This window comes from Pseudomonas sp. HOU2 (assembly GCF_040729435.1).
GTDB lineage: Bacteria > Pseudomonadota > Gammaproteobacteria > Pseudomonadales > Pseudomonadaceae > Aquipseudomonas.
On record NZ_CP160398.1, the window covers coordinates 4,308,015 to 4,420,104 of the forward strand.

Below are 112,090 nucleotides of genomic sequence, written 5' to 3' on the forward strand. Positions count from 1 at the left end.
GTACTTCGGCAGCCCGACGGCGGCGGCTAGTTTCGTCATGGCCCGGGCGGCGCAGGGCAATCATGAGCTGGCAGCGGCGATCATTGTGCTGACCACGCTGATGGCGGCGGTGACCACCAATATCGGGATCTTTCTGTTGCAGTGGGGTGGGTGGATTTAAAGCAGATCAAAAGATCGCAGCCTGCGGCAGCTCCTACATTGGGATGCGTTCTCCTGTAGGAGCTGCCGCAGGCTGCGATCTTTCAGCTTTTCTGGTAACTGTCGATCACTTCCTGCGCCGCGCGAAACGCATCAATCGCCGCCGGCACGCCGGCGTACACCGCGCAATGCAGCAGCGCCTCGCGAATCTCCTCGACCGTGCAGCCATTGTTCAGCGCACCCCGCACGTGGCCTTTCAACTCCTGGGGGCACTTCAACGCGGTCAGCGCAGCCAGGGTGATCAGGCTGCGGGTTTTCAGCGGCAGACCTTCGCGATTCCACACGCCGCCCCAGGCGTGTTCATTGACGAAGTCCTGCAACGGCTGAGTGAATTCGGTGGCGTTGCCCAGCGCGCGATCAACGAACGCATCGCCCATTACCTGACGGCGGATTTCAACCCCGGTTTTCTGCGAATCGGTCATGGTACATCCCTCTTGTGGTGTTGGCGGCGCCAGGCGCGTACGGACGTGAACAACAGAAACGCCAGCAGCGTCGGCAGCACGTAGAACAGCATCAGTTTTTCCAGTTTGCCGGCCAGCGGCATGCCGGTGGTGAACGACACCACGTGCAGTCCGTAAGCCGCGTACAAACCGAGCAACAGCAGACCCTCGGCGCGGGTCACGCGGTAGCCGGAATAGAACACCGGCAGGCACAGCGCGGCGACGCCGAGCATTACCGGCAAGTCGAAATCCAGTGCGTTGGGCGAGACCGACAACGGCGTCGGTGCGATCAATGCAGTGACCCCGAGTACCCCGAGCAGGTTGAACAGGTTGGCACCAATCACGTTGCCCACGGCAATGTCGCGCTGGCCGCGCAATGCGGCGATCAGCGAGGTGGCGAGTTCCGGCAGCGAGGTGCCGACCGCGACCACGGTCAGGCCGATCACCCGTTCGGAGAAGCCCAGATCCGTCGCCACCGCCACCGCAGCACCGAGCAGCAAATGCCCGGCGAACACCAACAGCGCCAGGCCGACAACGATCATCAGCAGACTGCTGAACCACGGTGCCTGCGGGGCTTGCGGCAATTCCGAATGCGGGCGCGCCGAGTGCCGCGACTGGCGCAGCAGCAGGCCCAGATACAACGCCAGTGCCGCGAGCAGCAGCACGCCGTCGAAGCGGCCGATCTGTTCATTCCAAGCGAGGACGAACACCAGCAGGCTGGCGCCGATCATCAGTGGAATATCCAGACGCACCAGTTGCCGTGAGACTCGCAACGGAATGATCAGCGCCGACAGACCAAGGGTCACGAGGATGTTGAAGATACTGCTGCCGATCACGCTGCCGACGGCAATGTCGGGGTTGTGCGCCAGGGTCGCTTGCAGGCTGACTGCCATTTGCGGGGCGCTGCTGCCGAGGGCGACGATGGTCAGGCCGATGATCAGCGGGCGCACATGCAGGCGCGCCGCAAGACGCACGGCGGCGCGCACCATCAGTTCGGCGCCAAGGATCAGCAGGATCAGGCCGCTGAGCAACTCAATCACATTGATCAGCGGTAAATCGGCCAGTGCAAAAATGGTCAGCGCTCCATCAGTCGTCGAGGGCCTGAATGCGCACCCGCGCCGTGCCGCTGCCAAGCATGCCGAGGCGTTCGGCGGCTTCACGCGAGACATCGATCAAGCGGCCACGGGTGTGCGGGCCGCGATCATTGATGCGCACAACGCAGGATTTGTCGTTTTTCAGGTTGGTGACCTTCACCCGTGTACCGAATGGCAATTGGCGGTGGGCGGCGGTCAGGGAATGCTGGTTGAACGCTTCGCCGCTGGCGGTGCGTTTACCGTGGTGCTTGGCACCGTAATAGGAGGCGACGCCGGTCTGGTCGTAACCGTGCGGGTCGATGATGTCGTTGCTGGCGCAACCGGCGAGCAAGGAGAGCAGGGCGCAGGCGCCGAGCAGACGTTTCATTCGAAAGCTCCCAGAATAATTGTGGCGAGGGAGCTTGCTCCCGCTCGGCCGCGAAGCGGTCGCAAAACCAGCAACCGCATTCTTCCTGAAAGAGTGCGGATGCCGACTTCGGTCTGCTGCGCAGACCAGCGGGAGCAAGCTCCCTCGCCACAGGGGATCAGAGCCAGTGACAAATGCTGGCTCCATTTGCATCAGCCTTCGAGCTTGCTTTTCAGCAGTTCGTTCACTTGCTGCGGGTTGGCTTTGCCTTTCGAAGCCTTCATGGCCTGACCGACGAAGAAGCCGAACATCTTGCCGCGTTTGGCTTCGTCTGCCGCGCGGTATTGCTCGACCTGCTCGGCGTTGGCCGCGAGCATTTCGTCCAGTACTGCGGAGATCGCGCCAGTGTCGGTCACTTGCTTGAGACCGCGCTTGTCGATGATCTCGTCTGCCGTGCCTTCGCCGTTGGCCATCGCTTCGAACACCACTTTGGCGATCTTGCCGGAGATGGTGTTGTCCTTGATGCGCTGCAGCATGCCGCCCAATAGTTCAGCGGAAACCGGCGAGTCCTCGATGTCCAGGCCTTGCTTGTTGAGCAGGCTGCCCAACTCGACCATCACCCAGTTCGCCGCCAGTTTGGCGTCGCCACCAATGGCTGCGACTTTCTCGAAGTAGTCCGCTTGCTCACGGCTGGTAGCCAGCACGTTGGCGTCGTAGGCCGACAGACCGAACTGGCTCTGGAAGCGCTCGCGTTTTTGCGGTGGCAGTTCCGGCAGGGTGGCGCGCACCTCGCCGAGGAACGACTCTTCGATGACCACCGGCAGCAGGTCCGGATCGGGGAAGTAACGGTAGTCGTTGGCTTCCTCTTTGGAACGCATCGGACGGGTCTCGTCCTTGTTCGGATCGTACAGACGGGTCTGCTGGATCACTTTGCCGCCGTCTTCGATCAGCTCGATCTGCCGCTGGATCTCGGAGTTGATCGCCTTCTCGATGAAGCGGAACGAGTTGACGTTCTTGATCTCGCAGCGGGTGCCGAACTCGACCTGGCCTTTCGGGCGTACCGATACGTTGCAGTCGCAACGCAGCGAGCCTTCGGCCATGTTGCCGTCGCAGATGCCAAGGTAACGCACCAGTGCGTGGATCGCCTTGACGTAAGCCACGGCTTCCTTGGCGCTGCGCATGTCCGGCTCGGAAACGATTTCCAGCAGCGGCGTGCCGGCACGGTTCAGGTCGATGCCGGTGGCACCGTTGAATTCTTCGTGCAGGCTCTTGCCGGCGTCTTCTTCCAGGTGCGCGCGGGTGATGCCGACACGTTTGACGGTGCCGTCTTCCAGGGCGATGTCCAGGTGGCCCTTGCCGACAATCGGCAATTCCATCTGGCTGATCTGGTAGCCCTTCGGCAGATCCGGGTAGAAGTAGTTTTTACGGGCGAACACGTTGTGCTGACCGATCTCGGCGTCAATCGCCAGACCGAACATCACCGCCATGCGCACCGCTTCCTGGTTCAGTACCGGCAATACGCCGGGCATGCCCAGGTCGATCAGGCTGGCCTGGGTGTTCGGCTCGGAGCCGAACTGGGTGGAACTACCGGAAAAGATTTTCGACCGGGTAGTGAGCTGAGTGTGAATCTCCAGCCCGATCACGACTTCCCATTGCATGTGTGTCTCCTAGCCTTTTGCTGGGGATTTTGAAACGTCGCGAGCGAAGGTAAGGCAAGGCGAAAACTGGCGAGTAAGCGGAGTTGACTTTAGTCAATGAGCATTACGAGCCAGTTTTCAACGCAGCATTACCGAGCGCAGCAGTTTCAAAACCCCTGCGGGGTGCGGGTGTGCCAGTCAGTGTGTAACTGATACTGGTGGGCAACGTTGAGCAAACGGCCTTCCTGGAAATACGGCGCAAGCAACTGCACGCCCACCGGCAGACCGTCGACAAAACCGGCCGGCATCGACAGGCCCGGCAGGCCCGCGAGGTTGGCGGTGATGGTGTAGACGTCTTCCAGATAGGCAGCGACCGGGTCGCTGTTCTTCGCGCCGAGCTTCCAGGCCGGGTTCGGCGTGGTTGGGCCGAGGATGATGTCGACTTCATTAAAGGCAGCCATGAAGTCGTTCTTCACCAGACGACGGATCTTCTGCGCCTTGAGGTAGTAGGCGTCGTAGTAACCGGCGGACAGCGCGTAGGCACCGACCATGATCCGGCGCTGCACTTCAGGCCCGAAGCCTTCGCCGCGGGAGCGCTTGTACAGGTCGATCAGGTTTTCCGGGTTCTCGCAGCGATGGCCGAAGCGCACGCCGTCGAAACGCGACAGGTTCGAGGAAGCTTCGGCCGGGGCGATCACGTAGTACGCAGGAATCGCGTGCTGCATGTTCGGCAGGCTGATTTCCTTGATCACGGCACCGAGCTTCTGCAGCTCTTTGATGCTGTTCTGGATCAGTTCGGCGATGCGCGGGTCGAGACCGGCGCTGAAGTATTCCTTCGGCACGCCGATGCGCAGGCCCTGCAGCGAATCGCCAAGGCTGGCGGAGTAATCCGGAACCGGCTCATCGATGCTGGTGGAATCGTTCTGATCGAACCCGGCCATACCTTGCAACAAAATTGCGCAGTCTTCGGCAGTGCGCGCCAGAGGGCCGCCCTGATCGAGGCTGGAGGCGTACGCGATCATGCCCCAGCGCGACACACGACCGTAGGTCGGTTTCAGGCCGGTGAGGTTGGTGAATGCAGCGGGCTGACGAATCGAACCACCGGTGTCGGTGGCCGTGGCCGCCGGCAACAGACGCGCGGCAACTGCCGCCGCCGAACCACCGGAGGAGCCGCCCGGGACGTGTTCCAGGTTCCACGGGTTTTTCACCGCGCCGTACCAGCTTGACTCGTTGGCCGAACCCATGGCGAATTCGTCCATGTTGGTCTTGCCCAGAGTCACGGCGCCGGCAGCGGCCAGTTTCGCAACCACGGTGGCATCGTACGGCGCCTTGAAGTTGTCGAGCATCTTCGAGCCGCAGCTGGTGCGGATGCCCTGGGTGCAGAACAGGTCCTTGTGGGCGATCGGCGCACCGAGCAGGGCGCCGCTCTCACCATTGGCCCGGCGTGCATCGGCGGCTTTCGCCTGCTCGAGTGCCAGCTCTTCGGTGAGGCTGATGAAACTGTTGAGCTGCGGATCGAGCTGGGTAATACGCGCCAGCAGGACTTTGGTCAGCTCTTCGGAGGAAAACTTTTTATCGGCGAGACCGCGGGCGATCTCGGCCAGAGTCATTTGATGCATTGCAGGCTCTTTCCCTTTAGTCGATGACTTTCGGAACCAGATACAGGCCGTTTTCGACCGCTGGTGCGATGGACTGATAGGCCTCGCGGTGATTGGTCTCGGTCACGACGTCGGCGCGCAGGCGCTGACTGGCTTCCAGCGGGTGGGCCAAAGGCTCGATACCGTCGGTATCGACAGCCTGCATTTCGTCGACCAGCCCGAGAATGCTGTTGAGGGCGGAAGTAATGTGCGGAAGATCGGCATCATTGAGGCCAAGGCAGGCCAGATGTGCGATTTTTTCCACGTCGGAGCGTTCTAGCGCCATCGGGATTCTCCAGTGGAAAACAGAACGGACGGCGTCCGTGTGTTAGATTGTCGGAACACTACCGCACTTCTACGGTCATAAGGCCGCGATTGTGGGGCTTGGTGCACAGAAAAGCGGCCAATTTAACATATTGGCGCCTTGCCCAAAATCCCTGTCGTTGTTAGAGTTTGCCGCACTTTTTTACCCACGCGTTGCCTAGGGTCCCTTTCCCATGTTCAAGAAACTGCGTGGCATGTTTTCCAGCGATCTTTCCATTGACCTGGGCACTGCCAACACCCTTATTTACGTGCGCGAGCGCGGTATCGTCCTGAATGAGCCATCGGTTGTGGCCATTCGGACACACGGTAACCAGAAAAGTGTCGTTGCTGTCGGCACCGAAGCCAAGCGCATGCTCGGCCGTACGCCGGGCAACATTGCTGCCATTCGTCCGATGAAGGACGGCGTGATCGCCGACTTCAGCGTCTGCGAAAAGATGCTGCAATACTTTATCAACAAGGTTCACGAAAACAGCTTTCTGCAGCCCAGCCCTCGTGTGCTGATCTGCGTTCCATGCAAATCCACCCAGGTTGAGCGTCGTGCCATCCGTGAATCGGCCCTCGGTGCCGGTGCCCGTGAAGTGTTCCTGATCGAAGAGCCAATGGCTGCTGCGATCGGTGCCGGCCTGCCGGTTGAAGAAGCGCGCGGTTCGATGGTCGTCGATATCGGTGGTGGTACCACTGAAATCGCACTGATCTCCCTGAACGGTGTGGTCTATGCCGAATCCGTCCGCGTGGGCGGCGACCGCTTCGACGAAGCGATCATCACCTACGTGCGCCGCAACTACGGCAGCCTGATCGGTGAATCGACTGCCGAGCGCATCAAGCAGGAAATCGGTACGGCCTACCCGGGCGGCGAAGTTCGCGAAGTCGACGTTCGCGGTCGCAACTTGGCCGAAGGCGTTCCACGTGCATTCACCCTGAACTCCAACGAAGTGCTGGAAGCTCTGCAAGAGTCCCTGGCCACTATCGTTCAGGCGGTGAAAAGCGCGCTGGAGCAATCGCCGCCGGAACTGGCTTCCGACATCGCCGAGCGCGGCCTGGTGCTGACCGGTGGTGGCGCGCTGCTGCGTGACCTCGACAAGTTGCTGGCCCAGGAAACCGGTCTGCCGGTGATCGTTGCCGAAGATCCGCTGACCTGCGTTGCTCGCGGCGGTGGCCGTGCATTGGAAATGATGGACAAGCACACCATGGACCTGCTCTCCAGCGAATAAGCGCCGGTTTGCAATACGTGGGTGAGCGCGCAGGCAGCACTTTGCAGTGCTGCCTGTTGGCGTTTATCTTCTGTCAGTCTTCATCCAGGCCGGTTTGATGCCGTATGAATAAACAGAACATTTGCCTGGGAGGAGCGGCTTATTAAACCGCTTTTCGCCAAAGGCCCTTCGTTGGGTGTGCGCCTGTTGGTGCTGGCCGTGCTGTCGGTCGCGCTGATGGTGGTCGATGCCCGCTTCGACCTGCTCAAACCCGCGCGCAAACAAGCGTCGCTGGTGTTGATGGACGCCTACTGGATCACCGACCTGCCCGGACGGCTGTGGGAAGGCATCGCCAGTCAGTTCGGCAGCCGCACCGAGCTGGTCGCCGAAAACGAAAAACTCAAGACCGAGAACCTGCTGTTGCAGGGGCGCATGCAGAAGCTTGCCGCCCTTACCGAGCAGAACGTGCGGCTGCGCGAGTTGCTCAATTCCTCCGCACTGGTCAACGAAAAGGTCGAAGTGGCCGAGTTGATCGGTATGGACCCCAATCCCTTCACCCATCGCATCATCATCAATAAAGGTGAGCGCGATGGCGTGGTGCTCGGTCAGCCGGTGCTCGATGCGCGCGGTCTGATGGGCCAGGTGGTCGAGTTGATGCCGTACACCTCCCGGGTGCTGCTGCTGACCGACACCACTCACAGCATTCCTGTCCAGGTGAACCGTAACGGTCTGCGGGCGATTGCCAGCGGCACCGGCAACCCGGAACGTCTGGAGCTGCGGCATGTTGCTGATACCGCCGACATCAAGGAAGGCGATCTGCTGGTCAGCTCCGGCCTCGGTCAGCGCTTCCCGGCCGGTTATCCGGTGGCGACGGTCAAGGAAGTCATTCACGACTCCGGCCAGCCGTTCGCGATTGTCCGTGCGGTGCCGACCGCGGCGCTGAATCGCAGCCGTTACCTGCTGCTGGTATTCAGCGACAACCGCACCGCCGAAGAGCGTGCCAACGATGCGGCGCAGGCCCAGGAAAATCTTGATGCGCAGGGCGGTGGCCCGATGCTTCCGGCCACGGTGCCGAAAGTCGTCAACCCACCGGCGGCGGCAACGCCAGCTGCAGCCGCCGCTCCAGCTCCAGCTGCTGCGGCCAGCACTACGCCGGCCAAACCTGCGGCCAAGCCAGCGGCGGCGAGCAAGCCGCCAGCATCCCATCCGGCTGCGCGACCGGCGGCGAAACCGCCCGCCACTGCGCCGGCCAATACCGGGAGGCAAGAATAATGGTCGGGGCTACTGCTTCGCGTAACGGCTGGATTGTCTGGCTGACGTTTGTCGTCGGCATCCTGCTGAGTGTTTCACCGCTGCCGATGTTCATGGAAATCCTGCGCCCGCTGTGGCTGGCCTTGCTGCTGACCTTCTGGGCGTTGTACATGCCGCATACGGTCGGCATGGTCACCGCGTTCTGCCTGGGGCTGGCCGAAGACGTGCTGCAGGGCGATCTGCTTGGTCAGAATGCCTTGATCCTGACGCTGATCACCTTCCTGGTGCTGTCGTTGCAGCAGCGTCTGCGGATGTTCCCGATGTGGCAGCAATGCCTGGTGATCCTGGTGATCTTCGGCCTCGCTCAACTGGTTCAATTGTGGCTCAGCGCCTTGACCGGCAATCGTCAGCCCACTCTGGCGCTGGTATTGCCGGCACTGGTCAGTGCCTTGCTCTGGCCTTGGGTCAGCTTCGCTTTGCGTGGATTGCGCCGGCGCTACAAAATCAACTGATTCGGTCAGGCATGTGCCCGCACCTCGACAAGGGAGATGTCTTGATGAAGCCGCTTTACCTCGCCTCTGGTTCGCCGCGTCGGCGTGAGTTGCTCACGCAGATCGGCGTGCCGTTCTCCGCCATCAGTGCGGACATCGATGAAACCCCGCTCCCTGAAGAATCGCCCTCGGCCTATGTCGAACGCCTTGCGCGCGGCAAGGCCGAGGCTGGTCGGCGCACGCGGGTGTCCGACGCGGCGTTTTGCGTTCTGGGCGCGGACACCGCGGTGGTGCTCGACGGCAAAATTCTTGGCAAACCGGTGGACGAAGCCGATGCATGCGCCATGCTGATGATGTTGTCCGGCAAGGAGCATGAAGTGCTGACTGCCATCGCCGTGCTCGAAGGCCAGCGCTGCGAGTCGCTTGTGGTGCGCAGTCTGGTGCGGTTCCGCCCGATCAGCCGCGAAGAGGCTGCGGCCTACTGGGCCAGTGGCGAACCCCGGGACAAGGCCGGCGGTTATGGCATTCAGGGCCTCGGCGCGGTGTTTGTCGCCGGGCTCAATGGCAGCTATTCGGCGGTGGTCGGGCTGCCGGTTTGCGAAACCGCAGAACTGTTGGGCCATTTCGGCATACCCTGTTGGCAAAACCTGAACGCGCAATGAGCGTCGTACGAATCAAGATGCGGCCATTATCGTGAACATGCCTGAACGAGACCCTGCCATGAGTGAAGAGATTCTGATCAACATCACGCCGATGGAATCGCGCGTGGCGGTGGTCGAAAACGGTGTGCTGCAAGAAGTCCACGTTGAGCGCACGCAGAAACGCGGGATCGTCGGCAACATCTATAAAGGCAAGATTGTCCGGGTGCTGCCGGGCATGCAGGCGGCATTCGTCGATATCGGACTGGATCGCGCTGCGTTCATTCATGCCTCGGAAATTTCCCTGCGCGAAGGCCCGGCGGTGGAAAGCATCAGCGCGCTGGTGCACGAAGGTCAGAGCCTGGTGGTGCAGGTGACCAAGGATCCGATCGGCTCGAAAGGTGCGCGGCTGACCACGCAGTTGTCGATTCCGTCGCGCTATCTGGTGTACATGCCGCGCACCGCCCACGTCGGCATTTCCCTGAAAATCGAAGACGAAGCCGAGCGCGAGCGCCTCAAGCAGGTGGTCAGCGATTGTGTGGCCAAGGAAGGGATCAAGGAGGCCGGAGGCTTCATCCTGCGTACCGCCGCCGAAGGTGCCGGGGCCGATGAAATCCTCATGGACATCCGTTACCTGCGCCGTCTGTGGGATCAGATCAATGCGCAGATCCAGACCATCGGCGCGCCGAGTGTGATCTACGAAGATCTCGGTCTGGCCCTGCGCACCTTGCGCGATCTGGTCAGCCCGAAAATCGAGAAAATCCGCATCGATTCCCGGGAAACGTTCCAGAAAACCACGCAGTTCGTCGCCGAATTAATGCCGGAAATCGCCGATCGTCTGGAACACTATCCGGGCGAACGGCCGATTTTCGATCTGTATGGCGTCGAAGACGAAATCCAGAAAGCCCTCGAGCGCAAAGTGCCGCTCAAGTCCGGCGGTTATCTGGTGGTCGATCCGGCCGAAGCCATGACCACCATCGACGTCAACACCGGCGCGTTTGTCGGCCATCGCAACCTTGAAGAAACCATCTTCAAGACCAACCTCGAAGCCGCCACCGCGATTGCCCGGCAGATGCGCCTGCGCAATCTGGGCGGGATCATCATCATCGACTTCATCGACATGGAAGATGAAGAGCATCAGCGCCAGGTGCTGCGCACCCTGGAAAAACAGCTCGAACGTGATCACGCCAAGACCAACATCATCGGCATCACCGAGTTGGGCCTGGTGCAGATGACCCGCAAACGCACCCGCGAAAGCCTTGAGCAAGTGCTGTGCGAGCCGTGCAGCAGTTGCCAGGGCCGGGGCAAGCTGAAGACCCCGGAAACCATCTGTTACGAGATTTTCCGCGAGATTCTGCGCGAAGCCCGCGCCTATCAGGCCGAAGGTTACCGGGTGCTGGCGAACCAGAAAGTGGTGGACCGTTTGCTCGATGAAGAATCCGGTAACGTCGCCGAGCTTGAAGGGTTCATTGGCCGCACCATACGCTTTCAGGTCGAAACCATGTATTCCCAGGAACAATATGACGTGGTGCTGCTCTGAGATCCTGCGGCACCTTCAATCCAAAACGGCTGGCCTCAGCTTTTCGCAGTTTTATCGCCATGGGAGCCAACTGACATGGAGCGTCTGACACGCATTCTGGCCGCACTGACCCGCTGGGGGCTGGGCCTGTGCGCGTTGGTTCTGGTGTTGATGGCGTTGTACGTCAGCCTCGGTCGGGAACTGACGCCGCTGGTGGCGGAATACCGCACCGATATCGAAGACAAGGCCACCGCTGCGCTCGGCATGCCGTTGCAGATCGGCGAACTGGAAGGCAACTGGAGCGGTTTCGCGCCGATTCTGCTGGCCCATGATGTGATGGTCGGTGAGGGCGCGAATGCCTTGCGTCTGGATCGGGTGCGCGTGGTGCCCGATCTGTGGGCCAGTCTGCTGGCCCGCGAAGTGCGCATCGCCCATCTGGAACTGAACGGCCTGAAGATTAGCGTCAAGGAAGCACAGGACGGCACCTGGGCGCTGGAAGGCCTGCCGGTGCAGAACGACCAGCCGCTGGATCCCCAGCAACTGTTCAATCGCTCGCAGATGGTTCAGCAACTGTCGGTGCTCGACAGTCAGGTGACCGTGCAGCCGCTGGATCAGGCGCCGATGACCTTTACCTACGTCGGTCTCAATCTGAAAACCGGCAGCAGCCGTCAGCGTCTCGATGCTCGTCTGACCTTGCCCGACGGGCAACCGGTGGTGATGAGCCTGCGTACGCGGATTCGCCCCTCTCGATTGCCGGACAGTTCGGTGGAGGGTTATGTCAGTCTGCCGCAAAGCGACTGGTCAAAGTGGCTGCCGGAACGTTTGACCCAACAGTGGAATTTCTCCGAGATCAAGGCGGGCGGCGAACTGTGGGTGAGCTGGAACGACGGCGCCCTGCAAAGCGCTGCCATCCGTTTGAACGCACCACAGGTGACCGGCGCTTATGCCGAGCGCAAGCCAATCAAGATCAGCAATCTGGCGCTCAACGGCTATTACCAGCGGGATGACGAAGGCGCGATTGTTACCCTCGATTCACTGGCGATGAACTTCGGCGAGACCCGCTGGGAATCCCGTGTGCAGCTCAAGCAGACGGTGGCCACCGATAAAGCCGATGAGCTGTGGCACTTGCAGGCCGACCGCCTCGATCTGACGCCGATCACGCCGCTGCTCAATGCGCTGGGGCCATTGCCCGAAAGCGTCGCCACGGTGGTCGACCACCTGAAGGTGACGGGTGGACTGCGCAACGTGCTGCTGGATTTTCGGCCCAACGCCACCGACGGCTCGAAATTCGGCTTCGCTGCCAACCTCGATAATGTCGGTTTCGATGCCTATCACGGTGCCCCGGCGGCGCGAAACGTCAGTGGCAGCCTCAGCGGCAACCTCGACGGCGGCGAGTTGCGCCTGGACAGCAAGGATTTCGTCCTGCACCTCGACCCGATCTTCGCCAAGCCATGGCAATACATCCAGGCCAACGCCCGCCTGACCTGGAAACTCGACAAAGAAGGTTTCACCCTGATCGCGCCGTACCTGAAAGTGCTGGGCGAAGAGGGCAAGATTGCCGGCGACTTCCTGATCCGCCTGCACTTCGACCATAGCCAGGAAGACTACATGGACCTGCGCGTCGGGCTGGTCGATGGCGACGGTCGCTACACCGCCAAATACCTGCCCGAAGTCTTGAGCCCGGCCCTCGACGAGTGGCTGCGCACGGCGATTCTTAAAGGCGCCGTGGACCAGGGCTTCTTCCAGTACCAGGGTTCGCTGAGCAAAAACGCCAAGGACGTGGATCGCAGCATCAGCCTGTTCTTCAAGGTGCATGACGCCGAACTGGCGTTCCAGCCGGGCTGGCCGCATGTCAGCAAGGTCAGCGGCGATGTGTTCATCGAGGACAGCGGCGTGCGCATCGTGGCCGACAAGGGCCAGTTGCTCGATACCCAGGTCAGCGATGTCTTCGTCAACATTCCCCATGTGCCGGCCGGGCAACCTACGCATCTGTTGCTCGACGGCGGGTTTGCCGGTGGGTTAGGTGATGCCTTGAAGATTCTGCAGACCGCGCCGATCGGCACTGGTGAAACCTTTGCCGGCTGGGAAGGCGAGGGCGATCTGCAGGGCAAGGTCAAACTCGACATTCCGCTGGAAAAGGGCGATCAGCCGAAGATCCTCGTCGACTTCAAGACCGCCAATGCACGCCTGAAACTGGCTGAGCCGAAGCTGGAACTGAGTCAGCTCAAGGGCGATTTCCGCTTCGACAGCGCCAAGGGGTTGAGCGGGCAGAACATTGCCGCCAGGGCTTTCGACAAACCCGTCACCGCACAGATTTTTGCTGATGGCAGCCCGAACAAGCTCAAGACTCGGGTCGCGGCTTCCGGGCAGGTCGAGGTCAAAAAACTCACTGACTGGCTGGGCGTGACTCAGCCGTTGCCGGTGTCCGGGACCCTTCCGTATCAGTTGCAGGTCAACCTCGACGGCACCGACAGCCAACTGACCGTCAGTTCCAGCATGAAAGGCGTTGCGGTGGATCTGCCGGCACCGTTCGGCATGTCGGCCGAGCAGGGCCGTGACACGGTATTCCGCATGACCCTGCAAGGTGCGGAGCGGCGTTACTGGGTCAACTACGATCAACTGGCGAGCTTCACCTTCGCCGCGCCGCCGAGCAATATCGCCGATGGTCGCGGTGAGCTGTTCCTCGGTACGGGCGACGCGGTTCTGCCGGAGGCCAAGGGCTTGCGCATTCGCGGTGTGCTGTCGGAGTTGGACGTCGCGCCATGGCAGGATCTGGTCAGCAAATACGCCGGGAATGATCCGGGCGGCAGCGCCAAACAATTACTCAACAGTGCCGACTTCAAGGTGGGCAAGCTCACAGCCTTCGGCACCACGCTGGATCAGGCCGCAGTGCAGGTCAATCGCAAACCCTGGGCGTGGAATCTGGCGCTCGACAGTCAGCAGGCCAAGGGTTCGGCCAGCCTGCCCGATGCCAAGGGCGCGCCGATCGCGGTCAATCTGCAATACGTACGCCTGCCGGCGCCGGATCCGACGGTGCAGGCTGACGAGAATTCGCCTGATCCGCTGGTTTCGGTCGACCCGACGAAGATTCCCGCGCTGGATATCACCATCAATCAGTTGTTTCTGGGCCAGGATCTGGTGGGCGGCTGGTCGCTCAAGGTTCGACCGACGGCCAAAGGCATTGCCCTGAACAATCTCGATATGGGCCTCAAGGGCATCCTGTTGCAGGGCAATGGCGGCTGGGAAGGGGCGCCGGGTTCGACCAACAGTTGGTTCAAGGGCCGGATCAGCGGCAAGAACCTCGCCGATGTGCTCAAGGGCTGGGGCTTTGCGCCGAGCGTGACCAGTGAAGAATTCCACATGGACGTCGATGGCCGCTGGCCGGGCTCGCCGGCATGGCTGGCGACCAAACGCTTCTCCGGCACACTGGATGCCTCGCTCAATAAAGGTCAGTTCGTTGAAGTGGAGGGCGGTGCGCAGGCGTTGCGGGTGTTCGGTCTGCTTAACTTCAACTCCATCGGCCGCCGCCTGCGTCTGGACTTCTCCGACTTGTTCGGCAAAGGCTTGAGCTACGATCGGGTCAAAGGCCTGTTGGTGGCAAATAACGGCGTATATGTCACTCGCGAGCCGATTCGTCTGACCGGTCCTTCGAGCAACCTTGAGCTGGACGGTACGCTGGATCTGGTCGGCGATCAGGTCGATGCAAAATTGCTGGTGACCTTGCCGGTGACCAACAATCTGCCAATTGCTGCGTTGATCGTCGGCGCACCGGCGGTCGGCGGGGCATTGTTCCTGATCGACAAGCTGATCGGCGACCGCGTGGCACGCTTCGCCAGCGTCAAGTACACGGTCAAAGGCCCGTGGAAAGAGCCGAAAATCACCTTCGACAAGCCTTTTTGAGTAGCATGAGGCTTTCCCCCGTGTAGGAGCTGCCGCAGGCTGCGATCTTTTGATCTGGTTTTTAAAAAGCAAAATCAAAAGATCGCAGCCTGCGGCAGCTCCTACAGTGATAAGTTGACTCCCTGTCAGGAAGCGGCCATGTCTTTAGCGGTGATTCAAATGGTCAGCCAGAGCGATGTGCTGGCCAATTTGGCGCAGGCCCGACGCCTGCTCGAACAGGCCGCGGCCGGCGGCGCGAAGCTGGCGGTGCTGCCGGAAAACTTCGCTGCCATGGGCCGTCGCGATATCGCCGACATCGGCCGCGCCGAAGCGCTCGGCGAAGGGCCGATCCTGCCATGGTTGAAACAGACCGCCCGCGACCTCAAGTTATGGATAGTGGCCGGCACCTTGCCGTTGCCGCCACTCGGGCAACCGGACGCCAAGTCCCACGCCTGTTCGCTGCTGGTCAACGATCAGGGCGAAACCGTTGCGCGGTATGACAAGTTGCACCTGTTCGATGTCGATGTGGCGGACAATCGCGGGCGGTATCGCGAATCCGATGACTATGCTTATGGCAGTGGCGTGGTGGTGGCGGACACGCCGGTTGGCCGAGTCGGCCTGACGGTGTGTTACGACCTGCGCTTCCCGGAGCTGTACAGCGAGTTGCGCGCCGCCGGTGCCGAGTTGATCACCGCGCCGTCGGCCTTCACCGCAGTGACCGGTGCGGCGCACTGGGACGTGCTGATTCGCGCCCGGGCCATCGAGACCCAGTGTTACGTGTTGGCGGCAGCACAGGGCGGGACTCACCCGGGACCGCGTGAGACCTTCGGTCATGCGGCGATCATCGACCCGTGGGGCCGGGTGCTGGCGCATCAGGATCAAGGCGAGGCGGTATTGTTGGCCGCACGCGACAGTGATGAACAAGCGTCTATCAGGGCGCGAATGCCGGTGACCAATCACCGGCGGTTTTTCTCGCAGGGCGCACAGCGTCCTGCCTCAGAACACGAATTTAAGGCGTAAACCTATGAGCGAGTTGTTGTCCTCAGTCAGTGATCACCTGTTGGCGCCCGGCGGCGTGACCATCGAGAGCCTGCAAGGCGTGCTCGGTGACCTGGCCGGCCCGGGTATCGATGCTGCCGACCTGTATTTCCAGGGCCAGATTTCCGAGTCGTGGTCGCTGGAAGACGGCATCGTCAAGGAAGGCAGCTTCAACCTCGACCAAGGGGTCGGCGTGCGTGCGCAGTCCGGCGAGAAAACCGGTTTTGCCTACAGCAACGCGATCACCCTCGAAGCCCTCGGTGCTGCGGCTCGCGCTGCGCGCTCGATCTCCCGCGCCGGGCAGAACGGCACGGTGCAGGCGTTCAGCACTCAGGATGTCGCGCAGTTGTACGCGCCGGACAATCCGCTGGAAGTGCTGAGCCGCGCCGAGAAGGTCGAGTTGCTCAAGCGTATTGATGTCGCTACCCGCGCCCTCGACCCACGGATTCAGCAGGTCAGCGTGAGCATGGCCGGGGTCTGGGAACGGATTCTGGTGGCGTCCACCGATGGTGGCCTAGCCGCCGATGTGCGTCCACTGGTGCGTTTCAACGTCAGCGTGATCGTCGAGCAGAATGGCCGTCGCGAGCGTGGCGGACATGGCGGCGGCGGGCGAACCGACTATCGTTATTTCCTCGCTGAAGATCGCGCCATGGGCTATGCCCGTGAGGCGTTGCGTCAGGCACTGGTCAATCTGGAAGCGATTCCGGCACCGGCCGGTACCTTGCCTGTCGTCCTCGGTTCGGGCTGGTCCGGTGTGCTTTTGCACGAAGCGGTCGGCCACGGTCTGGAAGGCGACTTCAACCGCAAGGGCAGTTCCGCCTACAGCGGGCGCATGGGCGAAATGGTTGCCTCCAAGCTCTGCACCATTGTCGATGACGGCACGTTGAGCGGCCGTCGCGGCTCGCTGAGCGTCGACGACGAAGGCACTCCGACCGAGTGCACCACGCTGATCGAAAACGGCGTGCTGAAGGGCTACATGCAGGACAAGCTCAATGCGCGCCTGATGGGCGTGGCCCGTACCGGCAACGGTCGTCGCGAGTCTTATGCGCATCTGCCGATGCCGCGCATGACCAACACTTACATGTTAGGTGGCGAGAGCGATCCAGCGGAAATCATCGCTTCGGTGAAAAAAGGCATCTACTGCGCCAACCTGGGCGGCGGTCAGGTCGACATCACCAGCGGCAAGTTCGTGTTTTCCACCAGCGAGGCGTATCTGATCGAGGACGGCAAGATCACTGCGCCGGTCAAGGGCGCGACGTTGATCGGCAACGGTCCCGAGGCGATGAGCCGGGTGTCGATGGTCGGTAACGATCTGGCGCTGGACAGCGGTGTGGGCACGTGCGGCAAGGACGGGCAGTCGGTGCCGGTGGGGGTCGGTCAGCCGACGCTGAAAATTGATGCGATTACCGTGGGTGGCACGGGCGCATAAGGATGGAAACATCCTCTGTATGAGCTGCCGCAGGCTGCGATCTTTTGATCTTGCTTTAAAAATCAAAGTCAAAAGATCGCAGCCTGCGGCAGCTCCTACAGGAGCGGGATATCAACGCAGGCCGCGTTGGGTATCGTCCAGCTCACGGATGTACTTGAAGATCTTGCGGCTGGACGCAGGAGGTTTGTTTTGCGCAACCTCGTGCTGAGCCTGACGGATCAGGGAACGCAGTTGTTGGCGATCGGCGTCCGGGTACTCGACGACGAATTTCTCCAGCACGGCATCGTCACCGGCGATCAGGCGGTCACGCCAGCGTTCGAGGTTGTGGAAACGCTCGTTGTACTGACGGGTGGAGGCATCGAGTTGATCGAGCAGGACCAGAATCGCGTCAGTGTCCTGATCGCGCATCAGTTTGCCGATGAACTGCAGGTGCCGTTTACGCGCGATGTTCGCGGTGTGCTTCGGCGCATCAGCCAGGGCCCGGCGCAAAGCGTCGGTCAATGGCAGTTTTGCCTGCAAGTCGGGCTTGAGTGTTGTAAGGCGCTCGCCAAGGTCAACCAGAGCATGCAGCTCGCGTTTGACCTGAGATTTGCTTTTTTCTCCCGTATCGAGGGAGTCGTCGTAAGAATCAACCATGGTGGCAGTCCGCAAAGAAACGCCGCCATGATAACCAGTCGGGGGCCGCTTGTCCGGCCCGGTCGCTCGATGACCCCAGCCGAAAGCAGAATTTGAGTGGAGATGAGCATGAGTGCAGTTCAAAGCGTCGGCCCGCAAGCATTGCCGGCACTGCAGGAACAGGTCGAGCAGATCATCGCCGAAGCCAGGCGTCAGGGCGCCAGTGCCTGTGAAGTCGCAGTGTCGCTGGAGCAGGGTTTGTCGACGTCGGTGCGCCAGCGCGAGGTCGAGACGGTCGAGTTCAATCGTGACCAGGGCTTCGGCATCACCCTGTACGTCGGCCAGCGCAAAGGCTCGGCCAGCACCTCCGCCACCGGGCCGGACGCGATTCGTGAAACCGTTGCCGCTGCACTGGCGATCGCCAAACATACCTCTGAAGACGAAGCCTCGGGCCTCGCCGATGCCGCGCTGATGGCCAGGGATGTGCAGGATTTCGATCTGTTCCACGAATGGGACATCACCCCGGAGCAGGCCATCGAGAAGGCGTTGCTCTGTGAAGCCGCCGCGTTCGACGCCGATGCGCGAATCAAGAACGCCGACGGCACCACCCTCAGCACCCATCAGGGCTGCCGTGTGTACGGCAACAGCCACGGTTTCATCGGTGGTTACGCGTCGACCCGGCACAGCCTGAGCTGCGTGATGATCGCCGAAGCCGATGGCCAGATGCAGCGCGATTACTGGTATGACGTCAATCGCCAGGGCAGCCTGCTGGCGGATCCGGTGAGCATCGGCCAGCGTGCCGCGCAAAGGGCGGCGAGCCGACTGGGCGCGCGTCCGGTGCCGACCTGCGAAGTGCCGGTGCTGTTTTCCGCCGAGCTGGCGGGCGGCTTGTTCGGCAGCTTCCTGTCGGCGGTGTCCGGCGGCAGTCTGTATCGCAAATCATCGTTCCTCGAAGGCACGCTGGGGCAGAAGCTGTTTCCGGAATGGCTGACCATCGATGAGCGTCCACACCTGATGCGCGCCATGGGCAGTGCGTCCTACGACGGTGATGGTCTGGCCACCTATGCCAAACCGTTCGTCGAGAAGGGCGAGTTGGTGTCGTACATTCTCGGCACCTACTCCGGGCGCAAACTCGGCATGCCGAGCACCGCCAATGCTGGTGGTGTGCACAACCTGTTCGTCACTCACGGTGATGAAGACCAGGCGGCGCTGTTGAAACGCATGGGCCGTGGCTTGTTGGTTACCGAGTTGATGGGCCATGGTTTGAACATGGTGACCGGAGATTACTCGCGTGGTGCGGCGGGTTTCTGGGTCGAGAACGGCGAAATCCAGTTCGCGGTGCAGGAAGTGACCATCGCCGGCAACATGCGCGACATGTTCAAGCAGATCGTTGCGGTCGGTAATGATCTGGAACTGCGCAGCAATATTCGCACGGGTTCGGTGTTGATCGAGCGGATGACTGTCGCGGGTAGCTAAGCTCCCATCTGCACAAAAAGGCGCGCCATCCACCCGGATGGCGCGCCTTTTTCATGTCCGCCCTGTAGGAGATGCCGCAGGCTGCGATCTCTTGATCTTGTGTTTGAAAGCAAAATCAAAAGATCGCAGCCTGCGGCAGCTCCTACAAAGGTGCTCTTGTTTTGGTTCTCATTATCATCTAATAATGAATCTCATCTCCGAACGAGTCCCGGATCATGAGTTCTGCCTTGCACGAGCAGCCGTACCTCGAAAGCTGGCGCTGGATGAGTCGCCAGATCCGTTGCGCAATGGATCCTGACGAGCCGCGCCTGATCGAACATTACCTGGCCGAAGGCCGTTATCTGGCCTGCTGCACCGCGACTTCCCCGTGGACCATCGCTGAAACCTCCTTCCGTTTGTTGCTCGACACAGCCACCGACATTGCCTTGCCGTGGCACTGGCGAAGCCTGTGTCTCGATCAAGCCTGGCGCCCGCTGCGTGAAATGGAGCGCCTGTCGCTGTGCAACTGCCGGCTCCAGCGCTGGCAGCGCTACACCTGGCAACTGGCGACCTGCGAGTTGCTCCCCTCGATTCCTCTCATTGAATTAGTCCAAGGATTTACCGATGACCAAGACACGTATTGAGCGCGACAGCATGGGCGAACTGCAGGTGCCGGTGGACGCTCTCTACGGCGCGCAGACCCAGCGTGCAGTGGATAACTTCCCGATCAGCGGCAAGCCGATGCCAACGCAATTCATCCGTGCGCTGATCCTCGCCAAAGCCGCCGCCGCGCGGGCCAACGTCGAGCTCAACCAGCTCAGCGCCGGCCAAGGCAAAGCCATCAGCGATGCCGCGCAAGGCCTGCTCGAAGGCGACTTCATGCAGCATTTCCCGGTGGATATCTTCCAGACCGGCTCCGGCACCAGCTCCAACATGAACGCCAACGAAGTGATCGCGACCCTCGCCAGCCGCCTGCTCGGCGAGCCGGTCAACGCCAACGATCACGTCAATTGCGGCCAGAGCAGCAACGACATCATCCCGACCACCATCCACGTCAGTGCTGCCCTGGCTCTGCACGAACAGATGCTGCCGGCGCTGTTGCACCTGGTGCAGGTCATCGAAAACAAAGCCGAACAGGTGCACCGCCACGTCAAAACCGGTCGCACCCATTTGATGGACGCTATGCCGGTGCGTATGAGTCAGGTGCTCAATGGCTGGGCGCAGCAGCTCAAGGCCAATATCGCTCATCTGCAGGACTTGCTGCCGAGCCTGCAGTCGCTGGCGCAGGGCGGCACGGCGGTCGGCACCGGGATCAATGCGCATCCGGAATTCGCCGCGCGTTTCAGCCGCCAGCTCAGTCAGCTGACGAATGTGCAATTCACTTCGGGCAAGGATCTGTTCGCGCTGATCGGCTCGCAGGACACCGCCGTTGCGGTCTCCGGTCAGCTCAAGGCCACCGCCGTGTCGCTGATGAAAATCGCCAACGACTTGCGCTGGATGAACTCCGGCCCGCTCGCCGGTCTCGGCGAAATCGAGCTGGAGGGCCTGCAGCCGGGCTCGTCGATCATGCCGGGCAAGGTCAATCCGGTCATCCCGGAAGCCACCGCCATGGTCGCCGCACAAGTGATCGGCAACGACTCGGTGATCACCATCGCCGGCCAGTCGGGCAACTTCGAACTGAACGTGATGCTGCCGATCATCGCCCAGAACCTGCTGAGCAGCATTGAGCTGCTGGCCAATTCCAGCCGCTTGCTCGGTGACAAGGCGATTGCCAGCTTCAAGGTCAACGAGTCGCGGCTCAAGGAAGCGCTGTCGCGTAATCCGATTCTGGTCACCGCGCTCAACCCGATCATCGGCTACCAGAAAGCCGCCGAAATCGCCAAGCAGGCCTACAAACAGGGGCGCCCGGTGATCGATGTCGCGCTGGAACATACCGACTTGTCGCGCAGCCAACTGGAAGAGTTGCTCAATCCCGAGAAACTCACCGCCGGCGGCGTGTAAATCCCGCAACCGCTTTGGAGGCTCACCATGGAGCACTGGAAACGCACGATCGAACGGGCCAATCGCTGCTTCATGCTGGGCGAGCTGATCGATGCCCGCGAGGCTTACTTGCAGGCCCTGGCCCTGGCGCAAGTGCTGTTCGAACGCTGGGCCGATGCCGACGAAGCGGTGGCGGCCTGCGTCATCTCCCATCACAACCTGGCGGATCTGCACCTGCGCCTGAATCAGCCGGAGGAGAGCGCCGAGTACCTTTGCGCGATTCATCAACGGCTGTTGCAGACCATGCAGGACGAGCGCCTGCGTCCGGCGCTGCGTGAAGCGGCGCTGCGCCAGAGCAGCAAGACTTACGTCGAACTGCTGAATTTCATCAGCGAACACGGCGAATATCCGCGCACCCAGCGCCTGCTGCACCCGGACACCGGCAATGCACGCCGCGCGTCAGCCTCACATCACCATGGAGTCCACTGAAATGGCTTTTACCTTGCCCGCCTTGCCGTACGCCTACGACGCCCTGGAACCGCACATCGATGCGCAAACCATGGAGATTCACTACACCAAGCACCACCAGACCTACATCAACAACCTCAATGCCGCCGTCGAAGGCACCGAGTACGCCGAGTGGCCGGTGGAAAAACTGGTCGCCAGCGTTCAGCAGTTGCCGGAAAAACTCCGCGCGGCGGTGATCAACCAGGGTGGTGGGCATGCCAACCATTCGTTGTTCTGGGAAGTCATGGTGCCCAACGGCGGTGGCAAGCCGGACGGCGCGCTGGCCAAGGCGATCGAGGAGCAACTGGGCGGTCTCGACAGTTTCAAGGAAGCCTTCACCAAAGCCGCGTTGACCCGTTTCGGCAGTGGCTGGGCCTGGCTCAGCGTGACTCCGGAGAAAAAACTTATCGTGGAAAGCAGCGGCAATCAGGACAGCCCGTTGATGAACGGCAACACGCCGATTCTCGGTCTGGACGTCTGGGAACACGCCTACTACCTGCGTTATCAGAACCGTCGCCCGGAATACATCAACGCGTTCTACAACGTGATCAATTGGCCTGAAGTTGCCGCGCGCTATCAGGCGGCACTGGTTTAAGTCATCTATAAAAACAATCCAAGGCTGACTATGGGCACTGAAACACTGGCGATTGGCGGTGGGCGCATGTTTCGTTACGCGGTCGGGTCGCTGTTGCTGCTGGCGGGCATCACCTTACTCGCGGCGCATGGGCTGGAATGGCTGGATCTGCAGCCGAAACTGTCGCGGGCCTTGCAGGGTGGCGCGATCTGCGCCCTCGGCACGGCGCTCGGTGCGGTGCCGGTGCTGGTGATCCGGCGCATGCCGCAGAGGCTCAGCGATACGCTGCTGGGTTTCGGCGCCGGCGTGATGCTGGCGGCGACCGCTTTTTCGCTGATCGTGCCGGGCATTGCCGCGGCCGAAAGTCTGGGCCTGACACCTTGGGCCGCCAGCGGTCTGATCTGCTTCGGCATCATGCTCGGTGCATTCGCTCTGTATCTGGTGGATCTGAAACTGTCCGGCGCCTCACCGGAAATGCTCGTCGGTACCCCCGATCACCCGGTGATCCCGCCAAGGATCTGGTTGTTCGTCTTCGCCATCATTGCTCACAACATCCCCGAAGGCATGGCGGTGGGGGTGTCTGCTGGCGGCGGCATGCCGGATGCCGACAGTCTGGCGATGGGCATCGCCTTGCAGGATGTGCCGGAGGGACTGGTGATTGCGCTGGTGTTGGCCGGGGCGGGGATGTCGCGGGTCAGGGCATTCTTGATCGGTGCGGCGTCAGGGCTGGTCGAGCCGGTGTTTGCACTTCTGTGCGCGTGGCTGGTCAGTCTGGCGGAGCTGTTATTGCCGTTGGGGCTGGCGCTGGCGGCGGGGGCGATGTTGTTGGTGGTGACGCATGAGGTCATCCCGGAATCGCGCCGCCATGGGCATGACAAGCTGGCCAGCCTAGGCTTGCTGATCGGCTTCTGTCTGATGATGGTGATGGATACCGCATTGGGCTGAAAAAAGATCGCAGCCTTCGGCAACTCCTACATTGGAATGCGTTCACTGTAGGAGCTGCCGCAGGCTGCGATCTTTTAACGTTCAACCGCCTTCATCGAAGTAGTTGTTGATCAACGCCACCAGCGCATCCAGCGCTTCCTGTTCCTGATGGCCTTCGGTACTCAGATATATTTTGGTGCCTTTACCGGCGGCGAGCATCATCATCGCCATGATGCTTTTGCCATCCACCGTGGTTTCCGGTGTGCGACCCACTCTGATCGTGCAATCCGGGAACTGCCCCGCCACCCCGACGAACTTGGCCGACGCCCGGGCATGCAGGCCCAGTTTATTGATGATTTCGATTTCCAGAGCAGGCATCGCGGTGTGAATCCTTTAAGTGAGGTCGCGGTGGCGAACCTGGACGTTCTTCAGGGTTTTCTGCAGGGCCTGACCCAGGCGTTCGGTCAGGTAAACGGAGCGGTGATGTCCGCCAGTGCAGCCAATGGCAATGGTGACATAGGCGCGATTGCTCGCCGCAAAGCGCGGCAACCATTTATTCAGGTAGCCGTAGATGTCCTGGAACATCTCTTCGACCTCAGGCTGCGTCGCCAGATACTCGGCGACCGGTGCGTCGAGTCCGGATTGCGCGCGCAATTCAGGCTTCCAGTACGGATTGGGCAGGCAGCGCACGTCGAACACCAGATCCGCGTCCACCGGCATGCCGCGCTTGAAACCGAACGATTCGACCAGAAATGCTGTCCCCGGCTCCGGCTGGTTCAGCAGGCGGAGTTTGATGGTGTCGCGCAACTGGTACAGATTCAGATTGGTGGTGTTGACCTTGAGATCGGCCAGGTCGGCAATCGGGCCGAGCAGGGCGGTTTCATCTTCGATCGCTTCGGCCAGTGAGCGGTTGGCGGTGCTCAGCGGGTGGCGACGGCGGGTTTCCGAGAAGCGTTTGAGCAAGGTTTCTTCGTCGGCATCCAGATACAGCACATCACACTGAATGTGTCGGGCGCGGACTTCTTCGAGCAACTCGGGGAAGCGTGACAAATGACTCGGCAGGTTTCGCGCATCGATCGACACAGCCACCAACGGCTGAGCCAGCTCGGTATGAATCAGGGCGCGTTCGGCGAGCTCCGGCAGCAGACCGGCCGGCAGGTTGTCGATGCAGTAGTAGCCGTTGTCCTCAAGAACATTCAGGGCGGTACTTTTACCCGAGCCGGAGCGGCCGCTGACGATGATCAAACGCATGATTAGTGACCGTTCTGCTCGCTCAGGACGACCTGATACAAGGCTTCATTGCTCGGTGCGCTACGCAGTTTTTCGCGCACTTCCTTGCGGTCGAGCATGCTGGCGATCTGGCGCAGTAATTCCAGGTGAGCATCGGTGGCGGCTTCCGGGACCAGCAGGACAAACAGCAGGTCAACCGGTGCGCCGTCGATTGCATCGAAATCGATGGGCGCTTCAAGGTGCATCAAAGCGCTGATAGGCGCTTCGCAGCCTTTGAGGCGGCAGTGGGGGATGGCGATGCCGTTGCCGAAACCGGTGGAACCGAGTTTCTCACGGGCGATCAGCGCTTCGAAGACATCTTGCATCTCCAGATCCGGCACTTCGCGGGCGATCAGGTTGGCAATCTGTTCGAGGGCTTTCTTTTTACTGCCGCCCGGCACGTTCACCAGGGAACGGCCGGGGGTCAGGATACTTTCAAGTCGGATCATGGGTTGGGGGTGTTAACGACCTGTCGCGCCCTGAAGGAGGCTCTGGGTCTTTTCCTTATGCTTTTTGAGTTGGCGATCCAGCTTGTCGGTCAGTGAGTCGATCGCAGCGTACATGTCGGTATCTTCTGCGTTGGCGACCACTTCGCTGCCGGGGATATGCAAGGTGGCTTCGATTTTCTGCTTGAGCTTTTCGACGCACATCGTGACTTGCACGTTGGTGATCTTGTCGAAATGTCCCTCAAGCCTCTTGAGCTTCTGCTCAACGTATTCACGGAGAGGTTGGGTAACTTCCAGTTGGTGTCCACTGATGTTGACTTGCATACAGCTTCTCCTTCGTTGCCAGTGCATAAAGCGGCAGGCCGAACAGCCTGCCACTGGAACGCTGTAACGTGGCTTACATCAACCGCTTGCGTTCGCTCGAAGGCGCGATCCCTAGGGATTCACGGTACTTGGCGACGGTGCGGCGAGCCACCTGAATGCCTTGTGCCTCCAGTAAACCAGCGATCTTGCTGTCACTCAACGGCTTTTTCTGATTTTCCGCTGCAACCAGTTTTTTGATGATCGCGCGGATCGCCGTGGACGAGCATTCACCGCCTTCGGAGGTGCTTACATGGCTGGAGAAAAAGTATTTCAGTTCATAAATGCCCCGTGGGGTATGCATGAATTTCTGTGTGGTGACCCGGGAAATCGTCGATTCGTGCATGCCTACCGCTTCGGCGATGTCGTGCAGGACCAACGGCTTCATGGCTTCGTCGCCGTACTCCAGGAAACCGCGCTGATGCTCCACGATCTGGGTGGCCACTTTCATCAGGGTTTCGTTGCGGCTCTGCAGGCTCTTGATGAACCAGCGTGCTTCTTGCAACTGGTTGCGCATGAAGGTGTTGTCGGCGCTGGTGTCGGCGCGACGGACGAAGCCGGCGTACTGCGCGTTGACCCGCAAACGGGGCACCGACTCCTGATTCAATTCGACCAGCCAGCGCTCGTTGTCCTTGCGCACAATGACGTCGGGCACCACGTACTCGGCTTCGGTCGATTCGATCTGTGAGCCCGGGCGTGGATTGAGGCTTTGCACCAGTTCGATGACCTGACGCAGCTCGTCTTCCTTAAGCTTCATGCGCCGCATCAACTGGCTGTAGTCACGACTGCCGAGCAGATCGATGTAATCGCTGACCAGACGTTTGGCTTCGTTGAGCCACGGGGTCTTGGCCGAGAGCTGACGCAGTTGCAGCAACAGGCATTCGCCGAGGTTGCGCGCGCCGATGCCGGCGGGTTCGAACTGTTGAATGCGGTGCAGAACGGCCTCGATCTCGTCCAGCTCGATGTCGAGCTCCGGATCAAAGGCGTCGAGGATTTCTTCGAGGGTTTCGTCGAGGTAGCCCTGATTGTTGATGCAATCGATCAGGGTCACGGCGATCAGGCGGTCGGTGTCGGACATCGGCGCCAGGTTCAATTGCCACAGCAAATGGCTTTGCAGGCTTTCGCCGGCGGAGGTGCGGGTGGTGAAGTCCCACTCGTCGTCATCGCTGCTGGGCAGACTGCTGGCGCTGGTCTGGTAGACGTCTTCCCAAGCGGTATCAACGGGCAGTTCGTTAGGAATGCGCTCGTTCCATTCGCCATCTTCCAGGTTGTCCACCGTCGGGGCGGTTTCCTGATAGGAGGGTTCCTGAATGTCGGTGTTGGGTTTTTGTTCGGCGTTGTCGGCCAAAGGATCGGAGTTGTCGAAGTCGTCGCCTTCTTCCTGGCGTTCGAGCATCGGATTGGATTCCAGGGCCTCCTGGATTTCCTGTTGCAGGTCCAGGGTCGACAATTGGAGCAGGCGGATGGCCTGTTGCAGCTGCGGTGTCATCGTCAGCTGCTGGCCCATTCTCAAGACTAGCGATGGTTTCATGGCAGGGGCTTAACACCTTATTCGCCGGCGCGCATGCGCCATCCACTACAGGGCGCCGGAGCGCCAAACTTAAGCAAATTATATGCCTGAAACTGTCGTGTTTGCCTAGAGCGCTGTAACAATTAAAGCGTATTAAATCCTGCTTGAATCGATACAGCGCCCGGGCGGCTCACCGGGCACTATTCGCTTAGAGGCGGAACTCGTGGCCCAGGTACACTTCCTTCACCAGATCGTTGGCAAGGATGGTCGCCGCATCGCCTTCGGCGATCAGTTGACCGTCGTTGACAATGTAGGCGGTTTCGCAGATATCCAGGGTCTCACGCACGTTGTGGTCGGTGATCAGTACACCGATGCCCTTGGCCTTGAGGTGGTGGATGATCTGCTTGATGTCGCCAACCGAAATCGGGTCGACACCGGCGAACGGTTCGTCGAGCAGGATGAATTTCGGTGCGGTCGCCAGGGCGCGGGCGATTTCCACCCGGCGGCGTTCACCACCGGACAGGCTCATGCCGAGGTTGTCGCGGATGTGGCTGATGTGGAACTCCTGCAGCAGGCTTTCCAGTTCCTTGCGACGACCGGCCTTGTCGAGTTCCGTGCGGGTTTCGAGGATGGCCATGATGTTATCGGCCACCGACAGTTTGCGGAAGATCGATGCTTCTTGCGGCAGATAGCCGATACCGGCCTTGGCACGACCGTGCATCGGCTGATGGCTGACGTCCAGATCATCGATCAGCACGCGACCCTGATCGGCCTGCACCAGACCGACGATCATATAGAAGCAGGTGGTCTTGCCGGCGCCGTTCGGGCCGAGCAGGCCAACGATCTGGCCGCTGTCGATCGACAGGCTGACGTCGCGCACAACCTGGCGGCTTTTATAGGCCTTGGCCAGGTGTTGGGCTTTCAGAGTTGCCATTACTGGGTCTTCTCGTCGGTTTTCTTCTTCGGCTGGATCACCATGTCGATGCGCGGACGCGCTTCGGTGACTTTGCTACCGGTAGCGCGACCGGCACTGGCCAGCTTCTTCACTGTGTCATAGACGATTTTCTCGCCCTGAGTGGTGTTGTTGTCCTTGTCGACAACCTTGGCCTTGTCGATCAGCACGACGCGGTTTTGCGCGGCGTGGTACTGGATCGTCACGCCCCAGCCTTGTACCGGCTTTTTGTCGCCCTGAGTCTGCAACTGCTCGAAGTAGGCAAGGTTGCCCACCGAGGTCACCACGTCGATATCACCGGTCGGGGTACGGGTGATGGTCACCGTATTGCCCTTAACGATCATCGAACCCTGGGTGATGATCACGTCACCTTTATAGGTGGCGATGCCATTCTTGTCGTCCAGTTGGGCGTCGTCGGCCTGAATGCGGATAGGTTGCTGCTGATCGTTCGGCAGAGCCCAGGCGCTCACGCTTCCCAGTGCTGCGCCCAGACTGAGCAAAATAGGGAGGGTTTTAACGAGCCTCATACTGTCCTCTTACGTTCGATTGCAGGTGTATCCTGCTGTCCTTCAAATACGCCTTCATTCCCACGCCAGTCGATACACCGCCAGCGCCGTCGATTCTAACGGGTTGCTCGGTCTGCGCATATTGCTGCTGAGGGAACACCGTCATGCGTGTGCTGGTGATCAGGGTGTCGCGGTTCTTTTCATCGGTGCGCTTGATGCGTACCGAGTCGATCAATTCTACCTGCGTTCCGTCCGGATTCACTTCGCCGCGCTCGCTGGTCACGTGCCATGGAAACTCGGTGCCGCGATACATGTTGAGGTCCGGTTTGGTGACCAGCGTCACGTCTGTGGCCTTCAGGTGTTCGGCCTTGTCCGAAGTCATTTCGTACTGCACTTTGCCGTCCGGCAGGTATTGCAGGGTATGCGTGTTGGTGGCGTACCAGTCGATTGCAGTGTCTTCGACCTTGACCGCAGGTTTGTCGAGGAACCGTTCCGGACTGATGTTCCAGTAGCCGACCGCCGCAAACATGGCAGCGATACAGCCGAACAGCAGGAAGTTGCGAAATTTTTTGCTAAACATGGTCTGGCTCACAGGTACGCGGCGTTGGCCGCATCGAGGCGGCCCTGGGCGCGCAGGATCAATTCGCAGAATTCACGGGCGGCACCTTCGCCACCGCGGGCCCGAGTGACGCCATGGGCGTGTTCGCGCACGAAATCGGCGGCATTGGCGACGGCCATGCCCAGGCCTACGCGGCGGATCACCGGCAGGTCAGGCAAATCGTCACCGAGGTAGGCGACCTGTTCATAGCTTAGGCCCAGTTGCGCCAGTAGACCGTCCAGAACCACCAATTTGTCTTCGCGGCCCTGAAACAGGTGCGGGATGCCGAGGTTCTTCGCCCGGCGTTCAACCACCGGCGTCTTGCGGCCGCTGATGATGGCGGTTTCGACACCGGCATTCATCAGCATCTTGATGCCCTGGCCGTCGAGGGTGTTGAAGGTCTTGAATTCGCTGCCGTCTTCGAGGAAGTACAGGCGCCCGTCGGTGAGAACGCCGTCGACGTCGAACACCGCCAGTTTGATCGCTTTGCCGCGTTGCAGCAGATCGGTGGTCATTACATCACTCCTGCACGCAGCAGATCGGAGAGGTTGAAGGCGCCGATCGGGCGATCTTCTTCGTCCACGACCACCAGTGCGTTGATTCGGTGGTCTTCCATGATTTTCAGCGCTTCGGCGGCGAGCATCTCGGGCCGTGCGGTCTTGCCGTGTGCGGTCATGACCTGGTCAATGGTGGCGCTGCGGATGTCGATGCTGCGATCCAGGGTGCGGCGCAAATCGCCGTCGGTGAAGATCCCGGCCAGCTTGCCATCGGCTTCAACGATCGCGGTCATGCCCAGACCCTTGCGGGTCATTTCCATCAGCGCGTCTTTGAGCAGGGTGCCGCGCTGCACTTGCGGCAGCTCTTGCCCGGCATGCATGACGTTTTCCACTTTCAGCAGCAGGCGTCGACCCAGAGCGCCGCCCGGGTGCGAAAAAGCAAAATCTTCGGCAGTGAAACCGCGCGCTTCCAGCAGCGCCACCGCCAGGGCATCACCCATGACCAGCGCCGCAGTGGTCGAGGAGGTCGGTGCCAGGTTCAGCGGGCAGGCTTCGTGCTCGACGTGAACGTTGAGATTGACTTCGGCGGCCTTGGCAAGCGGCGACTGCGGATTGCCGGTGAGGCTGATCAACTGGATGCCGAGGCGCTTGATCAATGGCAGCAGGGTGACGATTTCGTTGGTCGAGCCGGAGTTGGAGAGGGCGAGGATCACGTCGTCGCGGGTGATCATGCCCATGTCGCCATGGCTGGCTTCGGCCGGGTGGACGAAAAATGCCGGGGTGCCGGTGCTGGCCAGGGTTGCGGCAATCTTGTTGCCGACGTGCCCGGATTTGCCCATGCCGACCACCACCACACGGCCTTTGCTGGCCAGAATCATCTCGCAAGCGCGTACGAAATCGGCGTCGATATGGGGCAACAAGCCTTGTACGGCTTCCACTTCGAGGCGGATGGTGCGTTGTGCCGATTGAATCAGGTCGCTGGATTGGCTCATGTCAGAAATCGTATAGCCCGATGAAAAGGCGGCGATTATAGCGGTTATGTTGAAAAGCCTCACGCAAGTTCGTCGTGCTTTGTCATTCCTTGTCACCAAAACCCTGAAAAAGCGCGGGCGGGCCTGTCATGTCGCTGAACACAGAGGGGCATGGGCCTTGGGCGCTTGGCCTTTGCAGTGATATAGTTCGCCGCCAGTTCGGCCTGCCCGGGAGGTATGTGCTTTCCAAGGAAAGCCAGGCGTCCGAGTGAGAGGCTGCATCGCAAGGAGTTTAGATGAGTGCCGATAACGCCTACGCGGTCGAGCTGAAGGGAGTCTCCTTCAAGCGCGGTGCGCGCAGCATTTTCAATAACGTCGATATTCGCATCCCGCGTGGCAAGGTTACCGGCATCATGGGACCTTCCGGGTGCGGCAAGACCACTTTGTTGCGCTTGATGGGTGCGCAGTTGCGTCCTTCCAGCGGCGAAGTCTGGGTCAACGGCCAGAACCTGCCGACACTGTCGCGCAGTGATCTGTTCGATGCGCGCAAGCACATGGGTGTGCTGTTTCAGAGCGGCGCGCTGTTCACCGATCTCGATGTCTTCGAGAACGTCGCGTTCCCCCTGCGCGTTCATACCCAATTGCCGGATGAAATGATCCGCGACATCGTCCTGCTCAAATTGCAGGCGGTCGGCTTGCGCGGTGCCATCGAGTTGATGCCCGACGAGCTGTCCGGCGGCATGAAGCGCCGGGTGGCGCTGGCCCGGGCGATTGCGCTCGATCCGCAGATTCTCATGTATGACGAGCCTTTCGTCGGCCAGGATCCGATCGCCATGGGCGTGCTGGTACGCCTGATCCGTCTGCTCAACGACGCGTTGGGAATCACCAGTATCGTGGTCTCTCACGATCTGGCCGAAACCGCCAGCATCGCTGACTACATCTATGTAGTGGGTGATGGTCAGGTGCTGGGGCAGGGCACGCCGGACGAATTGATGAATTCGGATGAGCCGCGTATTCGCCAGTTCATGACCGGCAACCCCGATGGCCCGGTGCCGTATCATTTTCCAGCGACGGATTACCGCGCAGATCTTCTGGGGAAGCGCTGATGCGCAGAATTTCATTGATAGAACGCGTGCGCCGGTTCGGCGAGGCGGCGATCGACGCCGTCGCGGTGTTCGGTCGCGCGACCCTGTTCCTGTTTCACGCCCTGCTCGGTCGCGGCGGCATCAGCGGCGGATTCGGTCTGCTGGTCAAGCAACTGCATTCGGTTGGCGTGATGTCGCTGGTGATCATCGTCGTGTCGGGGATTTTCATCGGTATGGTGCTGGCGCTGCAGGGCTTCAGTATTCTGTCGAGCTACGGTTCGGAGCAGGCCGTGGGGCAGATGGTCGCCCTGACGTTGCTGCGTGAACTGGGACCGGTGGTGACGGCGTTGCTGTTTGCCGGGCGTGCCGGTTCGGCGCTGACCGCGGAAATCGGCAACATGAAGTCCACCGAACAGCTTTCCAGCCTGGAAATGATCGGTGTCGATCCGCTCAAATACATTATTGCCCCGCGTCTGTGGGCCGGTTTCATTTCCCTGCCGGTACTGGCGATGATTTTCAGCGTGGTGGGGATCTGGGGCGGTTCGTGGGTGGCTGTCGACTGGCTTGGCGTGTATGAAGGCTCCTACTGGGCGAACATGCAGAACAGCGTGAACTTCACCAGCGATGTGCTCAACGGCGTCATCAAAAGTATCGTTTTCGCCTTCGTCGTGACCTGGATTGCCGTTTTCCAAGGCTATGACTGTGAGCCCACTTCCGAGGGCATCAGTCGCGCCACTACCAAGACCGTGGTATTCGCCTCGCTGGCAGTACTGGGCCTGGACTTTATTCTGACCGCTTTGATGTTTGGAGATTTCTGATGCAAAACCGCACCCTGGAAATCGGTGTCGGCCTGTTCCTGCTGGCAGGGATCCTGGCTTTGTTGCTGCTTGCTCTGCGGGTCAGTGGCCTGTCTCCGACTTCGACCACCGACACCTATAAACTGTATGCCTACTTCGACAATATCGCCGGTTTGACGGTCAGAGCCAAAGTGACCATGGCCGGTGTGACCATTGGCAAGGTCACGGCCATCGATCTGGATCGCGACAGCTTCACCGGTCGGGTAACCCTGCAAGTGGATAAAAAGGTCGACAACCTGCCGACCGACTCCACAGCGTCTATCCTGACCGCTGGCCTGTTGGGCGAGAAGTACATCGGTATCAGCGTGGGCGGGGAAGACACCCGTCTGAAGGATGGTGGAACCATCCACGACACGCAGTCGTCTCTGGTACTGGAAGACCTGATCGGTAAATTCCTGCTCAATACCGTTAGCAAAGACGCCAAATGAGGAGCTTTTGAATGATCTCTACCTTGCGACGTGGCCTGTTGGTGTTGCTCGCGGCCCTGCCACTGCTGGCTAACGCTGCGCCTGGACAGTCGGCACACGACCTGATTCAGGACACCACGAACCGGATGCTGGCCGACCTGTCGGCCAATAAAGAAAAGTACAAGCAGGATCCGCAGGATTTCTACACGGCGCTGAACACCATCGTCGGACCTGTGGTGGATGCCGAAGGCATTTCCAAGAGCATCATGACGGTCAAGTACTCGCGCAAGGCCACGCCGGCGCAGATGCAGACCTTCCAGGAAAACTTCAAGCGCGGCCTGTTCCAGTTCTATGGCAATGCCTTGCTCGAATACAACAACCAGGGCATTACCGTTGATCCGGCCAAGGATGAGTCCGGCGATCGCACCAGCGTCGGCATGACCGTCAAGGGCAACAACGGCGCGATCTACCCTGTGCAGTACACGCTGGAGAAGATCAATGGCGAGTGGAAACTGCGCAATGTGATCATCAACGGCATCAACATCGGCAAGCTGTTCCGTGATCAGTTCGCCGACGCAATGCAGCGCAATGGCAACGATCTGGACAAGACCATCAATGGTTGGGCCGGCGAAGTCGCCAAAGCCAAGGAAGAAACCGACAAAGCTGCCGCGAAGCCAGCGCAATGAATGAGGCGGCAGTTCGTATGAGTGACGTCGACGAGCTATTGCTCAGTGGAGTGCTGGATTACCGCACGGGTCCCGACCTGCGCAAGGAAGGCCAGGCGCTGATCAAGTCCAGCAAGGCGGCAGCGCTGGTCATCGATTGTTCGGCAGTGAAGAAGTCCAGCAGCGTCGGTTTGTCCTTGCTGCTGTGCTTCATGCGTGATGCCCAGGCGGCCGGGAAGGCCGTCAGCATCCGCGCGATGCCGGAAGACATGCGCGAAATCGCTCAGGTCAGTGAACTAACCGAGTTGCTGGCGCACCCCTGAACCCGCATCGATAAAGAAGCCCCCCGTCAGAGTCCTGCCAATGCGGGGTTCGCAGGCGCGGGGCTTTTTTGTATGATGTCCGACCCGTGCGCACAGGGCGCCGATTGAGGTTGAGCATGCAGGCCGTAGAAGTGAAGAGCTTCCTTGAAGGAAAGCTGCCAGGAACGCAGGTGGAAGTTGAAGGCGAAGGCTGCAACTTTCAGCTGAACGTGATCAGCGATGAACTGGCGGCATTGAGCCCGGTCAAGCGTCAGCAGAGCATTTATGCCCATTTGAACCCGTGGATCGCCGATGGCAGCATCCACGCGGTCACTATGAAATTTTTCAGCAGCGCGGCCTGGGCCGAGCGCACCTGAGCCCAAGGGCGTCGAGATTCTTATGGATAAATTGATTATTACCGGTGGCGTTCGTCTTGATGGCGAAATCCGTATCTCCGGGGCGAAGAACTCCGCCCTGCCGATTCTGGCCGCCACCCTGCTGTGCGATGGCCCGGTGACCGTCGGCAACCTGCCGCACCTGCACGACATCACCACCATGATTGAGCTGTTCGGTCGCATGGGCATCGAGCCGGTGATCGACGAAAAACTCAGCGTCGAAATCGACCCACGCACCATCAAGACCCTGATCGCGCCGTACGAACTGGTGAAAACCATGCGTGCCTCGATCCTGGTGCTGGGCCCGATGGTTGCGCGTTTCGGTGAAGCCGAAGTCGCCCTGCCTGGCGGTTGCGCCATCGGTTCGCGTCCGGTTGACCTGCACATTCGTGGCCTCGAAGCCATGGGCGCGGTGATCGACGTCGAAGGCGGTTACATCAAGGCCAAGGCGCCTGAAGGCGGCCTGCGCGGCGCCAGCTTCTTCTTCGATACCGTCAGTGTGACCGGTACCGAAAACATCATGATGGCAGCGGCCCTGGCCAAGGGCCGCAGCGTGCTGCAGAACGCTGCGCGTGAGCCTGAAGTGGTTGACCTGGCGAACTTCCTCAACGCCATGGGCGCCAAGGTTTCCGGCGCCGGCACCGACACCATCACCATCGATGGCGTCGAGCGTCTGGGTTCGTGCTTCTACAAAGTCATGCCTGACCGGATCGAAACCGGCACCTACCTGGTGGCCGCTGCGGTCACCGGTGGCCGTGTGAAGGTCAAGGACACCGATCCGACCATCCTCGAAGCCGTTCTGGAAAAGCTCCGTGAAGCCGGCGCCGAAGTCACCAGCGGTGACGACTGGATCGAGCTGAACATGCACGGCAAGCGCCCGAAAGCGGTCAACGTGCGCACCGCGCCGTACCCGGCGTTCCCGACCGACATGCAGGCGCAGTTCATCTCGCTCAACGCCATTGCCGAAGGCACTGGTGCGGTGATCGAGACGATCTTCGAAAACCGTTTCATGCACGTGTACGAACTGCACCGCATGGGCGCCAAGATCCAGGTCGAAGGCAACACTGCGATCGTCACCGGTACTGAAGTCCTGAAGGGCGCGCCAGTGATGGCCACCGACCTGCGTGCTTCGGCCAGCCTGGTGATCTCGGCACTGGTGGCCGAAGGCGACACCCTGATCGACCGCATCTACCACATTGACCGTGGTTACGAGTGCATCGAAGAAAAACTGCAGATGCTGGGCGCCAAGATCCGTCGCGTTCCGGGCTGATTGCTGCACTGGACACAGGGAGGTGTCCACTGAATTCGTTTCGAGTCGAGCCGGTTACCGGCTCGATGTGTGTCCGGCGCCGATTGCGACCGGACATGAGTACCTTGATAAGGACTGACGTTTCCCATGTTGACCATCGCACTGTCCAAGGGCCGCATCCTTGACGACACCCTGCCGCTTCTCGCTGAAGCCGGCATCGTGCCGACCGAGAATCCGGACAAGAGCCGCAAGCTGATCATCCCCACCACTCAGGATGACGTACGTCTGTTGATCGTGCGTGCCACCGACGTGCCGACCTATGTCGAGCATGGCGCGGCCGACCTCGGCGTCGCCGGTAAAGACGTGCTGATGGAATACACCGGCCAGGGCCTGTACGAGCCTCTGGATCTGCAGATTGCCCAGTGCAAGCTGATGACCGCCGGCAAGATCGGCGCGGCCGAGCCCAAGGGCCGTCTGCGCGTGGCGACCAAGTTCGTCAACGTCGCCAAGCGTTACTACGCCGAACAGGGCCGTCAGGTCGACATCATCAAGCTCTACGGCTCGATGGAGCTGGCGCCGCTGATCGGTCTGGCCGACAAGATCATCGACGTGGTCGACACCGGCAACACCCTGCGTGCCAATGGCCTGGAACCTCAGGAACTGATCGCCACGATCAGCTCGCGCCTGGTGGTCAACAAGGCTTCGATGAAGATGCAACACGCCCGAATCCAGGCGTTGATCGATACCCTGCGCAACGCAGTGGAATCGCGACACCGCGGCTGATGTACCTGCGCGACCCCTGGTCGCGCCGTCTATCCGCCTCATAGCCAGAATTCTCAGGTGCCCAAGCGGATCGAATGATAGTTTCGGGCGCCTGAGTTTTTCGCCATTCCTATGAGGCTCTCGCTATGACCGCACCGACTGCAATTCGCCGACTCAACGCTGCTGACCCGGATTTCGCGCATCATCTGGATCATCTGCTGAGCTGGGAAAGTGTGTCTGACGACTCGGTCAATCAGCGCGTGCTGGACATCATCAAGGCGGTGCGCGAGCGCGGTGACGCGGCGCTGGTCGAGTTCACCCAGAAGTTCGACGGCCTCGAAGTCGCCTCGATGGCTGACTTGATCCTGCCGCGCGAGCGCCTGGAACTGGCCCTGACCCGCATCACCGTGGCACAGCGCGAAGCGCTGGAAAAAGCCGCGGCGCGGGTGCGCAGCTACCACGAAAAACAGAAGCAGGACTCCTGGAGCTACACCGAGGCTGACGGCACCGTGCTCGGGCAGAAGGTCACGCCGCTGGATCGCGCTGGCCTCTACGTGCCGGGCGGCAAGGCGTCGTACCCGTCGTCGGTGCTGATGAACGCGATTCCGGCCAAGGTCGCCGGCGTGACCGAAGTGGTCATGGTGGTGCCGACCCCGCGCGGCGAAATCAACGAGCTGGTGCTGGCGGCGGCGTGCATTGCCGGCGTCGACCGGGTGTTCACCATCGGCGGCGCACAAGCGGTTGCTGCACTGGCCTATGGCACTGAAAGCGTGCCGCAGGTGGACAAGGTCGTCGGCCCGGGCAACATCTATGTGGCCACCGCCAAGCGTCACGTGTTCGGTCAGGTCGGCATCGACATGATCGCCGGCCCGTCGGAAATCCTCGTAGTGTGCGACGGTCAGACCGATCCGGACTGGATCGCCATGGACCTGTTCTCCCAGGCCGAACACGACGAAGACGCCCAGGCAATTCTGGTCAGCCCGGATGCCGAATTCCTCGACAAGGTCGCCGCGAGCATCGACAAACTGCTGCCGACCATGGACCGCGCAACCATCATCGAAACCTCGATCAATGGTCGCGGTGCGCTGATCCACGTGCGCGACATGGCGCAAGCCATCGAAGTGGCCAACCGCATTGCCCCGGAACACCTTGAACTGTCGGTCGCCGACCCGCAGGCCTGGTTGCCGCAGATCCGTCACGCCGGCGCGATCTTCATGGGCCGCCACACTTCCGAAGCGCTGGGCGACTACTGCGCCGGCCCGAACCACGTGTTGCCGACGTCCGGCACCGCGCGTTTCTCCTCACCGCTGGGCGTGTACGACTTCCAGAAACGTTCGTCGATCATCTTCTGCTCCGAGGCCGGTGCTTCCGAGCTGGGCAAGACCGCTTCGGTGCTGGCCCGTGGCGAATCCCTCAGCGCGCACGCACGCAGCGCCGAATACCGCATCAAAGACGCAGACTTTCTGCCAGGGCAGGGGGAGTGAACATGAGTAAATTCTGGAGCCCGTTCGTCAAGGATCTGGTGCCGTATGTGCCGGGCGAACAGCCGAAGCTGACCAGACTGGTCAAGCTCAACACCAACGAAAACCCCTACGGCCCGTCGCCAAAAGCCCTGGCGGCGATGCAGACCGAACTCAACGACAATCTGCGCCTGTACCCGGACCCGAACAGCGATCTGCTGAAAACCGCCGTCGCCCACTACTACGGCGTACAGAGCAATCAAGTATTCCTCGGCAACGGCTCGGACGAAGTGCTCGCGCACATCTTCCACGGTCTGTTGCAACACGAGCAGCCGCTGCTGTTTCCGGACATCAGCTATAGCTTCTATCCGGTGTATTGCGGTCTGTACGGTATCCAGTTCGATGCGGTGCCGCTGGACGCGCAGTTCCAGATCAACCCGGCGGACTACGCCAAGCCGAACGGCGGGATCATCTTCCCGAACCCGAACGCACCGACCGGTTGCCTGTTGGCGCTGGAGGCGGTCGAGCAGATCCTCAAGGCCAGCCCGGATTCGGTGGTTGTGGTGGATGAGGCCTACATCGACTTCGGCGGCGAAACCGCGATCAGTCTGGTGGATCGTTATCCGAATCTGCTGGTGACCCAGACGCTGTCCAAGTCCCGTTCGCTGGCAGGCCTGCGCGTCGGTCTGGCGGTGGGGCACCCGGATCTGATCGAAGCGCTGGAGCGGATCAAGAACAGCTTCAACTCCTACCCGCTGGATCGTCTGGCGATTGTCGGGGCTGCGGCGGCGTTCGAGGATCGCGAGTATTTCGACAAGACCTGCCGTCTGGTCATCGAAAGTCGCGAGTGGGTCGTTGCGCAGTTGCAGGCCAAGGGCTTTGAAGTGCTGCCGTCGGCGGCCAACTTCATCTTCGCCCGTCACCCGCAACACGATGCCGCGGGGCTGGCGTCCAAGCTGCGCGAGCAGGGCGTGATCGTGCGTCACTTCAAGCAGGAGCGGATTGCCCAGTTCCTGCGGATTTCGATTGGCACGCCGGAGCAGAACCAGGCGCTGATCGACGGCCTCGGCGACCTGTAGAACACCGCTAAACCTGTGGGAGCGAGCCTGCTCGCGAAAGCGGTCTGTCATTCACCATCATTGTTGACTGTGACGACCTCTTCGCGAGCAGGCTCGCTCCCACATTGATTTGTACTGGCGGCTTACTCTTCTTCTTTCACAGGCGCCGGCGGTGGACGCAGACCGATTTCAGCGGTCAGCTTCAGTTCTTTGCCGTTGCGCATGACCTGAATGGTGACCTTGTCGGTCGGTTTGATCCGCGCCACCTGGTTCATGGACTTGCGGCCATCGCCGGCCGGTTCGCCGTCGATACTCAGAATCACGTCACCCAGTTGCAGGCCGGCCTTCTGTGCCGGGCCATCGCGGAAGATCCCTGCCACGACAATCCCCGGACGCCCGGACAGGCCAAACGACTCGGCCAGTTCCTGGGTCAGCGGCTGCACTTCAATACCGAGCCAGCCACGAATCACCTGACCGTGCTCGATGATCGATTTCATTACTTCCATCGCCAGTTTCACCGGGATCGCAAAACCGATGCCCTGCGAGCCGCCGGACTTGGAGAAGATCGCCGTGTTGATGCCGGTGAGATTGCCGTTGGCATCGACCAGTGCGCCGCCGGAGTTGCCCGGGTTGATCGCCGCGTCGGTCTGGATGAAGTCTTCGTAGTTGTTCAGGCCCAACTGGTTACGCCCGGTGGCGCTGATGATGCCCATGGTCACGGTCTGGCCGACGCCGAATGGGTTGCCGATGGCCAGTGCGACGTCGCCGATGCGGATGCTGTCGGAGCGGCCGACGGTGATCGCCGGGAGACTTTTCAGATCGATCTTCAGCACCGCGAGGTCGGTTTCCGGGTCGCTGCCGATGACGCGGGCGAGGGTTTCGCGACCGTCCTTGAGTGCCACCACGATCTGGTCGGCGCCGGTGGTCACGTGGTTATTGGTCAGAATGTAGCCTTCCGGGCTCATGATCACCCCGGAACCGAGGCTCGATTCCATGCGTTTCTGCTTCGGCGAGTTGTCACCGAAGAAGCGCCGGAACTGCGGGTCTTCAAACAGCGGGTGCGCCGGTTTGTTGATGACCTTGGTGGTGTAAAGGTTGACCACCGAGGGTGCGGCGATGGTCACCGCGTCGGCATAGGACACCGGCCCCTGCTGCACGCTGGTGGTTTGCGGGGCCTGTTGCAGGTTGACATCGAGGCTCGGCAGCCCGACCCACTGCGGGTAACGCTGAATAATCAACAGAGCGATAAGCACACCGGCCAACAGCGGCCAGCCGAAAAAACGCAGCGCCTTGAGCATTAAGCACGTCCTGGAAAAGTTGCAGGCGGGGGCAGACCGCCGATAATGTCGCGCATTATACGAGGCCGCGCGCGCCTCTGAACGGGATATTTAGGAGTCTTTCATGGCCGTCGCCCTCAGCACCCTCGTCGAAGAAGCCGACCGTTACCTCGGCAGTGCAAAAATCGCCGATTATTGCCCCAACGGCCTGCAGGTCGAAGGCCGTCCACAAGTGATGCGCATCGTCAGTGGCGTCACCGCCAGTCAGGCCTTGCTCGATGCCGCAGTCGAAGCCGAGGCCGATCTGGTGCTGGTGCATCACGGCTATTTCTGGAAGGGCGAGAACCCGTGTATCACCGGCATGAAGCAGCGTCGCTTGAAGACTTTGCTCAAGCACGACATCAGTCTGCTCGCCTATCACTTGCCGCTGGATCTGCACCCGGAAGTCGGCAATAACGTGCAGCTGGCGCGTCAGCTGGACATTACCGTTGAAGGGCCACTGGATCCGGACAACCTGAAAATTGTCGGACTGGTTGGCTCGTTGAATGAGCCGATGACCCCGCGTGATTTCGCGCGCAAGGTCCAAGAGGTCATGGGCCGCGAGCCGCTGCTGGTCGAAGGCAGTGCGATGATTCGTCGGGTCGGCTGGTGCACTGGCGGCGGGCAGGGTTATATCGATCAGGGCGTGGCGGCGGGTGTTGATCTGTTCCTCAGCGGTGAAGCCTCCGAGCAGACCTTCCACAGCGCGCGGGAAAACGACATCAGCTTCATCGCCGCCGGTCACCACGCCACCGAGCGCTATGGCGTGCAGGCACTGGGCGACTACCTGGCAAAACGTTTCGCTCTCGAACACATCTTCATCGATTGCCCGAACCCGATCTGACGACTTCCGGCGAACTCGATCTGAAATGCTGCCCTGTAGGAGCTGCCGCAGGCTGCGATCTTTTGACTTTGTCTTTTAAAAGTAAGATCAAGAGATCGCAGCCTGCGGCAGCTCCTACAGGGAAAAATGGGGGCAAACCGGTGGGCATATTGATATGCCCTTTCGATCTAGTAGGCGTCCTGATTAGAAGAGGTCGCTGTGCTAGGATTCCCCGCTCGAACACGGCCCGCTGGCCGTTCATAAGAAAGCTTTCGTGAGTAGCCATGGTCGACAAACTGACGCATCTGAAACAGCTGGAGGCGGAAAGCATCCACATCATCCGCGAGGTGGCCGCCGAGTTCGACAACCCGGTGATGCTGTACTCCATCGGTAAAGACTCCGCCGTGATGCTGCATCTGGCACGCAAGGCGTTCTTCCCGGGCAAACTGCCGTTTCCGGTGATGCACGTCGACACTCGCTGGAAATTCCAGGAGATGTACAAGTTCCGCGACAAGATGGTCGAAGAGCTGGGCCTGGACCTGATCACCCACATCAACCCCGATGGCGTGGCGCAGAACATCAACCCGTTCACCCACGGCAGCGCCAAACACACAGACATCATGAAGACCGAGGGCCTCAAGCAGGCGCTCGACAAGCATGGTTTCGACGCCGCGTTCGGCGGTGCTCGTCGCGATGAAGAGAAATCCCGCGCGAAAGAGCGTGTGTACTCGTTCCGCGACAGCAAGCACCGCTGGGACCCGAAAAACCAGCGCCCTGAGCTGTGGAACGTCTACAACGGCAAGGTCAACAAGGGCGAATCCATTCGGGTGTTCCCGTTGTCGAACTGGACCGAGCTGGACATCTGGCAGTACATCTACCTCGAAGGCATCCCGATCGTGCCGCTGTACTTCGCCGCCGAGCGCGAAGTGATCGAGAAGAACGGCACGCTGATCATGATCGACGACGAGCGTATCCTCGAACACCTGTCCGATGAGGACAAGGCACGCATCGTCAAAAAGAAAGTGCGTTTCCGTACCCTTGGTTGCTACCCGTTGACGGGCGCGGTGGAGTCCGAGGCCGAAAGCCTCACGGACATCATTCAGGAAATGCTCCTGACGCGAACTTCCGAGCGCCAGGGCCGGGTCATCGACCACGATGGCGCAGGCTCGATGGAAGACAAGAAACGTCAGGGTTATTTCTAAGGGGTTGTCATGTCGCACGCATCTGATTTGATCAGCGAGGACATCCTCGCCTACCTGGGCCAGCACGAACGTAAAGAGCTGCTGCGCTTTTTGACCTGCGGTAACGTCGATGACGGCAAGAGCACCCTGATCGGGCGCCTGCTGCACGACTCCAAGATGATCTACGAAGATCACCTGGAAGCCATCACCCGCGATTCGAAGAAAGTCGGCACCACCGGTGACGACATCGACCTGGCGTTGCTGGTCGACGGCCTGCAGGCCGAGCGTGAGCAGGGCATCACCATCGATGTCGCCTACCGCTATTTCTCCACCGCCAAACGCAAATTCATCATCGCCGACACCCCTGGCCATGAGCAGTACACCCGCAACATGGCCACCGGTGCCTCCACCTGTGACCTGGCGATCATTCTGGTCGACGCGCGTTACGGCGTGCAGACCCAGACCCGTCGCCACAGCTTCATCGCCTCCTTGCTGGGTATCAAGCACATCGTTGTCGCCATCAACAAGATGGACCTCAAAGACTTCGATGAAGGCGTGTTCGAGTCGATCAAGGCCGACTACCTGAAGTTCGCCGAAGGCTTGAAGATGAAGCCGACCAGCATGCACTTCGTGCCGATGTCTGCCCTCAAGGGCGACAACGTGGTGAACAAGTCCGAGCGCTCGCCTTGGTACAAAGGTCAGTCGCTGATGGAAATTCTCGAGACCGTGGAAGTGGCGGGCGACCGCAACTTCACCGATCTGCGTTTCCCGGTGCAGTACGTCAACCGCCCGAACCTGAACTTCCGTGGTTTCGCCGGCACGCTGGCCAGCGGCATCGTGCACAAGGGCGACGAAGTGGTCGTTCTGCCGTCGGGCAAGAGCAGCCGCGTCAAATCCATTGTCACCTTCGAAGGTGAGCTGGAGCAGGCCGGCCCGGGTCAAGCGGTGACGCTGACCATGGAAGACGAAATCGACATCTCCCGTGGCGACCTGCTGGTGCATGCCGACAACGTGCCGCCGGTCACCGACAGCTTCGAAGCGATGCTGGTGTGGATGGCTGAAGAGCCGATGCTGCCGGGCAAGAAATACGACATCAAGCGCGCCACCAGTTATGTGCCGGGCTCGATTGCCAGCATCGTCAACAAGGTCGACGTCAACACCCTCGAAGAAGGCCCGGCGAGCGCGTTGCAGCTCAACGAAATCGGCAAGGTGAAGATCGCGCTCGACGCGCCGATCGCCCTCGACGGTTACGACAGCAACCGCACCACTGGCGCGTTCATCGTCATCGATCGTTTGACCAACGGCACCGTCGGCGCCGGCATGATCGTCGCTCAGCCGCTGTCTCACGGTACCGCGACGCATCACGGCAAACTGGCCCACGTTGCCACTCAGGAACGTGCCCAGCGCTTCGGCCAGCAGCCAGCTACCGTGCTGTTCAGCGGTCTGTCGGGCGCGGGCAAGAGCACGCTGGCCTATGCGGTCGAGCGCAAACTGTTCGACATGGGCCGTGCGGTGTTTGTGCTCGATGGTCAGAACCTGCGTCACGACCTGAACAAGGGGCTGCCGCAGGATCGTGCCGGGCGTACCGAGAACTGGCGGCGTGCGGCGCATGTGGCGCGTCAGTTCAACGAGGCTGGTCTGTTGACCCTGGCGGCGTTTGTGGCGCCGAGCGCCGAAGGTCGTGAGCAGGCCAAGGATCTGATCGGCAAGGAGCGTCTGCTGACGGTTTATGTGCAGGCTTCGCCGGCGGTGTGTGGCGAGCGTGATCCGCAGGGCTTGTATGCTGCGGGTGGCGATAATATTCCGGGTGAATCGTTCCCGTATGACGTGCCGCTGAATGCTGATCTGGTGATCGACACGCAGTCGTTGTCGGTGGAAGAGAGCGTGAAGCAAGTGCTGGATCTGCTGCGTCAGCGTGGCGCGATCTAAGCGTTAGCCGGAAATGAAAGGCCCGCGGGTGAGTGATCATCGGCGGGTTTTTTGTTGGCTGCGATTTTTGCGCGAGCTCATTCCACTGTGGGAGCTGGCTTGCCAGCGATGGCGCCCTTATAGGCGACCATGCTCTGTCTGGCTGAGTGAATATCCGTTTCTTCGGGTGCTGCGGCTGGCGGTTTCGCCCTTACGGCGACTCACTTTTTTTACAAACGCCTAAAAAAAGTAAGCAAAAAAACGCTTGCTCCTGCGTTCGGCCCGCTCGCTGGGGCTCGGGGTTCCTTCGCTGCGGGATTGATCCGGGGGGGCAGCGCCTACGGTTTGCTTCGCTGCACCTCCTCTCGCTGTGTTTGGCTGCGCCAAACGGTCGCTGCGCTCCCACCCCCGGATCAATCCCTCCGCTCAGCCTTCCGACGTCGCCCGTGGATCAAGATCAAGATCAAGATCAAGAGCGACAGCCGAGCTTGCGCTCATCCTGGAGTGGGGCGGCATGCGCCGCGTGCGGGTTGTACTTATCTTCCCTGTAGGAGCTGCCGCAGGCTGCGATCTTTGGATCTTTGGATCTTTGGATCTTTGGATCTTGATCTTGATCTTGTGGGAGCGAGCTTGCCAGCGATGGTGGCCTGCGAACCGACCAATCTCCAACTGAACGCACCCAACCCAACTGTAGGAGTGAGCCTGCTCGCGATAGCGGTATGTCATTCAACATTGGAGTGGCTGATCCACCGCTATCGCGAGCAGGCTCACTCCTACAGGGGATTAGCGTTTGTCTGCGAATTCGCGGTGCATCTGTTCCAGCAGCGCATCCTTGTCCTGCCACAGCTGGTTGATCCAGCCCTGGAATTGCAGGCGATATTCGCCGTCCTGGTCGTAGTTCTTGCCAATGAACGCTGGCGGGATCTGCAGCTCTTCAAAGTGCACCACCACGTCGCGCACGTTGCCGCACAGCAGATCCCAGAAACCCGGACGCCCGCCCGGATAGTGGATGGTCACGTTGACGATCGACTCCAGTTGCTCACCCATCGCATCGAGCACGAAGGCGATGCCACCCGCCTTGGGTTTGAGCAGGTATTTGAACGGCGACTGCTGCTGCGCGTGCTTGCCTTCGGTGAAGCGTGTGCCTTCGACGAAGTTGAAAATCCCCACCGGATTGTTGCGGAACTTCGCGCAGGTCTTGCGCGTGGTTTCGAGGTCTTTGCCTTTCTTCTCCGGGTGCTTTTCCAGGTACGCCTTGGAGTAGCGCTTCATGAACGGGAAGCCCAGCGCCCACCAGGCCAGACCGATCACCGGGACCCAGATCAGCTCTTGCTTGAGGAAGAATTTCAGTGGCTGGATCCGCCGGTTGAGCACGTATTGCAGCACCAGAATGTCGACCCAGCTCTGGTGGTTGCTGGTGATCAGGTACGAGTGTTGGTAGTCCAGGCCTTGCAGGCCGCTGATGTGCCAGCGGGTGCGGCGCACCAAGTTCATCCAGGCTTTGTTGTTGCTGATCCAGGCTTCGTGGGTGTGGCGCATCAGCCACAGTGAGGCGCGGCGGGCGAGGTCGAACGGCAGCACTTTGATCAGCGCCACGCAGAACAGGAACGAGCACAGCAGAATCGTATTGAGCGCCAACAGTAGCGCGGCGATCACGCCGCGAATCGGGGCGGGCAGGAAGTCCAGCATTTACACATCCATAGGTCGGTTGGCGGCTTGAATCGCGGTCAGGGCGATGGTGTAGACGATGTCGTCGACCTGCGCGCCGCGCGGCAGATCGTTCACCGGTTTGCGCAGGCCTTGCAGCATCGGGCCGAGGCTGACGCAGTCGGCGCTGCGTTGCACGGCTTTGTGAGTGGTGTTGCCGGTGTTGAGGTCAGGGAATACGAACACCGTGGCGCGACCGGCCACCTGGCTGTTCGGCGCCAGTTGCCGGGCGACGTCTGCGTTGGCGGCGGCGTCGTATTGCAGCGGGCCGTCGATCAGCAGCGAATGCTGTTGCTCGTGGGCGAGCAGGGTGGCTTCGCGGACTTTCTCGACCTCTTCACCCGTGGCCGATTCGCCGCTGGAGTAACTGATCATCGCCACGCGCGGGGTGATGCCGAATGCCGCTGCGGAATCGGCGCTCTGCAGGGCGATCTCCGCCAGTTCGGTGGCGCTCGGGTGCGGGTTCATCACGCAGTCGCCGTAGACCAGCACTTCTTCGGGGAACAGCATGAAAAACACCGACGACACCAGCGTGCAGCCCGGTGCGGTCTTGATCAGTTGCAGCGCCGGGCGGATGGTGTTGGCGGTGGTATTGATCACACCGGAGACCAGGCCATCGACTTCATCCAGCGCGAGCATCATGGTGCCGATCACCACGGTGTCTTCCAGCTGCTGTTCGGCCATCGGCGCGTTGAGGCTCTTGCTCTTGCGCAGGGCGACCATCGGCTCGATATAGCGTTCGCGGATCAGGTCCGGATCGAGAATCTCCAGCCCCGGCGGCAACTCGATGCCCTGAGCGCGGGCCACCGCTTCGACGTCCTCGGGTTTGGCCAGCAGCACGCAACGGGCGATGCCGCGTTCTTGGCAGATCGCCGCCGCTTGCACGGTGAGCGGCTCGCTGCCCTCGGGCAGGACGATGCGTTTGTTCGCCGACTGCGCGCGCTGGATCAGTTGATAACGGAATACCGCTGGCGACAGGCGCATTTCCCGCGGTGTGCCGCAGCGCTGGTGCAGCCACTTGGCGTCGAGATGGCTGGCGACGAAGTCAGTGATGATCTCCGCACGCTCGCGGTCATCGATGGGGATTTCCTTGTTCAGGCCATTGAGCAGATTAGCGGTGTCGTAGGAACCGGTGCTCACCGACAGCACCGGCAGACCGGCCTGCAACGCGCCACGGCACAGGTCCATGATGCGCGGATCGGGCAGGGTATCGCTGGTCAGCAACAGCCCGGCCAGCGGCACGCCGTTCAACGCCGCGAGGCTGACCGCAAGAATGATGTCGTCGCGGTCGCCCGGGGTCACCACCAGCACGCCGGGTTTGAGCAGCTCCACGGTGTTGCGCATGGTACGGGCGCAGATGATGATTTTGGTCATGCGCCGGGTTTCGTAATCGCCGGCGTTGAGCACCTGCGCGCCCATCAGGTCGGCGACGTCGCGGGTGCGCGGTGCGTTGAGTTCGGGCTGGAACGGAATGCAGCCGAGCAGGCGGAAATCACCGCTGCGCAGTAATGGCGAATGCTCCTTGAGGCGCGTGGCGAAAGCATCCATGCTCTCCTCGGTCTTGACCTTGTTGAGGATCACACCGAGGACTTTCGGGTCTTTCGGGCCGCCGAACAATTGCGCCTGCAATTCGACGCGGCCGGAGAGTTCGGCGAGCACTTCATTCTCCGGCGCCGAGACCAGAATCACCTCGGCATCCAGGCTCTTGGCCAGGTGCAGGTTGACCCGCGCGGCGTAACTGGCGCTGCGGGTCGGTACCATGCCTTCGACCACCAGCACGTCCTTACCGATGGCGGCTTGCTGATAGAGGGCGATGATTTCTTCGAGCAGTTCATCGAGCTGGCCGTCGCCGAGCATCCGCTCGACGTGGGCCAGACCCAGTGGTTGCGGCGGTTTCAGGCCGTGGGTGCGCGCCACCAGTTCGGTGGAACGCTCAGGGCCGGTGTCGCCCGGATGCGGCTGGGCAATCGGTTTGAAGAAGCCGACTTTCAGTCCGGCCCGCTCCAGCGTACGCACCAGCCCGAGGCTGATGGAGGTCAGACCCACACCAAAATCGGTGGGCGCGATAAAAAAAGTTTGCATGCGAATTCTCTAAAGTTGCATGGCAATGGTGGCGATCCATACGTGATCGCCTACCGAAATTCAGTCGCCAAGGTTATCGCTAACCGAGCCTTGTGCGCACCAACCGCAGGCAAAGGGTTGGCCTATTTTTTCAATACGTTGCGCCGGATCAAGAACCCAGGCCCGCGATTGCCACGGCGGCTGGTGACGCAGGTGCTGGGTGTGGCCACAGGAAAGCTCGGCCACCCAGTGACCGTCTTCATCCTGATGGAAGCCGGTGATCGTCGATTCCCGTTTGTCCGGGTTGTGTTCGCTTTCGCGCGATTGCTTCGCTAAACTTGGCCTTTCTATATTCTTCTGCAAAAGGTCTCGCCCCATGCTGATCGCCGCCAATAAGGCTGTCTCCATCGACTATACCCTGACCAACGACGCTGGTGAGGTCATCGACAGCTCCGCCGGCGGCGCTCCGCTGGTCTACCTGCAAGGCGCAGGCAACATCATCCCGGGCCTGGAAAAAGCTCTGGAAGGCAAAGCTGTTGGTGACGAGCTGGAAGTGTCCGTAGAGCCGGAAGACGCTTACGGCGAATATGCCGCTGAACTGGTCAGCACCCTGAGCCGCAGCATGTTCGAAGGCGTTGACGAGCTGGAAGTCGGCATGCAGTTCCACGCTTCGGCGCCGGACGGCCAGATGCAGATCGTGACCATCCGTGACCTGGACGGCGACGACGTCACCGTCGACGGCAACCACCCACTGGCTGGTCAGCGCCTGAACTTCAAAGTGAAGGTCGTTGCTATCCGTGATGCCAGCCAGGAAGAAATCGCTCATGGCCACGTCCATGGCGAAGGTGGCCATCACCACTGATTTTCTGCGCTAAGCTTCGAGTACTGGAGAGGCGCCTGCGGGCGCCTTTTTAGTCCGCGGCTGTCCTTGGCGCTCTCGCCAAGTGGCTGTTTCGAGTAGAACACGGGAATCTGGAGTCCGTCATGAGTGCTTTTCACGACCTTAAGTTGACAGCCCTGGATGGTCAGGAGCTACCGCTGGCGCCTTTCAAGGGCCAAGTCGTGCTGGTGGTCAACGTCGCCTCCAAATGCGGCTTGACCCCACAGTACGCGGCACTGGAAAACCTCTATCAGCAATTCAAGGGCAGGGGCTTCAGTGTGCTGGGCCTGCCGTGCAACCAGTTTGCTGGCCAGGAACCAGGTACCGAACAGGAGATCCAGGAATTCTGCAGCCTGAACTATGGCGTGACGTTCCCGTTGTCGAGCAAGCTTGAAGTCAACGGTCATGATCGCCATCAGCTCTATCGCTTGCTGGCGGGAGAGGGCGCGGAATTTCCCGGTGACATCACCTGGAATTTCGAGAAATTCCTGCTCGGCAAGGACGGCCGGGTGCTCGCGCGATTCTCGCCACGTACGGCGCCGGATGATCCGACCATCGTTCACGCGATTGAAAAAGCGCTGGGTTAAAACGGCAAGATCAAAAGATCGCAGCCTGCGGCAGATCCTACAGAGGACTGCTGACGCTGCGATCTTTTTGTTTCTAACCCTTGATCACCCAAATCAATAATGCTGTTCAAGGCTTGCAACTCTCCATATTATCGCCGTCATAAAGTCATTCCCTGTGGAGCCTTCCCATGCCGGTGCAAGCCCTGTTCAAACCGTTCCACCTCGGTGCCCTCGAACTGCCGACCCGCGTGGTCATGGCGCCGATGACCCGCTCGTTTTCCCCGGGTGGCGTACCCAATTCCAAAGTGATCGAGTACTACCGTCGCCGTGCTGCGGCCGGTGTCGGCCTGATCATCACCGAAGGCACCACGGTCGGTCACAAGGCTTCCAACGGTTACCCGAACGTGCCGCAGTTTTTCGGTGAAGCGCCACTGGCTGGCTGGAAAAAAGTCGTCGACGCGGTGCATGCCGAGGGCGGCAAGATTGTTCCGCAACTGTGGCATGTCGGCAGCGTGCGCCGCATCGGCACTGAACCGGACGCCAGCGTGCCGGCTTACGGTCCGACGGAAAAACTCAAGGACGGCCAAGTCGTGGTGCACGGCATGACCAAACAGGACATTCAGGACGTGATCGCCGCGTTCGCCCAGGCGGCCAAAGATGCCAAAAGCATCGGCATGGACGGCGTGGAAATTCACGGTGCCCACGGATACCTGATCGACCAGTTCTTCTGGGAAGGCAGCAACCAGCGCAGCGACGAATACGGCGGCAGCCTGGCCAACCGTTCGCGCTTCGCCATCGAGCTGATTCAAGCGGTGCGGGCGGCGGTCGGTGAAGGTTTCCCGATCATCTTCCGTTTCTCGCAGTGGAAGCAGCAGGATTACACCGCGCGTCTGGTGCAGACCCCAGAAGTGCTGGGCGAATTCCTCAAGCCGCTGGCCGATGCCGGTGTGGACATTTTCCACTGCTCGACGCGGCGTTTCTGGGAGCCCGAGTTCGACGGTTCCGAGCTGAACCTGGCCGGCTGGACGCGCAAACTGACCGGCAAACCGACCATCACTGTGGGCAGCGTCGGTCTGGACGGCGAGTTCCTGCAGTTCATGGTCAACACCGACAAGGTCGCGCAACCGGCGAGCCTGGAGAAACTGCTGGAGCGTCTGAACAACGACGAGTTCGATCTGGTGGCAGTGGGCCGTGCGCTGCTGGTGGATCCGGACTGGGCGCTGAAAGTGCGCGAAGGGCGTGAGCAGGACATTCTGCCGTTCAGCCGTGAGGCGTTGATGACGCTGGTTTAAGCGGCGCTCTCACTGACGCTATCGCTGGCAAGCCAGCTCCCACAGGTTTTGCGGGTGTTCACAAAAAATGTGTTCACCGCAGCCCCTTGTGGGAGCTGGCTTGCCAGCGATAGCGGCTTCAAAGTCAGCCAGGATTCAGGGCAATGTCTGCGCATTCGGCACCACCTGCTCCCGCACACACGCCCCACGCAAATGCTTTTCAAATTGCTCGATGATCGCCGCCCACCCCTGACGACTGGCATGCTGGCGCGCATTCAGACGCACGCAGCGCAACGTCTCATCCTCTTCCAGCAACCACGCCGCCGCATCGCAGAACGCCTCTTCATCACCCGGCATCGCCAACACGCCGTTGTAGCCGTGGCGAATGTGCTGCGCCGCCGCAGCCTGATCGTAAGCCACCACCCCCAGCCCTGAAGCCAGGGCTTCAAGCACCACGTTGCCGAAGGTTTCGGTCATGCTCGGGAACAGAAAAATGTCGCCGGACGCATAGTGCGCCGCCAGCGCTTCACCGCGTTGTGAGCCACAGAAGATCGCTTGCGGGAGATCCTTTTCCAGCGCAAGCCGTTGCGGTCCGTCGCCCACCACGATCAGCTTCAGGTTGCGCTGTGGATAAGTCCGGCAGAGTTTGTCGAAGCAGCGCTTGAGCAGGCCGAGGTTCTTTTCCGGAGCCAGACGTCCTACATGAATCACCGCGATGTCCTGCTCACTCAGGCCCCATTGCTCACGTAGTCCGTTCAACCGCTTGGCCGGATGAAACAACTGGCTGTCCACGCCTCGGGAGAGCAGGGCGAGACGGTCGAAGTGCCGGCGCTCCAGTTCCAGGCGCTGGCTGACACTGGGCACCAGGGTCATCACCGAGCGGTTGTGGAACCAGCGCAGATAATGGGTCAGCAAGCGCGTCAGCAAACTCAGCCCATATTGATTGGTGTATTGCTGGAAATTGGTGTGAAAGCCGCTGACCACCGAGATCCCCAAGCGTCGCGCCGCACGCAACGCCGACAAGCCGAGCGGGCCTTCGGTGGCGATGTACAAAACGTCCGGGCGGTGACGCTTCCAGCGCCGTAGCAGCTTGTGCATCGACGACTGACCCCATTGCAGTCCGGGGTATCCCGGTAACGGCCAGCCCCGGCACAACAGCAAGGCATCGTCCTCGACACGCTGCGGATCCCCCGCCTGGCGCGGTCGCACCAGTTCCACCTGATGCCCACGCGCGCGCAAGCCATCGCACAAGCGACCAAGGGTATTGGCCACCCCGTTGATTTCCGGTGGGAAGGTTTCGCTGATCAGGGTGATATGCAGAGCTGTCGTCATGACCTCAGTGTCGGCTGAGGCCATGTCGCGCTTGTGACGTTCGGATGATGGATTTGTGACTGGCTGTTTGGGAGCGGCCTAGCGCTGCGTGACGAGGTTCTCCGCCCCGCGCTCACGTACCCAGAACAAGGTCGCGCCCGCTACGGCGGCCGGCATCATCAGAATGTTCACCACCGGAATCAGCAGCGCCAGATAGACGATGCCGCCAAAACTCATGCTCTGCCAGCGCTTCTGGCGCAGCCAGGCGAGCATCTCGTTCCAGCCCAGTTTGTGGTTGTCCGCCGGGTAGTCGATGTACTGGATCGCCATCATCCACACGCCGAACAGCAGCCACAGCGGCGCGGCGACGATGTTCACCACCGGGATGAACGAGAGGATGAACAGGCCGATCGCGCGGGGCAGGAAGTAGCCGAGTTTGCGCATTTCCCGGGCGAGGGTGCGCGGGATCATCGCGATCAGTTCGCCCCAGCTGAAGGCCGGGAAATCATCGGTGCCGCGTACCACCACTTCGACTTTTTCCGCGAGGAAGCCGTTGAACGGTGCGGCGATGACGTTGGCGAGCATGGTGAAGGTGAAAAACACCATCAACGCCACCAGCACCACGAACAGCGGCCAGAGAATGTAGCTGAGGAAACTCAGCCAGTCGGGCAGCGACGGCATCAGGCTGTCGACCCACAGGCTGAACTGGTGGCCGGCCAGATAGATCAATCCGACGAACAGCACCAGGTTGATCGCCAGCGGCAGCAGCACGAACAGGCGCAGGCCCGGGCTGAGAACCAGTTTGAGGCCTTCGCGCAGGTATTGCGGGCCGGACAGAACAGGGGCGGGCATAAGGTGCTCCGAGCAAGGGAAAACGCGCCGACCTTACCGACTTTGCAACCGGTGCGAAAGCGCGGCAGAGCCATCGACATTCACTGTAACAAAGACGTCGATCTGGTCGGAGTCTGCGTATAGAGACCACCTATGAGCTGGATTGTTAATCCGTATTTCCTTAATCTTGCCCCCCTCGATACGCTGCACCCAACTTTTTACAGGACTGTCGAGCTCATGCCTTCCCCAAGGTTATCCACAGTCCTTTTTTATTCCCGCCGGCAGTCCGGCGTTCCGCGCCAGTGTTTCGGCCCGGTCAACAGGAGCAGGTCATGTCTGAAGTCCGTCATTCGCGAGTGATTATTCTCGGTTCCGGCCCTGCCGGTTACAGCGCTGCGGTCTACGCCGCCCGTGCCAACCTCAAGCCACTGCTGATCACCGGCATGCAGGCCGGCGGTCAACTGACCACCACCACCGAAGTCGACAACTGGCCGGGCGACGTACACGGCCTGACCGGCCCGGCGCTGATGGAGCGGATGCGCGAGCACGCCGAGCGTTTTGAAACCGAGATCGTTTTCGATCACATCAACGCCGTGGACTTCGCCGCCAAGCCATACACCCTGACCGGCGACAGCGCGACTTACACCTGCGACGCGCTGATCATCGCCACCGGTGCCAGCGCTCGCTACCTGGGCTTGCCGTCGGAAGAAGCGTTCATGGGCAAAGGCGTTTCCGCCTGCGCGACCTGCGACGGTTTCTTCTACCGCAACAAGCCAGTGGCTGTGGTCGGTGGCGGCAACACCGCGGTTGAAGAAGCGCTGTACCTGGCCAACATCGCCAGCACCGTGACCCTGATCCACCGCCGCGAAACCTTCCGCGCCGAGAAGATCCTGATCGACAAGCTCAACGCCCGCGTGGCCGAAGGCAAGATCATCCTCAAGTTGAACGCCAACCTCGACGAAGTGCTGGGCGACAACATGGGCGTGACCGGTGCGCGCCTGAAGAACAACGACGGCAGCTTCGACGAAATCAAAGTCGACGGCGTGTTCATCGCGATCGGCCACACCCCGAACACTTCGCTGTTCGAAGGCCAGTTGACCCTGAAAGACGGTTACCTGGTGGTGCAGGGCGGCCGTGACGGCAACGCCACTGCGACCAGCGTCGAAGGCATCTTCGCTGCCGGTGACGTGGCTGACCACGTTTACCGTCAGGCCATCACCTCGGCCGGCGCCGGCTGCATGGCGGCACTGGACACCGAGCGTTATCTGGACGGTCTGCAAAACGCTTCGTTCTAAATCGCAGACACAAAAAAACCGGCTTCGGCCGGTTTTTTTATGAGAGTCAAAAGATCGCAGCCTGCGGCAGCTCCTACAGGGATCGGTGTAGGAACTGCCGGAGGCTGCGATCTTTTGATCTTGAATCAGCGGCGGGTCAGCGGCTGTGCTTCGAACTTCACACCGGCCAGACCGTGCTTGATCAGCGCGCGGATATTGCCGTGGTCGCTGCCCTCGGGCGTCGCCACCACCGAGCGGTAATGCTCGCCGAATGCCAGCAGCGCTTCTTCGTCGCTCAGACCTTCCAGCAGCGCCAGACCCAAGGTCTTGCACGAGCCCTCGTTCTGCCCGGCGGCGCTTTCCACACCACCGTTGTTGAACGCCTGAGGCTGGTAGTCGTAGTTGGCGGCGATGAAGGCCAGGGTGTCGGTAAAAACGTGCTCGCCGCTTTTGAAGCTGGCGCGCAGGGTGTTCAGATCACTCATTGGGTTTTCCTTTGGCGAACGCCGCCTGTTGTTCGGCGCTGGCTTCTTGCTGGTATTGGGCTTTCCATTCGGCATAAGGCATGCCGTAAACCACTTCACGGGCGTCGTCGAGGCTGACCTCGATCTGCTTCTCGTCGGCGGCAGCCTTGTACCACTTGGACAGGCAGTTGCGGCAGAACCCGGCGAGGTTCATCAGGTCGATGTTCTGCACGTCCTTGCGGCTGTCCAGATGGGCAACCAGTCGGCGGAAGGCGGCGGCTTCGAGTTCGAGGCGTTGTTGCTCGGTCATGATGGGCTCTGTGCAGTCTATTCGTGGCGCGGATGATAAAAGTCTGGCGCGCGATGCGCCAGACATGCTCAGCGGCTGGCGGCGAGGGTGATCGACACCGATTCGGCGAAACGCAGCGCATGCGGCTTGTCGACTTCGACTTCGGCGTACAGCACCGCGGCATGGGTCATCACCAGATCCAGCAATTCCTGGGTCAGGCGTTCGAGCAGCGCAAAACGGTTGCCTTCCACGTGGGCGATGATCGCCTTGGTGATGGTGCGGTAGTTCAGCGCGTGATCGATGTCGTTGTCGCGCACCGCTTCCTGCGCCGCGTACAGGATTGTGAGATTGATCAGCACATCCTGCTTGTTGAGGATCTCGTCCTCGTTGATCCCGATAAAGGTGCGCAGGCGCAGATCCTTGACCCGGATGCGCGCCATTCCCGGTTGAAGTTGTGACATTTACTTGCTCCGTCCAATCAATTGCAGGAACTCCTGACGGGTGTTGCTCGAGTCGCGAAAGGCGCCGAGCATGACCGAGGTGTTCATGGTCGAATTCTGTTTCTCGACACCGCGCATCATCATGCACATGTGCCGGGCCTCGATGACCACCGCGACGCCGGCGGCATCGGTGACCTGTTGCACCGCATCGGCAATCTGCCGGGTGAGGTTTTCCTGAATCTGCAGGCGCCGGGCGAACATGTCCACCAACCGCGCGATCTTCGACAGCCCCAGCACCTTGCCTGTCGGAATATAAGCCACATGGGCCTTGCCGATGAAGGGCAGCAGGTGATGTTCGCACAACGAGTACAACTCGATATCGGCGACGATGATCATCTCGTCGCTGTCGGAGGCAAACAGCGCGCCATTGACGATCTGATCCACACTCTGTTCGTAGCCGTGACACAGGTATTGCATGGCCTTGGCCGCGCGCAGCGGGGTGTCGAGCAGGCCTTCGCGGTCGGGGTCTTCACCGAGGCCGATGAGGATCTCGCGGTAATTCTCGGGCAGGGTACGGCTCATGGGAGATCCTCGCGCAGCAGCTTATTTGACGTGCCGTCCGCCATTGACGGTCAGGGTCGTGCCGGTGACATAGGGGTTGTCGAGCAGATAGCGCAGGCTCTGGTAGATCACTTCGCTGCCGGGCTCGATGCCCAGCGCGGATTTGGCCAGCGCCTTGGCACGGTACGCCGCGTCGTCGTCGGGATTGAACAATAGCAGGGCCGGCGCGATGCCGTTGACCTTGATCGCCGGTGCATAACGCGCGGCGAACGACAGGGTCAGGCTGTCGAGCCCGGCCTTGCTGGCGCAATAACCGATGTGCTTGCTGCTGCCCTTGCGGGTGACGTCGTCGCTGATGTGGATGATGTCGGCCGGCGTCGAGCGCTTGAGCAGGTCGGCGCAGTGCAGGTTGATCAGATACGGCGCGAGCATGTGCACGTTGAGCATGCGCAAGAAGGCCTCGGCTTCACTGCCCGGGGTTTCCGCCAGCCATTCGGAGGCGTTGTGGACGATGGCGCGCAGGCAGTCGGTGTGGCTTTTCAGTTCATCGATGAAGACGAGGATGGCGGCTTCACTGGAGAAGTCCGCGAACACCCCGATCGCGCCCAGATCCCGCAGGGCTTGCACGCCGGGACGTTCGCTGCGGTAGGTGAAGATGACCTGATGGCCGTCCTCAAGCAAACGCTGCGCACAGTGCAGACCGACACGCTGGCCGGCACCGGTGATGAGGATCGGGGCGGAGGAATTGGTCATGTACGGCTCGGGTCGCGGTCAGAGTAAAAACTATAACAGCGACGCTGCCGAAAAGATCGCAGCCTTCGGCAGCTCCTGCAGGGGCGCATTCATCTGTAGGAGCTGACGAGTGCAACGAGGCTGCGATCTTTAGCGATTCTGCGTAGAGGGTGTTGCAGGCAAAGGTCGCGCCGGCACAGCGTTCAACCAGTTGGCCAGCAACCGCGTCGACAGCGGAATGAAGAAGTACACCATCAGCGGCGTCAGGCATGCGGTGCTGATCAACACCCGCGGCAGCAGGCTCATCTCGCCGAGCAGCGGGCCGAGGACAAAGTTGAACAGCAGCGATACCGGGAAGAACGCCAGCCAGATCGCCACGGCCTGTTTCCAGCGCGGAGGCCGCTGACCAGCCGCGGCGAACCAGCCTTCGATGCCGCTGACCCGATGCTCTTTGGGGTGCGCAAACAGATCGCTGCCCCGGGCCAACCAAGCGGTACGCGAGGCCGAGTGTTCCCAAGCGTGCAGGGTCTGCTCGTCAACGAAGCGGAAAATGATCTGGAACTCGTTGTCACCGGGTGGCGGAGCGAGCACGCCGGAACCCAGGTAGCCGGGAAAGTCTGTGGCCAGTTGTTCGCCTTCGCGCAGCCAGGCAATCAGGTCATGATAGCGGCCGTCGGCGACGCGACGCGCAACCATCAGCGTGACGGGGGAAGTAGACATTGTGTATCTCCATATTTCGATTGCGTCGCTCCGGGTAGGAGATTTCGCATGGCGCAGGCCGGGGTAGGGGCCTGCACTTTTCAGCAAGCAAGGATTATTCCCGATTTTGATGACAGTTTCAGAGACTTTCGTCTCTGTTCATTGGGTTGAACCGATAGAGGGCATCGGATGTAGAATGGGATCCAAATTTACCGAGCGGACACACCAGCACCATGGCTGTTATCACGGACGCTAGCCCTGCCCCGCAGGCCTCTGTCGCGCTTGAGCGCGAAGAGTTGTTCCCTATTCGGGAGGTGTCGCGGCTGACCGGCGTCAACCCGGTTACGCTGCGTGCATGGGAGCGCCGCTACGGTTTGATCCAGCCGACGCGCACCGAAAGCGGGCACCGGTTGTATTCGATGACCGAAATCGAGCGTGTGCGCAGCATCGTCGACTGGATCGATCGCGGCGTGGCCGTGAGCAAGGTCGGCAAGATCCTCGCCAAGACCGAGCCATTGAAGGCCCTGGCGCATATCATCCCCGATGATCTGGTTCAGACCGATTACGCGCAGTGGCAGCAGCAGGTGCAAGTTGCAGTCAGTGCGTTCGATGACCGCGCGCTGGATCAGGTCTACAACCAGATTTTCTCTTCATACTCGCTGCCGGTGGTGTTTCAGGACATCCTCATGCCGTTGTGGCTGCAGATGTTGCAGCGCCAGGACGCCTTCGGTCAGACCAGCGAGTGGCTGTTTTTCGACGGGTTCCTGCGGGCTCGGGTGCTGCAGCGCATTGTTGCGCTGCGCGGCACGCAACCGCGCAAGGTGATTGTCAGTGCGCTCGCCGGTCAGTGTCGTGAACTCGAGCTGCTGGTCGCCGCGTTGTTTCTCAGCGGCAATGACGCCGGGGTGCGGGTGCTGACCACCGGTCAGCCATTCGATGAGTTGGCGCTGGTGTGCGAGCGGATCAAGCCGCAGGCGCTGGTGCTGTTTTCCAACCACGCCCCGACAGCCGATTTGCCGCGACGGTTGAACCGTCTGGCATTGAGTCTGGATTGTCAGGTCATGCTCGCCGGTGATACTGCTGATCTGGCACAGGACAACCTGGCCGGATCGTCGATCGGTTGTCTGGGCAATGAAGGGGCGACGATGCGTCAGCGCATGACGCAGTTTCTCGCGGGGACGCTGGATACCTGAATATCAGGTGTGCAGGGCGGGGTGGGTCAGACGGTGTTGCTGCAGAATGAACTGGCGCAGGCGTTCGGTTTCATCGGCATCGGTCTGGCTCAGCTCATAGGCGTAGAAGCCGTGCTCGGTTTCGCGCTCGAAATTGCCGCGCAGGGAAATACGCTCATAGCCTGACGGGCTGAACCACAGGGCGAAATGCTTGGGTGGTTTGGTCTTGTTGCGCATTTCCAGCAGCACGCCTTTGTGCGACACCTCGTGCACCCACATCATGCCCGGCTGGCCCTTGGCATTTTCCAGCGCTACCGGCTCTTCGAGGGTCAGGCGCCATGGGCGAACCATCGGCCCGTCTTCGTAAATGCTCGGTACGCCCAGACGCAGGTGCAAGGCGTGGAATTCGTCTTCCACCAGGTGCAGCGGAAAGGTCATCTGCTGATTTTCGAAGTTGGCCTGGATGGTCACTTGCTCTTGAGCCGCGAGGCGCGTGAGCAAGTCGCGGATCTGCGAACCACCATTGACCAGCAGGCTCGACGTCGCATCCCGCACATTGAGCTGCGGGTTGTGCTGCATGGTCTGGATGAAATCCAGCTCATCCTGGGTCAGGAGGGCGTCGCGTTGCATGGCCTGGCTCGAAAGAAATAGTTACAAAGTCATTGGTGATTGTAGTTAATGACACTTAGTTCGCTGTTTTGTTTGCGCCGTTCGTCGCTTTCAACGCTGCAAGCTCCGCTTGTAATGCCGCAACCTCGGCCTCCAGCTGAATGACGCGCTGCTGTGCCTTGACCTGAACGGTGACATCCTTCTGCACACCGACGAAGTAGGTCTGACCGTCATCGGCATTTTTTACCGTCGAAAGCGACAGTTCGTTCCAGAACGGTGTGCCGTCCTTGCGGTAGTTGCGCAGGATCTCCCGGCACGAACCACCCTCGCGCAACACCCCGCGAATCCGCTCCAGACTTGCCTGATCACGGTCTCCGGCCTGCAGAAAGCGGCAGTCCTGATAGAGAATCTCTTCGCTGCTGTAACCGGTCAGGCGTTCGAAGGCCGGGTTCACATAGATCAGGATATTGTCCTGCTCACCTTCTTTCTCAGCCACCACGATTCCGTCGTTCGACGCGTTGATCACCATTTGCAGCAGACTGGCATTGATCATCTGTGAATCCTTTCAGCATTGTCGATGGCTCGCATTCTAGAAGATCAGCCGGCGCTGTCTATAGGCCATCAGCGTCTGTTGAGAGCCAGTCGCAACATCTCTGTCGGGACTGCTACTATCGCCGCTCTTTTTTTCAGCTTCAGGATCAGATTGATGAAAGTCGCCATCCTCTCCGGCTCGGTTTACGGCACGGCCGAAGAAGTCGCCCGTCACGCGCAGAACCTGCTGAAAGACGCCGGTTTTGAAACCTTCTACAACCCGCGCGCCAGCCTGGCGGACCTTCAGGCGTTCGGCCCTGAAGCGTTTCTCGCGGTGACCTCGACCACCGGCATGGGTGAGTTGCCGGATAATCTGGTGCCGCTGTATTCGAGCATTCGCGATCAACTGCCAATGGCCTGGCGCGGTTTGCCGGGCGCGGTGATCGGTTTGGGCGATGCCAGTTACGGCGATACGTTCTGTGGCGGCGGCGAACTGATGCGTGAGTTGTTCGCCGAGCTGGGCGTGCGCGAAGTGCAGGAGATGCTGCGTCTGGACGCCAGCGAAAGCGTGACCCCGGAAACCGACGCCGAGCCATGGCTGGCGCAACTGATCGCCACGCTCAAGGGCTGATCGCGCGCTCGCGCAGCAAAGCCAGCCACGCCTGCGCAGCTTTCGACAGATAGGCACCCCGGCGCCAGATGAACGCGATGTCCCAACGCAAGTAATCCGGCGCGCGCAGGGTCAGGCGCACCACGCCCGGACGCTGCAGTGCCCGGGCGACCACGCTGGGCAGCAGCACCACGCCTTGCCCGGCGGCCACCAGTGCCACGAGAAAATCCGCCTGGCCACTGCGCCCGCCTTCTTTCGGGGTAAAGCCCAGTTGCTGGCAGGCCTGCAGTAGACGGTCATTGAGCACAAAGCTGCGCTGATACAGCAGGAACGGCGTGTCGGCCAATTCCTCAAGACCAATCTCGCCGTGTGCTGCCAACGGATGATCCACCGGCAGCAGCGCATCGAGCTTTTCATCACAGAAAGGCTGGAAGTCGAACTGCGGATCTTTCGGCAGCAGGCTGCCGCCCAACTCCAGTTCGCCGCTGAGCACCGCCTGCTCGATATTGCGGCTGCCGCCCTCAAGCAATTGAATGCTGATGTTCGGGTAGCGCCGCCGATACTCGGCAAACAGCCCGGCGAACAGTGCATCGCTGCCCAGCAGCGGCAGGCCGAGGCGCAGTTCACCGCGAGCCAGTTGGCTCAAATCATCCAGTTCACTGAGCAACTCATTGCGCAAACGCAACATGCCTTCGGCGCGTTGCAGCACCACGCTGCCCGCGGCGGTCAGGCGCAACTGTGAGCCGAGCCGTTCGAGCAACGGCGTGCCGAGGCTCTGCTCCAGTTGCGCGACTTGCTTGCTCACCGCCGACTGGCTGATGTGCAGGGTTTTCGCCGCCTGGGTGAAGCCGCCCTGATGCATGACTTCGACAAAACTGCGCAGCTGTTTGAATTCCATGTTCCGATTCCATTGTGGAATAGGACTGAGTCTAACAATTCGCTTCTGGGATGGCAGGCCGCTTCGTAAAATAAGCCCCTGTAAGGAGCCCATCATGAACGCCGCATCCCTCAAATATCTTTCCCGTCTATTCGCAGAACTGGCCGTGCTGCTCGGTCTCTACCTGCTCGGCTGCCAGATCGCCGCGTGGCTGGCCTGGCCGATTCCCGGCGGCGTCATCGGCATGACTTTGTTGCTGCTGGCGTTCGCGTTTGGCTGGGTCAAACCGGCGGCGCTGCAACTGGGTGCCGGGTTGCTGATGGCCGAGATGCTGTTGTTCTTTATTCCGGCACTGATGAGTCTGCTCGACTACGGCGCACTGCTGCGCAATGACGGCTGGCGGATTCTGCTGGTGATCGGCGCCAGCACACTGATGGTGATGCTCGTGACCGCATTCACCGTCGAGTTGGCCGTGCGCCTGAGGCGGTCCCATGACGCTTGAATGGATGCCGATGTTCTGGCTCGCCTTCACCCTGCTGGCGTATCTGTTCAGTCGCTGGATTTATCGGCGTACCGGACGTTATCTGCTGTCGCCGCTGATTCTGGTGCCGGCGCTGCTGCTGGCCCTCGCCGTGCCGCTGCACACCGCCTACGCCGAATATTCCAGCAACACTCACTGGTTGATGCTGGTACTCGGCCCGGTGACGGTCGCTTTCGCGGTGCCGATCTGGCAGCAGCGGCGATTGCTCATGCAGCATTGGTCCGCGTTGTTGCTGGGCATGTTCGCCGGCAGTGCCGCGTCGATTGCCACCTCGTTCGGTCTGGCCAGGGCACTGGCGCTCGACAGCTCGGTGACGATGTCACTGGTGCCACGTTCGATCACCACGCCGTTCGCCATGCCACTGGCGCAGGATCTCGGTGGTGTGCCGGAACTGACCGCGGTGTTCGTGATGTTCACTGGCGTGTTCGGCGCGATGCTCGGTGGCGTGTTGCTCAAGTGGCTGCCGTTGCGCAGTGCCCTGGCGCGCGGTGCGTTGTTCGGGGTTGGCGCGCACGGCGCAGGCGTCAGTCGGGCGCATGAAGTGGGCGGTGAAGAAGGCTCGGTGGCGGGGCTGGTGATGGTGCTGACCGGGTTGCTCAATCTGTTCGCCGCGCCTTTGTTGGCGTCGTTGCTTTGACATGGATCCAAGGTGTTTGCATGGCTGACCCGCTCAGTCATCAAGCTGGCTGGCAATGCAACTCCGCGATCCTCTGCGCCTGACTAGACTGCTGACACGTGCAGAACAATAAGAACGCAGAGGTGCATACAGTGAGCGTAGCCCCCGTCCAGTCGTCCCTTGATGTCAAAGACCAGGTCAGTGCCGCGGAATGGCAGACTCGGGTCGATCTTGCCGCCTGCTATCGACTGGTGGCGTTGCATGGCTGGGACGACCTGATCTTCACCCACATCTCGGCCAAGGTGCCGGGCACCGAAGACTTCCTGATCAACCCGTTCGGGTTGATGTTCCATGAGATCACCGCGTCGAGCCTGGTCAAAGTCGATCAGGCCGGCAACAAGCTCATGGACAGTCCCTACGAAATCAATCCCGCCGGTTACACCATCCACAGCGCCGTTCACGAAGTGCGGCACGATGTGGTTTGTGTGCTGCACACCCACACCGCATCCGGTGTCGCGGTGTCGGCGCAAAAGCAGGGCGTGTTGCCGATCAGTCAGCAGTCGCTGTTCGTGCTGTCGAGCCTGGCTTATCACGCCTATGAAGGCGTGGCGCTGAATCATGAAGAGAAGGCCCGTTTGCAGGCCGATCTGGGCGAGAACAATTTCCTGATGCTGCACAACCACGGTCTGCTGACCTGTGGCAACACCATCGCCGACACCTTTCTGATGATGTTCACCTTTCAGCGCGCCTGCGATATTCAGGTCATGGCGCAAACCGGCGGTGCTGAACTGATCGCCATCGAACCGCAGATCCTCGCGGGCGCCAAAGCGATGATCGCCGGCGTGACCAAAAGTGCTCAAGGCATGGGCGGCGCGCTGGCCTGGCCGGCGCTGCTGCGCAAACTCGATAAACAAGACCCCGGATATAAACTCTGATGCCTCTTGCCGAGATTCCTCTGTGTGTCTGGCGCAAACGCAGCCGGACGTTTGTCTTCCGCGGCCAGTCGATCCGCTACTGGACGGCGGGGCAGGGTGAGCCGCTGCTGCTGATCCACGGTTTTCCGACGGCCAGTTGGGATTGGCACTATCTATGGCAACCACTGGCCCAGCGTTATCGAGTGATCGCCTGTGACATGCTCGGTTTCGGGGATTCGGCCAAACCGTTGCATCACCGCTACAGCCTGCTGGAACAGGCCGACCTGCAACAGGCGCTGCTGGCGCATCTTCAGATCGAGCAAGCGGTGCATGTGCTGGCTCACGATTACGGTGACAGCGTTGCCCAGGAACTGCTCGCCCGGCATTACGAAAACCGGATCGAGGTGGCCAGTTGTGTCTTTCTCAATGGCGGACTGTTCCCGGAAACCCATCGCCCGGTGCTGATGCAAAAGCTGTTGCTCAGCCCGCTGGGCTGGATGATCGGGCGGGCGTTCAGCCGTGACGCGTTGGTGAAAGGTTTCCGGCAGATCTTTGGTCCGCAGACCGGCCCCAGCGAAAGTGAGCTGGATGATTTCTGGAGTCTGATCGAGACCCATCGCGGCCCACGCATCCTGCACAAACTGATCAGCTACATCCCCGAGCGCCGTATGCAGCGCGACCGTTGGGTGGCGGCCATGCAGCGTGATGAAATCCCGCTGCGAGTGATCGATGGCGAAGTCGACCCGATCTCCGGTGTGCACATGGTCCAGCGTTATCGTGAGCTGATTGCCGATGCCGACACTGTGTTGTTGCCGGGCATCGGCCATTACCCACAAATCGAAGCGCCGGTGCAGGTGCTCAAGCATTACCTGGCGTTTCGTCAGCGTCTGGAGTTGCCGCCGCGCAAGGTGGCGTGCTCCTGAAAGATCAAAAGATCGCAGCCTGCGGCAGCTCCTGCACAAATTAATGTAGGAGCTGCCGAAGGTTGCGATCTTTTGATCTTTTGATTTTGCTGTTCATCATCCCCCAGCCTTATCGCCCACCATTCAGCCCCAGCCCTGTTCGTTGTGAGCGAAAGCCCCGTGCCTGACACTCGGGATTACTGTCCCTCAGGCCTGCTGGAGTTCCTGCGATGAATGAGTCCGTACGTTTCGAAGACAAAGTCGTGATCGTCACCGGTGCCGGTGGTGGCCTGGGTCGGGCGCACGCGTTGCTGTTTGCCCGGCACGGCGCCAGGGTGCTGGTCAACGACCTCGGCGGCTCGACTCAGGGCGAAGGCGCCAACGCCTCCGCCGCCGACCGTGTGGTGGCGGAAATTCGCGAAGCCGGCGGCATCGCCGAGGCCAACCATGACTCGGTCACCGACGGCGATAAACTGGTACAGAACGCCCTCGACGCCTTTGGCCGTGTCGACGTGGTGGTGAACAACGCGGGGATCCTGCGCGACAAGACCTTTCACAAGATGGACGACGCTGACTGGGATCTGGTCTATCGCGTCCACGTCGAGGGCGCCTACAAAGTGACCCGCGCCGCGTGGCCGCACCTGCGTGAGCAAAACTACGGCCGGGTGATCTTCACGGCATCGACATCGGGCATCTACGGCAACTTCGGCCAGTCCAACTACGGCATGGCCAAACTCGGCCTCTACGGCCTGACCCGTACCCTGGCCATCGAAGGTCGCAAGAACAACATTCTGGTCAATGCCATCGCGCCTACCGGCGGCACGCGCATGACCGAAGGCCTGATCCCTCCGCAAGTGTTCGAACAGCTCAAACCGGAGCTGGTCAGCCCGTTGGTGGTGTACCTGGCCAGTGAACAGTGCCAGGAAACTTCCGGCCTGTTTGAAGTCGGTGGCGGCTGGATGGGCAAGGTGCGCTGGGAACGCAGCCTCGGCGCCGGGTTCGATCCACGCAGCGGTTTCTCCCCGGAAGATGTCGCGGCGCACTGGCAGCAGATATGCGATTTCGAAGGCGCGGCGCATCCGAAGGACAACATTGAAGCGCTGAAGGAAATGATGGCGAACTTGCAGAAGTATTCGCTGTGACGTGTGTCATGCCCGGCTAATGAGCAACCCGATCGGCAAAACCTTCGCCCATAAAAAAGGCCGCTGCAAACGCAGCGGCCAAGGTAAGACGTTGGATCAAGGAGCTACAAATCAACGTCAGTGAACACCGGGGCGATCAATCGAAGCATCGACTCATCTGAAATCGGTCAGCGCTGGCGCGAGTTACTCGGCAGCCAAAGCTGGGTGCTTTGCGGCGTGTGCCGTGAAAGCCCGCTCAGAATAAGCACTTGAGCCCAATGGAAAAATAGCGATTCCGGACATGCACTGTTACGGGGCGTGCAACAGTCTTGTTCGTGCCAGCGCACCCTGCTTGGACTTTGCAGAGCATTCGCAGTCTGAAATGTATCGTTTCTGTCTATTCTGGATGGCTGCGTTAGTTACTTTGTATGGGTCTTGTTGTGCAGTTTTGTTTGTAATCTTGTCACTTTTTATAAGTGGCTTCTTTATTTTGATTATTGTTTTGTAATCTATATTTGTTGAAATGAACTGGTGCTTCTTGTTTTTCAAAAATAAAACTATCTTTCGCTTTCGCAGTGATACGGGGTTCCGTTCATTGAACTTGAAAGATAGGACTTGAATATGGATAAGTTATACAAAAGCCTGATGCGAGGTTCTGAAGGTGCGGAAGTAACCTGGAGGGCCGAGTGGGTAAAGGCTGCCGCCGCGCAGGATGATTTGTTCGCTATTGTTGAGGCGATCCCGACAGTTCGGCAGATTGCTCGGCAGGCATTGCAGCAAGAACTTCAGCAACGGCGGAAGAATATCGATATCGATAATGTGTACATAAATGTCACCGATCAGTCATATGAGATAGAACGCCGTCCTTCGGGGAAACTGTCTGACGTATTGTTTCATTGTCTTGATAATAATGTGCTGCCAAACTATCTGGATGGCGGCGGGGACGGTGTTTTTCATCTGCCGGAGACCGTTGGCGAACAGATGAGAGTCAAGGGCTTCAGTATTTTCGAGGCTGAGGAAGCTATTACTTATACACTGCGAAATCTGGAAAGCAGTCTGCGTTCGGAGATGGGCAAGTATTGGGCAGCACCCGTAAAAGTCGCAACGACTGAAAATACCGGCCTGACAAATAAACAGGCTTTTCAGCAGGCATATAACGTTGTGCTGACAGCCGAGCTTTCTTTAAAAGCCATGGCGGGATTCCTGGATCATGGCATGGCGACGCGCTACTGCTACTTGTTGAACCTGGAAAACGGCGCCGGTGCTTATAACGTTGTGGTGAGTCCTGAACCCGACTATCGCACTTCGCTCCGGCCTGGGTTTGTGCTCGATAATGCGATGCGGGCGGATCCGGAAATGAAATTGCTCAATGAGCCCACCGGTTATGTCCTTCACACGCCAGGCAATGGTTTTGAATACTTCGCCAGGAACCTCGACTTGCCCGCGACGTTGCTGGCGCGTGTATCGGCGTCCGGTAGCAAAATGGCTTTCCCCAAAGCCAGGCAGAGTGTGTCTGCGTATTGTGTCGATGTTTACTTGAAGGGGCAGCTCGATACGCTTGCAAGTCTGATGCGCGATCGCAAGGGCCAGACTCAAGCGTTCAGCCGGATATTGCAGGACAATCATGTGTTGTCGGTGATGCGTGCTGACATCGGTCGTCGATTCGATCAAGTGCAGGCAGAACTCAAGCGTACCGAATGGCCACACTGGCTGAAGAGCGGTGGAAACGCTCTTCAGCAGCGGTACGTCGAACTTGAGCACTCAATGGAGAAATATCACTCTGCCTACCAGATGGTGTTCGACAGGCATTTCTCGTTTAAAGAATATGTCTTGCGTTGTTTTTCCGAGTGGGCGATGAGCGCGTTGGGTGAGCATCTGGATGCCGAGACGATAAAGGTGCGCAGCGTCCACAAGATGCAAGTGGGCGGCCGCACCCTCGAGCAGGTCGATAGTCGGACCCTGACGGAATTCATCATCTTCGGTCTGCATGACGAGGGATATAAAGCCGAAATCAGCATCACCGGGCTGCCGTCCGGCAGCAGGCTATCCTCGGCAGCGCTTGAGCGATGGTTGAGCAATATCAACGTGCGCTCGCAGTTCGTATCCAGGCTTCCCGTTGATCCATCGCCTGAGTTTGCACAGGCGTATCGTGACCACTTGCACAGCAACATGGAATTCGCGCTTTTCGTTGCGCGTCATTCGGAGGTCTTCAGTGAAACTGAAGCGAAGGTCATTGAAAGGGCGTTGGCAGGTGACCCGTCGGTGTCCATCCGCGGATTGCAACTGAGCCTGCAGATTCCAGGGCCAACCTTGAAAGGTGTGATGATTTTTCAGGCACGGGAGACTCGAAACCATCTTGTTTATCTGAAAACACCTGCAGGCAAGTCTGTTTTCATGACGTTTGCGGATGCATTCGCTCTGAACAAATGGTTTGAATCGGCCATGACCGCTGATCGCCAATACGCGGCGTCATTGATTCATCCGGACTATTTGCACGATGCCGGATCGTTGCGCGGTGCCAGCCGTCACTCAACCCATTATCTGTACAAGCTGGATACCCGATACCCGGACCTTTTCCCCAATGGCACAGCGCCGTTGCTCAATAACGTCACTGTCGCTTATCAGTCTGAACTGGCGTTACACAAGACCATTGCGCCTGCGCCTTACCGCTTCCTCGGGATTGAGCCGCTCAAACGTTACGCTCGATTGAATACCGAACTGAAAGCACTCTCCACCGTAGAAACAAGGGACAATGCGTTCCCTTCTTTTGAACGCTTTACCCGCGATGCGGTAAAGCAGAACCTTGAAAATCTGCTGCGTTCGCGAGGACGAAGTGTCGAGATCGATCCGGATCAGATTATTGTCCAGACTGACGATTTTCAGAAAAGCGTAACGGATCTGCTCATCGAAGGGCTGTCGTTTGAAGCTGCCAATCCGGCGTATCCAGGCAAGTATGACCCGAGGTATTTTTTGACGGGCGGCCATCCGGCAGTCGATCAGCTGGATATTCGCGATCTGTCCTCGTTATCGAAAACATTCCGTCCTGGCGACAGGTATACGAAAATGTTGAATACCGACTATCTGGACCGGGAGCATCCTGACTACGCCTTCAAGCGCGCCGTTCACGCGAAAAAAGTTCGCTGTCAGATGCATTACGATCTGCTCTCCAACTACATCGGTGGCAGGTTTGGGTCTGACATTTTTTTAGGGCTGCAACGGGTTGTCGGGAGTTTGATGGAGGATCTCTCTCACTCTCCGATCTCCCATTCTCCCGCGGAAGGTGATGAGGGTCTTTACGAATTCAATATCGGGAAAATAGGCTTGACCAAGGAGGGGGATCGTACGGTTGCGGGTGTCTATATCCTGCGGATGAACATTCTCGGCCAGTTCAACGACTGGTTATATACGCCCGATGCGCCGGATGGCGTTGCCTACCGACCTATCAACGATTTCATTCCCTCCATTCGGTTCCGCTATGGACCGATGCGCGATTATTACTTTGACCGGGTTGCGATCATCGATCAAAAAGTAATCAATGACTATTTTGACGATCTTGTCGCAACCGTGAATACCCGGCCTCCGGTCAAGACGCAAGAACGCGCCAAATTGAACAACCTCTTCACGTTCCATGATCGGAGAGTGCGTCGCGCATTGAGCGATATCGACGAGCGAACCACCAGCTTGAAGGAGATTATCGCCGGACTGATTTACGATGGCCTGATCAAGGCGACGAGTGTCATCAGTCTCGCCGTGCCGCCAATCGGCACTCTGCTCATCGCGGTGCAGATGATGAAAAGTGTTTACGACGGATCTCAGGCGCAACATCGAGGTGACTACTCCGCGGCCCTGGGACACGGCGCAGAGGCGCTGATCGGACTGTTTACGCTCGGCCAGGCGGCCACAGCCGGTGCGAGCGCAGAGGTGATCAAGCAGGTGACCAACGTACAAAGATCGTTTCTGGATCTGGTCGATGACGCACGGTCGGCAGCACAATTCGTCGCCGAGGCGGCGGGTCATAAAACTGTAGACCAACAGTTGATCGATTTCATCACTGGGTTGATGAAAGATCGGGTAATGGGCATCAGCCAGACCATCGTGCGCTGATCGCCAGGTTGGCGCATGGGGATCGCTTGACTCAATCGGCTTGCTCATACCCCATGCGCCAGCTCACGGCCCGCGACGCAGCCAGTAACCGCTGCGCCGCCGGGCCGTTTTCGTCGGCGTGGAACAGCGAGGTCGGACCGACGATGGTCAGCACCGCGGCGATCTGCCCGACAGCGTTGAACACCGGCGCCGACAAGGCATCGACCCCAGGCATCAACAAACCGTGCACATGATGCAGACCGCGCGCGCGGATCTGCTCGCACAAACTGCTGTAGGCATTTTGATCGGCCAGTGGATGGCCGGCGACGGCAATTTCCTGCTCGCGTAACTCATCGGTCTCCCGATGCGGCAGAAAGGCACTGAACACCAGCCCGGTGGACGAACTGAGCAGCGGCAACACTGAACCCAATTGGGTCACCACCGTCACCGCGCGCACTGCCGGCTCGATGTGCACCACGGTCGCGCCCTGATTGCCCCACACTGCCAGAAAGCAGGTTTCATTCAGTTCGTCGCGCAGCTCGGACAGGGGCAGGGCGGCGACTTTCAGCACGTCCATACTGTTCAGGGCTGCCAGGCCCACGCGCAACGCTTCGCGGCCGAGACCGTAGTGGTTGGTGGCGGCGTTCTGTTCGGCAAAACCGCTGGCGATCAGTGCCTGAAGATAACGGTGCACCTTGCTCGCCGGCATCTGCACATGCTCGGCCAGACGCGACAGTGAGGTGGAGGGCGACAACTCGGCCAATGCCTTGAGGATGTCGGTGCCGACCTCGGCGGAGCGGACTTTCTGTTTGCCGTTGCTGTCGCTGGTTTTTTCCATGGTGCGGCCGGGATCCGAAAACGAATGGGCGTCTTTATAGCTTGACGCTGGATAGCGAGCAAATTACGTTATGCGTAATCGAATTACGATAATAACAACCCCGGCGTGCGCAAACCTCTGAGCCAGAGCGATGGGCCACTGCCGACTCCCTGTTCAGGAGGCTCCATGAACCTCGATTCAAACGCGTCGGAGCTGGCGTACCAGTCCGGTTTCGGCAACGAATTCAGCAGTGAAGCGTTGCCCGGCGCCTTGCCCATCGGCCAGAACTCCCCGCAGAAAGCCCCCTACGGCCTCTACACCGAATTGCTCTCCGGCACTGCGTTCACCATGACCCGCAGTGAAGCCCGGCGCACCTGGATGTACCGGATTCAGCCGTCGGCCAATCACCCGGCGTTCGTCAAACTCGAGCGGCAACTGGCCGGCGGTCCACTGGGTGAAGTAACCCCCAATCGCCTGCGCTGGAACCCGCTGCAGATCCCGGCCGAGCCAACCGACTTCATCGATGGCCTGGTCGGTATGGTCGCCAACTCGGCGGCGGAAAAGCCTGCGGGCATCAGCATCTACAACTACACCGCCAACCGTTCGATGGAGCGGGTGTTCTACAACGCCGACGGTGAACTGCTGCTGGTGCCGCAACTGGGGCGGCTGCGCATTGCCACCGAACTGGGTGTGCTGGACGTCGCGCCGCTGGAGATTGCCGTGCTGCCGCGTGGCCTGAAATTCCGCGTCGAGCTGCTTGATCCGCAGGCGCGCGGTTACGTCGCCGAGAACCACGGCGCGCCACTGCGCCTGCCCGATCTGGGGCCGATCGGCAGCAACGGTCTGGCCAATCCACGGGACTTCCTCGCGCCGGTCGCCGCTTATGAAAACCTGCAGCAGCCGACGACGCTGGTGCAGAAGTTCCTCGGCCAGTTGTGGGGCACCGAGCTCGATCATTCGCCGCTGAACGTGGTCGCCTGGCACGGCAACAACGTGCCGTACAAATATGATCTGCGCCGTTTCAACACCATCGGCACCGTGAGTTTCGATCACCCGGATCCGTCGATCTTCACCGTGCTGACGTCGCCGACCAGCGTGCACGGTCTGGCCAACCTCGACTTCGTGATCTTCCCGCCACGCTGGATGGTCGCCGAGAACACCTTCCGTCCACCGTGGTTCCACCGCAACCTGATGAACGAATTCATGGGCCTGATCCACGGTGAGTACGACGCCAAGGCTGAAGGCTTCGTGCCCGGCGGTGCCTCGCTGCACAGCTGCATGAGCGCCCACGGCCCGGATGGCGAGACCTGCACCAAAGCGATCAACGCCGACCTCAAGCCAGCGAAGATCGATAACACCATGGCCTTCATGTTCGAGACCAGTCAGGTGCTGCGCCCAAGCCGCTTCGCCCTCGACTGCCCGCAACTGCAATCCACTTACGACGCCTGCTGGGCCACGCTGCCCGCCACGTTCGACCCGACCCGGAGATAACCCATGACTCAGACTTCCATCACCCGCAGCTGGGTTGCTTCGGCCAACGGCCACGCGGACTTCCCGTTGCAGAACCTGCCGCTCGGTGTGTTCAGCACTGGCGGCTCGGCGCCGCGCGCGGGCGTGGCGATCGGTGAACATATTTTCGATTTGCAGGTGGCGCTTGAAGCCGGCCTGTTCGACGGCCCGGCACGCAGCGCGGTCGAAGCCATGCACGGCGGCCTGCTGAATGCCTTCTTCGACCTCGGTCGCGAAGCCCGCGTAGCCTTGCGCAGCCGTTTGCTGGAATTGTTCAGCGAGGGCAGCAGCCACCGCGGCGCCATCGAAGCCCAGGGCGTGAAACTGCTGCCACTGGCGGCCGATTGTCAGATGCACCTGCCGGCGCGCATCAGCGATTACACCGACTTCTACGTCGGCATCGATCACGCGCAGAACGTCGGCAAACTGTTCCGCCCGGACAACCCGCTGCTGCCGAACTACAAACACGTGCCGATCGGTTACCACGGTCGCGCCTCCACGGTGCGCGCCTCCGGCACCGACGTGCGCCGCCCGAAAGGCCAGACCCTGCCGGCCGGTGCGAATGAACCGGCCTTCGGCCCTTGCGCCCGACTGGACTACGAACTGGAACTGGGCATCTGGATCGGTCAGGGCAACGACATGGGCGAGCCGATTGCCATCGGTGATGCTGCCGAACACATCGCCGGTTTCTGTCTGCTCAACGACTGGTCGGCCCGCGATATCCAGGCCTGGGAATACCAGCCGCTGGGGCCGTTCCTGTCCAAGAGTTTTATCACCAGCGTCTCGCCATGGGTTGTCACTGCTGAAGCGCTGGAGCCGTTCCGCACCGCGCAACCGGCGCGCCCGGAGGGTGATCCGCAGCCGCTGCCTTATCTGTTCGACAAGCGCGATCAGGACGGCGGCGCTTTCGACATCGAGCTGGAAGTGCTGCTGCTCACCGCAGCCATGCGTGAACAGAATCTGCCGGCCCATCGCCTGACCCTGAGCAACACCCGCTACATGTACTGGACCGTCGCGCAAATGGTCGCGCACCACAGCGTCAACGGTTGCCAGTTGCAGGCCGGTGACCTGTTCGGTTCGGGCACCTTGTCCGGTCCGGAAAACGGTCAGTTCGGCAGCCTGCTGGAAATCACCGAGGGCGGTAAAAAGCCGATCGAACTGGCCTCCGGCGAAGTGCGCAAATTCCTCGAAGACGGCGACGAAATCATCCTGCGCGCGCGTTGCGCCCGTGACGGTTTTGCCTCGATCGGCTTCGGCGAATGCCGCGGCAAAGTGCTGGCGGCGCGCTGACAGGAGCGGATCATGGATCTCTACACCTATTACCGCTCGACCTCGTCATACCGGGTGCGCATCGCCCTGGCGCTGAAGGGGCTCGACTACACCGCGCTGCCGGTTAACCTGATCGCGCCGTCCGGGGGCGAGCACCACCAGGCGGCGTATCTGGCGATCAACCCGCAGGGTCGGGTGCCGGCCTTGCGCACGGATGAAGGCGAGTTGCTGATTCAGTCGCCAGCGATCATCGAATACCTGGAAGAACGTTATCCACAACGGCCGTTGTTGCCCGAAGACCTCGCCGCCCGCGCCCACGTGCGCGGTGTGGCGGCGGTGATCGGCTGCGACGTGCATCCGCTGCACAACGTCAGCGTGCTCAATCACCTGCGTCAGTTGGGCCACGAAGAGCCGCAGGTGGTGGAGTGGATCGCGCACTGGATCAGTCAGGGGTTGGCGACTGTCGAGCAATTGATCGGTGACAGCGGTTTCTGTTTCGGTGAGTGGCCTTGTGTAGCGGATGTTTATCTGATTCCGCAGTTGTATGCGGCGGAGCGGTTCGGTGTTTCGCTGGAGGCTTATCCACGGATTCGGCGGGTGGCGGCGCTGGCGGTAGAGCATCCGGCGTTCATCAAGGCGCATCCGGCCAATCAGCCGGATACCCCTTAAAGCTCTACCTCGCCCCAATGTAGGAGTGAGCCTGCTCGCGATAGCGGAGTGTCAGATACGGGGATGTTGACTGACACACCGCTATCGCGAGCAGGCTCACTCCTACAAGGGATCAGCTCCGTACACAAAAATCATAAAAACAAAACAGGTACCTTGCGATGCACAACCAGATTGCCAGCTTCCGCGCGGCACTCGACGCCCGTCCTGTGTCCCGCTATCAGTGGTTACTGCTGATCCTGCTCGCCTTGTTGCTGGTCACCGACGGTTATGACGCCCAGGTGCTCGGTTACGTGGTGCCGGCTCTGGCTCAGGACTGGGGCCTGGAGAAAGCCGCGTTCGGGCCGGTTTTCAGCGCCAACCTGTTGGGCCTCACGCTCGGCTCGCTCGCGGTGACGCCGCTGGCCGATCGCTTCGGCGTGCGGCGAATCCTGCTTGCCTGCGTGCTGATCTACGCCAGCCTGACGGTGCTGATGGTGTTCGCCGATTCTCTGAACACCTTGATGATCGCGCGCTTCATCTGCGGCATCGGCATGGGCGGCGCGATGCCGAGTGCCATGGCGTTGATGTCGGAGTACTCGCCACCGCGCCTGCGCACCTTGATGGTGACGCTGGCCGCTTGTGGGTTTTCATTTGGTGGTGCGGCGGGTGGTTTTGTTGCTGCGGGCTTCATCGATCGTTTTGGCTGGCAAGCGGTGTTTCTTGCCGGTGGTGTCACGCCATTGCTGCTGTTCCCGTTCCTGTGGTGGATGCTGCCGGAATCGCTGCCGCGTCTGCTGCGCGACGCACCACCCTATGCGCGCTTGCGCAAAGTCACCGCACGAATGCTCCCGGACTGGCAACCGCCGGCCGCGTCCGTCGAACAGAACGCGCGCGAGCAGGGCAGCAAACTGACCGTGGTCGAGCTGTTCCGCCACGGTTATGCACGACCGACCCTGCTGATCTGGGCGACGTTTTTTGTCAGCCTGATTCTGTTGTATTTCATGATCAGCTGGCTGCCGACGCTGTTGCTGGAAAGCGGCCTGAAACTCAATGAAGCCAATCTGGTGACCTCGATGTTCCTGTTCGCCGGCACCTTGGGCGCGGTGTGCATGGCGTGGTTCGCCGACCGTTTGCAACGCAAGGTACGGCTGCTTTGCGCAGTGCTGGCCGGGGCTGCGCTGTGCACCATTCTGCTGGGCCTGAACCACGATAATCCACGTTATCTGGTGGCCTGCGTGTTTGCCGCCGGGTTCTGCATCATCGGTGGGCAACTGACGCTGAACGCTTTCGCCAGTAACTTCTACCCGGCGCATGTGCGGGCCACGGGCACGGGTTGGGCGTTGGGGGTAGGGCGCTTCGGTTCGATCCTCGGGCCGCTGTTCGGCAGCATGCTGCTGGCGATGCACATTCCGGTGACGCAGATTTTCTTCTTCTGCGCGATTCCGGCGGTCATTGCGGCGCTGTTGATCATTCAGGTGCGCTCGCCTTCCGAGTCCACCCTGTCCAATGTAGGAGCCAGCCTGCTGGCGAAGAACGATAACGCGGTCTGACAGAAAAAACGGCGGCGCCTGCATCGCGAGCAGGCTCACTCCTACAAAAAGCGTTTAGTGCACTACGGAATTCGGCGGCAGATGCCCGAGCCGTTCAGTCAGGCGCAGGCGCTGGATCGGGTCATCACTGAGCAGCAGCGCATGCTCCAGATCGAAGCGCTCCGCGTTCGGGCAATCGAGCCGTTGATAAAGGCTGGCGCGGGCCAGATAATCGGCTGCGCTGGCACCGCCCAGTTCCAGCACGCGCTCGGCATCGATCAGCGCGGCGATGTAATCCTCATGGGCCAGATGCAACTGGCGCAGGTTGCGTGACAGGCGCTGAAGCATCTGCTGCGGGCTGGCGGTGGCCAGATGGTCGGCATTGAGTTTGAGGTGCGCGCCGTACTGACGCTGCAACAACTCGCGACAATCATTCGGATACAGCCGCCGACCGCCGCAGGGATCCAGCAGATGATCAGCACCGGGTACCCGCAGCAGGAAATGCCCGGGGAAGTTCACCCCGACCAGCGGAATCTCCAGACCACGCGCCAGTTCCAGAGCAATCAAGGACAGGCTCAGCGGTTGGCCGCGACGGGTCTGCAGCACTTTGTCCAACAACGCAACCTGCGGGCGCAGCGGCAGAAAATCGTCCTGAGAGAAGCCCAGGTCATTCATCCGCCGCAGCAACGGTTGCGCCAGTTCGCTGACCGGCAGCATCGGCAAGCCGTAGCTGACGCGCTGTTGCAGCGCCTTGAAGTCTTGTTGCAGCGCTTCGACATCGAGACCTTTTTCGTGTTCAGCGGCCATCCACAACGCCGCTTCGAACAGCGCGGGCGGTGAACGGTGCAGACACTCGAAAAAACGTTGGCGCGGGCTCATCGCAATCTCCGGGGAATGCCTCGTTTTAGCCCCGTCCGCGCCATTCGTCCAGTACCGACCAGGTTATGCCGCAAAGTCATCGTCGAAGCGGGCGCTTATTCCGGTGCGCTTCAGCAATTTTTGGGCGCAAGCCTATACTGGCGTCTACCAGAAGTGATTCGGGAGCCTGCCGATGTTCGCTCTCATGCAAAGCACTCGCCTGGAATCGCTGCACCTCAGCGTTGACCCGGTCACCGGGTTGAAGGCGGTCATTGCCATTCATAACAGTCGCCTTGGCCCAGCCCTGGGCGGTTGCCGTTATCTCGCCTATCCCAACGACGAATCCGCAGTCGAGGACGCCATTCGCCTCGCGCAGGGCATGAGCTACAAGGCTGCCCTGGCCGGGCTCGATCAGGGTGGCGGGGTGGCGGTGATTGTGCGCCCGGCGCATGTGGAAAACCGCGCGTCTTTGTTCGAAGCGTTTGGCCGCTGCATTGAGCAGCTCGACGGTCGCTACATCACCGCCATCGACAGCGGCACTTCGGTGGCGGACATGGATTGCATCGCACAGCAGACCCAGCATGTCACCAGTACCACCTCGGCCGGCGACCCGGCACCGCATGCGGCGATGGGCGTGTTCACCGGGATTCGCGCTACCGCCATGGCGCGGCTGGGCAGCGACAATCTTGAAGGCTTGCGCGTGGCGATTCAGGGCTTGGGCAACGTCGGTTATGCACTGGCCGAGCAGTTGCACGCGGCGGGCGCGGAGTTGCTGGTCAGCGACATCGATCACGGCAAAGTGCAACTGGCGATGGAACAGCTCAATGCGCATCCGATCGCCAACGATGCCTTGCTCAGCACACCCTGTGACATCCTCGCGCCATGCGGCCTCGGCGGAGTGCTCAACAGCCACACGGTGACGCAACTGCGCTGCTCGGCGGTGGCGGGATCGGCGAACAATCAGCTGACGCATCTGGATGTGGCCGATCAACTGGAGCGGCGCGGCATTCTGTATGCGCCGGATTACGTGATCAATGCGGGCGGGTTGATTTATGTCTCGCTCAAGCATCGCGGAGAAGAACTGGGAACGATTACCGCGCACCTGTCGAAGATCAGTTCGCGACTGACCGAAGTCTTTGCCCATGCGCAGGCCGAGAAGCGTTCGCCGGCGCGGGTGGCGGATGAGTTGGCGGAGAAGGTTTTGTATCGTTGAAAAGCAAAAGATCGCAGCCTGCGGCAGCTCCTACATATGGAATGCGTATTCCCTGTAGGAGCTGCCGCAGGCTGCGATCTTTTCGATTCAAACGTTGTTACTTGGCAGCTTTCGCCGCTTTTGTCGGTTTAGCCGGTGCTTCAGCAGGCTCTTCTGCATCAGCCACTTCCGCCACTGGTTCGGCCGGTGCATTGATCAGCTCCGACAGCGCATCAGGCTGGCTCTTGAAGGCCTTGGCGAACACATCGCGGTTCTTCGCCATGTAGATCCCGACTTCTTCAACCTGTTGCTCGTTCAGCGACGGCACGGCTTTCTGCAACACTTCGGACAGCATCTCGGCCAGTTCGAGCATTTTGTCATGACGGTCAGCTTCGGCTTTATCCATGAACAAGCGCTCCAGATCTCGGCTGCTGCGGTATACCACTTCGACGGCCATTCACCACCTCACATGCCTTCACATTTAGTTGTCTTAGCGACTACTGTATTTATATACAGCGAAAGGATAAGCGAATCCCTGCGCTTTGGGTAGTGGCTTTTCAATGTAGACCGGATTCGGCGTTTTTCCTGATTCACGCCCCTCAAACAAAACGACCCGCACACGGCGGGTCGTTGGTTTTATTTTGATTTCAGAACTTGCCGCTGGCGTAACCCCCATCGATGGGCATGATCACACCCGTGACGTAAGCGGATTGATCGCTGAGCAGCCAGAGCACCGCGTTGGCCACTTCGTCCGCGGTGCCGAAACGCTTCATCGACGTCACGTTGATTTTGCGCTGGGTGTTTTCCGGTGCGGCTTTCAGGCGTGCCTCGCTGTTCATGCCGCCGAGGATCGGTCCCGGGGCGACCGCATTGACGCGAATGCAGCCGCCGTCTTCCAGTCGCGCATTTTCGATCGACGCCACCTGGGTCATGCCGTTGATCGCCTGCTTGCTGGCAACATAGGCGACCTGGCCGCCAATTGGCACCACGCCGGCACAGGATGAGGTGTTGACGATGGCCCCGGTGCCGCGGTCGAGCATCAGTTGCAGTTCATGACGCATGCAGTGATAGGTGCCGTTGACGTTGATGTTCATCACCCTCATCCAGTCATCCGGGCACGATTGCGCGAGCGCTCCGTACTTGGCGGTTACGCCGGCGTTATTGAACGCGCAATCGAGACGGCCGTAGACCAAACGAATGCTCGCGAACGCCTGCTCGACCTGCACCGGATCCCCGACATCACAGGCGATGAAGCGGCAGTGTTCACCCAGCCGATCGGCCAGCGCCGCGCCTTTTTCTTCGTCCCGGCCGAACACGATCACATCGGCGCCGGCCTTGATCAGGCGTTCGCTGACGGTCTCGCCGATGCCACTGGTGCCGCCGGTGACCAGGCACACTTTTCCCAGAAAATCGTACATATGTCGCATCTCCTTATGCCAACGCGGGGCGTAAATATTTCGGGTTCACGCAGCAATACACCCGATCCAGTCGCGGATTGCTCTTGTCGCTGAAGCACTGACTGTCCCAGCGGCATTTGTGGATGTCGGCGGAACGGCCCTGCAGGGTTTTGTTGATCAGGTCATTGTCGGCGAACAGCGCTCGCGACATTCCTACCCAATCGCATACGCCATCGGCGAGCAACTGCTCGGCCTTGTCCAGCCCATCGATGAAACCGGCGTAACCCACCGGCACTGTCGACACGGATTTGATCGCCCGCACGCCGGCTTGCAGGTAGTGGTCCATGGTCTCGGAATGCACGATCAACTGGCCGAACGTCGCGCCCATGCACATCGAACATTCCAGCGCGGCAACGCCGGCCTGACAGAGCGCCTGCACGGTTTCCTTGAGGTCCGTATATTGCAGCCCTTCAGCGCCCAGACGGTCGTCGATGCCCAGGCGAATGGTGACGATCAGTTGGCCCTGGGTACGCTCGCGGATGGCCCTGACCACTTCGAGCAAAAGCCGCGCACGGTTCTCTTCGCTGCCACCATACCGGTCGGTGCGCTTGTTGGTGTGCGGCGAGAGAAAACTGCTCAGCAGGTAGCCGTTGGACGCCTGCAACTGCACCAGACGCGCGCCGTTGGTCCAGGCCAGCCAGGCGGAATGGGCGAACTGCTCGATCACCAGAGCGATGTCGGTTTCGTCCATGATCCGCACGCGGTAATCCGGATCGAGTTTCGACACGCGCGGGCAGGGCACGCCACTCGGGGTCAGCACGGCAACGCCGGTGTGCGTGGTGGTGCCCTGACCACCGTAATGCTGCAGTTGCACACCCACCGGCGTGTTGACCTGCTCGGCCATCGCGAACATCGCCTTGAGCGATTCGCCCTGATGTTCCTCGAACAGGCCGAGCCCGGTGCTCTGCAGACGCGACTGCGGCGAGACCGTGGCGTTGCACAGAAACGCCATGGAGCAACCGCCCTCCATGATGCCCTGATAGAACTCGATCATGGCGGGCGTCACGCACCCGCTGTGATCGGCCAGGTCCACGCCCATCGACGCGAAGAACAGCCGATTGCGCAACTCCAGCCCGCCGGCCAGCCGCAGGGGCTCCAGCACGTGGGGATAGCGCGGCATCATGCTTCCTTCCTTTGTTCGGGCATCGCCGAGGCTTGATCGAAGGTCATCCACAACGGTTGTCCGAGGACGGGCGCCGGGGCCGGGGCGGTTTCTTCGTGGGAGAAGTAAGCGAATTGCTTGAGCACTTCGCGCCACTTGAAGCGCAGCGGCGAATCCAGTTCTGCCAGCTGCAGCTTGAGCGTGCCGGCCTTTGTCGCGTCGCAGGTGTGCAGCGATTGCAGCGGCAGGCTGAGCATGCCTTCGTTTTCCAGGTACAGGTAGACGTGGCCGCGCTCGGAGGCGTCGAGCGGGCTGTCGCATTGCACTTGCAGACCGGCCATCGACAGCAGCTCAAGACGAGCGGAGAGGTGACGCCCGGAATCCAGGCGCACCAGCACTTCATGGCGTATGCCCTTGAGCGGACGGAACCAGCAGGCGGGGTCGATGTTGATATTCCGCATACGCTTGAACACCGGCATCTTGATCACTTCGCCGTGCAGGCGAATGTCGGCCACCAGCTCGCCTCGCTGGAAGAATCGCGCACGCTTGTCGACCTTGCGCGCCCGCGGCGGCGCCATGCCTTCGTAGTCGCCGACCAGTACATCCACCTGAAACGAAGACTCGGTGTACCGGGGAAAACTCGACAGCAGATCAACGATGGAAATCGACACCTCGCCGCGGGCGTAACCGCTGTGCTGGTAGAACTGCGCGTACATCGCCTGGCGTGCCGCTTCGATCAGCATCAGGCCCGGCACGTGTTCGTGGTGTTTGCGGTAAAAGAAGTAATTGGCGGTGTCGTTGAACAGGGTGAAATAGAGCAGGCCCTGTTGCGGGCAGCCGTCCAGAGCCTTCAGAACATCATGCACCTGTCGACGCTGATCAAGGCTCAGGCCATTGTCGCAACCGGGCAGTCGAGCCAGTTTGGCCTCGGTGCTTTCCAGCACCCAGACGCCGCTGAGGATCAGGTGGTCAGTGGTTTTCTCGTAGTTCGTCAGCAGCTCCGGCAGACAGTCGGCCAGGCCCGCCAGTTCGAGCTCCTCCAGGTCGATGATGGTTGGCAGCGAACGCAGCACCAGACGCTCGCTGTCGAGCCGATAGGCCTGATTGACGATCTCCAGATCCATTGGATCAAGGTTCGCCCGTTGCACGATGGCGGCCGGCAGCCAGGCTGGCAGCAAGTGGTGAGCGTCGTAAATCAGCACGTCGTCATCGTGGCCCTTGTGGACGATGTCTTTGGCAACTTTCCTGTGCATGTCGATCATGATCATCCCTCTGTGTTGAACGTTGGTTGTAAGGCAGTTGCTATCCATGGCGTGAAATCGACCCACACCGAAAGGTGCTGCTCGACGCGTGTCGGCAGCTTCAGTTGATGTGTTTTCTTGTTTTCTTGTTTTCTTGTTATCGCGTGTCGGGCAGGGTTACTGCACCGTGATGTAGCAGGCGCCGAGGGTTCGGTTGTCCAGTACCTGCGGCGGTGCCAGCCATTTGTAGTCGATGCCGCCACGTTTGAGCAGGCGTCCGATCGCGACCGGTGACACCGACACCAGATGTGAAACGCCGCAGGTCCTGGCGTACTCCAGCGTGGCCATGAACAGGCCAACGGTGTTTTCGTCGGACATCACCTGTTCGTTTTTGCCGCCCTCGGCATCGAGGTCCAGTGAGGTGAAGCGCGACAGCTCCCAGATGTCATCGCCGCACGGTGCAGGCTTGTCGCCGAGCAACGAGGTGAACACCTCACTCAGCAGATACGGCTGGGTGGTCGGCAGCAGGCGGGCGCATCCCTTGATGTTGCCGTCGTGTTCTTCGGCGACGATGTAGTGGGTGCCGCTGTGATCGAATTGATCGAACTCGAAATCGTCCGGCGTGGATAACTGCCAGCCGAGGCGTTCGACGAACACCTGATAGCGATATTGAGCCAAGCGTTGACGCTTTACTGTCGTCAACTCGTCATAACGTCCTGACAAGTAATCCATCACAGATTCCGTTTAGTGATTGGTTGGGTGGCGATTAAAGTGCACACTGCGCTCGCATACTACCTGTCACCCTTGACAGCTAGCGGAAACATTTGGAAATATGCTAGGCATGTTGGCAAGAGGCCGACAGCATTAACTGTGGGAAAGGAATCTCTATGTCATATTGGCAGGCTGAACTGTTGGAAAACGCCATGTCTGCAACGGATGTCGAGTTGTTGTTCGACAGTATCAAGACCGTCGCCAGGCAGTTGGAGTTTGATTATGTGGCTTACGGGTCACGCCGACTTTTCCCCATCACCAAACCCTGTCTTTTTCTTGCCAATAATTATTCGCCCGCCTGGCAAGCTGCCTATTCCGCCAATCGTTACCTGGACGTCGATCCTTACGTCCAGCGCGCAATGCGCAGCGTGAAACCGGTGCTGTGGGACGCTGAACTCAAGGCTCAGATGCCCGAATTCTGGCAGGATGCGCAGGCTCACGGGCTCTCGGAGGGCTGGGGGCAGACGCTGCTCAACAGCGAAACTCAAGGGCTGGTGACCTTCGCCCGGGGCAGCGAGCCGATCACCGCGCTGGAACTCGAAACCAAACAGGCGCAGCTGTCCTGGCTGGCCCAGATTACTCACCTGGGGCTGACGCGCCTGCAGATGCGCGGCGCCGATTCGGTGCTCCCGGTGCCGATAGAACTGTCGCAGAGAGAAAAGGAAATCCTGCAATGGACCGCTGACGGAAAGTCATCGGACGATGTTTCGGTGATCCTCGGCATCAGCAAAAGGACGGTTAACTTCCATATAAACCATTGCCTGAAGAAGCTCGGTTGCCAAAACAAGATCGCTGCTGCAGTTAAAGCTTCGCTGATGGGGCTGCTCTGGAAATAATTACACCAGTCATATATTGGATAACTAACTGGTGAATAACCGAGGTGAGTGTGCGCGAGTTCACAGATTGACCCGATTAATAATATTTCACTTATAAGCTAATGCCATTTCAAGCGTAACGAACTTATCAAGAAACTTCAGTTATACCGTCATAATCATTCTTGTCGACGGTGCCTGTTCAACGGTGCGACCAAACGCCACGGCGCAGGTTTGATGCCGGCTCGCCATGATGCGTGGCCTCGTTTCTGCATGGCGCACAGCGCATACGGAAAACCGTCACGTCCAACCGGCATCATCCGCTCGCATCGGGCTAAGGAACATCATCGTGAAAATAAACTGGGCCGAGAAACTGCGGCAAAACGTGCATCAGCTGGCCGAGTCCCTGGGCAACCTGTTCGTCGAGACCTTTCACTATCTGGCGCTGTTCGCCATTGGTGCGGTGACCGCGTGGGCGGCGGTGATGGAATTTCTCGGCATGCTCGAAGAAGGCCACATCAAGATCGATGACATTCTGTTGCTGTTTATCTATCTGGAACTGGGGGCGATGGTCGGGATTTACTTCAAGACCAACCACATGCCGGTGCGCTTCCTGATCTACGTGGCGATCACTGCGCTGACCCGCCTGCTGATCTCCAACGTCTCGCATCACAACCCGCCGGACATGGGCATCATCTACCTGTGCGGCGGCATTCTGCTGCTGGCGTTCTCGATCCTGGTGGTGCGTTACGCCTCGTCGCAATTTCCATCGGTGAAGATCGAAAAACCGCAACGCAAACTTGGCGCCGGCTCCGGTGAGCACCCCGAGATCGAGAAGGGCGAACTCTAAATCCCGGCTGATGGTCGAGAGCGGCCGTCAATTGGCTGCGGTGGCGGGGGCAGGCCGTCGCCGCCGGTCATCGCTTCAAGGATCGCCATGGCGCTGTGGCCCTGTTCGATGGCAATACCGAACTGGATGCTTTGCACCAGCCGTTTGAGCCGTACCGGGTCGTTGCGCTGTTCGGCGCTGATCATCCGTTTGGCGACGATTCGGCCGCTGTTGGACAAGGTCAGCATGATGCTGCCGTCCAGTCCCTGAATGCTCAGGTTGATCTGATAGTCCGGCGCGAAGGCATCGGTAATGATCTGAAAAGGGTTGTCCATGATGCGTCACCGCCTGATTGAACGTGCAGTTGTTGACCGGCCGTGATCGGGTTGGTTCGCAATACCTGATCATCGGCGATTCCGTGGCCATTTCGCCAAGTGCTTCTGTGTAGGAGCTGCCGCAGGCTGCGATCTTTTGATTTGCGGCGTCTTGATGTGCGTCATGAAGATCAAAAGATCGCAGCCTCGTTGCACTCGACAGCTCCTACACAGCTCCTACACAGGGCTTAGCAAGGGCTGTGCCGGGAAAATTGCTGGACAATGGATACGGCATAAAAAAGGCGAGCCCATGGCTCGCCTTTGTCATTTGTGGCCCGTTTCAGGGCAGAACCGAGTAGATGATCGCCGACAGTGCAATCAGGCCGATCAGCACCACGAACACGTTGGACGCCTGTCCCGAGTACTGGCGCAAGGCTGGCACACGGCGGATGGCGTACATCGGCATCAGGAACAACAGGCAGGCAATCACCGGTCCGCCGAGGGTTTCGATCATGCCCAGAATGCTCGGGTTGAAGGTGGCCACGGCCCAGCAACTGAGGATCATGAACAGCGCGGTCGCACGGTTCAGCCAGCTCGCCGACATCACCTTGCCACGACCGCGCAGGCTTTTGACGATCATGCCCTGAAAGCCTTCGCTGGCGCCGATGTAGTGGCCGAGGAAGGATTTGGTGATCGCCACCAGCGCGATCAGCGGCGCGGCGTAAGCGATCACCGGGGTCTGGAAGTGGTTGGCCAGGTACGACAGGATCGAAATGTTCTGCGCCTTGGCCGCGGCCAGATCCGCCGGCGACAGCGCCAGCACACAGCTGAAGCAGAAGAACATCACCGTCACCACCATCATCCCGTGGGCCATGGCGAGGATGCCGCTGCTCTTGCGCTCGGCCTGCTCGCCGTAGCGCTGTTTCTGGTCAACCGCGAACGCAGAGATGATCGGCGAGTGGTTGAACGAGAACACCATCACCGGGATCGCCAGCCACATCGTCTTGAGGAACGTTGACAGCGGCATCGCCTCCTTGGCGCTGGCGAAGAACGCGCCGTTCCAGTTCGGGATCAGGCTCAAGCCGAGCAACAGCAGGGCAGCGACGAACGGGTAGACCAGCACGCTCATGGCTTTGACGATCACGTTCTGTCCGCAGCGCACGATAGCCATCAGGCCGAGGATCAGCACCAGCGACAGAATCGCCCGGGGTGGCGGGGCGATGTGCAACTGGTGTTCGAGAAAGCTGCTCAAGGTGTTGGTCAGCGCGACGCTGTAAACCAACAGGATCGGGAAAATCGCGAAGAAGTACAGCAGGGTGATCAGCTTGCCGGCACCGATGCCGAAGTGTTCTTCGACGACTTCGGTGATGTCGCCCGAACGCCCGGACAGCACGAAGCGGGTCAGGCCGCGGTGGGCGAAGAAGGTCATCGGGAACGCCAGCAACGCCAGAATCAGCAACGGCCAGAAACCGCCGACACCGGCATTGATCGGCAGGAACAAGGTGCCGGCACCGATGGCGGTGCCGTACAGACCGAGCATCCAGGTGGTGTCGGATTTGCTCCAGCCCTTGTGGGCAATTTCTGTATTGCGTGTGCGATCTACAGCGGGATTTTCGGCAGCAGGTGTACGTACATCGGTCATCGTTTTTGCCTCGTTATTATTTTTGCTCGGGCTCACGGTTGGCAGGCCGCGGGTGTCGGCCTGCCGGGGCGCTCAGGGAGTGCGCGTCAGCATTCCACCCAGCTCACGGCCAGGCCGCCCCGTGAAGTCTCTTTGTATTTGTCGTGCATGTCGGCGCCGGTATCGCGCATGGTGCGGATTACCCGGTCGAGGGAAATGAAATGTTTGCCGTCGCCGCGCAGGGCCATTTGCGTGGCGTTGATCGCCTTCACCGCGGCGATGGCATTGCGTTCGATGCAGGGCACCTGCACCAGACCGCCTACCGGGTCGCAGGTCAGGCCGAGGTTGTGTTCCAGGCCGATTTCGGCGGCGTTTTCCAGTTGCTCCGGGGTCGCGCCGAGCACTTCAGCGAGGCCCGCCGCCGCCATGGCGCAGGCCGAACCGACTTCGCCCTGGCAGCCGACTTCAGCGCCGGAGATCGAGGCATTTTTCTTACACAGAATGCCGACGGCGGCGGCGCCCATGAAGAACGCGACCACGTCATCGTCAGACGCGTCCGGATTGAATTTCATGTAGTAGTGCAGCACCGCCGGAATGATCCCGGCCGCGCCATTGGTCGGAGCGGTGACCATGCGCCCGCCGGCAGCGTTCTCTTCGTTGACGGCGAGGGCGAACAGGTTGACCCATTCCATCGCCGACAGCGTCGAACTGATGACGTTCGGCTTGCCGATTTCCAGCAAGCTGCGGTGCAATTTCGCCGCGCGGCGCGGCACGTTCAGCCCACCGGGCAGGATGCCTTCGTGACGCAGGCCCTGTTCGACACACTCGCGCATCACCGACCAGATGTGCAGCAAGCCGTTACGGATTTCAGCGTCGCTGCGCCAGGCCCGCTCGTTGGCCATCATCAGTTCCGACACGCGCAAGTTGTGCTGCTTGCACAGGCTCAGCAGTTCGGCGGCGCTGGAAAAATCGTACGGCAACACCACGTCGCCGGCCGGCGCCACACCGGACTCGGCTTCCGCCGCTTCGATGATGAAACCGCCGCCAATCGAGTAGTACGTTTGCGTGAACAGCTCGGCGCTTTCGCCGAAGGCTGTCAGCGACATGGCGTTGGGGTGGTAGGGCAGGCTTTCGTCCAGCAGCAGGAGATCGTGCTGCCAGTTGAAGGAAATTTCTCTGTGCCCGGCCAGCAGCAACAGGCCGCTTTCGCGCAGTTGCTGGATGCGTGGGTCGATGGTCGCCGGATCGATACTATCCGGCCATTCGCCCATCAGGCCCATGACCGTGGCGCGATCAGTGGCGTGACCGACACCGGTGGCCGACAGCGAACCGTACAAACGAATCTCCACACGGCGCACATCGTTGAGCAGGCGATGGTCGATCAGCGCCAGGGCGAAGGTCGCGGCGGCGCGCATCGGGCCGACGGTGTGGGAACTGGACGGACCGATGCCGACTTTGAATAGATCGAAAACACTGATAGCCATGCTAAACCCTTACAAGCAATGGAGTAGGAATCGCTGCCATTTTTTGTAGGACAAGCGCAATGTCGGCGATACTGCCTACCTCGGTCCTACGTGACTAACGAAATTTCCTAAGTAAGCCTTTAGCAGGACTAAACGATGAGTCGTCAATTGCATGCCCAGACCTACGTCTGGCTGCAGGTGTTTTCCTGTGCCGCGCGGCACCTGTCGTTCACCCGTTGCGCGGAAGAGCTGCACATCACCCCGGGGGCGGTCAGCCAGCAGATTCGCCAACTGGAAGAGCGTCTGGGTTTTCGCCTGTTCCACCGACGAGCGCGGGGTGTCGAGTTGAGTGCGGAAGGCCAGCGACTGGCCATCACGGTTAACGAGGCCTACGGCAGCATCGATGCTGAATTGCGTCGTCTGGATGCCGGGATGATCAGCGGGATTCTGCGGGTGCGTTCGATCCCGTCGTTCTTGAGCAAATGGCTGACCCCGCGTTTGCCGCGCCTGCAACAGCGCTATCCGGACATCCAGTTGCGCCTGGTGGCCGAGGACAGCAGCGTGCCATTGCACGAGGGCGACTTTGATCTGGCAATCGACCTGAACGACGGCAGTTATCCGGGCCTGTTATCCACAGCCTTGCTCGACGAGCAGATTTTCCCGGTGTGCGCGCCGAGTTTGCTGCGCGGACGTCCGCCGCTGCATGGGCCGGCGGATCTGGTGCATTTCCCGTTGTTGCACGACATCACCGCCTGGCGCGGCAGTTACGAATACGCGGAATGGGAGTTCTATCTGAACGCGATCGGCTTCGAAGGCGCCGACGTACGGCGTGGGCACACGTTCAACCGCAATCACCTGACCATCGAAGCCGCGATTGCCGGCATGGGCGTGGCGATTGCCCGGCGCACGTTGCTCAACGATGAGCTGGAGCGCGGGACGTTGATCGTGCCGTTCGGTCTGTCGGTGCCCAACCACAAACGCTACGTGCTGCTGTATGCGCCGGGGGCCTTGAGCCATCCAGGCGTGCGTGCGGTGCATGACTGGCTGGTGGAGGAGGCGGGGATTTTCCGTAGCTTGCACCCGTTGAACGACGGGCAATTGTGAGCAGATTTTGCAGGGTTGCGAGGCGACCCAACTCCCGACCTTACCAGTGACATGCTCGGTTGTCCGGCTTTTTTTGCGAATGAATATTTATCTTTTTTCAGGGGTTGAAATGTTCGCCGGTCGGGCCGATTGTTGTAACCAGGAGGTCAGGAAATCCAATTCAAGGCCTCTGGCGAGCTAGCTGAAATAAGGGATGAACTATGCAAATCCAAGTCAACAGCGATAACCATATTCAAAGCAGTAAACGACTGGAGGAGTGGGTACGTACAACCATTGAGAGCACGCTCGACCGTTATGAAGAAGACCTGACCCGTGTCGAAGTCCACCTGAGCGACGAGAACGGCGACAAACCAGGTCCCCATGACTTGCGCTGCCAACTGGAAGCGCGGCCAAAAGGCCATCAACCGATTTCCGTCACCCATAAAGCCGATTCGCTGGAACAGGCGATCGACGGTGCAGCCGAAAAACTGGAACACGCGCTGGAGCATCTGTTTGGCAAACTGCGCGGCAAACCCCGCGCCGCCATCGTGCCATTCAGCAAGGCGAATGACGCACTGCTGGAGGAAGAATTTCTGGAGAACGAACAGGCAGCGATCAACAGTTGATGCGCTGATTTTTCAAGCCACCCCATGAGAACGGGCCTGCGCAAGCAGGCCCGTTTTTTGTTTGTGTTGCTGAGCAGTGTGGCGAGGGAGCTTGCTCCCGCCGGGCTGCGAAGCGGCCCCAAAAATCTGCAACAAGACTGCATCCGCGGGAGTTACGGCTGCTTCGCAGCCGAGCGGGAGCAAGCTCCCTCGCCACAGTTTTCTTAGAAAGCTACAGAGGTTTGTACATACACCGTGCGCGGCTCACCCACGTACTTGCCCTTGTTGTTGTCATCGAACGAGCGGGTGAAATACTGGGTGTTGAAGATGTTCTTCACCCCCACCGCCACGTTCAGATCCGACAATTGCGGGCCGAAGTCGTAACCGGCGCGGCTGCTGAACAGCATGTAGCCGGGGATCTTGCCGGTGCTGCCGTCGGCGCTTTCCCTGGAGGTGTTGGCGTTGTCGGCGAACTGGTCGCTCTGGAAGCTGCTGTCGACGTTGAGTTTCCATGGCCCTTCGGTGTAACCGACACCAATCGTGCCTTTGTGTTTCGAGGAGAACGGCACGCGATTGCCTTTGTTCGGCCCGTCTTCGCGGATGGTCGCGTCAACATAGGCATAAGTGGCGTACACATCGAAACCGGCCAGTGCCGGGCTCAAGTCATCCAGCGCATAGTTGACGCTGGTCTCGATACCCTGATGGCGGGTCTCGCCACGGGCAATCACCGAATCGTTGGTCTGATTGCTTTCGTACTGGTTGTCGAAGTTGATCAGGAACGCACCGATCTCCGCGCGCAGGGCGCCGTTGTCATAACGGGTACCGAGTTCCCAGGTGCGGGCCTTCTCCGGTTTCACTTCGCCGCTGCTCACGCGGTTGGGCATCTGACTGTATTGCACACTGCCGAACGAACCTTCGGTGTTGGCGTACAGGTTCCAGCTGTCAGTCAGGTGGTACAGCACGTTCAATGCCGGCAGCGCGGTGTTGTAGTCGCCCTTGTATTTGACATTGGTCAGGTTGTTGGTCTGCTGCGATTCGATCATCTCGTAGCGTACGCCCGGGGTGATGGTCCACTTGCCGATGTCGATGCGATCGTCGACGAAGAACGCATTGGCTTCGGTGCCACCGCGGGTGTCGCGGTCATTGCGGCTGTCGGTGGTCGGGTATTGGTTGCTGCTGATCGGCGTGCGATAGCGCAATTCGTGGCCGGCCTCGTTGATGTAGCGGTAGCCGACGCCGACTTCGTGGCTGGTCGGGCCGAGGTCGAAGCCCTGGGCGAAACGGGTTTCGAAACCGCGCACCCAATACTCGCGTGGCGACAGTGAGAGGAACGTGCCCTGATCCAGATAGCCGCTGCGCAAGGTCTTGGTGAAGAAGGTGTTGGCGGTGAATTCGCGGCGATCCTCCTGATAGCGATAGCCGAAGTTGAACATCGTACGGCGGCCCCAGAACTGGTCTTTCGGGCGCGTCGACTGGTAAGGATCGGCATCGTAATCGGCGACGTTGAGGCCGCCGGGCATGTCGGCCTTGCCCTCGTAATACTGGGCCATGGCGTTGAAACTGTTGGCCTCGTCGAGCTGGTATTTGCCCTTGAGGATCAGGTCGTCGATCTCGCTGTCGCTGTGTTCACGCCAGTCGCCGCCACGGGTGCCGGAATACAGTAGCGCGCCGCCCAGACCATTTTCATTGGTGCCGCCGGCCAGCAGGTTGGCGCTGGTCTTGAAGCCGTCATGGCTCGACGACGGGCTGGTTTCGGTCTGGAAACCACCCTTGACCGTCGGCGCGTCGGGAATGGCACGGGTCACGAAGTTGACCACACCGCCGACGTTCTGCGGGCCGTAACGCACCGCGCCGCCGCCACGCACCACGTCCACGGCATCCATGTTGCCCATGCTGATCGGCGCGAACGACAACTGCGGCTGGCCGTACGGTGCGAAGGGTACGGGAATGCCGTCCATCAGTACGGTCGAGCGCGCCGCCAGTCGTGGATTGAGGCCACGGATACCAAAGTTCAGCGCCATGTCGTGGCTACCGGTGCCGTTGTTTTCCGGAGCATTGACCCCGGGGATGCGGTTGAGTACGTCGCGTGCCTGAGTCGCGCCCTGACGTTCGAAGTCTTCGCGGCGGATCACATCGCGGGCACCCGGGTGTTCGAACACGTTGACCTGCGCCGCGTCACCGAGCCAGTCGCCGACGACTTTCGAGGTGTCCAGCTCTAGCGCCGTGTCGCCGACCGGTTGCAGGCTGAACGCATTGTTGCCTTCGGCGCGAGCTTGCAGGCCGGTGCCTTCGAGCAGCGCATCGAGACCTTGTGCGGCGCTGTAGCTGCCTTCCAGGCCACGGCTTTGCACGCCGCTGGTGACTTGCGAACCGAAGGAAATCAGCACGCCGGCTTCACGACCAAACTGGTTGAGGGCGTTTTCCAGTGACGCCGGGGCGATGTGGTAAACCTTGGTTTCGGCGGCCATGGTTGGCAGAGCGCTGAGGCTCAGGCTGGCGCCCAGTACGAGGTTGCGCAGGCTGCGGGCCAGTGGCGTGAGGCGGGTGGGGTGCATGAAGGTTGATCCTGAGAAGGTTGAATCAAGGGGGCTTTCCTTCTCTGTCACGCCAGATCTGAAAAACGGCTCACGGTTTACGAATATTTTTTTGAATGACTGATTTTGTGGCGAGGGAGCTTGCTCCCGTTGGGGCGCGAAGCGGCCCCCGTATTGAGGGCCTGCTGCGCAGGCCAGCGGGAGCAAGCTCCCTCGCCACAGTTTTGTTTTAAACCCGGGCCTCGACACTCACCCAATAACGGGTAAACCGCCGCACTTTCACCGGCAGACTGATTTGCAGCAGATCAAGAATCCGCTCGCTGTCGTCCAGTGGATAAGTCCCGGAGATCAGCAGGTCGGCCACCTTCGCATCACAATGCAACTGCCCCCGACGATAACGGGCGAGTTCATCGAGGAAGTCGCCCAGACGCATGTGCGCGGCAACCAGCATGCCCTCGGCCCAGGCGCCGCTGTTGGCATCCAAGGGTCTGGATTCGCTGATCGCTGTCGAGCTGAAGCTCAGCTGACGGGCGACGGACAATGACATTGGTGCGCGGCCATGGGCGATGAGTTCGGCCTGACCTTCAAACAACGCCACCTGCGTGCGATCGGCAAATTGCCGGACGTTGAGTCGGGCAGCGTTTGTTTTCAATACACCTTGGGCCGTGCGCACTTCGAACGCGTGTACGGTGCTGAGCAGAATCTCGCCTTCCAGCAAACGGATCAGCCGTTGTCCGACATCCACATCTGCCGCGCTCGCGGTATTGAGCTGCAACTGGCTGCCCGCGCCCAGCGCAACCTTGCGTCGCTCCCCCAGCGGACTGCGGTAATCGGCGAGCAGCGTCGGCAGCGGATTGTGCTCGCGCATGCCCCAGGTGACGGCAGAACCGGCACCGAGAAGCAGCAGCAATTTGAGCGCCTGACGGCGACTGGAAGACTTCGGCCCGTTCAACGCGGAGTGGGCCAATGGCGACGCCACGCCGCGCAAGCGCTGGTTGACCCGCTGCATGTGCTCCCACGCGCGACGATGTTCGCTGTGGGCGTCCAGCCATTGTTGCCAGGCCTGTTGCTGGCGTGGGGAGAGCGTGCCTTGCTGCATTTCCAACAGCCAGTGCACGGCCTGTTCGGCCACTTGCGCAGAGAAATCCGGAGCGCGATTCATAGGGCGAAGTAGCAGCGCAGGGCGGCTTTTTGCAGATGACGTTTGACCGTGGCCACCGAGATGCCCAGTTCGACGGCGATTTGCGGATAAGTCAGGCCATCGACCTGCGCCAGCAAAAAGGCGCGCTTGACCAGACGTGGCAAGCCATCGAGCAACTGATCCAGTTCGATCAGGGTCTGCAGGATGATCGCTTTGTCTTCTTCCGATGGCGCAACCATTTCCGGCATCTGCGCCAGGGTATCGAGGTAGGCGCGTTCCAGGTCCTGGCGGCGGTAATGATTGAACAGCACGCGTTTGGCGAGGGTGGTCAGGAACGCGCGCGGTTCGATGATCGTCACGGGTTCGCGGGCGCTGAGCACGCGGATGAACGTGTCTTGCGCCAGATCCGCCGCGCTGTCCGGGCAGCCGAGCCTGCGCCGCAACCAGCCGGTGAGCCAGCTGTGGTGGTCGTGGTAGAGCGATTCGACGGGATGGGCGGACGACAAGGGTATTACTCCGGGCGCATGATCGATGCGTTAGAGAACAAGAACTGTTCGCATTGTAGGGGCGGGCGAGGGTGTCCGGCAATCAGATGCTTTTGCGTATGAGAATATTTATCATTAATATTGCTCGTCTGTTGGTTCGGCTTGTCGGCCGGACGTTTTTCGTTTCAGGGTCGAAACATGAAAGGCAAACTCGCCTCACTTCCCATGTCCTATCGTCTGGCCGTCACCTCGCGGGTGCTGGCGGCGGTGTTCGGCGGCTATCTGGTCGCGGCGCTGGCCAGTGTCGCGCTGACGATGTGGCTGCCGTTGAGCCGCGCCGAGGCGGTGGTGACCGGCATGACCATTTCCTTTCTGGTCTATCTCGTTGCGGTGCTGTGGTGCTTCGCTTGCCGCACGGCGTGGTCGGCGTGGGTCGGTTTGCTGGTGCCCAGCGTAATTCTGGCGACGGTGTCCGGCGCCGCACGGGGCTTGGGCTACGCATGAAAGAGGGCTTTCGTCAGTCGATGGCCTGGCTGCACACCTGGACGGGGCTGGTGTTCGGCTGGCTGCTGTTTGCGATTTTCCTCACCGGGACGCTGGCCTATTTCAAGGATGAGATCAGCCACTGGATGCAGCCGGAAATTCCCGCGCGGCCCATCAATGCCGAAGCCAGCCTGACCCTGGCGCAAAGTTACCTGCAACAACACGCCACCGGTGCCTCGCGCTGGCTGATCGACTTGCCCGACGCCCGCGATCCCGGTCTGACGGTGCGCTGGCAGCAGGCGCCGAATACACCGGGCGAGCGCGGCAAGTTCGAATCCAGAACACTCGACGCGCAGACCGGCAGCGAAGTCCAGGCCCGCGAAAGCCTGGGCGGCGAGTTCTTCTACCGCTTCCATTTTCAGCTGCAAATGCCCTATCCGTGGGGCCGTTGGCTGGCGACGATGGCGGCGATGGTGATGTTCGTCGGGCTGATCACCGGCATCATCACCCACAAGAAAATCTTCAAGGACTTCTTCACCTTTCGCCCGCGCAAAGGCCAGCGTTCATGGCTCGACGGGCATAACGCGGTCGGCGTGCTGGTGTTGCCGTTTCACTTGATGATCACCTACAGCAGCCTGGTGATTTTCATGGCGATGGTTATGCCGGCGAGCATTCTGGCGTCCTATAACGGCGACGTGCGCGCCTTTTACGACGAAGTTTTCCCGGCATCGAGGACCCCTGAGCCAGCCAACCGGGTGGCGCCGCTGAGCCCGATGGCACCACTGCTGGCCAAGGCCAGCGAGCAGTGGGCGGGAGGCAGCACCACGCGGCTGACGGTGAACAACCCGGGGGACGCGAATGCCTCGGTGGTGCTGTCGCGCCGTGGCGACCGCGTCGTCCACGATTTCGGGCGCGCGGTGACGTTCAATGGCGTCACCGGCGAGCGCCTGGGCAACACCCCGGAGCAGCCAGTGGCGATGGCGGTCGGCGGCACGTTCTACGGTTTACACATGGGCCACTTTGCCGGGGCGACATTGCGCTGGCTGTATTTCATCTGCGGTCTGGTGAGTACCGCGATGATCGGCACCGGGCTGGTGATCTGGCTTGGCAAGCGTCAGCTCAAACACGCCAAGAGCGGCGTGATGCCGTTCGAATTGCGTCTGGTGGAAGTGCTGAACATCGCCAGCATGGCCGGGCTGGTGGTAGCGGTGGCGGTGTTCTTTTTGGCCAATCGCCTGTTGCCGGCAGATCTGGCCGGGCGCGCCGATCAGGAAGTAAATGCGTTTTTTATTGCCTGGGCGTTGAGCGTGGTGCATGCGTTGCTGCGCAAAGGACGCAAGGCCTGGGTCGAACAGCTCGCGCTGGCTGCCGTGCTGTTTGTCGCGGTGCAGCTGATCAATCTGACCACGCCATGGAATCTCGGCGTAACGCTGGTGCAAGGTGACTGGACGCTGGCGGGTTTTGATCTGACGTGCCTGGGCGCAGGCCTGTTCCTCGGCTGGGCCGCATGGAAAATGCAGCGTGCCGGCAGCGCCGTCAGCGTGAAAAAAACACCCCGGGAAAAGCCGCGACCGATCGCGCTCGAGCAGGAGGCCAGCTGATGTTGCTGGCATTGTTGCTGTGCTACGCCGGGTTCAGCGCGTTGTGTCTGTCGATGCCTCGGCACCACGATGAGCTGCTTGGCAACAAACCCTCGGCCCGACGCGCACGGATTCTGAAACTCGCCGGTTGGCTGTTGCTCGGGCTGTCGCTTTGGGCGGCAGTCGGGGCAAACGGCTGGAGTTTCGGTCTGGTCGACTGGTTCGCGGTACTCATGCTCAGCGCCTTGGCGTTGGTGCTGTTGCTGCCGTATCGCCCACGTCTTGCCCTCGCGCTGGCCGGGTTGAGCCTGCTGGCCAGCCCGGTCGCCGCCTGGGCGCAGTGCTGACATGCTGATCGGTCATCCCCCGGAATCCCGCGACGACGAACCACATGGGGCGCGTGCGCATTTTCTTCAGGTGTTCCTGTCGCAGCGCTCGCAGATGGAAGCGCTGGTGAACCGGCGTGTCGGTTGCCGGGCCACGGCGGCGGATCTGGTGCAGGATCTGTTTCTGCGTTTCTGGCGGCGGCCGCTGGTGCAAGTCGAAGAACTCAGCACCTACCTTTTGCGCTGCGCCGGCAACATCGCCATCGATCATTTGCGCAGCGAAGGCACGCGCGTGCGGGTCAACGAGGGCTGGCAACCGGACGCGCCGGACAGCCACGGCAGCGAGCCGCAAGCCGCGCTCGAAGCGGGCAATGATCTGCGCCATGTCGAAGCGGCATTGCGCGCCTTGCCCGAGCGCACCCGGCAGATCTTTTTGCTCAATCGCATCCACGGCCGCAAGTACGCGGACATCGCCAAAGCCATGGGCCTGTCCCAAAGCGCCGTGGAAAAACATATGATGCGCGCCCTCGAGGCCTGCAAGGCCAGCCTGCGCGAGCCCGCGCCACGCCTGCCAGGGAAAGCACCGTGAATCACACCGACCGCGTCACCCCGACGCCCGCTCAGGAACAGGCCGCGCTCGCCTGGCTGAGCCTGTTGCACGACCACCCGAGCACCGGCGATCAACTGACCTTCAGCCAATGGCTGCGCGCTGACCCGGCCCATGCCGAGGCTTATGCCCAGGCGCAAGTGCTCTGGGAGTTGAGCGAAAGCCCGGCGCGTACCTTGGCCGCTGAAGACGCATTGGCGTTGCAGGGTTACCTGAATGCGATGGATCGTCCGCGTCGCCCGGCACTTGTGCGCTGGTCGGGCGCGTTGGCGATGGCCGCGTGCCTGTTGCTGATGGTCAGCCTCGGCACGGGCTGGCAACCGCAGCGCTGGATCGATGATCTGGGTGCCGATTACGTTTCGGCACCGGGCGAGATCCGCACCGTAACACTGGCCGATCAATCACAAGTCACGCTGGACGCCGACAGCGCTATCGCGGTGGATTTCAGCCATGGCGAGCGGCGGGTGCAGTTGCGACGCGGCGCCGGGTTTTTCAGTGTGACGCACACCGGCGAGCCGTTCGTGGTCGAAGCCGAGAAAGGCCAGGCGCGAGTGCTCGGCACGCAATTCGAAGTACGCCTGCAACCCCATGGCGCGCAGGTCACGGTGCTGTCGGGGCGCGTTGGCGTGACGGCGAATCGCAACGCGCAACAGCAGATTCTGACCGCCGGCCAGCAAGTGGCTTACGGGCAGGGCAGTGCAGAAAAACTGCACGCGGTGGACAGCGAAGCGCAACTGGCCTGGCGTCAGGGCTGGCTGAATTACTACAAGGCGTCGCTGGCCGATGTGGTGGAGGACTTGCGGCGCTATTATCCGGGGCGGATTGTTGTGCTCAATGATGAATTGGCGGCACGCAAGGTCAGCGGCAGTTTTCCGAGCAAGGATCCGCAGGCGGTGTTGAGTTCGTTGCAGGGTGTGCTGGGGTTTGAGCAGCATCAGGTGTTGGGGCATCTGATTATTCTGCGCTGAATCAACGTCAAAAGATCGCAGCCTGCGGCAGCTCCTACAGGGGATCGCGTATACCTGTAGGAGCTGCCGCAGGCTGCGATCTTTTGCTTCTGAAAAATATTTTCAAATGAGTGGTGAGGTAAACCACAGCCCCATCCGTGTAGTGACTGAAACTGCGAGTCATTCGCATCCGTTGCGGTTCTACACAGGTCATTGAGCAATGAAGTCCAGGGCAAAATCGGGTTCGGTCAAACAGTGGTTGGGCGTTTCGGCATTGAGTTTTTCGGCATTGGCGCTATTGCCGATGAGCGTGGTTCTCGCCGCTGAAACCGTCAGCAGCCCGACGCAGAAGCAGTTCATTTTTTCCCTGAGCGCCAAACCGCTGCCGCAAGCCCTGAGCGATTTCAGCCGCGTCACCGGGCAGAGCGTGGTCTACACCGATGAGGCGCCGTACGGCATTAACGCCCCGGCCGTCAGCGGCCAGATGAGTGCCGAACAAGCGCTGCAACACCTGCTCAGCGGCTCCGGCATGACCTTCCGCCGCACCGACAGCCATACCCTGGCGCTGGAACCGCAGCCCACCGAAGGGGCGCTGAATCTCGGCGCAACCACCATCACCTCGATGCGCGACGACTCGATGAGCTACCAGCCGCCGCAAACCAGTTCGGTGATGCGCTCTTCGGCTTCGCTGCAGGAAATTCCGCAGACCGTCAACGTGATCCCGGCCCAGGTGATCCGCGATCAGACCCCGCGCAATCTCGACGATGCGCTGGCCAACGTCAGCGGCATCACTCAGGGCAACACCTTGGGCAGCACCCAGGATTCGGTGATGACCCGCGGTTTCGGCGACAACCGCAATGGCTCGATCATGCGCGACGGCATGCCGATCGTGCAGGGCCGCGGGATGAACGAAACCGTTGATCGCGTCGAAGTGCTCAAGGGCCCGGCCTCGTTGCTTTACGGAATCCAGGACCCGGGCGGGGTGGTCAACCTGGTCAGCAAGAAACCCGAACTGACCCAATACAACGCCCTGACCCTGCGTGGCTCCACCTACGGCGACGGCAAGAACGGCAGCGGCGGCAGCTTCGACAGCACCGGCGCGCTGGGCGATTCCGGCCTGGCGTATCGCATGGTGCTGGATCACGAAGACGAAGATTACTGGCGCAATTTCGGCACTCACCGCGAGACGCTGATCGCGCCATCGCTGGCCTGGTACGGCGAACGCACCAAGCTGTTGTTCTCCTACGAACACCGTGAGTTTCTCACGCCGTTCGACCGTGGCACGCTGATCGATCCGCGCACCAACCACCCGCTGGACATCTCGCGCAACGAGCGTCTGGACGAGCCGTTCAACGACATGGAAGGCCGCTCGGACCTGTACCATTTCGAGGCCGACCACGAACTCAATGACGACTGGAAAGCTCACTTCGGCTACAGCTGGAACCGCGAGACCTACGACGCCAGCCAGGTGCGCGTGACCGCTATCGACACCAAGAAAGGCACGCTGACCCGCAGCATGGACGGCACGCAAGGCGCGATCAGCACTGACCGTTTCACCACCGCCAGCCTCGAAGGCAAGGTCAATGTGCTGGGCATGCAGCATGACCTGGTGTTCGGCGTCGACGACGAGTACCGCAAGATCTACCGCGCCGACCTGATCCGCCAGAAAAGCCTGAGCACCTTCAGCTACGTCAATCCGGTGTATGGCCGTGAAGTCGAAGGCACCACCGTCAGCGCGGCGGACAGCGCGCAGACCGATCTGCTGCGCAGCGATTCGGTGTTTCTGCAGGACTCGATCCATCTCAATGATCAGTGGATTCTGGTCGCCGGCGGACGCTTCCAGGAGTACGACCAGTACGCCGGCAAAGGCGTGCCGTTCAAGGCCAACACCGACAGCGACGGGCAGAAGTTCGTACCGCGTGCGGGCCTGGTGTATCGCTACACCGACGAGTTGTCGTTCTACGGCAGCTACACCGAATCGTTCAAACCCAACTCGACCATTGCCCCGCTCAGCGGCAGCAGCACCGTGCTCGACGGCAGCATCGCGCCGGAAGAAGCCAAGTCGTGGGAGCTGGGGGCGCGGCTGGATATTCCAGGGCGCATCACCGGCAACATTGCGCTGTTCGACATCAAGAAACGCAACGTGCTGGTGGCCAACGCCGAAGGCCCGACCACGATCTACAGCGCCGCCGGCGAAGTGCGTTCCCGGGGTCTTGAACTGGACCTGACCGGTCAACTGACCGACCGCTGGAGCCTGATCGGCGCCTATGCCTACACCGATGCCGAGGTCACCGAAGACCCGGACTACAAAGGCAATCGCCTGCAAAACGTGGCGAAGAACAGCGGCTCATTGTCGGCGGTGTATGACTTCGGCAGCGTGATCGGTGGTGATCAACTGCGGGTCGGTGCCGGGGCGCGGTATGTCGGCGAACGCGCGGGCAATGCGGTGAATGATTTCGACCTGCCGAGCTACACCGTGGCCGATGCGTTTGCCACTTACGACACCAGACTCGAAGGGCAGAAGGTCAAGTTCCAGCTCAACGTGAAGAACCTGTTCGACCGCACCTACTACACCTCGGCGGCGAGCCGGTTCTTTGTGTCGATGGGCGATTCGCGGCAGATTTCGCTCTCCAGTACGCTGGAGTTCTGATCGGGGACCGCGTCATCGTTCATCGCTGGCAAGCCAGCTCCCACAGGTTCACGGTCGAGCAAAAATGTTTTGAACGGAGACATTGTGGGAGCTGGCTTGCCAGCGATAAGGCCCTGACAGACAGCGAAAACATTCGCCTCTAGCGCAAAAACGCCTGCCGATATTCCCCCGGCGTCCCACCCAATACCTGCCGAAACCGGTTGGTGAAATGGCTGGCACTGGCAAACCCGCACGCCAGTGCAATCTCCCCCAGCGGCAACGCCGTGCCGCGCAACAATTCCCGCGCCCGGCTCAAGCGCCGTGCCAGCACGTACTGATGCGGCGGCAAACCGAAGCTCACGCGAAACATCCGCGCAAAGTGGTATTCCGACAGCGCACACAATCCGGCCAGTTGCCCGAGGCTGATCGGCTCGGCCAACTGATTGTCGATGAACTCGACCAGTTGCCGCCGCTGATGGGGCGCCAGTCCGCCCTTGAGGCGCAAACCCTGCCGGGCGCCGACCTGGCTGAGCAGGGTATGGCTGATCAATTCATGGGCGATGCTGCTGGTCAGCAAGCGTTCGGCAGGTTCGTCCCAATTCAGCGTCAGTAACTGCCGAAAGCGTCCGGCCTGCTGTGGATCTTCCAGAAAGGTCTGCTCACGCAGTTGCATCTCTCGCGGCTCGCGATCGAGCAAGGTGACGCACCCCAACGCAAACTGCTCGGCACTGAAATACAGATGAGCGAGGCGGATATCGCCGTTGATCACCCAACCGGATTCATGATCCGCCGGCAGGATGCACAGCTTGTCCGGCCCACCCTTGCGCCCCGGTTGACCGCGACGAAACGTCCCGGTGCCACCGGCGATGTAGCAGGACAGGGTGTGGTGGCTCGGCGCTGCGTATTCCTGGGCGTCGTGGTGGTTGGTCCACAGGGCCGCAGACAAGCCGTCACCGAGCTCGGCGCTGTGCACAAGGCGTGCGTTCGGCGAGCGGTTGAGGGCTTGAAAGACTTGCAGGGTATCGATAGCGGCCATGTGCGGTTCTCTCCAACGCCTTGCATCCTACTCCGTAGCCGGCGCGCTGCCAGCCTGTCGAGCGACAAAAGCGCAAGAATCTGCAAGCGCCCCGCTCCTGCCTGCTGCACCCTGAATTTCCATTCAACACAACCCTGTGGCGAGGGAGCTTGCTCCCGCCGGGCTGCGCAGCAGCCCATCAGTGAGTGCTGTGCACTCAAGCGCGAGCAAGCTCGCTCGCCACAGAGTGTCCGGTGTCCTCAGGAGTCTCGTCATGAACCTTTCGCTGTATCTGCTGACCGTGCTGATCTGGGGCACCACCTGGATTGCCCTGAAATGGCAATTGGGCGTGGTCGCGATACCGGTGTCGATCGTCTATCGCTTCGGTCTCGCCGCGCTGGTGCTGTTTGCGCTGTTGCTGCTCAGTCGGCGGCTGCAACCGATGAACCGGCGGGGGCATCTGATCTGCGTGGCGCAGGGCTTGTGTCTGTTCTGCGTCAACTTCATGTGCTTTCTGACCGCCAGCCAGTGGATTCCCAGCGGACTGGTGGCGGTGGTGTTTTCCACAGCCACTTTGTGGAACGCGCTCAATGCCCGGGTGTTCTTCGGTCAGCGCATCGCCCGTAACGTGCTGATGGGCGGGGCGCTCGGTTTGTTCGGTCTGGGAATGCTGTTCTGGCCGGAACTGGCCGGCCATCACGCCAGCCCCGAAACGTTGCTGGGTCTTGGCTTGGCGCTGTGCGGCACTCTGTGTTTCTCGGCGGGCAATATGCTCTCGAGCCTGCAGCAGAAGGCCGGTCTGAAACCCTTGACCACCAACGCCTGGGGCATGGCCTATGGCGCGGCGATGTTGTCGGTGTGGTGCCTGGTCAAAGGCATTCCATTCGATATGGACTGGTCGCCGCGTTATGTCGGGGCGCTGCTGTATCTGGTGATCCCGGGTTCGGTGATCGGGTTTACCGCGTACCTGACGCTGGTCGGGCGCATGGGGCCGGAGCGCGCCGCTTACTGCACGGTGCTGTTCCCGGTGGTGGCGCTGAACGTGTCAGCGTTTGCTGAAGGTTATCAGTGGACGGCACCGGCGTTGCTCGGGCTGGTGTTGGTGATGCTGGGTAATGTCTTGGTGTTTCGTAAGCCGAAAACGCTGGTGGCGCCGGTGCAGGGGAAGTTGGTATGAAACAAACGATCACTGAACATCAGCGCTCGACTTTCAAGGTGATGTAAATCATCACCGGCAACATGAAGTCTACGATATGCCGGGCCCAGTCTTTGGCATTCCATGATTGTGAAGTGTCCATGTCAAACCATTCCACACCCACGGTTTGCAGGCACACGTAATAAATGAATATTGCCGCCAGTATTCCCATGATCGAGAACTTTTTTGCCTCGTGGAATACCTCTGCAGGCGCGTTGATGTGCCGATAGAGTTGATAGGTGCCTATCAGGCACAACGTCGTATACGTTACTTCCAGCGTGATGATGAACCAATAGATCCGGTGATGAATCATTGGCGAGTCAATGGCTCGGTATTTTATGGACTCACTGGCGGCGGTAGTGTCCATGCTCAGGATATGAGCCACGTACGTGTAGTTCGAATCATAGTCGGTAAAGTTATGAATCATTACCAATACACCAAAGAAGCTGATGTAAGTCATCAATATAACTTTGCTGTAGCGAATAATTTTGTCGGTTGTCAGATTGTTCACGGTATTAGCTCTCCATAGCAGTGGTCGATACTTCGATTGCCAGGCAGAGCTTATAATGCTGTTGTTTAATTGGCTTTGTTGTTCAATTTCAAGTTATGTAGTGCGGCAACTAACGGGTAAGTGCGGTTCTGCACTTGCCCGTTATTTTTTATCCGCGCCAGACTTGCGGATTGACCAGGTCCTGCGGGCGTTCGCCGAGCAGCGCGCTGCGCAGATTGGCCAGTGCACGATTGGCCATGGCTTCGCGCGTTTCATTCGTGGCGGAGCCGATATGCGGCAATGTCACAGCATTTTTCAACTGGAACAGCGGCGACTCGGCCAGTGGTTCTTTTTCGTAGACGTCCAGTCCGGCGCCACGGATGCGATTGTTTTGCAGGGCTTCGATCAGGGCCGGCTCGTCGACCACCGGGCCACGGGAGATGTTGACCAGAATCGCACCTGGCTTCATCAGCGCCAGTTCGCGGTGGCTGATGAGGTGTCGGGTCTTGTCGCTGAGCGGCACCACCAGGCAAACGAAGTCGGCTTCGGCCAGCAGTTGGTCGAGGCTGCGAAATTGCGCGCCGAGTTGTTGTTCCAGTTCCGGCTTGCGGCTGTTGCCGCTGTAGAGGATCGGCATGTTGAAACCGAAATGGCCCCGGCGGGCGACGGCGGCGCCGATGTTGCCCATGCCGACGATGCCCAGGGTCTTGCCGTGGACGTCACAACCGAACAGCGGCGCGCCGACGCTGGCTTGCCATTGGCCGGCCTTGGTCCAGGCGTCGAGTTCGGCGACGCGGCGGGCGCTGCTCATGATCAGGGCGAAGGCGAGGTCGGCGGTGCTTTCAGTGAGCACGTCCGGGGTGTTGGTGAGCATGATCCCGCGTTCATTGAAGTAGTCGAGGTCGTAGTTGTCGTAGCCGACGGAGACGCTGGAGACCACTTCGAGTTTTTCGGCGGTTTCGAGTTGGGCTTTGCCGAGTTTGCGGCCGACGCCGATCAGGCCGTGGGCGTGGGGGAGGGCTTCGTTGAATTGGGCGTTGATGTCGCCGTTCTTTGGGTTGGGGACGATGACATCGAACTCTTGCTGCAGGCGCTCGATCATGGGCGGGGTGATGCGGCTGAAGGCCAGGACTGTTTTTTTCATCGCTATGGGCTCGGCTTCGGGGCTTTATTGCCAAGCAAGCTAACATTTCTGTTTTGGGTTGTCTTGGCGGCCTCTGGGCCGACCATGTTTTGGGTTGATGGGGGGCATATCCGTTGCTTCGGGTGTTGCGGCTGACGGTTTCGCTCTTACAGCGAGTCACTTTTCCAGACGCCGAAAAGTAACCAAAAGGCTTGGCCCCGGCGTACGGCCCTCGCTTAGGCTCGGGTTCCTTCGCTGCGGGATTCATCCGGGGGCATCGCCTCCGGTTTGCTTCGCTGCACCTCCTCTCGATGTATGCGGCTTCGCCGCATGGCGCTGCGCGCCTACCCCCGGATAAACCCCTCCACTCAGCCTGCCGATGGGGCCGGCACGGCAAGATCAAAAGCTTTCGGCGAGCTGACACTCGGCCATTTGAGTGGTGAAGAGCATGCGGTCTGTCTGGACTGCTTTGCTTTTCTGTAGGAGTGAGCCTGCTCGCGATGGCGGCCTGACAGCCGACCTGGATCTAACTGAATTCACTCAATCCCTGTGGGAGCTGGCTTGCCAGCGATGGCGGCCTGACAGCCGAGCAGACTTCAACTGAATGCATCCAGTCACTGTGGAAGCTGGCTTGCCAGCGATAGCGGCCTACGAGCCGACCAGTCTCCAACTGAACACAGTCATTCCAACTGTGGGAGCGAGCCTGCTCGCGAAAGCGGTGTGTCAGGCACCAAAAATATTGAATGGGCTGACGCTTTCGCGAGCAGGGGGATTAGTTGTGTGTTGAAGACTGCGAGATTTCGTGGTTATCCAGCACCCGATTCACCGCCAGCTCGGCCAGCATGATGATTTGCTGGATCGCCAGTATCGTCTGTCGCTGCGGGCTTTCGACATAGGCCGCAATGTCGCTGGTCATGATGCTTGCCGAGGCCAGTGATTCGCAGGCGTGGACCAGCAGGCTTTCGTTGTCCATGTCGGGGGCGACCTGGAACATGCTGCTGGGTTTGTGGAATCTCACCGCGGCGGCGGAAGGTTTCAGGTAGTGGTCGAGGGCGCGTTCGGCGGCGTCGTGGAGTTTTTTTGAATCGAGGGATTCGTAGGGGGAGGTGCTTTCCGCTTGGGGCGGATTGGGTGTGGGTTTGATCATGGTGGAACTCCATTCGGGATGTGGAGTTCGCCACGTACTGCGACCAAGCAATAGGGGTGGCGAACCGTACGCAGGTTGGTCGACCAGGGAATGGAAACCCGGCAGGGCCAAGGCCCTCCCACGCACAGCTCGCCATTAAGCAAGCTTGAAAAGTGCGCCATTCTAAACCCGGACGACCAAGTCCGGTCGTTGATTCGTCAACGACCCCCTGAGCCTATCCACCCCACTTCCGACCCACAACCGTCAAAACCTGTCGGAAAACTCCCTCCAAATCACCGCTTCTGTAGGAGCTGCCGTAGGCTGCGATCTTTTGATTTTTAAACATCAAGGTCAAAAGATCGCAGCCTGCGGCAGCTCCTACAGTGAACACTGTGTGTTGAAAATCAGTTGGCGACGCGGGCTCCGGCGAGGCTGCCGCTTAACTCGTAGGCGGCCAGTTCTGCCTGATGCGCGGCGAGGATTTCCGGCAGTGACCCGCGCAAATACTCGACCCAGGTCTTGATCTTCGCATCCAGGTACTGCCGCGACGGGTAGATCGCGTACAGGTTGAGTTCCTGCGAGCGGTAGTTGGGCATCATCCGTACCAGCGTGCCGTTGCGCAGCCCTTCAATGGCGGCGTACACCGGCAGGACGCCGACGCCCATGCCGCTGATGATCGCGGCTTTCATCGCGTCGGCGGAGTTCACCAGGAACGGCGAGCTGTTGATGGTGACCATTTCCTGGCCGTCGGGGCCGTTGAAGGCCCACTTTTCCAGGGGGATCACCGGGCTGACGAGGCGCAGGCAGGCGTGGTTCAGCAGGTCGCTGGGTTTTTGCGCGCAACCGTTGGCTTTCACGTAGGCCGGGGAGGCGCAGACGATGCTGTAGGTGATGCCCAGGCGTTGCGAGACGAAGCCCGAGTCCGGCAGTTCGCTGGCCAGCACGATGGACACGTCGTAGCCCTCGTCGAGCAGGTCCGGCACGCGGTTGGCCATGGTCAGGTCGAAGGTCACGTCCGGGTGGGTCTTGCGGTAGCGGGCGATGGCGTCGATCACGAAGTGCTGGCCGATGCCGGTCATGGTGTGCACTTTCAACTGGCCGGCGGGGCGCGCGTGGGCCTGGCTGGCCTCGGCTTCGGCTTCTTCGACATAGGCCAGGATCTGTTCGCAGCGCAGCAGGTAGCGCTTGCCGGCCTCGGTCAGGGCGATGCGCCGGGTCGTGCGATTGAGCAGGCGGGTTTGCAGGTGGGCTTCCAGGTTGGAGACCGCGCGCGAGACGTTGGCCGTGGTGGTGTCGAGTTGCACGGCGGCGGCGGTGAAGCTGCCGGCTTCGGCCACGCAACTGAAGGCGCGCATGTTTTGCAATGTGTCCATGGGGTGCTCTCAAGGGAGATGGCAAATTGTGACACGAAGTTTCAGGGGCTGAGACCCCCGACCAAGGGATTATCTCGTTAACGGTAACAAAGATTCACAGGAATCCCAGCTTATCGCCGTTCAGGCCGCCCCCTAGAATTGCGCCGTTCCCTGTAGGAGCTGCCGAAGGCTGCGATCTTTTGATTTTGTTTTAAGGGAATCAAGATCAGAAGATCGCAGCCTGCGGCAGCTCCTACAGAGGGAGCACGCCCCGCCTTATCCTCTTTCAGGAATTCGCAGCTGTGCCGCGTCGCATCATCAGAGCGCTTTTGCCGCTCAGTGTTCTGGCTTTTACCCTGGGTCTCAGCGGCTGCATCTCAACGCAAGGAATTGCCCCGCATAGCACGGCATTGGAAGCCGACGCACTGGCCACTGACGACGCCATCGCCCATGCCGCCCGTGACGCACACTGGCCCACCGCACAATGGTGGCAAGCCTACGGCGACCCGCAACTCAATCACTGGATCGATCTTGCCGTGCAGGGCAGCCCGAGCATGGCCATGGCCGCTGCGCGAGTGCGTCAGGCCAAGGCCATGGCCGGTGTCGCCGAAGCGGCCGAGTCGTTGCAGATCAAGGGCGAGTCGACGCTCAAGCGCCACAACTGGCCGACCGATCAGTTCTACGGTCCGGGCGAGCTGGCCAACACCACCACCTGGGACAACAACGCCGCGCTGGGCTTCAGCTACGCCCTCGACCTCTGGGGCCGCGAAAGCAACGCCAGCGAGCGCGCGGTGGATCTGGCGCACATGAGCGCCGCCGAAGCGCGGCTGGCGCAGCTGGAATTGCAGAGCAATATCGTGCGCGCCTACATCGAGTTGTCGCTGCATTACGCCCAGCGCGACATCGTCGCCGCGACGCTCAAGCAACAACAGCAGATTCTCGACCTGGCGCAGAAGCGACTGGACGGCGGCATCGGCACGCACTTCGAAGTCAGCCAGGCCGAAACGCCATTGCCGGAAACCCATCGGCAACTGGATGCGCTGGACGAAGAAATTGCCCTGAGCCGTAACCAGATCGCCGCGCTGGCGGGCAAAGGCCCGGGCGACGGGGCGAAGTTGCAGCGGCCGACTCTGGCGCTGGGTGCTGCGTTGAAACTGCCATCGGCCTTGCCTGCCGAGCTGCTCGGTCAGCGCCCGGACGTGGTTGCCAGTCGCTGGCAAGTAGCGGCGCAGGCACGCGGTATCGATGTGGCGCATGCCGGGTTTTATCCCAACGTCGATCTGGTCGGCAGCCTCGGCTACATGGCCACCGGTGGCGGGGCGCTGGAGTTTTTGACCGGCAAGAAGCTCAACTACAACGTCGGCCCGGCGATCTCGCTGCCGATCTTCGACGGTGGGCGTTTGCGCAGTGAGCTGGGCGAAGCGTCCGCCGGGTATGACATCGCCGTGGCGCATTACAACCAGACGCTGGTCAATGCGCTGAAGAACATCTCCGACCAGTTGATCCGCCGCGAGTCGATGGACAAGCAGCAAGCCTTCGCCGCCGAATCCGTGGCCACCGCGCAGAAGACTTACGACATCGCGATGATCGCTTATGAGCGCGGCCTTACTGACTACCTCAACGTGCTCAATGCGCAGACCTTGTTGTTCAAGCAACAGCAAGTGCAGCAGCAGGTGCAGGCCGCGCGCTTGAGTGCGCATGCGGAACTGGTGACGGCGCTGGGTGGCGGCCTCGGGGCTGGCAACGACGTGCCGACTGCCGAGCAAACGGCAGCCCCGAAAACCCCGGCCCTGCTGCGGTGAACACTATCCCGACGGCATGCGCAAACCTGTGGCGAGGGAGCTTGCTCCCGCTGGGCTGCGCAGCAGCCCCAAAAATCTTGTGAGCGCTGCGCACTCAAGCGGGAGCAAGCTCCCTCGCCACAGGAATTGCGTGATTCACAGACTTTTCCTTCATTTATCGAGCAAGTCCAAATGACTCCCTTGCCCGCACCTCTACGCTGGCTCTACTCCCTGGAATGGCGTCGGGGTTTGTTTGACTGGGCGCGCAGCGATGGCGTGACCTGGGTCTACATCTTCAAGGTCTTGCTCGCCGCGTTCCTCACGCTGTGGCTGGCGATGCGCCTGGAGTTGCCGCAACCGCGTACGGCGATGATCACCGTGTTCATCGTCATGCAGCCGCAGAGCGGCCAGGTGTTCGCCAAGAGTTTCTATCGTTTCCTCGGCACGCTGGCCGGGTCGGCGATGATGGTCACGCTGATCGCGCTGTTCGCGCAGAACACCGAGTTGTTCCTCGGTTCGCTGGCGATCTGGGTCGGCATCTGCTCGGCCGGTGCGGCACGTTGCCGTAACTTTCGCGCCTACGGTTTTGTCCTTGCCGGCTACACCGCAGCGATGGTCGGATTGCCGGCGCTGGCGCACCCGGACGGCGCGTTCATGGCCGCCGTGTGGCGGGTGCTGGAGATCTCGCTGGGGATTCTCTGCTCGACCGTGGTCAGCGCCGCGATCCTGCCGCAAACCGCCAGCGCGGCGATGCGCAACGCGCTGTATCAGCGCTTCGGTGTATTCGCGCTGTTCGTCACCGATGGCCTGCGCGGGCGCAGCAAAGCCGAGTCGTTCGAAGCGAGCAACGTGCGCTTTATCGCCGAAGCGGTGGGCCTGGAAGGGCTGCGCAGCGTGACCGTGTTCGAAGACCCGCACATGCGTCGGCGCAACGGTCGCCTCAGCCGCTTGAACAGCGAATTCATGGGCATCACCACCCGCTTCAACGCGCTGCATCAGTTGCTCGAACGTCTGCGTGGCAATGGTGAAGAACACGTGGTGGCCGCGATCCGGCCGGGTCTGCAGGATCTGGCCGAAGTGCTCGACGGCTTCAGTGGCCGCGCCCTCACCAGCCCGGATGCCGCACGTCTGGCGACGGCATTGGCCGCGTACAAGGAAGGCCTGCCGACGCGCGTGCGAACCTTGCGCGGTATTTTCCAGGAAACCGATCCGAGTGAAGCCGAACAACTGGATTTCCATACCGCGTACGAGCTGCTCTATCGCTTCGTCGATGACCTGCACAGTTATGCACAGACCCACGCGTCGCTGGCCGATCACCGCCACGAACGCGAGCGCTGGGACGAGCCGTTCACCCCGCAAACCAACTGGTGGGCCGCTGCCGCTTCAGGTATTCGCGCGTCGTTCATCCTGATCGTGCTCGGCAGTTACTGGGTCGCCACCGCGTGGCCGAGCGGCGCGACCATGACCCTGATCGCTGCCGCCACCGTGGGCCTGTCCGCCGCCACGCCGAACCCGAAACGCATGGCTTTTCAAATGGCCTGCGGGACGTTCCTCGGGGCGCTGATCGGCTTCGTCGAGATGTTTTTCATCTTCCCGTGGATCGACGGTTTTCCGCTGCTGTGCGTGATGCTCGCGCCGGTGATCGTGCTCGGCTCGTTCCTCGCTTCGCGGCCGAAATATGCCGGGGTCGGTCTCGGTTTGTTGATCTTCTTCAGCACCGGTTCGGTGCCGGACAACCTGACCATCTACAACCCCTACACCTTCATCAATGACTACATCGCCATGGTCATGGGCATGCTGGTGTGCGCGGCGGCGGGGGCGATCATTCTGCCGCCGAACAGCCGCTGGTTGTGGAAGCGCCTGGAGCAGGATCTGCGTGAGCAAGTGGTCTATGCGATCAGCGGCAAACTCAAGGGCCTGGCGTCAAGTTTCGAGAGTCGTACCCGTGATCTGCTGCACCAGGCTTACGGTCTGGCGGCAGGTCAGCCGACCGTGCAGAAAAACCTGCTGCGCTGGATGTTCGTGGTGCTGGAAGTCGGCCACGCGATCATCGAGTTGCGCAAGGAACAGGCGATCCTCCCGGTGCACCCGGCGTACGCCGAATCGCAGCCGTGGCGTCAGGCGATTCGTGTGATGGGCCGGGCGCTGGTGCGGCTGTTCCTGCAACCGAACCCGAGCAATCTGGAGCGCGCACTGGTGGCGGTCGATCACGCGATCAGCCGGGTCGCCGCGACCGATGAGCCGTTCGCGCCGCATTTCGACACGTCCGCGCTGCGCCGGGTGAAGAGCTACCTGCACTTTATCCGCACCTCATTGCTCGACCCGCAATCACCACTCGCCGCCTATGCCGTCGCCTAGCCCGAAGGACTTGCCCATGCCTCGTGAAATCGCCTTCCACGGCGTGTACATGCCGACCATGACCCTGATGTTTTTTGTCGCTGCGGCGCTGGCCTGGGCGCTGGACCGGTTCCTGTCGGGGTTTGATCTGTACCGTTTTTTCTGGCACCCGGCGTTGCTGCGCCTGAGTCTGTTTACCTGTCTGTTCGGCGCCATGGCGCTGACTGTCTACCGTTGAGAACGCTCTGATGAAAAAGTTTTTCAGCCTGCTCGCGACCCTGCTGGTGCTGGCCCTGGCGCTGTGGATCGGCCGGACCCTGTGGGAGCACTACATGAATACGCCGTGGACCCGTGACGGCCGCGTTCGTGCCGACATCATCAACGTCGCCGCCGACGTCACCGGTGAAGTCATTGATGTGCCGGTGCGCGACAACCAGTTGGTGAAGAAGGGCGACCTGCTGATGCAGATCGACCCGGAGCACTACCGCATCGCGGTCAAGAAGGCGCAGTCGCTGGTGGCTTCGCGCAAGTCGACCTGGGAGATGCGCAAGGTCAATGCGCATCGCCGCGCCGACCTCGACAATCTGGTGATCTCCAAGGAAAACCGCGACGACGCCAGCAACATCGCCGACGCCGCGCTGGCCGATTATCAACACGCACAAGCGCAACTGGAAGCCGCCGAACTCAACCTCAAACGCACTGAAGTGCGCGCAGCGGTGGATGGCTACGTGACCAACCTCAACGTGCATCGCGGCGACTACGCGCGCATCGGCGAAGCGAAAATGGCCGTGGTCGACATGAACTCGTTCTGGGTCTACGGCTTCTTCGAAGAGACCAAACTGCCGCACGTGCGCGTAGGTGACAAGGCCGACATGCAACTGATGAGCGGCGAAGTATTGAAGGGCCACGTGGAGAGCATCTCTCGCGGCATCTACGACCGCGACAACCCGGAAAGCCGTGAGCTGATCGCCGACGTCAACCCGACGTTCAACTGGGTACGTCTGGCGCAGCGAGTGCCGGTGCGCATTCACATTGATGAAGTGCCGGAGGGGGTGTTGTTGGCGGCGGGGATTACTTGCACGGTGGTGGTGAAGCAAGACGCTGTCGAGTAACCCAGTGGTGAGGGAGCTTGCTCCCGCTGGGCTGCGCAGCAGCCCCAAACCTGCTCGCCAGTGAGGTCAGACACACCGCGTAGACAGGTTTGGCGACTGCTACGCAGCCGAGCGGGAGCAAGCTCCCTCGCCACAATGGGATTCCATCAACCTTGGCAAAACGTCTCCTGCAAATGCCGCCACAGCACCCGCCCGTCCTGGCTCTTTTCAAACACCACCGTCGACCGGCGATCGGTGTGCAACCCGCTCGCATCGCTCTGCTGCTCGCGATAACTCAGCGTCGCGCCATGCGCATGCAGGGCAATCCCGCGCAGCTCACTGAGCTCGATCCTGAACCCGGGCTTGTTCCCGCCCGCCGCCTGAAACAGCCCGCGCAAGGCTTCGATATCCAGCACCCGGCCCAGCGGCGTGACCATGGAAAAATCCGCCGAGAACCGACTCAGCAAGCGCGCAAGTTCCGCCGGATCCTGTTCCACGGCAAACCATCGTTCGATGACCAGGTGGGCCTGGATCACTTCATCAAAATATTCGTTGTAGTCAGTCATGTGGATTTTTCCTGGAGGGAAGGTGAGCTCAAAAGGGCGAGCACTTTGGAGGCGTCGAAACGCAGCACGGCTATCATGGGCAGCAAGGTGAGCAAGGCCGCCGCGACAAAGCAGTATTTGAATCCGTTGCCGCCCAGTGCGCCCAACAGCGAACTGAGCAGCGCCGCGCCGAGACAGAAACCGAGCTGGCGATTGATGTTCCACAGAGCGCTGGAATGCCCCATTTTTTCTGGCGCGACGCCGACAAACGCCAGGCTCTGCGCGGTTACGCTGCACAGGCTGCCGCCCAGTCCCATCAAGGCATAGGCAATGACCAGCGGCGCGGCGGCGGGTTGTTCGATGCGCATCAGCAGGACAATCCCCAGGCACTGCAAAAGCATCCCGGTGATCAGTAACGGTTTGGGGCCAATGCGGTTGAAACTGCGTTTGCCGAGCATGATCGCCACCCCCGATGCGGCCGCCCAGGACAGCATCAGCGCACCGGTCTGCGCGGCGCCGAAACCGAGGTCGTGCAGGTACAACACGGCAATCATGTTGGTGCCGGTAAACACCCCGGGCACGAACAGGTAGATCAACATCGCCAGGCGCAACGACGGACTCTTGAGCAGTTGCAGGTCGAGCACCGCGTCAGGTTTGTGCCAGCCATCACGCAGGTACAGCCCCAAGGTGACGGCGCCGAGCAGCAGAACGCCGCCGGCGAGGTGACGGGTAGCGGCGGCGCTTGCCAGGCTCACGGCAATCAACAACAGACTCAGGGCTGTCACAGCCAGCAGCAAACCGCGCACATCCAGTGTCGGGCGTTGCGTACCGGGTTGATCCGCTTTCAACCACAGCAGACCCAGACCGAACGCGAGCAGCGCCATTGGCATGTTCAGGTAGAAAATCCAGCGCCACGACAACGCCTCGACGATCAGGCCACCCGCCGCCGGTGACAGGGCCGGCACCATTAACGCGACCATCAGCACTACGCCGGTCAGGTGCGCGCGTTGCGCCGCTGGAAATTGCCGATAGGCCAAGGCCTGACCGATCGGCAACAACAAGCCGCCACCGAGCCCTTGCAGCAAACGCCAGCCGATCAGGCTTTCAATCGACCCGGCCTGGGCCACCAGCCCCGAGGCGATGCCGAACAGCAGCAGCGAGCCGAGTATCAACCGCCGCTCGCCCAGCCGCGCTGCCAGCCACACGCTCAGCGGAATGACCAGCGTCAGCCCGAGCATGTAGGCGTTGGTGATCCACGCCAATTGCGTCACCGAGGCCTGTAATTCCCGGGCGATGTCCGGGTAGGCAATGCTCGAGGCGAACATGTTCAACAGGTCGAGGGCGAACCCGAACAGATACACCAGCGCGACTTTCGAGC

111 protein-coding genes and 1 pseudogene (2 of these 112 only partly in view) are annotated in these 112,090 nt (G+C 60.6%); 60 read left to right on the plus strand and 52 right to left on the minus strand.

Features of this window, described 5'->3' with window-relative positions; translation table 11 throughout:
• Window positions 1–160, plus strand: partial view of an AEC family transporter gene (locus ABV589_RS19340; RefSeq protein ID WP_367083102.1) — the 3' portion only. 782 nt of this gene lie to the left of the window's left edge; 160 of the gene's 942 nt are visible here — the last part of the coding sequence; its start codon lies beyond the left edge, outside the window; its stop codon occupies window positions 158–160.
• Window positions 161–242: 82 nt separating this feature from the next.
• On the opposite strand, the gene ABV589_RS19345 is transcribed toward ABV589_RS19340, so the two are convergent.
• From ABV589_RS19345 to gatC, 6 genes are all read right to left on the minus strand, one after another.
• Entirely contained in the window at window positions 243–620 is a 378-nt protein-coding gene (locus tag ABV589_RS19345) for a carboxymuconolactone decarboxylase family protein (RefSeq protein ID WP_367083103.1), read from the minus strand.
• Window positions 617–1,678, minus strand: a complete 1,062-nt coding sequence (locus tag ABV589_RS19350; RefSeq protein ID WP_027610832.1) for a calcium/sodium antiporter — start codon at window positions 1,676–1,678, stop codon at window positions 617–619. The genes ABV589_RS19345 and ABV589_RS19350 overlap by 4 nt, the downstream gene beginning before the upstream one ends.
• Before the next feature lie 46 nt (window positions 1,679–1,724).
• A complete protein-coding gene (locus tag ABV589_RS19355) occupies window positions 1,725–2,099 on the minus strand; it encodes a septal ring lytic transglycosylase RlpA family protein (protein ID WP_145597354.1) in 375 nt (124 codons plus the stop codon).
• Window positions 2,100–2,290: 191 nt separating this feature from the next.
• Window positions 2,291–3,736, minus strand: coding sequence for an Asp-tRNA(Asn)/Glu-tRNA(Gln) amidotransferase subunit GatB (gene gatB / locus ABV589_RS19360; RefSeq protein WP_103521629.1), 1,446 nt, complete (start codon window positions 3,734–3,736; stop codon window positions 2,291–2,293).
• Between the two features lie 146 nt (window positions 3,737–3,882).
• Window positions 3,883–5,334: an Asp-tRNA(Asn)/Glu-tRNA(Gln) amidotransferase subunit GatA gene (gene gatA, locus ABV589_RS19365; protein ID WP_007961566.1), complete on the minus strand. Its 1,452-nt coding sequence runs from the start codon at window positions 5,332–5,334 to the stop codon at window positions 3,883–3,885.
• A gap of 16 nt (window positions 5,335–5,350) precedes the next feature.
• Window positions 5,351–5,638: an Asp-tRNA(Asn)/Glu-tRNA(Gln) amidotransferase subunit GatC gene (gatC, locus tag ABV589_RS19370; RefSeq protein WP_003221657.1), complete on the minus strand. Its 288-nt coding sequence runs from the start codon at window positions 5,636–5,638 to the stop codon at window positions 5,351–5,353.
• A 211-nt stretch (window positions 5,639–5,849) separates the two neighbouring features.
• On the opposite strand from gatC, the gene mreB reads away from it, so the two are divergent.
• From mreB to tldD, 8 genes are all read left to right on the plus strand, one after another.
• Complete coding sequence (mreB, locus tag ABV589_RS19375; protein WP_002555108.1) at window positions 5,850–6,887, plus strand: rod shape-determining protein MreB; 1,038 nt, start codon at window positions 5,850–5,852, stop codon at window positions 6,885–6,887.
• Between the two features lie 177 nt (window positions 6,888–7,064).
• Window positions 7,065–8,138 (plus strand): rod shape-determining protein MreC, encoded by a 1,074-nt coding sequence (mreC, locus tag ABV589_RS19380; RefSeq protein ID WP_367083107.1) that lies wholly within the window; start codon window positions 7,065–7,067, stop codon window positions 8,136–8,138.
• A complete protein-coding gene (gene mreD / locus ABV589_RS19385; protein WP_007961576.1) occupies window positions 8,138–8,629 on the plus strand; it encodes a rod shape-determining protein MreD in 492 nt (163 codons plus the stop codon). Before mreC ends, mreD begins: the two co-directional genes overlap by 1 nt.
• Before the next feature lie 44 nt (window positions 8,630–8,673).
• Window positions 8,674–9,270: a Maf family protein gene (locus ABV589_RS19390; protein WP_367083109.1), complete on the plus strand. Its 597-nt coding sequence runs from the start codon at window positions 8,674–8,676 to the stop codon at window positions 9,268–9,270.
• A 58-nt stretch (window positions 9,271–9,328) separates the two neighbouring features.
• Window positions 9,329–10,786: a ribonuclease G gene (gene rng, locus ABV589_RS19395; protein ID WP_007961585.1), complete on the plus strand. Its 1,458-nt coding sequence runs from the start codon at window positions 9,329–9,331 to the stop codon at window positions 10,784–10,786.
• Between the two features lie 75 nt (window positions 10,787–10,861).
• The gene (locus ABV589_RS19400; RefSeq protein WP_367083111.1) at window positions 10,862–14,665 is read left to right on the plus strand and encodes a YhdP family protein; all 3,804 of its coding nucleotides are present in this window, start codon (window positions 10,862–10,864) and stop codon (window positions 14,663–14,665) included.
• Between the two features lie 138 nt (window positions 14,666–14,803).
• A complete protein-coding gene (locus tag ABV589_RS19405; RefSeq protein ID WP_367083112.1) occupies window positions 14,804–15,664 on the plus strand; it encodes a carbon-nitrogen hydrolase family protein in 861 nt (286 codons plus the stop codon).
• A 4-nt stretch (window positions 15,665–15,668) separates the two neighbouring features.
• Window positions 15,669–17,111 (plus strand): metalloprotease TldD, encoded by a 1,443-nt coding sequence (gene tldD, locus ABV589_RS19410; protein ID WP_007961588.1) that lies wholly within the window; start codon window positions 15,669–15,671, stop codon window positions 17,109–17,111.
• Window positions 17,112–17,222: 111 nt separating this feature from the next.
• Here the strand turns inward: tldD and yjgA are convergent, their stop codons facing one another.
• On the minus strand, window positions 17,223–17,747 hold the full coding sequence (gene yjgA, locus ABV589_RS19415) for a ribosome biogenesis factor YjgA (protein ID WP_003221672.1): 525 nt from the start codon (window positions 17,745–17,747) through the stop codon (window positions 17,223–17,225).
• Window positions 17,748–17,849: 102 nt separating this feature from the next.
• Here yjgA and pmbA point away from each other — a divergent pair, with 102 nt between their 5' ends.
• The 6 genes from pmbA (at window position 17,850) to ABV589_RS19445 (ending at window position 23,187) form a co-directional block, all read left to right on the plus strand.
• Entirely contained in the window at window positions 17,850–19,202 is a 1,353-nt protein-coding gene (gene pmbA, locus ABV589_RS19420; RefSeq protein WP_177325733.1) for a metalloprotease PmbA, read from the plus strand.
• 215 nt (window positions 19,203–19,417) lie between these two features.
• Window positions 19,418–19,825: a FagA protein gene (locus tag ABV589_RS19425; RefSeq protein ID WP_123587254.1), complete on the plus strand. Its 408-nt coding sequence runs from the start codon at window positions 19,418–19,420 to the stop codon at window positions 19,823–19,825.
• Entirely contained in the window at window positions 19,806–21,182 is a 1,377-nt protein-coding gene (locus ABV589_RS19430) for a class II fumarate hydratase (protein WP_367083115.1), read from the plus strand. The genes ABV589_RS19425 and ABV589_RS19430 overlap by 20 nt, the downstream gene beginning before the upstream one ends.
• Before the next feature lie 27 nt (window positions 21,183–21,209).
• Entirely contained in the window at window positions 21,210–21,650 is a 441-nt protein-coding gene (locus tag ABV589_RS19435; protein ID WP_007967199.1) for a hypothetical protein, read from the plus strand.
• A gap of 1 nt (window position 21,651) precedes the next feature.
• The gene (locus tag ABV589_RS19440) at window positions 21,652–22,263 is read left to right on the plus strand and encodes a superoxide dismutase (protein WP_367083116.1); all 612 of its coding nucleotides are present in this window, start codon (window positions 21,652–21,654) and stop codon (window positions 22,261–22,263) included.
• Window positions 22,264–22,293: 30 nt separating this feature from the next.
• A complete protein-coding gene (locus tag ABV589_RS19445) occupies window positions 22,294–23,187 on the plus strand; it encodes a ZIP family metal transporter (RefSeq protein WP_367083117.1) in 894 nt (297 codons plus the stop codon).
• An 81-nt stretch (window positions 23,188–23,268) separates the two neighbouring features.
• On the opposite strand, the gene ABV589_RS19450 is transcribed toward ABV589_RS19445, so the two are convergent.
• From ABV589_RS19450 to ABV589_RS19495, 10 genes are all read right to left on the minus strand, one after another.
• On the minus strand, window positions 23,269–23,544 hold the full coding sequence (locus ABV589_RS19450; RefSeq protein ID WP_003221684.1) for an HPr family phosphocarrier protein: 276 nt from the start codon (window positions 23,542–23,544) through the stop codon (window positions 23,269–23,271).
• Between the two features lie 15 nt (window positions 23,545–23,559).
• The gene (gene rapZ, locus ABV589_RS19455) at window positions 23,560–24,417 is read right to left on the minus strand and encodes an RNase adapter RapZ (protein ID WP_007967205.1); all 858 of its coding nucleotides are present in this window, start codon (window positions 24,415–24,417) and stop codon (window positions 23,560–23,562) included.
• Window positions 24,418–24,419: 2 nt separating this feature from the next.
• A complete protein-coding gene (gene ptsN / locus ABV589_RS19460; protein ID WP_007967207.1) occupies window positions 24,420–24,884 on the minus strand; it encodes a PTS IIA-like nitrogen regulatory protein PtsN in 465 nt (154 codons plus the stop codon).
• A gap of 12 nt (window positions 24,885–24,896) precedes the next feature.
• The gene (gene raiA, locus ABV589_RS19465; RefSeq protein WP_329696072.1) at window positions 24,897–25,205 is read right to left on the minus strand and encodes a ribosome-associated translation inhibitor RaiA; all 309 of its coding nucleotides are present in this window, start codon (window positions 25,203–25,205) and stop codon (window positions 24,897–24,899) included.
• Window positions 25,206–25,278: 73 nt separating this feature from the next.
• The gene (locus tag ABV589_RS19470) at window positions 25,279–26,772 is read right to left on the minus strand and encodes an RNA polymerase factor sigma-54 (protein WP_367083118.1); all 1,494 of its coding nucleotides are present in this window, start codon (window positions 26,770–26,772) and stop codon (window positions 25,279–25,281) included.
• 187 nt (window positions 26,773–26,959) lie between these two features.
• The gene (gene lptB, locus ABV589_RS19475) at window positions 26,960–27,685 is read right to left on the minus strand and encodes an LPS export ABC transporter ATP-binding protein (RefSeq protein WP_007967211.1); all 726 of its coding nucleotides are present in this window, start codon (window positions 27,683–27,685) and stop codon (window positions 26,960–26,962) included.
• The gene (lptA, locus tag ABV589_RS19480; protein ID WP_007967212.1) at window positions 27,685–28,230 is read right to left on the minus strand and encodes a lipopolysaccharide transport periplasmic protein LptA; all 546 of its coding nucleotides are present in this window, start codon (window positions 28,228–28,230) and stop codon (window positions 27,685–27,687) included. The genes lptB and lptA overlap by 1 nt, the downstream gene beginning before the upstream one ends.
• Complete coding sequence (gene lptC, locus ABV589_RS19485) at window positions 28,217–28,789, minus strand: LPS export ABC transporter periplasmic protein LptC (RefSeq protein ID WP_007967214.1); 573 nt, start codon at window positions 28,787–28,789, stop codon at window positions 28,217–28,219. Before lptC ends, lptA begins: the two co-directional genes overlap by 14 nt.
• 8 nt (window positions 28,790–28,797) lie before the next feature.
• Window positions 28,798–29,322 carry an HAD family hydrolase gene (locus ABV589_RS19490; RefSeq protein ID WP_007967216.1) on the minus strand — a complete coding sequence of 175 codons (525 nt, stop codon included), beginning with the start codon at window positions 29,320–29,322 and terminating at the stop codon, window positions 28,798–28,800.
• Entirely contained in the window at window positions 29,322–30,296 is a 975-nt protein-coding gene (locus ABV589_RS19495) for a KpsF/GutQ family sugar-phosphate isomerase (RefSeq protein WP_027610849.1), read from the minus strand. The genes ABV589_RS19490 and ABV589_RS19495 overlap by 1 nt, the downstream gene beginning before the upstream one ends.
• Window positions 30,297–30,571: 275 nt before the next feature.
• Between ABV589_RS19495 and ABV589_RS19500 the strand changes: the two genes are divergently transcribed.
• The 10 genes from ABV589_RS19500 (at window position 30,572) to hisC (ending at window position 38,536) form a co-directional block, all read left to right on the plus strand.
• Window positions 30,572–31,381 carry an ATP-binding cassette domain-containing protein gene (locus ABV589_RS19500; protein WP_003221703.1) on the plus strand — a complete coding sequence of 270 codons (810 nt, stop codon included), beginning with the start codon at window positions 30,572–30,574 and terminating at the stop codon, window positions 31,379–31,381.
• The gene (mlaE, locus tag ABV589_RS19505; protein ID WP_003221704.1) at window positions 31,381–32,178 is read left to right on the plus strand and encodes a lipid asymmetry maintenance ABC transporter permease subunit MlaE; all 798 of its coding nucleotides are present in this window, start codon (window positions 31,381–31,383) and stop codon (window positions 32,176–32,178) included. The genes ABV589_RS19500 and mlaE overlap by 1 nt, the downstream gene beginning before the upstream one ends.
• Entirely contained in the window at window positions 32,178–32,645 is a 468-nt protein-coding gene (gene mlaD, locus ABV589_RS19510; RefSeq protein WP_007967220.1) for an outer membrane lipid asymmetry maintenance protein MlaD, read from the plus strand. Before mlaE ends, mlaD begins: the two co-directional genes overlap by 1 nt.
• Before the next feature lie 11 nt (window positions 32,646–32,656).
• Entirely contained in the window at window positions 32,657–33,310 is a 654-nt protein-coding gene (locus ABV589_RS19515) for a phospholipid-binding protein MlaC (RefSeq protein ID WP_007967223.1), read from the plus strand.
• The gene (locus ABV589_RS19520) at window positions 33,307–33,612 is read left to right on the plus strand and encodes an STAS domain-containing protein (protein WP_025109450.1); all 306 of its coding nucleotides are present in this window, start codon (window positions 33,307–33,309) and stop codon (window positions 33,610–33,612) included. The genes ABV589_RS19515 and ABV589_RS19520 overlap by 4 nt, the downstream gene beginning before the upstream one ends.
• Before the next feature lie 116 nt (window positions 33,613–33,728).
• Entirely contained in the window at window positions 33,729–33,968 is a 240-nt protein-coding gene (locus ABV589_RS19525) for a BolA family protein (RefSeq protein WP_007953556.1), read from the plus strand.
• Between the two features lie 22 nt (window positions 33,969–33,990).
• Window positions 33,991–35,256 (plus strand): UDP-N-acetylglucosamine 1-carboxyvinyltransferase, encoded by a 1,266-nt coding sequence (murA, locus tag ABV589_RS19530; RefSeq protein ID WP_047291321.1) that lies wholly within the window; start codon window positions 33,991–33,993, stop codon window positions 35,254–35,256.
• 126 nt (window positions 35,257–35,382) lie between these two features.
• A complete protein-coding gene (hisG, locus tag ABV589_RS19535) occupies window positions 35,383–36,018 on the plus strand; it encodes an ATP phosphoribosyltransferase (RefSeq protein WP_007967226.1) in 636 nt (211 codons plus the stop codon).
• A gap of 125 nt (window positions 36,019–36,143) precedes the next feature.
• Complete coding sequence (gene hisD / locus ABV589_RS19540) at window positions 36,144–37,481, plus strand: histidinol dehydrogenase (protein ID WP_007967227.1); 1,338 nt, start codon at window positions 36,144–36,146, stop codon at window positions 37,479–37,481.
• 2 nt (window positions 37,482–37,483) lie between these two features.
• Entirely contained in the window at window positions 37,484–38,536 is a 1,053-nt protein-coding gene (gene hisC / locus ABV589_RS19545; protein WP_367083124.1) for a histidinol-phosphate transaminase, read from the plus strand.
• 122 nt (window positions 38,537–38,658) lie between these two features.
• On the opposite strand, the gene algW is transcribed toward hisC, so the two are convergent.
• A complete protein-coding gene (gene algW, locus ABV589_RS19550; RefSeq protein ID WP_367083126.1) occupies window positions 38,659–39,813 on the minus strand; it encodes a Do family serine endopeptidase AlgW in 1,155 nt (384 codons plus the stop codon).
• Window positions 39,814–39,916: 103 nt separating this feature from the next.
• On the opposite strand from algW, the gene ABV589_RS19555 reads away from it, so the two are divergent.
• The 3 genes from ABV589_RS19555 to cysN all read left to right on the plus strand — a co-directional run bounded on the left by ABV589_RS19555 (window position 39,917) and on the right by cysN (window position 43,764).
• Complete coding sequence (locus ABV589_RS19555; protein ID WP_003221714.1) at window positions 39,917–40,675, plus strand: Nif3-like dinuclear metal center hexameric protein; 759 nt, start codon at window positions 39,917–39,919, stop codon at window positions 40,673–40,675.
• 263 nt (window positions 40,676–40,938) lie between these two features.
• Window positions 40,939–41,856, plus strand: a complete 918-nt coding sequence (gene cysD, locus ABV589_RS19560) for a sulfate adenylyltransferase subunit CysD (RefSeq protein ID WP_007912374.1) — start codon at window positions 40,939–40,941, stop codon at window positions 41,854–41,856.
• A gap of 9 nt (window positions 41,857–41,865) precedes the next feature.
• Window positions 41,866–43,764: a sulfate adenylyltransferase subunit CysN gene (cysN, locus tag ABV589_RS19565; protein WP_367083128.1), complete on the plus strand. Its 1,899-nt coding sequence runs from the start codon at window positions 41,866–41,868 to the stop codon at window positions 43,762–43,764.
• A 762-nt stretch (window positions 43,765–44,526) separates the two neighbouring features.
• Here the strand turns inward: cysN and ABV589_RS19570 are convergent.
• Genes ABV589_RS19570 through ABV589_RS19580 form a run of 3 tightly spaced genes read right to left on the minus strand, consistent with a single transcriptional unit; the run spans window position 44,527 to window position 47,919 of the window.
• Window positions 44,527–45,432: an acyltransferase gene (locus ABV589_RS19570; RefSeq protein ID WP_367083129.1), complete on the minus strand. Its 906-nt coding sequence runs from the start codon at window positions 45,430–45,432 to the stop codon at window positions 44,527–44,529.
• Window positions 45,433–47,532: a phosphate acetyltransferase gene (gene pta / locus ABV589_RS19575; RefSeq protein WP_367083131.1), complete on the minus strand. Its 2,100-nt coding sequence runs from the start codon at window positions 47,530–47,532 to the stop codon at window positions 45,433–45,435.
• A 60-nt stretch (window positions 47,533–47,592) separates the two neighbouring features.
• A complete protein-coding gene (locus ABV589_RS19580) occupies window positions 47,593–47,919 on the minus strand; it encodes a DUF3565 domain-containing protein (protein ID WP_367083133.1) in 327 nt (108 codons plus the stop codon).
• Between ABV589_RS19580 and ABV589_RS19585 the strand changes: the two genes are divergently transcribed.
• The 3 genes from ABV589_RS19585 (at window position 47,888) to ABV589_RS19595 (ending at window position 50,249) form a co-directional block, all read left to right on the plus strand.
• A complete protein-coding gene (locus tag ABV589_RS19585) occupies window positions 47,888–48,373 on the plus strand; it encodes a peptidylprolyl isomerase (RefSeq protein WP_367083135.1) in 486 nt (161 codons plus the stop codon). The genes ABV589_RS19580 and ABV589_RS19585 overlap by 32 nt on opposite strands.
• Window positions 48,374–48,495: 122 nt before the next feature.
• Window positions 48,496–48,978 (plus strand): glutathione peroxidase, encoded by a 483-nt coding sequence (locus tag ABV589_RS19590; RefSeq protein ID WP_367083137.1) that lies wholly within the window; start codon window positions 48,496–48,498, stop codon window positions 48,976–48,978.
• 167 nt (window positions 48,979–49,145) lie between these two features.
• Window positions 49,146–50,249 carry an NADH:flavin oxidoreductase gene (locus tag ABV589_RS19595; protein WP_367083138.1) on the plus strand — a complete coding sequence of 368 codons (1,104 nt, stop codon included), beginning with the start codon at window positions 49,146–49,148 and terminating at the stop codon, window positions 50,247–50,249.
• Window positions 50,250–50,384: 135 nt separating this feature from the next.
• Here the strand turns inward: ABV589_RS19595 and ABV589_RS19600 are convergent, their stop codons facing one another.
• On the minus strand, window positions 50,385–51,584 hold the full coding sequence (locus ABV589_RS19600; RefSeq protein WP_367083139.1) for a glycosyltransferase family 1 protein: 1,200 nt from the start codon (window positions 51,582–51,584) through the stop codon (window positions 50,385–50,387).
• A 54-nt stretch (window positions 51,585–51,638) separates the two neighbouring features.
• Window positions 51,639–52,391, minus strand: coding sequence for a sulfate transporter CysZ (gene cysZ, locus ABV589_RS19605; protein WP_007968036.1), 753 nt, complete (start codon window positions 52,389–52,391; stop codon window positions 51,639–51,641).
• Between the two features lie 311 nt (window positions 52,392–52,702).
• On the opposite strand from cysZ, the gene trxB reads away from it, so the two are divergent.
• On the plus strand, window positions 52,703–53,665 hold the full coding sequence (gene trxB / locus ABV589_RS19610; RefSeq protein ID WP_003221727.1) for a thioredoxin-disulfide reductase: 963 nt from the start codon (window positions 52,703–52,705) through the stop codon (window positions 53,663–53,665).
• Between the two features lie 125 nt (window positions 53,666–53,790).
• Here the strand turns inward: trxB and ABV589_RS19615 are convergent, their stop codons facing one another.
• The 6 genes from ABV589_RS19615 to ABV589_RS19640 all read right to left on the minus strand — a co-directional run bounded on the left by ABV589_RS19615 (window position 53,791) and on the right by ABV589_RS19640 (window position 56,850).
• A complete protein-coding gene (locus ABV589_RS19615) occupies window positions 53,791–54,129 on the minus strand; it encodes a HopJ type III effector protein (RefSeq protein WP_367083140.1) in 339 nt (112 codons plus the stop codon).
• Entirely contained in the window at window positions 54,122–54,418 is a 297-nt protein-coding gene (locus tag ABV589_RS19620) for a DUF1244 domain-containing protein (protein ID WP_115986687.1), read from the minus strand. Before ABV589_RS19620 ends, ABV589_RS19615 begins: the two co-directional genes overlap by 8 nt.
• 68 nt (window positions 54,419–54,486) lie before the next feature.
• A complete protein-coding gene (gene folX / locus ABV589_RS19625; protein WP_007968040.1) occupies window positions 54,487–54,858 on the minus strand; it encodes a dihydroneopterin triphosphate 2'-epimerase in 372 nt (123 codons plus the stop codon).
• A complete protein-coding gene (folE, locus tag ABV589_RS19630; RefSeq protein ID WP_367083141.1) occupies window positions 54,859–55,419 on the minus strand; it encodes a GTP cyclohydrolase I FolE in 561 nt (186 codons plus the stop codon). It lies immediately after the preceding gene.
• 21 nt (window positions 55,420–55,440) lie between these two features.
• Complete coding sequence (gene folM / locus ABV589_RS19635) at window positions 55,441–56,151, minus strand: dihydromonapterin reductase (protein WP_367083142.1); 711 nt, start codon at window positions 56,149–56,151, stop codon at window positions 55,441–55,443.
• Between the two features lie 129 nt (window positions 56,152–56,280).
• Window positions 56,281–56,850: an antibiotic biosynthesis monooxygenase gene (locus ABV589_RS19640; RefSeq protein WP_367083143.1), complete on the minus strand. Its 570-nt coding sequence runs from the start codon at window positions 56,848–56,850 to the stop codon at window positions 56,281–56,283.
• Window positions 56,851–57,062: 212 nt separating this feature from the next.
• Here ABV589_RS19640 and ABV589_RS19645 point away from each other — a divergent pair, with 212 nt between their 5' ends.
• A complete protein-coding gene (locus ABV589_RS19645; RefSeq protein WP_367083144.1) occupies window positions 57,063–58,022 on the plus strand; it encodes a MerR family transcriptional regulator in 960 nt (319 codons plus the stop codon).
• A gap of 3 nt (window positions 58,023–58,025) precedes the next feature.
• On the opposite strand, the gene ABV589_RS19650 is transcribed toward ABV589_RS19645, so the two are convergent.
• On the minus strand, window positions 58,026–58,631 hold the full coding sequence (locus tag ABV589_RS19650) for a hypothetical protein (protein WP_007968048.1): 606 nt from the start codon (window positions 58,629–58,631) through the stop codon (window positions 58,026–58,028).
• Window positions 58,632–58,686: 55 nt separating this feature from the next.
• Window positions 58,687–59,163 carry a PAS domain-containing protein gene (locus ABV589_RS19655; RefSeq protein WP_007968050.1) on the minus strand — a complete coding sequence of 159 codons (477 nt, stop codon included), beginning with the start codon at window positions 59,161–59,163 and terminating at the stop codon, window positions 58,687–58,689.
• 153 nt (window positions 59,164–59,316) lie between these two features.
• Here ABV589_RS19655 and ABV589_RS19660 point away from each other — a divergent pair, with 153 nt between their 5' ends.
• Window positions 59,317–59,772: a flavodoxin gene (locus ABV589_RS19660; RefSeq protein ID WP_367083145.1), complete on the plus strand. Its 456-nt coding sequence runs from the start codon at window positions 59,317–59,319 to the stop codon at window positions 59,770–59,772.
• On the opposite strand, the gene ABV589_RS19665 is transcribed toward ABV589_RS19660, so the two are convergent.
• A complete protein-coding gene (locus tag ABV589_RS19665; protein ID WP_367083146.1) occupies window positions 59,762–60,649 on the minus strand; it encodes a LysR family transcriptional regulator in 888 nt (295 codons plus the stop codon). The genes ABV589_RS19660 and ABV589_RS19665 overlap by 11 nt on opposite strands.
• Before the next feature lie 94 nt (window positions 60,650–60,743).
• Between ABV589_RS19665 and ABV589_RS19670 the strand changes: the two genes are divergently transcribed.
• From ABV589_RS19670 to ABV589_RS19695, 6 genes are all read left to right on the plus strand, one after another.
• Window positions 60,744–61,130, plus strand: coding sequence for a CidA/LrgA family protein (locus ABV589_RS19670; RefSeq protein WP_367083148.1), 387 nt, complete (start codon window positions 60,744–60,746; stop codon window positions 61,128–61,130).
• Window positions 61,120–61,806, plus strand: coding sequence for an LrgB family protein (locus tag ABV589_RS19675; RefSeq protein WP_367083150.1), 687 nt, complete (start codon window positions 61,120–61,122; stop codon window positions 61,804–61,806). Before ABV589_RS19670 ends, ABV589_RS19675 begins: the two co-directional genes overlap by 11 nt.
• A 131-nt stretch (window positions 61,807–61,937) precedes the next feature.
• The gene (locus tag ABV589_RS19680; RefSeq protein ID WP_108591380.1) at window positions 61,938–62,720 is read left to right on the plus strand and encodes a class II aldolase/adducin family protein; all 783 of its coding nucleotides are present in this window, start codon (window positions 61,938–61,940) and stop codon (window positions 62,718–62,720) included.
• Complete coding sequence (locus tag ABV589_RS19685; RefSeq protein ID WP_367083151.1) at window positions 62,720–63,622, plus strand: alpha/beta hydrolase; 903 nt, start codon at window positions 62,720–62,722, stop codon at window positions 63,620–63,622. The genes ABV589_RS19680 and ABV589_RS19685 overlap by 1 nt, the downstream gene beginning before the upstream one ends.
• A gap of 209 nt (window positions 63,623–63,831) precedes the next feature.
• Window positions 63,832–64,743 carry an SDR family oxidoreductase gene (locus ABV589_RS19690; protein ID WP_239778753.1) on the plus strand — a complete coding sequence of 304 codons (912 nt, stop codon included), beginning with the start codon at window positions 63,832–63,834 and terminating at the stop codon, window positions 64,741–64,743.
• A gap of 600 nt (window positions 64,744–65,343) precedes the next feature.
• A complete protein-coding gene (locus ABV589_RS19695; protein WP_367083154.1) occupies window positions 65,344–68,826 on the plus strand; it encodes a DUF6543 domain-containing protein in 3,483 nt (1,160 codons plus the stop codon).
• A 31-nt stretch (window positions 68,827–68,857) separates the two neighbouring features.
• Here the strand turns inward: ABV589_RS19695 and ABV589_RS19700 are convergent, their stop codons facing one another.
• Window positions 68,858–69,643, minus strand: a complete 786-nt coding sequence (locus tag ABV589_RS19700) for an IclR family transcriptional regulator (protein WP_367083156.1) — start codon at window positions 69,641–69,643, stop codon at window positions 68,858–68,860.
• A 165-nt stretch (window positions 69,644–69,808) separates the two neighbouring features.
• Here ABV589_RS19700 and hmgA point away from each other — a divergent pair, with 165 nt between their 5' ends.
• The 4 genes from hmgA (at window position 69,809) to ABV589_RS19720 (ending at window position 74,598) form a co-directional block, all read left to right on the plus strand.
• Window positions 69,809–71,113, plus strand: coding sequence for a homogentisate 1,2-dioxygenase (gene hmgA, locus ABV589_RS19705; protein ID WP_367083158.1), 1,305 nt, complete (start codon window positions 69,809–69,811; stop codon window positions 71,111–71,113).
• Between the two features lie 3 nt (window positions 71,114–71,116).
• On the plus strand, window positions 71,117–72,421 hold the full coding sequence (gene fahA, locus ABV589_RS19710; protein ID WP_367083160.1) for a fumarylacetoacetase: 1,305 nt from the start codon (window positions 71,117–71,119) through the stop codon (window positions 72,419–72,421).
• Between the two features lie 12 nt (window positions 72,422–72,433).
• Window positions 72,434–73,069 carry a maleylacetoacetate isomerase gene (gene maiA, locus ABV589_RS19715; RefSeq protein ID WP_367083162.1) on the plus strand — a complete coding sequence of 212 codons (636 nt, stop codon included), beginning with the start codon at window positions 72,434–72,436 and terminating at the stop codon, window positions 73,067–73,069.
• Window positions 73,070–73,227: 158 nt separating this feature from the next.
• Complete coding sequence (locus ABV589_RS19720; protein ID WP_367083163.1) at window positions 73,228–74,598, plus strand: aromatic acid/H+ symport family MFS transporter; 1,371 nt, start codon at window positions 73,228–73,230, stop codon at window positions 74,596–74,598.
• A gap of 54 nt (window positions 74,599–74,652) precedes the next feature.
• On the opposite strand, the gene ABV589_RS19725 is transcribed toward ABV589_RS19720, so the two are convergent.
• Window positions 74,653–75,456, minus strand: a complete 804-nt coding sequence (locus tag ABV589_RS19725) for a transglutaminase family protein (protein ID WP_007968075.1) — start codon at window positions 75,454–75,456, stop codon at window positions 74,653–74,655.
• A 172-nt stretch (window positions 75,457–75,628) separates the two neighbouring features.
• On the opposite strand from ABV589_RS19725, the gene ABV589_RS19730 reads away from it, so the two are divergent.
• Window positions 75,629–76,648 (plus strand): Glu/Leu/Phe/Val dehydrogenase dimerization domain-containing protein, encoded by a 1,020-nt coding sequence (locus tag ABV589_RS19730; protein WP_007968076.1) that lies wholly within the window; start codon window positions 75,629–75,631, stop codon window positions 76,646–76,648.
• A 196-nt stretch (window positions 76,649–76,844) separates the two neighbouring features.
• Here the strand turns inward: ABV589_RS19730 and ABV589_RS19735 are convergent.
• From ABV589_RS19735 to ABV589_RS19755, 5 genes and pseudogenes are all read right to left on the minus strand, one after another.
• Window positions 76,845–77,084 (minus strand): annotated as a pseudogene (locus ABV589_RS19735) (YebG family protein); the annotation flags it as partial.
• A 190-nt stretch (window positions 77,085–77,274) separates the two neighbouring features.
• Window positions 77,275–78,045, minus strand: coding sequence for an SDR family NAD(P)-dependent oxidoreductase (locus tag ABV589_RS19740; protein ID WP_367083164.1), 771 nt, complete (start codon window positions 78,043–78,045; stop codon window positions 77,275–77,277).
• A 13-nt stretch (window positions 78,046–78,058) separates the two neighbouring features.
• Window positions 78,059–79,207, minus strand: a complete 1,149-nt coding sequence (locus ABV589_RS19745; protein ID WP_367083166.1) for an NADH:flavin oxidoreductase — start codon at window positions 79,205–79,207, stop codon at window positions 78,059–78,061.
• The gene (locus tag ABV589_RS19750; RefSeq protein WP_367083167.1) at window positions 79,204–80,448 is read right to left on the minus strand and encodes an AfsA-related hotdog domain-containing protein; all 1,245 of its coding nucleotides are present in this window, start codon (window positions 80,446–80,448) and stop codon (window positions 79,204–79,206) included. Before ABV589_RS19750 ends, ABV589_RS19745 begins: the two co-directional genes overlap by 4 nt.
• A gap of 156 nt (window positions 80,449–80,604) precedes the next feature.
• Window positions 80,605–81,159 carry an acyl-homoserine-lactone synthase gene (locus tag ABV589_RS19755; protein WP_367083168.1) on the minus strand — a complete coding sequence of 185 codons (555 nt, stop codon included), beginning with the start codon at window positions 81,157–81,159 and terminating at the stop codon, window positions 80,605–80,607.
• A gap of 155 nt (window positions 81,160–81,314) precedes the next feature.
• Between ABV589_RS19755 and ABV589_RS19760 the strand changes: the two genes are divergently transcribed.
• Window positions 81,315–82,034 (plus strand): autoinducer binding domain-containing protein, encoded by a 720-nt coding sequence (locus ABV589_RS19760; protein WP_367083169.1) that lies wholly within the window; start codon window positions 81,315–81,317, stop codon window positions 82,032–82,034.
• Window positions 82,035–82,359: 325 nt separating this feature from the next.
• The gene (locus ABV589_RS19765; protein WP_003221775.1) at window positions 82,360–82,860 is read left to right on the plus strand and encodes a phosphate-starvation-inducible PsiE family protein; all 501 of its coding nucleotides are present in this window, start codon (window positions 82,360–82,362) and stop codon (window positions 82,858–82,860) included.
• Here ABV589_RS19765 and ABV589_RS19770 read toward each other — a convergent pair.
• The 3 genes from ABV589_RS19770 to ABV589_RS19780 form a co-directional block, all read right to left on the minus strand.
• Window positions 82,857–83,174 carry a DUF3509 domain-containing protein gene (locus ABV589_RS19770; RefSeq protein ID WP_202370141.1) on the minus strand — a complete coding sequence of 106 codons (318 nt, stop codon included), beginning with the start codon at window positions 83,172–83,174 and terminating at the stop codon, window positions 82,857–82,859. The two genes, ABV589_RS19765 and ABV589_RS19770, sit on opposite strands and share 4 nt — an antisense overlap.
• A gap of 319 nt (window positions 83,175–83,493) precedes the next feature.
• Window positions 83,494–84,795: an HAAAP family serine/threonine permease gene (locus ABV589_RS19775; protein WP_367083171.1), complete on the minus strand. Its 1,302-nt coding sequence runs from the start codon at window positions 84,793–84,795 to the stop codon at window positions 83,494–83,496.
• An 86-nt stretch (window positions 84,796–84,881) separates the two neighbouring features.
• Complete coding sequence (locus tag ABV589_RS19780) at window positions 84,882–86,258, minus strand: L-serine ammonia-lyase (RefSeq protein ID WP_367083172.1); 1,377 nt, start codon at window positions 86,256–86,258, stop codon at window positions 84,882–84,884.
• Window positions 86,259–86,393: 135 nt separating this feature from the next.
• Here ABV589_RS19780 and ABV589_RS19785 point away from each other — a divergent pair, with 135 nt between their 5' ends.
• Window positions 86,394–87,341 carry a LysR substrate-binding domain-containing protein gene (locus tag ABV589_RS19785; protein ID WP_007914183.1) on the plus strand — a complete coding sequence of 316 codons (948 nt, stop codon included), beginning with the start codon at window positions 86,394–86,396 and terminating at the stop codon, window positions 87,339–87,341.
• 200 nt (window positions 87,342–87,541) lie between these two features.
• A complete protein-coding gene (locus ABV589_RS19790; RefSeq protein WP_007968091.1) occupies window positions 87,542–87,946 on the plus strand; it encodes an HPF/RaiA family ribosome-associated protein in 405 nt (134 codons plus the stop codon).
• Between the two features lie 203 nt (window positions 87,947–88,149).
• Here the strand turns inward: ABV589_RS19790 and fecA are convergent, their stop codons facing one another.
• From fecA to ABV589_RS19805, 3 genes are all read right to left on the minus strand, one after another.
• A complete protein-coding gene (fecA, locus tag ABV589_RS19795) occupies window positions 88,150–90,480 on the minus strand; it encodes a TonB-dependent Fe(3+) dicitrate receptor FecA (protein ID WP_367083174.1) in 2,331 nt (776 codons plus the stop codon).
• A 208-nt stretch (window positions 90,481–90,688) separates the two neighbouring features.
• Entirely contained in the window at window positions 90,689–91,621 is a 933-nt protein-coding gene (locus ABV589_RS19800; protein WP_367083175.1) for a DUF4880 domain-containing protein, read from the minus strand.
• A complete protein-coding gene (locus ABV589_RS19805) occupies window positions 91,618–92,106 on the minus strand; it encodes a sigma-70 family RNA polymerase sigma factor (protein WP_367083176.1) in 489 nt (162 codons plus the stop codon). Before ABV589_RS19805 ends, ABV589_RS19800 begins: the two co-directional genes overlap by 4 nt.
• A gap of 177 nt (window positions 92,107–92,283) precedes the next feature.
• Between ABV589_RS19805 and ABV589_RS19810 the strand changes: the two genes are divergently transcribed.
• The 6 genes from ABV589_RS19810 (at window position 92,284) to ABV589_RS19835 (ending at window position 98,678) form a co-directional block, all read left to right on the plus strand.
• Window positions 92,284–92,589: a DUF3649 domain-containing protein gene (locus tag ABV589_RS19810; RefSeq protein ID WP_007967542.1), complete on the plus strand. Its 306-nt coding sequence runs from the start codon at window positions 92,284–92,286 to the stop codon at window positions 92,587–92,589.
• Complete coding sequence (locus ABV589_RS19815; RefSeq protein WP_367083177.1) at window positions 92,586–94,169, plus strand: PepSY-associated TM helix domain-containing protein; 1,584 nt, start codon at window positions 92,586–92,588, stop codon at window positions 94,167–94,169. Before ABV589_RS19810 ends, ABV589_RS19815 begins: the two co-directional genes overlap by 4 nt.
• Window positions 94,169–94,495, plus strand: coding sequence for a DUF3325 domain-containing protein (locus tag ABV589_RS19820; protein WP_367083178.1), 327 nt, complete (start codon window positions 94,169–94,171; stop codon window positions 94,493–94,495). Before ABV589_RS19815 ends, ABV589_RS19820 begins: the two co-directional genes overlap by 1 nt.
• A 1-nt stretch (window position 94,496) precedes the next feature.
• Window positions 94,497–95,063 (plus strand): RNA polymerase sigma factor, encoded by a 567-nt coding sequence (locus ABV589_RS19825; protein WP_003221797.1) that lies wholly within the window; start codon window positions 94,497–94,499, stop codon window positions 95,061–95,063.
• Window positions 95,060–96,049 (plus strand): FecR family protein, encoded by a 990-nt coding sequence (locus ABV589_RS19830; RefSeq protein WP_367083180.1) that lies wholly within the window; start codon window positions 95,060–95,062, stop codon window positions 96,047–96,049. Before ABV589_RS19825 ends, ABV589_RS19830 begins: the two co-directional genes overlap by 4 nt.
• A 199-nt stretch (window positions 96,050–96,248) precedes the next feature.
• Complete coding sequence (locus ABV589_RS19835) at window positions 96,249–98,678, plus strand: TonB-dependent receptor (RefSeq protein ID WP_367083182.1); 2,430 nt, start codon at window positions 96,249–96,251, stop codon at window positions 98,676–98,678.
• 139 nt (window positions 98,679–98,817) lie between these two features.
• On the opposite strand, the gene ABV589_RS19840 is transcribed toward ABV589_RS19835, so the two are convergent.
• Window positions 98,818–99,693, minus strand: a complete 876-nt coding sequence (locus ABV589_RS19840) for an AraC family transcriptional regulator (RefSeq protein WP_367083183.1) — start codon at window positions 99,691–99,693, stop codon at window positions 98,818–98,820.
• 253 nt (window positions 99,694–99,946) lie between these two features.
• On the opposite strand from ABV589_RS19840, the gene ABV589_RS19845 reads away from it, so the two are divergent.
• The gene (locus tag ABV589_RS19845; protein ID WP_367083185.1) at window positions 99,947–100,849 is read left to right on the plus strand and encodes a DMT family transporter; all 903 of its coding nucleotides are present in this window, start codon (window positions 99,947–99,949) and stop codon (window positions 100,847–100,849) included.
• 19 nt (window positions 100,850–100,868) lie between these two features.
• Here the strand turns inward: ABV589_RS19845 and ABV589_RS19850 are convergent, their stop codons facing one another.
• The 4 genes from ABV589_RS19850 to ABV589_RS19865 form a co-directional block, all read right to left on the minus strand.
• Window positions 100,869–101,378: a DUF2165 domain-containing protein gene (locus ABV589_RS19850; RefSeq protein WP_367083186.1), complete on the minus strand. Its 510-nt coding sequence runs from the start codon at window positions 101,376–101,378 to the stop codon at window positions 100,869–100,871.
• A 148-nt stretch (window positions 101,379–101,526) separates the two neighbouring features.
• Window positions 101,527–102,501, minus strand: a complete 975-nt coding sequence (locus ABV589_RS19855; RefSeq protein ID WP_007967524.1) for a D-glycerate dehydrogenase — start codon at window positions 102,499–102,501, stop codon at window positions 101,527–101,529.
• Window positions 102,502–103,252: 751 nt separating this feature from the next.
• A complete protein-coding gene (locus tag ABV589_RS19860; protein WP_367083188.1) occupies window positions 103,253–103,627 on the minus strand; it encodes a DUF6124 family protein in 375 nt (124 codons plus the stop codon).
• 383 nt (window positions 103,628–104,010) lie between these two features.
• Complete coding sequence (locus ABV589_RS19865; RefSeq protein WP_064586051.1) at window positions 104,011–104,979, minus strand: LysR family transcriptional regulator; 969 nt, start codon at window positions 104,977–104,979, stop codon at window positions 104,011–104,013.
• Window positions 104,980–105,260: 281 nt separating this feature from the next.
• Here ABV589_RS19865 and ABV589_RS19870 point away from each other — a divergent pair, with 281 nt between their 5' ends.
• From ABV589_RS19870 to ABV589_RS19885, 4 genes are all read left to right on the plus strand, one after another.
• Window positions 105,261–106,760, plus strand: a complete 1,500-nt coding sequence (locus tag ABV589_RS19870) for an efflux transporter outer membrane subunit (RefSeq protein ID WP_367083190.1) — start codon at window positions 105,261–105,263, stop codon at window positions 106,758–106,760.
• 171 nt (window positions 106,761–106,931) lie between these two features.
• Window positions 106,932–109,097, plus strand: coding sequence for an FUSC family protein (locus ABV589_RS19875; protein ID WP_367083192.1), 2,166 nt, complete (start codon window positions 106,932–106,934; stop codon window positions 109,095–109,097).
• Between the two features lie 16 nt (window positions 109,098–109,113).
• On the plus strand, window positions 109,114–109,314 hold the full coding sequence (locus ABV589_RS19880; RefSeq protein ID WP_003221811.1) for a DUF1656 domain-containing protein: 201 nt from the start codon (window positions 109,114–109,116) through the stop codon (window positions 109,312–109,314).
• A 10-nt stretch (window positions 109,315–109,324) separates the two neighbouring features.
• Window positions 109,325–110,188 carry an HlyD family secretion protein gene (locus tag ABV589_RS19885; RefSeq protein ID WP_367083193.1) on the plus strand — a complete coding sequence of 288 codons (864 nt, stop codon included), beginning with the start codon at window positions 109,325–109,327 and terminating at the stop codon, window positions 110,186–110,188.
• Window positions 110,189–110,334: 146 nt separating this feature from the next.
• On the opposite strand, the gene ABV589_RS19890 is transcribed toward ABV589_RS19885, so the two are convergent.
• Together ABV589_RS19890 and ABV589_RS19895 are read right to left on the minus strand one after the other, a co-directional pair.
• On the minus strand, window positions 110,335–110,733 hold the full coding sequence (locus ABV589_RS19890; RefSeq protein ID WP_367083194.1) for a DUF4440 domain-containing protein: 399 nt from the start codon (window positions 110,731–110,733) through the stop codon (window positions 110,335–110,337).
• On the minus strand, window positions 110,730–112,090 hold the 3' portion of the coding sequence (locus ABV589_RS19895; RefSeq protein WP_367083196.1) for an MFS transporter. Its footprint extends 10 nt past the window's final position; only the last 1,361 of its 1,371 coding nucleotides appear in the window; its start codon lies beyond the right edge, outside the window; the stop codon is at window positions 110,730–110,732. Before ABV589_RS19895 ends, ABV589_RS19890 begins: the two co-directional genes overlap by 4 nt.

Coding starts and splice junctions, on each gene's coding strand:
- ABV589_RS19345 (WP_367083103.1), bottom strand. CDS start 620: ATGACCGATTCGCAGAAAACCGGGGTTGAAATCCGCCGTCAGGTAATG.
- ABV589_RS19355 (WP_145597354.1), bottom strand. CDS start 2,099: ATGAAACGTCTGCTCGGCGCCTGCGCCCTGCTCTCCTTGCTCGCCGGT.
- gatB (WP_103521629.1), bottom strand. CDS start 3,736: ATGCAATGGGAAGTCGTGATCGGGCTGGAGATTCACACTCAGCTCACT.
- gatA (WP_007961566.1), bottom strand. CDS start 5,334: ATGCATCAAATGACTCTGGCCGAGATCGCCCGCGGTCTCGCCGATAAA.
- gatC (WP_003221657.1), bottom strand. CDS start 5,638: ATGGCGCTAGAACGCTCCGACGTGGAAAAAATCGCACATCTGGCCTGC.
- mreB (WP_002555108.1), top strand. CDS start 5,850: ATGTTCAAGAAACTGCGTGGCATGTTTTCCAGCGATCTTTCCATTGAC.
- mreD (WP_007961576.1), top strand. CDS start 8,138: ATGGTCGGGGCTACTGCTTCGCGTAACGGCTGGATTGTCTGGCTGACG.
- ABV589_RS19390 (WP_367083109.1), top strand. CDS start 8,674: ATGAAGCCGCTTTACCTCGCCTCTGGTTCGCCGCGTCGGCGTGAGTTG.
- rng (WP_007961585.1), top strand. CDS start 9,329: ATGAGTGAAGAGATTCTGATCAACATCACGCCGATGGAATCGCGCGTG.
- ABV589_RS19400 (WP_367083111.1), top strand. CDS start 10,862: ATGGAGCGTCTGACACGCATTCTGGCCGCACTGACCCGCTGGGGGCTG.
- ABV589_RS19405 (WP_367083112.1), top strand. CDS start 14,804: ATGTCTTTAGCGGTGATTCAAATGGTCAGCCAGAGCGATGTGCTGGCC.
- tldD (WP_007961588.1), top strand. CDS start 15,669: ATGAGCGAGTTGTTGTCCTCAGTCAGTGATCACCTGTTGGCGCCCGGC.
- yjgA (WP_003221672.1), bottom strand. CDS start 17,747: ATGGTTGATTCTTACGACGACTCCCTCGATACGGGAGAAAAAAGCAAA.
- pmbA (WP_177325733.1), top strand. CDS start 17,850: ATGAGCATGAGTGCAGTTCAAAGCGTCGGCCCGCAAGCATTGCCGGCA.
- ABV589_RS19425 (WP_123587254.1), top strand. CDS start 19,418: ATGAGTTCTGCCTTGCACGAGCAGCCGTACCTCGAAAGCTGGCGCTGG.
- ABV589_RS19430 (WP_367083115.1), top strand. CDS start 19,806: ATGACCAAGACACGTATTGAGCGCGACAGCATGGGCGAACTGCAGGTG.
- ABV589_RS19435 (WP_007967199.1), top strand. CDS start 21,210: ATGGAGCACTGGAAACGCACGATCGAACGGGCCAATCGCTGCTTCATG.
- ABV589_RS19440 (WP_367083116.1), top strand. CDS start 21,652: ATGGCTTTTACCTTGCCCGCCTTGCCGTACGCCTACGACGCCCTGGAA.
- ABV589_RS19445 (WP_367083117.1), top strand. CDS start 22,294: ATGGGCACTGAAACACTGGCGATTGGCGGTGGGCGCATGTTTCGTTAC.
- ABV589_RS19450 (WP_003221684.1), bottom strand. CDS start 23,544: ATGCCTGCTCTGGAAATCGAAATCATCAATAAACTGGGCCTGCATGCC.
- rapZ (WP_007967205.1), bottom strand. CDS start 24,417: ATGCGTTTGATCATCGTCAGCGGCCGCTCCGGCTCGGGTAAAAGTACC.
- ptsN (WP_007967207.1), bottom strand. CDS start 24,884: ATGATCCGACTTGAAAGTATCCTGACCCCCGGCCGTTCCCTGGTGAAC.
- raiA (WP_329696072.1), bottom strand. CDS start 25,205: ATGCAAGTCAACATCAGTGGACACCAACTGGAAGTTACCCAACCTCTC.
- ABV589_RS19470 (WP_367083118.1), bottom strand. CDS start 26,772: ATGAAACCATCGCTAGTCTTGAGAATGGGCCAGCAGCTGACGATGACA.
- lptB (WP_007967211.1), bottom strand. CDS start 27,685: ATGGCAACTCTGAAAGCCCAACACCTGGCCAAGGCCTATAAAAGCCGC.
- lptA (WP_007967212.1), bottom strand. CDS start 28,230: ATGAGGCTCGTTAAAACCCTCCCTATTTTGCTCAGTCTGGGCGCAGCA.
- lptC (WP_007967214.1), bottom strand. CDS start 28,789: ATGTTTAGCAAAAAATTTCGCAACTTCCTGCTGTTCGGCTGTATCGCT.
- ABV589_RS19490 (WP_007967216.1), bottom strand. CDS start 29,322: ATGACCACCGATCTGCTGCAACGCGGCAAAGCGATCAAACTGGCGGTG.
- ABV589_RS19495 (WP_027610849.1), bottom strand. CDS start 30,296: ATGAGCCAATCCAGCGACCTGATTCAATCGGCACAACGCACCATCCGC.
- ABV589_RS19500 (WP_003221703.1), top strand. CDS start 30,572: ATGAGTGCCGATAACGCCTACGCGGTCGAGCTGAAGGGAGTCTCCTTC.
- mlaE (WP_003221704.1), top strand. CDS start 31,381: ATGCGCAGAATTTCATTGATAGAACGCGTGCGCCGGTTCGGCGAGGCG.
- mlaD (WP_007967220.1), top strand. CDS start 32,178: ATGCAAAACCGCACCCTGGAAATCGGTGTCGGCCTGTTCCTGCTGGCA.
- ABV589_RS19515 (WP_007967223.1), top strand. CDS start 32,657: ATGATCTCTACCTTGCGACGTGGCCTGTTGGTGTTGCTCGCGGCCCTG.
- ABV589_RS19520 (WP_025109450.1), top strand. CDS start 33,307: ATGAATGAGGCGGCAGTTCGTATGAGTGACGTCGACGAGCTATTGCTC.
- ABV589_RS19525 (WP_007953556.1), top strand. CDS start 33,729: ATGCAGGCCGTAGAAGTGAAGAGCTTCCTTGAAGGAAAGCTGCCAGGA.
- murA (WP_047291321.1), top strand. CDS start 33,991: ATGGATAAATTGATTATTACCGGTGGCGTTCGTCTTGATGGCGAAATC.
- hisG (WP_007967226.1), top strand. CDS start 35,383: ATGTTGACCATCGCACTGTCCAAGGGCCGCATCCTTGACGACACCCTG.
- hisD (WP_007967227.1), top strand. CDS start 36,144: ATGACCGCACCGACTGCAATTCGCCGACTCAACGCTGCTGACCCGGAT.
- hisC (WP_367083124.1), top strand. CDS start 37,484: ATGAGTAAATTCTGGAGCCCGTTCGTCAAGGATCTGGTGCCGTATGTG.
- algW (WP_367083126.1), bottom strand. CDS start 39,813: ATGCTCAAGGCGCTGCGTTTTTTCGGCTGGCCGCTGTTGGCCGGTGTG.
- ABV589_RS19555 (WP_003221714.1), top strand. CDS start 39,917: ATGGCCGTCGCCCTCAGCACCCTCGTCGAAGAAGCCGACCGTTACCTC.
- cysD (WP_007912374.1), top strand. CDS start 40,939: ATGGTCGACAAACTGACGCATCTGAAACAGCTGGAGGCGGAAAGCATC.
- cysN (WP_367083128.1), top strand. CDS start 41,866: ATGTCGCACGCATCTGATTTGATCAGCGAGGACATCCTCGCCTACCTG.
- ABV589_RS19570 (WP_367083129.1), bottom strand. CDS start 45,432: ATGCTGGACTTCCTGCCCGCCCCGATTCGCGGCGTGATCGCCGCGCTA.
- pta (WP_367083131.1), bottom strand. CDS start 47,532: ATGCAAACTTTTTTTATCGCGCCCACCGATTTTGGTGTGGGTCTGACC.
- ABV589_RS19585 (WP_367083135.1), top strand. CDS start 47,888: ATGCTGATCGCCGCCAATAAGGCTGTCTCCATCGACTATACCCTGACC.
- ABV589_RS19580 (WP_367083133.1), bottom strand. CDS start 47,919: ATGGAGACAGCCTTATTGGCGGCGATCAGCATGGGGCGAGACCTTTTG.
- ABV589_RS19590 (WP_367083137.1), top strand. CDS start 48,496: ATGAGTGCTTTTCACGACCTTAAGTTGACAGCCCTGGATGGTCAGGAG.
- ABV589_RS19595 (WP_367083138.1), top strand. CDS start 49,146: ATGCCGGTGCAAGCCCTGTTCAAACCGTTCCACCTCGGTGCCCTCGAA.
- ABV589_RS19600 (WP_367083139.1), bottom strand. CDS start 51,584: ATGGCCTCAGCCGACACTGAGGTCATGACGACAGCTCTGCATATCACC.
- cysZ (WP_007968036.1), bottom strand. CDS start 52,391: ATGCCCGCCCCTGTTCTGTCCGGCCCGCAATACCTGCGCGAAGGCCTC.
- trxB (WP_003221727.1), top strand. CDS start 52,703: ATGTCTGAAGTCCGTCATTCGCGAGTGATTATTCTCGGTTCCGGCCCT.
- ABV589_RS19615 (WP_367083140.1), bottom strand. CDS start 54,129: ATGAGTGATCTGAACACCCTGCGCGCCAGCTTCAAAAGCGGCGAGCAC.
- ABV589_RS19620 (WP_115986687.1), bottom strand. CDS start 54,418: ATGACCGAGCAACAACGCCTCGAACTCGAAGCCGCCGCCTTCCGCCGA.
- folX (WP_007968040.1), bottom strand. CDS start 54,858: ATGTCACAACTTCAACCGGGAATGGCGCGCATCCGGGTCAAGGATCTG.
- folE (WP_367083141.1), bottom strand. CDS start 55,419: ATGAGCCGTACCCTGCCCGAGAATTACCGCGAGATCCTCATCGGCCTC.
- folM (WP_367083142.1), bottom strand. CDS start 56,151: ATGACCAATTCCTCCGCCCCGATCCTCATCACCGGTGCCGGCCAGCGT.
- ABV589_RS19640 (WP_367083143.1), bottom strand. CDS start 56,850: ATGTCTACTTCCCCCGTCACGCTGATGGTTGCGCGTCGCGTCGCCGAC.
- ABV589_RS19645 (WP_367083144.1), top strand. CDS start 57,063: ATGGCTGTTATCACGGACGCTAGCCCTGCCCCGCAGGCCTCTGTCGCG.
- ABV589_RS19650 (WP_007968048.1), bottom strand. CDS start 58,631: ATGCAACGCGACGCCCTCCTGACCCAGGATGAGCTGGATTTCATCCAG.
- ABV589_RS19655 (WP_007968050.1), bottom strand. CDS start 59,163: ATGATCAATGCCAGTCTGCTGCAAATGGTGATCAACGCGTCGAACGAC.
- ABV589_RS19660 (WP_367083145.1), top strand. CDS start 59,317: ATGAAAGTCGCCATCCTCTCCGGCTCGGTTTACGGCACGGCCGAAGAA.
- ABV589_RS19665 (WP_367083146.1), bottom strand. CDS start 60,649: ATGGAATTCAAACAGCTGCGCAGTTTTGTCGAAGTCATGCATCAGGGC.
- ABV589_RS19670 (WP_367083148.1), top strand. CDS start 60,744: ATGAACGCCGCATCCCTCAAATATCTTTCCCGTCTATTCGCAGAACTG.
- ABV589_RS19675 (WP_367083150.1), top strand. CDS start 61,120: ATGACGCTTGAATGGATGCCGATGTTCTGGCTCGCCTTCACCCTGCTG.
- ABV589_RS19685 (WP_367083151.1), top strand. CDS start 62,720: ATGCCTCTTGCCGAGATTCCTCTGTGTGTCTGGCGCAAACGCAGCCGG.
- ABV589_RS19690 (WP_239778753.1), top strand. CDS start 63,832: ATGAATGAGTCCGTACGTTTCGAAGACAAAGTCGTGATCGTCACCGGT.
- ABV589_RS19695 (WP_367083154.1), top strand. CDS start 65,344: ATGGATAAGTTATACAAAAGCCTGATGCGAGGTTCTGAAGGTGCGGAA.
- ABV589_RS19700 (WP_367083156.1), bottom strand. CDS start 69,643: ATGGAAAAAACCAGCGACAGCAACGGCAAACAGAAAGTCCGCTCCGCC.
- hmgA (WP_367083158.1), top strand. CDS start 69,809: ATGAACCTCGATTCAAACGCGTCGGAGCTGGCGTACCAGTCCGGTTTC.
- fahA (WP_367083160.1), top strand. CDS start 71,117: ATGACTCAGACTTCCATCACCCGCAGCTGGGTTGCTTCGGCCAACGGC.
- maiA (WP_367083162.1), top strand. CDS start 72,434: ATGGATCTCTACACCTATTACCGCTCGACCTCGTCATACCGGGTGCGC.
- ABV589_RS19720 (WP_367083163.1), top strand. CDS start 73,228: ATGCACAACCAGATTGCCAGCTTCCGCGCGGCACTCGACGCCCGTCCT.
- ABV589_RS19725 (WP_007968075.1), bottom strand. CDS start 75,456: ATGAGCCCGCGCCAACGTTTTTTCGAGTGTCTGCACCGTTCACCGCCC.
- ABV589_RS19730 (WP_007968076.1), top strand. CDS start 75,629: ATGTTCGCTCTCATGCAAAGCACTCGCCTGGAATCGCTGCACCTCAGC.
- ABV589_RS19740 (WP_367083164.1), bottom strand. CDS start 78,045: ATGTACGATTTTCTGGGAAAAGTGTGCCTGGTCACCGGCGGCACCAGT.
- ABV589_RS19745 (WP_367083166.1), bottom strand. CDS start 79,207: ATGATGCCGCGCTATCCCCACGTGCTGGAGCCCCTGCGGCTGGCCGGC.
- ABV589_RS19750 (WP_367083167.1), bottom strand. CDS start 80,448: ATGATCGACATGCACAGGAAAGTTGCCAAAGACATCGTCCACAAGGGC.
- ABV589_RS19755 (WP_367083168.1), bottom strand. CDS start 81,159: ATGGATTACTTGTCAGGACGTTATGACGAGTTGACGACAGTAAAGCGT.
- ABV589_RS19760 (WP_367083169.1), top strand. CDS start 81,315: ATGTCATATTGGCAGGCTGAACTGTTGGAAAACGCCATGTCTGCAACG.
- ABV589_RS19770 (WP_202370141.1), bottom strand. CDS start 83,174: ATGGACAACCCTTTTCAGATCATTACCGATGCCTTCGCGCCGGACTAT.
- ABV589_RS19775 (WP_367083171.1), bottom strand. CDS start 84,795: ATGACCGATGTACGTACACCTGCTGCCGAAAATCCCGCTGTAGATCGC.
- ABV589_RS19780 (WP_367083172.1), bottom strand. CDS start 86,258: ATGGCTATCAGTGTTTTCGATCTATTCAAAGTCGGCATCGGTCCGTCC.
- ABV589_RS19785 (WP_007914183.1), top strand. CDS start 86,394: ATGAGTCGTCAATTGCATGCCCAGACCTACGTCTGGCTGCAGGTGTTT.
- ABV589_RS19790 (WP_007968091.1), top strand. CDS start 87,542: ATGCAAATCCAAGTCAACAGCGATAACCATATTCAAAGCAGTAAACGA.
- fecA (WP_367083174.1), bottom strand. CDS start 90,480: ATGCACCCCACCCGCCTCACGCCACTGGCCCGCAGCCTGCGCAACCTC.
- ABV589_RS19800 (WP_367083175.1), bottom strand. CDS start 91,621: ATGAATCGCGCTCCGGATTTCTCTGCGCAAGTGGCCGAACAGGCCGTG.
- ABV589_RS19810 (WP_007967542.1), top strand. CDS start 92,284: ATGAAAGGCAAACTCGCCTCACTTCCCATGTCCTATCGTCTGGCCGTC.
- ABV589_RS19815 (WP_367083177.1), top strand. CDS start 92,586: ATGAAAGAGGGCTTTCGTCAGTCGATGGCCTGGCTGCACACCTGGACG.
- ABV589_RS19820 (WP_367083178.1), top strand. CDS start 94,169: ATGTTGCTGGCATTGTTGCTGTGCTACGCCGGGTTCAGCGCGTTGTGT.
- ABV589_RS19825 (WP_003221797.1), top strand. CDS start 94,497: ATGCTGATCGGTCATCCCCCGGAATCCCGCGACGACGAACCACATGGG.
- ABV589_RS19835 (WP_367083182.1), top strand. CDS start 96,249: ATGAAGTCCAGGGCAAAATCGGGTTCGGTCAAACAGTGGTTGGGCGTT.
- ABV589_RS19840 (WP_367083183.1), bottom strand. CDS start 99,693: ATGGCCGCTATCGATACCCTGCAAGTCTTTCAAGCCCTCAACCGCTCG.
- ABV589_RS19845 (WP_367083185.1), top strand. CDS start 99,947: ATGAACCTTTCGCTGTATCTGCTGACCGTGCTGATCTGGGGCACCACC.
- ABV589_RS19855 (WP_007967524.1), bottom strand. CDS start 102,501: ATGAAAAAAACAGTCCTGGCCTTCAGCCGCATCACCCCGCCCATGATC.
- ABV589_RS19860 (WP_367083188.1), bottom strand. CDS start 103,627: ATGATCAAACCCACACCCAATCCGCCCCAAGCGGAAAGCACCTCCCCC.
- ABV589_RS19865 (WP_064586051.1), bottom strand. CDS start 104,979: ATGGACACATTGCAAAACATGCGCGCCTTCAGTTGCGTGGCCGAAGCC.
- ABV589_RS19875 (WP_367083192.1), top strand. CDS start 106,932: ATGACTCCCTTGCCCGCACCTCTACGCTGGCTCTACTCCCTGGAATGG.
- ABV589_RS19880 (WP_003221811.1), top strand. CDS start 109,114: ATGCCTCGTGAAATCGCCTTCCACGGCGTGTACATGCCGACCATGACC.
- ABV589_RS19885 (WP_367083193.1), top strand. CDS start 109,325: ATGAAAAAGTTTTTCAGCCTGCTCGCGACCCTGCTGGTGCTGGCCCTG.
- ABV589_RS19890 (WP_367083194.1), bottom strand. CDS start 110,733: ATGACTGACTACAACGAATATTTTGATGAAGTGATCCAGGCCCACCTG.